Genomic DNA, 110513 nt, shown 5'->3' with positions numbered 1-110513 from the left:
GTCTCGATGATTTGTGGCCTGATCGTTCCTCAATTGCTGCTTCGGTCATTTGGATCGGAACTATATGGAGCAACTACTTCCATCGCTCATTTTCTGGCCTATATATCACTTCTGGAAGGCGGGGTGTCCGGCGTTGCCCGTGCCGGGCTGTATCAGCCGTTGGCGAATGGCGATATACAGGAGCTCAGCAATGTGTACCATGAGATCAAGAAGTTTTTCAAGACCGTCGGTATTTGTTTTGTTATTTATACGGTTGTTCTGGCGGTTTTCTATAACAGGATCGTTACAGACAGCAAATTAGAGTGGATGTTTTCATTCCAGCTCGTCATGGTGATCAGCCTCTCGACATTGGCACAATACTTTTTCGGCATAGCAAACTCTATTGTTGTTCAGGCTGATCAAAGACACTATGTCATCAATATCATTACGATCCTGGTGACAGCGGTCAATGCGATGCTGGTCATTCTATTGACGCGCATGAACTGCGATATGATAACGGTTAAATTCGTCAGCAGTTGTGTGTTTACACTGAAACCGGCGGCGCTGTTCCTGTATGTAAAGCGCAAATATAGCATATTGCCGCGTAAACAGTGCGGAAAGACAGCGGTATTAAGCCAAAAGTGGACGGCCCTGGGCCAGCATATTGCGTATTTTCTGCATTGCAATACGGACGTGGTGGTCCTCACTTTGTTTGTAAACTTGAAAGCGGTTGCCGTGTATTCTGTTTACAGCATGGTCGTTTCAAGCGTTCGGAGTATCACGTCATCGTTTGCCAATGGACTTGAGTCGGTTTTCGGCAATATGTACGCGAAGGGGGAACGCGAAAAGCTGGAAGCAACGTTTGGCTATTATGAAACACTGATCTCTGTTGTAGCCGTTATCATGTTTTCTGTAACTTTTGTGATGATTCTTCCCTTTGTTCAAATTTACACAAAAGGTATTTCCGACACAAATTACCGTGTTCCGTTGCTTGCGGTTTTCCTGGTGCTGTCGGAACTGGTGTATTGCCTTAGAATGCCATACCACTATATGACGGTAGCGGCTAATCAATTCAGGCAGACAAAACCGGCGGCGTATGGAGAAGCCGGCATGAATATCGTGTTGTCCATCGTTTTAGTCTTTTGTTATGGACTCGTCGGCGTCGCGGCCGCGACGCTTGCGGCTATGGTTTTTCGGACGATTTATTATGCGTGGTTTTTATCGAATCATATACTTCATAGACCGTTTGGGCTCTTCGTGAGGCGAGAAGCGGTAAATGGGGCTGCTTTCACGATCATTTGCGTTATAGGCGGCAAGGTGCTTGAAAACAGGAATATTTGCTGCAGCATGGATTGGATCATTTCCGCCATTGCAGTGACCGTGATAGCGGTATTGGTAACGGCTTTGGCCAATATGCTGTTTTACCGCACCGACATCATTGCGATGGCGCGCAGAATAGCGCCTCGGAGTGGGAAGGGATAGGAGTACTCTGCTTAAACGCTGAACTCCGGTAACTTCTGCCGGAGGTCCGTCCGGGGCGTTATAAAGGGGATCGGGTTTATATAGGGGACTTCTTTTATCGTCATGAAAACGGGAGATCAGACAATATGCGGAAGATAGATTTAAAGAACAAAACGGTTTTTGTGACCGGCTCCGCCGGATTCATCGGCAGCAATCTGGTGCTGGAACTGCTTCGCACCCAGTCGCCGGTCAGCATTGTCGGCCTTGACAATATGAATGACTACTACGATGTGTCGATCAAAGAATGGAGACTTTCTGAGATCGAGAAATGTGCGGCGGAGCACCATGATGCCGCTTATCAATTCTACATGGGTGATTTGGCCGACCAGGATCTGCTGAACCGGATTTTCACAGAACATAGGCCGGAAATTGTTGTGAACCTGGCTGCGCAGGCAGGCGTCCGCTATTCCATTACAAACCCGGACGCATATATTCAGAGCAATCTTGTCGGATTCTATCACATCCTGGAGGCTTGCCGCCATTCTTATGACAATGGGGAAAGAGGCGTGGAGCACCTGGTTTATGCGTCTTCCTCATCCGTGTATGGAAGCAATCAGAAAGTGCCTTATTCCACCGATGACAAGGCGGATAACCCTGTGTCCCTTTATGCCGCAACGAAGAAGAGCAATGAATTGTTGGCTCACGCCTACTCGAAACTGTACGATCTTCCATCCACTGGCCTGCGGTTTTTTACAGTCTACGGTCCTGCGGGCCGTCCGGATATGGCTTACTTTGGATTTACTGATAAACTGCTGAAAGGCGAAAAAATACAAATCTTCAACTATGGCAACTGTAAGCGCGACTTTACTTACATCGATGACATTGTCGAGGGCGTGATCCGTGTGATGCAGGGCGCTCCGGAGCGCAGGAACGGGGAAGACGGCCTTCCGGTCCCACCCTATGCGATCTATAACATCGGCAATAACCAGCCGGAAAACCTGCTGGATTTCGTGACGATCCTGCAGGAAGAATTGATTCGGGCGAAGGTTTTGCCCGCGGATTATGATTTTGAGGCGCATAAAGAACTTGTCCCCATGCAGCCGGGAGACGTTCCTGTTACATATGCGGATACGACTGCTTTGGAGCGGGACTTTGGGTTTAAACCCAATACGGGCCTCCGCGATGGCCTGAGAAAATTTGCGGAGTGGTATAAGGATTTCTACTTGCATGACTGACCATTTTAAAGACAGCGGAGAACACTATGAGTAATAAAAACATTGCGGTTGCCGGGACTGGCTATGTGGGCCTTTCTTTGGCGGTACTTTTGGCGCAGCACAACCATGTGACGGCTGTGGACGTCCTGCCGGAGCGGGTGGATCTGATCAATCAAAAAAAGGCGACTGTCCAGGATGCGTATGCTGAAAAATACCTGGCGGAAAAGAAACTGGATCTGTCTGCGACGCTGGACGCGGAAGCTGCCTATAAGAATGCCGACTTTGTGGTGATCGCTACGCCGACGAATTATGACAGCAAAAAGAACTTCTTTGACACATCCGCGGTGGAGGCTGTGATCAAACTGGTGCTCGAGTACAATCCGGATGCCATCATGGTCATCAAATCTACCATTCCGGTTGGCTTCACTGCAAGTGTCCGCGAAAAATATCATTGCGACAACATCATCTTTAGCCCGGAGTTTTTGCGTGAAAGCAAGGCTTTGTATGACAACCTCTACCCGAGCCGCATCATTGTCGGCACGGATGCTGAGAACCCACGCCTGGTCAAGGCGGCAAAAACCTTTGCCGGTCTGCTGCAGGAGGGCGCCGTCAAGGAGAATATTGATACCTTGATTATGGGATTCACGGAAGCTGAAGCGGTCAAACTGTTTGCAAATACATATTTGGCCTTGCGTGTCAGCTACTTCAACGAGCTGGATACCTATGCTGCGATGAAAGGACTGAATACGCGGCAGATTATTGAAGGTGTGTGTCTTGACCCGCGCATCGGCAACCATTATAATAATCCCAGCTTTGGTTACGGCGGTTATTGCCTGCCCAAAGACACCAAGCAGCTTCTTGCCAATTATACCGATGTCCCGGAGAATTTGATCGAAGCCATCGTGGAGAGCAACCGCACCCGTAAGGACTTCATCGCGGACCGCGTTCTGGAGATCGCCGGAGCATATGAGGCCAGCGAGGAGTTTGACCCCAGCAAAGAGCATCCCGTTGTGGTTGGCGTCTTTCGCTTGACGATGAAGTCGCATTCCGATAACTTCCGCCAGTCCTCTATTCAGGGCGTTATGAAGCGGATCAAGGCAAAGGGAGCAACCGTGATCATCTATGAACCCACTTTGGAGAACGGCACAACATTTTTCGGCAGCAGAGTGGTCAATGATCTGGAGGCGTTCAAGCAAAGGAGCGGTTCTATCATTGCCAACCGCTACGATCACTGCCTGGATGATGTGAAGGAAAAGGTCTATACGAGAGACCTGTTTGGAAGAGACTGAAACAGGAACATAAATGGAGGACCCATTTCGTGGAAATGGATAAGAAATTAGAAGAGATCGGCCGGGCCTTCCGAATCAAAGGCGACTATCTGGGATACGAGAAGATCAAGGTCGGCAATGTGAACCAGACCTACAAGGTCACCTACCGCCAGCCGGACGGCTCGCCCAAGCATTACATCGTGCAGCGGGTGAACACCTATGCTTTCCGCCGGCCGGAGGAGCTGATGCACAACGCGGACCTCATCACGGAGCACATCCGGGCCAAGAAGCAGGAGGGCGTGGCGCTGCATTTCCACCACACCAGGGAGCGGAAGACGTATGTGTACGATGAGGAGGGCGGCTTCTGGCGGCTGACGAATTACATTCCGTCCGTGACTTACAGCGAAAGCAAGAACGTGGAAGTCCTGCGGCGGACCGGAGAGGCTTTTGGGGCGTTTCAGCGGAAACTGGCTGATTTTCCCGTGACCGGCCTGTACGCGACCATCCCCAATTTCCACAATACACCTAAGCGGCTGGAGACACTGTTCGCGGACGCGGAGCGGGACCCGTTGGGCCGGGCGGCGGAAGTCCGGGAGGAGCTGGCCTATATCGCCTCCGTCCGGGGAGAGGCGGAAACGCTGACCCGGCTGCATGAGGCCGGAAAGCTGCCCCTGCGGGTCACCCATAACGATACGAAGATCAACAACGTGCTGTTCAACAAGGACACGGATGAGGCGCTGGTCATCGTGGACCTGGATACGGTGATGCCCGGTCTGGTGGGCCATGACTTCGGCGACGGCGTCCGTTTTGCCGCTAACCGGGTGGCGGAGGACTGCCCGCATGCGGAGGAGGCGGAATGTGATCCGGAGCGCTTCCGGGCGTTTACCGAGGGCTTTCTCTCCCAGACGGCGGACCTGCTGACGGAGGCGGAACGCGGGACTCTGGCGCTGAGCGTGTTCGACATCACGGTGGAACTGGCCAGCCGCTTCCTGGACGATTATATTGTGGGAGACAAATATTTCAACATCGACTATCCCACCCACAATCTGGTCCGTGCCCGCTGCCAGATCGCGCTGGCAAAGGACGTGCATCAGAAGCTGCCGGAAATGCAGGCGTTCATCGACGGGTGCTGCGCAATGTATCGGTTCTGAGCCGGGCAGACGAAACTTGGCCCGAAAAGCTCTCATCCCCAAAGGTTCCGCAAGACGGCTGTATTTCTCAATCATAAAAAGCCGTCCTCTCAGCCACGCTGAGAGGACGGCTTTTTGCATGTTCCTTGGCATGGCGGAACCCTTTTCCCCGCGAAGTCCTCCGGGACCTCCCCAGACAGAGATGCGTAAATTCCGCACCCGGTGTAAAGTCGATCAAATGGACGCAGCAGCATTCTTTCCTGCCTGTTCCGCCTCTTGCTGTTCCTCCCACACCCGGACGATCTGGCCGGCCTGCTCCTCCCAGTGGGATGTGTAATAGACGGCCGCATCATCCTCCGGCTGTTCCGGCTGCGGTGTGTCCACAACGAGGCGATAGCCTACCGCCTCGTACAGATAGCTGCTGGGGTTATAGACCAGCCCCCGGTTGATATGGAGGGGATTGGGCGCCGGAACAAGCCGGCCGTTGATCAGTTTTCCGTACATAGGCACCTCCTTAACTGTGGGTGAGATAAGCCGCCTCGATGGGGCAGCCAGGGACAGCACCGGACACCTGGGTGATCTGCCCGGGTCCGTTTGGCTGGACCAGTCTGGCAGGTTCCGCAGCAAATGGCTTGTCCGGGATACCATAGACCACCATCGCTCCCTCCGACAGCTCTCCGGTCGAGCTGATGTACGGCGTGGTGATCTGCTCTCCGGAGTAGCTGCCAATGACCGCGCACCGTCGCACGCCCCGTCCGGTCTGTGCGTCCCATTCATCCATGTACTCCGTTCCGGGGACCGCCCACAGCTCCGGCGCGGCAGCCTGTCCGCCATCCCATTCGGTGAGCCAAAAAGCTCTTGTAACGTTCAAAGTGCTGGTAAATCCAGTTGAAACTATATACAGCACCCCGGTATCATCTGTCATGATCTTCCCAAATGTATGACATTGTTCCGGCTTTGAGCTTCTGTAAATCGGTGCTCTGTTCGACCCGGCTCGATTATTACACAAAAATGTGAATCCTTCGCTCTGTCCGAAAACACCATATGGAGCAATGAAACAATATGTGGTGTTTGGTTTAGCTTGAATTTCGTAGTAGGAATATGCATCGGTCATACCAAACTCATTATCTGTATTTTTACGCCAACCAAAATCAAGTGTATTAAGTTTTGTTGTTCCCAAAATCGTATCGCCGTGTGCCTGAAAAACGCCATCATTGCACACCGGCATGACAGGCGCATCCGGCGTTGGCGTACCGTCCTGCGCCGCAGCTCCGCACAGCTTGACCGACGGCAATACGCACTTGACGCCGCCGTCCCAGCGCACCACCCCATTCCCGGATACCTTCGGCGCGGCATACTGGGCCGTCATCGTATGATGTAGGTCACGATTCATCAGGCACCTCCGTCCATGCCGCCAGATATTTGCCGCCCAGGGGCACCACGCTCAGCCAGTAGGTGCTGCCAGCCGTGAAAACAGGCTCCGCCACGGCCCAGATCAGCGTATCCGGCACGGTGACGGTGATGCCTTCCGCCGAGGCCGTGAACACCAGGCCCCATTGCTCCGCTCTGCCCTCGTCGCCGGCGGCAAATCCCTGAATGGTCAAGGATGTTACCGGGTCAGCGCAGCGCGTCTCCGTGTTGTTGGCGAGAGTCAGGGTCAGCTCCGCGCCGGTGACGCGCACCACTCTGGGCTGGTCCGCGATCGGCGCTCCGCTGTCCGCGTAAGATGCCGTATCAGCATCCCATACCCACCAGGTGCCCGTTTCGGCGCTGGGATATGGCTGCTTGATGGCGGCCGTTTCCGCTCTGTCCCGGGCATTCTCCGCACTCTGCCGGGCGTTCTCGGCCTTGGCTTGGGCGTCCGCGGCGGCTTCCGCGGATGCCTTGGCGCCGTCACCGGCGGTGAGTACCTGCTCAAACCAAGCCTGTTCCGGCGCCGGAGGCGCTTCTCCGGCGGGCGTGTCCATAGCGGGTTCCACATAAGTTTGCCAGATCCTGGATTTTACCAGCGCCTCGCCGACATAGTACCGCAGCTCACAGCAGCCGCCGCGGGGACGCTCCACATCCGCGGCCGTCAGCGTCCACACCAGCGTGCTCCCCTCCTGGACGGCTGCCGCCGGGTACGGGGCGGTGTCCCCCGGCCGCTGGGCGATCAATTCCGCCAAGCCCTGACCGTATTCTGACATCCAGTCAGACAAGTCGAAGACCACTTGCCGGGCAAGGTTTTCACCTTGCCGTCCCAGCACCAGTGTGTTTTTTGAATTTGCCTGTATCTGTTTCATATTCCGCCTCCAAATAGTCTGGATAAAAGGCTCCCTTTGGGCGTTCGATGTATCTTCCTGTACAACAAAGTGATGCCGGATAAGATAACTGGCATCACTGCCTTCCGTAAAGAAGCAAAAACCGACACAGTTCGACAGGGAGGATGTGGTTCAATAAAGGAAAACCCGATGGCTGCTTTATGGCCGGTAAACAGCAAGAAGGGAGAGCCGCTGCCGAAGTGCTTCGGATGGCGAGGCTTCCTGCAAAATGGCGGGGGAGGGAGATGGGAGCCATGACGTATGGGAAATTGGTGAATGGCCGTCTTGTTCCGGCGCCAAATCCGCTGCCGGTCCGCAACGGCGAGGTCCGTGACCCTTCGGGGTATCTCTACGCGGCGGTGGGATACAAACTGGTGGTTGAAACTCCGGCGCCGGATACGGCGGCTGACCCGTCAGCTTTGACTCCGCACTGGGAGGAGTGGGACGGACAGATCGTCAGAGTCTGGCTCTGAGCGTGTTCGGCATCACAGCGGAACCGGCTGCACCCTGGACGATGGCCTTGCGGGGGACGGGTCTTTCAACACCGCCCACCCTTGCCGTCCTGCCGCGGCATCTGTATGGATAAAAAAGTACCGGGAGCGCCCAACTCCCGGTACTTTTTACGTTTCCACGGTTTATTCCTGTGGCTTTTTGCAGTAGGGCGCCATCTCCAGACGGATGAAAAAGCCCTGGTCGTGGCTGCAGACGGGGCACATCTTGGGCGCTTCCAGGCTTTCAGTGATATAGCCGCAGTTCAGGCACATCCAGCCGCATTTGACGTCCGACACGAACAGCTTTCCGCCCGCCAGCAGGTCTCCGAGAAGGCCGAAGCGGTCGCCGTGGGCCTTTTCGATTTTGGCGATCTGTTCAAAGGACGCGGCGACCTCCGGGAAGCCCTCGGCCCGGGCGGTTTCTCCAAAGGAGGGGTACACCGGGTCAAACTCCTCGTACTCGTTGTGGCGGGCGTCCCGCAGGAGCTGGAGCGCATCGTTGGTTACATGGACCGGATACCCGCCGTCGATGTGGACGGTGGCACCGCCGACGGCCTTCATGTGGTTGTAGAAAATCTCCGCGTGCTCCTTTTCCTGTCCCGCGGTAAAGAGGAACACGGCCTCCAGCACATGCATCTTCTGCTGGCGGCAAAGCCCGGCGGCGAAGGTGTAGCGGTTCCGGGCCTGGCTCTCTCCGGCAAAGGCCCGCATCAGGTTTTTCAGCGTCTCGCTGTTCTTCAGATCGGCAGACATGGCGATCTCCTCCGTTTCCGTAGTCAATGGGGGTATTTTCTGCGGATCCCGCCCATACTATACCGGGTAAGGAGGAAAAAAGGATGTATGATGTGGTGATCGTGGGCGGCGGCCCGGCGGGGTGCGCCGCCGGGCTGTATGCCGCCCGGGCGGGGCTGCGGACGCTGGTGCTCACCGGCGGCGAGCCGGGCGGACAGCTGGGCATTGCGGAAACGGTGGAGAACTATCCCGGCGCCGGGGCCCGGGGCGGGCCGGAGCTGGCGGCGGATATGCGCCGGGACGCGGAGCAGGCCGGCGCGGAGTTCCGGAATGAGCGGGCGGCGGAGGTCTGCCTGCGGGAGCGGCAGGTGAAGACCGGGCAGGGCGCGTATCGGAGCGGGACGCTCATCTATGCCGCCGGGGCCTCGCCCCGCGCTCTGGGCATTCCGGGGGAGGAGGCCCTGCGGGGCCGGGGCGTCAGCTGGTGTGCCGCCTGTGACGGCGCGTTTTTTAAAGGCAAGGATGTGGCGGTGGTGGGCGGCGGCAGCTCCGCCGTGTCGGAGGCCCTGACGCTGTCCCGCCTGTGCCGCCGGGTGTATCTGCTGCACCGGCGGGACACCCTCCGGGCGGAGCGGCGGCTGACGGAGCAGCTGGAGAGCGCCGGAAATATCACCTTCCTCCGGAACGTCCAGACGGAGGCCATTCTGGGCGCCAAAGCGGTGACGGGCATCGCCTACCGGGAGCTGCCGGAGGGCCCGCAGCGGGAGCTGCCCTGCGCCGGGGTGTTCATCGCCGCCGGACGGAAACCGAACACGGAGCTGCTGCGGGGGCAGATCGCGCTGGACGCGGGGGGCTATCTCCCGGCGGACGAGACCACCCGGACGGCGGTTTCCGGCGTGTTCGCGGCCGGGGACGTCCGCACGAAAGCGGTGCGGCAGGTGGTGACGGCGGCGGCCGACGGCGCCGTGGCCGCCCTGATGGCGGCAAGGTTCCTGGAGGAATGACAAAACGTCCCGCATAGCGGGACGTTTTTGCCTGTCGATAGGCCCGGAAACCCTGCGCGGTATTTTTTATGCCTGGGGCAGACGGTATTTTGCCATGTCCCGGTCCAATCCGGCGGCGAAACTCTGGTCCGTCTTGAGACGGCTGATATAAGCGTGGGGGTCCAGGTCGTCCGCCTGGCTTTCGATGACACAGACGGCGATGTTGGAGCAGTGGTCGGAGACGCGCTCGAAGTTGGTCAGCAGGTCATTGAGAACAAAGCCCAGCTGAATGGTGCACTCTCCCGTCTGGAGCCGGTGGATGTGGCGCACCTTGATCTCATCAATGAGCTGGTCGATGGTCTCCTCCAGCGGCTCCACCTCCCGGGCGGCCATGGGGTCGTTGGCGGCAAAGCTGTCGAAGGCCAGGGCCATGATGTCGTTCAGGGCGGTGAGCAGCACTTCCAGTTCCTCCTTGGCGGCGTCGGAGAAGTGGAGGTCCTTTTCGTGGAGCTCCCGGGCGGATTCCTGGAGGTTCAGGGCGTGGTCGCCGATGCGCTCGAAGTCGCCGATGGCGTGGAGCAGCCGGGAGACGGTGCGGATGTCGCTCATGGACACACCGTGCTGGGAAATTTTCACCAGATAGTCGCCCAGGCGGTCCTCGTAAATGTCCAGCTTGTCCTCATTTTCGGTAATGAGGGCCTCACGGGCCTCCTGATAGTCCGACAGCTGCCGGACGGCGTCCAGCAGGTTTTCGTGAGCCACAGCGCCCATCTGGTTGGTCATGGACACACACTCGCTGATGGCCACGCCGGGGGTCCGCAGCAGCAGGGGGTCCAGGAAGGCAAACTGCTCGGACCGGGTCTCGTCAGAGATGGCCCTCCGCGCCAGCTTTTCCAGCTGGCGGGAGAAGGGCAGGAGCAGCAGCGTGGTGAACACGTTGAACACCGTGTGGCAGAAGGCGATGCCCACGGCGCCCACGGCGGCGTTCATGAAGGGGAAGTGGAACAGCAGGTTGCCGCCGTAGAACAGGATGAGCCCCACCACGGTGCCGATGACGTTGAAGGAGATGTGGATGACGGACACCCGCTTGGCATTGCGGTTGACGCCGATGGAGGAGATGAGGGCGGTGACGCAGGTGCCGATGTTCTGGCCCATGATGATAGGGACCGCCATGCCGTAGGTGATGGAGCCGGTCATGGCCAGGGCCTGCAGAATGCCCACCGACGCGGCGGAGGACTGGATGACGCCGGTGAACACGGCGCCCACCAGCACGCCCAGCAGGGGATTGTTGAAGGCGGTCAGCAGGCTGGAAAACTCCGGCATATCCGCCAGGGGGCTGACGGAGTCCTTCATCAGCTCCATGCCGTACATCAGGATGGAGAAGCCCACCAGAATGCGGCCGATGTCCCGCCGCTTCTGCTTTTTGGAGCCCATGATGAGGATGATGCCCACCAGGGCGATGACGGGGGAGAAGTTCTCCGGCTTCAGGAGGTTCACGAACACGCTCTCGCTCTCGATGCCCGCCAGGGACAAGATCCATGCCGTCAACGTGGTGCCGATGTTGGAGCCCATGATGACGCCGATGGTCTGGCCCAGCTCCATGACGCCGGAGTTCACCAGGCCCACCAGCATCACCGTCATGGCGGAGGAGGACTGGATGGCGATGGTGATGCCGGCGCCCAGCAGCAGGCTCTTGAAGGGGTTGGAGGTCATGCGTTTCAGCAGCCGCTCCAGCTTGCCGCCGGCCATTTTTTCCAGGCTTTTTGACATGGTGGTCATGCCGTAGAGGAAGAAGGCCAGACCGCCGCAGAGCGTAAACAGGGAGAAAATATCCATTCCGATACTCCTTTATTGATTTCCCCTCCGTCCGAAGGGGCGCGGTTCAATTTATGAGACATCCTTATTATATATGTAAGAGGCGAAGGTAGAAATCGGCGGAATGACCAAATGCAAAATTTACGTAAAATTTCATGTGATAAGTCAAATTTATATGAAATATTTGTTCAATTAATATAAACCGAAAGCGTTTGCCTGCAAAAAACCGGCGCCGTTTTCTGCGCCGGTTTTGAGGGACGGAAGTTTATTCTTTTGTCCAGAATGACCGAATTTCCTCGGCGCGGCGGGAGCCGGCGAAATAGCCGGACTGCCACAGGGCCCGCAGGATCTCCAGGTCCTTTTCCGTGCGGCTGCAGCCCAGGGTGTCCTCGGGGGCGATGACCTTGATCTTTCCCTGGGCCTCCAGGTCGAACAGCTCCTCCCGGCTGGCGTTGTACCGCTCCGCCCGGGTGCGCATGGTCTCCACAAAATTTGGGTACTTGCGGAAGTGCCGCCCGATCATGCGGATGGAACCGTCGGCGTCCTTATGGTAATCCCTCTCCCGGGTCAGGATGACCACCACCCGGTCACAGCCCGCGTCAAAGGCACGGCGCCAGGGGATGGCGTCGGCGCAGCCGCCGTCCAGGTAGGGCTGACCGTCGATCTCGATGATGGGGAACATCATGGGGATGGCGCAGGTGGCCTGGAGCAGCAGGTTGTGGGCGTCCCGCCGGGGGACGGGCAGGTATTCCGCCTCGCCGGTGTTCAGGTTGGTGACCACGGCCTCCACCGTGCCGGGATAGGCTTCAAAGGTGTCATAGTCGAAGGGAAGAAGCTGGTTGGGGATGGTCTCGTAGGCAAATTTCAGGCCGAAATAGGAGCGGTTTTTGCGGTCTGCCATATTCCGCCAGCCCATGTAGCGCCGGTCACCCGCGTAAGTTGTCACCAGCTTCAGATTCCGGCGGCTCTGCCGGGAGAGGTAGCTGACGCCGTAAGCGATACCGGCGGAGACGCCGACGGTATAGTCCGGCAGGGGAAGCTCTTTATCCAGGAAGGCGTCACATGCGCCGGAGGAAAAAATAGTCCGCAGGGCGCCGCCCTCCAGGACCAGACCGGTTTTCATGGGAGGTCACTTCTTTCTTATTCGTTTTCCTTATTTTAGCACAGCGGCGGTGAAAATCAACGGGCGTGAGCCAGAATCCTATCCTGCGTTTCAGACAAAAAAAGAACACCCGGCGGGTGTTCTTTTTGGCGGAGAAGGAGGGATTCGAATTTTAAACGATGCGAAAAATGCTGTAAAATACGGTTAAAGAAATGTAGTGTTTTCAACGCCTTCGTGGATTATCTGTAAAATGCCGTAAAACGTTGAAAAAGCTGTAAGGGGTAAAAGTTGGGGTAAAATTTCTTCCATATATAGTAAAACCGGGGATGTTACTCCCCGGCTTTTTCTTTGTCCCGTTCCAGTTTTTCGTCAATCGCCGTGGAGATAAACCCGTTGAGGCTTTCGCCCTTTGGCTTTATGTGTTCTTCAATCTCGTTTTTCTTTCCACGCGGTAGCCTTACCAAAACTTTGTCATATACCTTTGCTTCATATTTTGCGGTAGCTGCCTTTTGCGCCTTTGATACTGCCATTGCACCACCTCCCTGTATTGTTTATTTTACCATAAGCATATAACGATAGCAATGTACAAAATGCACAGGAATATAACGCTATCTTTATATACTCTACCTATTGAAGTATAACGATAGCGTGATATAATGTAACCATAGCAAGGGAACAAACGAAAACAGTTCAGACACCGGCAATCGTTGAAGCCTAACACCGAGATCGCGGATAAGGGCGGAACGGTATAGGGAATGGGAAGCAGATGAGGCCACAGCCCTAACGACCACCGCCGCCGGAGTTCCCAAAAATAACAAGGAGGATGTAAAAATGAGCATCAATGAAATCGAAGCGAAAGCCAGTGAGCTGCGAGAGGATGGAACGAATTACTTGTGCATCCTCGCTATGATGGCTATGATGTCAGAGGAAGAGGGTCACGATTGCCGCAACATCAAGGAAACCATTATGCGGCAGAGCAAGGGCCAGTTGAAGCGCATGATAAAGAGAACCCGTTCGATCTCCGGAGAGGCCGGCGCTCTGAGGTCTGATCTTGATTCCCTTGTTGAGTACATCCGGCGAGAGTTTCTTAGAAAGTCCAATGCAGCATGACATAGTAACAGGTGCGGGCGCTTGTGGCAACACTCACAGGCCCGTTAAACGTGAAAAGGGAGCTACCCCGTCGGGCGGCTCCCCTTTCTGATTTAGAAAAGAATATCAGGATACATTACTGCTCCAGCATCTTATACGCAATGTCAAGCCCGCTGCCGGGGTTCTGGCTCGTTCCGAAGCGGTCGATCATATCCTGGATGGTCTTGTCGGCACTTTCGCCGCCCATCCAGCCGACAGTCCCGGAAATGCACATATCCATGATATCCTTTGCGTTGAGCAGAACAACTTCCCACGCTTTCACTTTTTTATCAACGGTGGGAATGTTCATGCCGATCATCCCATGACTGCCTGCGTAGGAGGCAATAGCGGTCATCATGGTGCCGTTGCTGCGGTAGCGCTCCACCAGGTTCTCAACCTGCTGACAGTCCAGATCGAAGCCGCCTTTCAGCAAATTAATATCATCAGTGATCATAGAGCCGTCCAGATTGCCCCAACGCTGAGCCTGGGCCACACCTTCATCATGCAGCTGCTGGAGCTTGTCCATCGTGGCATTGCGAAGCGCGGTCGCTTCTCTGTCGATGCGGTCGATTTCCTGCGCCGCGACGTCAGCGCTGTACCGCTCTTTGGCTTCCGCCTTTTCTTCACGCTTCCGCTTCATCTGGGGATAAAAGCCGGAAAGGACATCCTTCATTTTGGAAACATAAGTATTCATAATAAATCTCCTTTATGTAATGATTTTTTGCGTGATTCAGAAATTATTTTCCCATTCCTTTTTCAAATTGCTTCTGAGCGATCTTATTCCATTCTTTGCCGTGGGCGTCATGGGCTGTCTCGCACCACATCAGGGAGGCGTTTGGATTCTGGTCTTTGCTTGGTGTTCCGGTATAATAAACACGGCGCGCATAAGGAGTATTCCACATGGTGACTACCTCCATTAGATACTTTTGATTAAAGATTCGAAGGAATTTTCGTTCAGAAATCCAATCCACCGCAAAAGAACGTAAATACCGCCCTTGACGGTGTTATCCAGCCCGTCGAGCTGGCCCATATCAAAGGACACCAGCGGGCAATCCTCCTTGTTCAGCGGCTCCAGGCGTCCAATCAGGCGGAAGAATACAGCGCCCTTGAATTCCTCCCATGTGCCTGTGTGCGTTCCAGTGAGGTCTGTCCATGTAATCTCTCCACCTTTGAGGCGGTCAAGAACCTCAAACTCTCTGTCAAGTTTTCTGTTCATCAAAAACCTCCAGTTTCACGATTCCGCTTTTGCGCTGCCATACTTCCCTCCCATCAGGGAGCGTTACAAGCTCCAGAGCAGGGAAGCCAACAGATACCATTAAGACGGACAGGCCCATCTGCTGCGCCATCGGCAGTTTATCCATCTGCGACATATCGAAAGAAATGAGCGGGCATTTCTCCGGCGGGAGCTTCGCACCCTTCGTCTTTTCCCATTCCTCCTCCGGGTATTGGATCGCTTTCAAAAATTTCAGCCAGTCCCCGGCTTGTTTGCCGTTCCTGTCCGTCCAGAAGAATGTTTTCCCATGCAGGGCTACCTCAAGATCGTCAAGGCGTTTGGAAAGGTCTTTGTATCTCATTGGTTGCCTCCATCCGCCAGCTCTTCCAGGCGGTCAATACGCTGACTGAGGTCATACACTTCGGTAAGCCGCAGGCCATACTCTAGCAGCGACCGTGCTGCCTGAATCCTCGCCATATCCGATTTCTTGCCGTCGTTCACGATCTCACGCAGGCAGGAAAGAGCAGGGGAGAGGCTTTGCTTTGCCTGCGTTGCGGCACCTTCAATCAGCTTTGACATGGCTTTCTGGTACTCCGCCTGAAAATCAGGATCCGCAAGGTATCGCTTCAAGGTGCTTATGCCGATGCCAGCCGCTGCGGCTGCCCGTTCCTGCGTTGGATTGTTCAGCAGCGCTGAAAGCGCCTTTGCCTGTTTTGCGGTCACATTACCCCTCCTTTCCGGCCCATTTCGGCCCGTCTTAGTTCAGATACGGCCTTAAGCCATTTGTTATCAAAGGATGCCGAAGCGCTCGCAGAGCGGCGTTGACGTCCTTGTTGTTTGCCTTTTCTCCACGGTAGTATTTCGCTCGTATTGTTTCTTGTAGATGCTCAGGCAGGCTTGCAAGAGCCGCTTCCACGGCCTTCCGGCGCTTTTCCGTGAAGTCCAGTTCCGCCACATCTTCAAATGGCCGTTCAGCGGCAGGATCCGGTACGATGTCTGAACCTTCGACCTCTTCCCCATTTTCGTCGGTCACGGGTGCATCCAGAGATTGTGCAGAGCGAAGTGGGTCATTCCGCTCTCTTGCCGTCCGTAGGCCCGCTGCTTCCGTGAAGGCACCCTTAAGAATGATTACAAACCAGGTACTGAATGATCCGGCTTGCGAGTCCCATGACTTTACGGCGTCCAGCATGGCGATGAAGGCTACTTGCATGAAATCGTCTCGCTCCATGCCAGACTGTCCATCAAGTGCCCTCTCCCACCGTATAGCAAACTTGAGGGCAAGGCGGCGAACAGCTATCCATAGTTCCAGTGTGCCGCTTTCTCCGGCCTGCACAGCCTTCGCAATCTCGCTGCTATCCACCACACGCACCTCCTTCGGCAAATAAAAAAGCACAGGAAACGGCCTTTCAGCCATTTCCCGTGCCTTTCAGCTAACCCTATGTGGGCGGTACTCTTTAAGATTATTTTACCACATTTTCCTTGAAAAAACAAGTGTTTTCTGAACAATATGAGATGTATATATGGCGGTACGGAGGATGTCGATCGCTCCTCTTGACGTTGGCATTCGGCAGCCTCTTTTTGATATCTGCCGCCAACGCATCCGCCTTCTTGGCCTCGCTGGCCGTGTAGCTTATTTTGACCTTCATTCCGTTGCCTCCCCTATTTACGGAAACCAAGATTATTGCGAAGGCATTTCCAGAAATCGTTGTACTCGTTCTGCTTCTGCCTCTCACACAATCCAAAATCCCTCACAAACTTTTCGCTACGCCATGATGGAAACATGGTTGCACGGCTTGTCCGATACATCCAAACGTGCCATTCATATAAATCTTTCGGCCGAATGTCGAATCTTCCGTTTATCAGCTGAATTGCAGGAAGTGTCCCTTTGCGGATATGCGCCCGTATCGTTCGTGGACTAATCCCGGTTGCGGCGCTGGCGTCCATGACGGTCATTTTTTCACCTCTCTCACTTGACCACTCCCGTGTCTATCACAGAAAATGGACAAATGACCGATTTTCCCTTGTATATCAAGGCTTTCGTCACTTGACCACCTGGTCAAATGAAACTCGCTCACTTGACCATTTTAAGAGGTCACTTGACCACCTGGTCAAATGAAAAAAACGTAGTAATATCAATGGTTTAAGAGGTCATTTGTCCATCTTCGTGTTCCTGACGGAGAGCGTTAATTTAACAGGTCATTTGACCACGGTGTTTCTGTATCATCTGGAAGCTCCGTAAATACGCTGGCCTTTTGAATGTGCCACGTTTTTTCCTTTCCTCCGCCTGTCTGGAAATATTTAATTTCACCCGTTTTCTTCAAATCTTCCTTTGCTCGGCGGAGCGTTCTAAAGCTGTACCCGGCAAGCGTTGCCTTGTCATCCATGTCTTTAGATGGCATAGCTCCCCCGGCTTCATCCAGCTCATGCAATACCCAATCTTTGCAATCCTCACGTTTTGGGGCAGAAACATTTGCAGCGCTTTCTTGCGTGTACTCTCTATCCCGTTTCCAGCTTCTCCCCTCTGCCTGGGCCTGTCCATCGCTGTCAATGGAAAAAAGCAAGGTTTCTTGAAGCTCGCAGTAATTATTCTTCTCGTTTGAAAGATATCGAATGCCCTGATCCTCTGTATATCCGGCCATCATCACGGAGCGGGACACATCCCACAAGTCGGCGCTGTCCGCAATGCGATCACGTCCAAAGGCTCCCTTGCGCTTGTTGGTGTGACACACTACAATAAATGTTGTACCGGTTTCTTCCCCCAGGCTGATTAAAGGGGCCATACAGTCTCGCATAGCGTTGCGACTGCCCATGTTAATGTCTGGAGGCACAAACCCTTGCACCGGGTCAAAGACGCACAGAGAAGGTCGGAAATGCTTTATAAACCGCTCCATTTCGTTGGTGCCAAATTTTAAGCCACGCAAAACGCCATCTTTGTCCGCCAGAAAGTCCGGTGTAATGACGTTGCTCATGTTAGCACCAGCAAGGCGCAGCTTCTTTTTCAGCTTCTTCCGCACGCTGTCCTCCGTGGTCAGAAAAGCCACTTTCTGCGCTACCCTGGTATGATCTGGCGGGTCTAAGATGCACCGCCGCCCGCTGCTGATTGCTGCAATCAGGTTGCACCATAGCGTGGTCTTTCCTATTCCGCCGTCAGCCGCCATCAGGGTTATTTGTCCCTCTGGAATCCAGCCGGGTACAAGCCATGTTGCTTCTTCTTCATCAAATGTGTCCAGCGTCTTGAAGCAGGATAAAAACGGATCTTCTTCAGGCGGTGCCGGTTCCCATTCCGGCGTTGATGTGGCAAGCTGTGCAATCATCTCACACGCCTTTTCATCTCCGAATTTTTCAACCAAATCCGACACATCGCCGTGCAACGGAATGTCCGGCCACACTTTGGAAAGGTCAAACAAATATACGGATTTGCAGACATTATGTAACGCGGCGGCGGTTTCCTGGGCGTAAGCCTTTCCCACATCGTCGTTATCCTGGAAGATGCATACAGAAAGGCCCTTTAGCTGCTCTGTGTACTCTTGTTTCCATTTCCCCGGCCCTGCGCCATCCGCTCCGCTCACAGCATCCCATCCCAGACGGTGAAGGTTGTCGGCGTCCTTCTCGCCTTCAACCACGGCGATACCGTCAGACAGTTCACCAGATATGTAAAGGCTAGGCTTTATGCCTTTTCTGCTATAAATCCATCCGCCTTTTCCGTCTGGCTGTCTCCATGAAAATGACTTGTCCGAATATCGGATTTTCTGAACGCCGCCAGGGTAATCATACGTTGCAACAATCCGTCTTTTCTCCTGCGGCTTTTCCTGCGAATCATAGAACAGGTCACGGGGCTTTAATCCGACACGTGCAATGATGTCCCGTGTATCACATCCGGCCTGACATTTCAGCACAACGCCCTTCTGCCCGCGCCCGATGGAGAGACTTTGCTTTTTATCGTCATGGCAAGGGCAACGGGCCATATACTGGCTTTCACCGCATTTCTTTACGCCATCAAAATAGCGCAATACTTCTTGAATGTCCGTTGCCGTCACCTCCCAGATTTTTCTATGGCTTCCGCCGCGCGCTCGATTTCCTTCGCCCTGTGCTTCATGCTGCGGATAAATTGTGCCTTTTCGTCCTCACTGGCGGGCAAAAAATACCCCGTTGAATTATCGGCTAGGATGGGCGCTCCGGCCAGACGCTCCTCCGCAATCATGGCTCGCACTGTACGCCCGTCAAGTTTTGTCATGGCGGTAAGGTGACGGAGAGGCACAGCGTTTTCCCTGCCGTGAGATAGAAGCCTTGAAATGGGGCCTGCGTCCGTTGTATAATCGTCCTGGGGAATTTTGCACCCTGCATTGTTCTCCGCCGCCTGTCCTGCTGTGCCACCAGCAGGGCGGGCATTTTTTGTCTTCTCACTCATCCACGTTCACCCCTGCCTGTTCGTTCAGCCAATGTTTGAACGCTTGCGCCGGGATTCGGGTGCATCCTCCAATGTGTGCAACAGGGAATCCTTCAAGATGCATCCACCGATAAATCGTAGGACGGCTTACGCTCGCCACTTGTGCCGCCTCCGTAGCCGTATAGGCCAGACGCTCCAGGTTTTCCAAAATTTATGTCTCCTTTCAAAATAGTATTGACTTCAAATCAAACTGTGATAGTATATGATATATACAGCATGATTCTCTGGTCACCATTATGATACACCCACAAATTCATTCCAGCAATAATTTCATTCCATTTTTATGTTAAAACAAGTTTTTCAGTCCAACGATGGAGGAATTTTATGGAACGGTTAATATTTCCTATCACCAAGAAGGAAGCAGAGAAGCAGGGGGTAAAGTATTCATCGAAAAAAAATAAAGAAGCCCTTTTTCCGTCACAGTTGCGAGAACTGCGTGAGAAAAAGGGCATATCACAGGCTACGCTTGCCCGCGATCTCGGCGTATCAAAGTCTACCATTGGACTATATGAAACAGGAGATACGTTGCCAGATGCAAAGACTTTGCATGATTTGGCGGTTTATTTTGGTGTAAGTGCGGATTATCTTTTGGGTTTGTCTGATATTAAATCTGTTGAGGGAAACGAACAATCAGCAGCATCACTTGGGCTACCAGATAATTTTATCAAATACATTATGTTTCTTGATACTAATTTAAATGCCGAGAAAAATACATTACAAATGGTTATTTCAGACAACGAATTTTATGAGGCCATATCTGCAATAACACTTATTCGCACCTTACTGTACAAAGAAGACGATATTCCAGAAGAGTACGATTTTGGCGCACTTGAAGATTTGCGGAAGAAACTCTTCAAGTTAAGTAACGGCACTCAATCTATTGTCCATTCTGGACTTGCGGTTAAATCATTACTGTACTCTGCCGAAAAATTATTTGCGTCTGTTGCAGAGCGTTGCGTTAGTGAGTTCTGCATCCAACAAGATTGTGATTACCCATTAAATGATTGATTTCAATAAAAGCCGCCCCCGGTGCTACCAACACCAGGGACGGTTATAAGGGCAGTAAACTTTGACGGCCTACTGCCCTCCTATCATATATGAAAATTGGAGGAATTGCAATGGCGAGAAAATCAAACACCAGAGCCGCGCAGGGCGCCGGGAGCATCAGACAGAGGTCAGACGGAACATGGGAGGCCAGAATCACTATCGGCACAGACCCAGGAACAGGAAAGCCAGACCGCAAAAGTGTTTATGGGAAAACTCAGGCGGAGGTCAGAAAGAAAATGACCGCCATCCAGAGGGCGGTTGACAATGGAACCTATCAGGCCCCGGACAAAACCACGGTCTCCGAATGGCTCGATGAATGGATGAAAACTTTCTGTGCCGTCAAGGTGAAGCCGCTGACATATAGCAGCTACGAGGTGGCAATCAAGAACCACATTAAACCGGCCATCGGTGCGCTGAAGGTGCAAGCCGTGAAGGGCGTCCACGTTCAGAAGCTATACAACGGCATGACCGCCGCCGGGTTGTCCCCAAAGACTGTGAAGAACGTTGCCGCAATCCTTCATAAGGCGTTTTCTGTGGCGCAGAAGCAGGGCATGATACAGGTTAACCCTTGTGACGCGGCGGAGCTTCCAAAGACCACGCAAAAGGAAATCAAGCCGCTGACGGACGCGGAAATTCCGCTGTTCCTGAAAGCCATTGCTGGACACCAGATGGAGAACGCGTATGCTCTGTGCTTGTTCGCTGGCCTCAGGGAAGGTGAGTGCCTGGGCCTGTCGTGGTCACAGGTGGACTTTGAAGCGCGGCGGATCACCATCAGCCAGCAGCTCCAGCACGAAAAAAAGAAGGGCGCTGCCTACTATATCGCCCCCAGCACAAAGAGCGGAAAGCCCCGGCAGATTGAGCCGCCGGAAATTGCGTTCCAGTATTTGCGGGCAGAGCGGAAACGGCAAGCAGAGAACCGCCTCGCCGCCGGTGAGCTGTGGAGCAACCCGGATAATCTGGTATTCACGGATGAAATGGGCGGGCATCTTGCTATATCGACCTTCTATAAAACGTTCAAGCGGATTGCTGCCAGCATCGGCAGGCCGGACGCACGCCCCCACGATCTCCGGCACACCGCAGCCACCGTTGCGATTGCCTCTGGGGCCGATATAAAGAGCGTACAGGACTTGTTGGGACACGCTACCGCCAGCTTTACGCTGAATGTATATGCGCACAGCAGCGACCAGATGAAGAAGGACACAGCCGCCCGGATGCAGAGTTACTATGACAACCTGACAGCCAAAAAGGCATAAAGCAGCCCCGCCGGATTTGACCATCTGGCGGGGTATTTTTAGCTGTTTGGGGTAAAGTTAGGGGTATAGCGAAAATACGTTGTTATCGATGCGAACTTTATTCGCTAGAAAACCGCAGAAAGCAAAAGAAAAACCACCCTATTTCCAACAAATAAGGTGGCTTTCTGTGGCGGAGAAGGAGGGATTCGAACCCTCGAGACCCTTTAGGGGCCTACATGATTTCCAATCATGCGCCCTCGACCAACTAGGCGACTTCTCCATAGCTGTCAAGCATCTTCGACGGATGATGAACTTGTGCGCTGCCGTGAAGCGACAGCGTTATTATTATAGCAGAGGAACCGCCAAAGTCAAGCCCTATTTTGGCTTTTTTTCAAAAAATGAGGAGGCCGGGGAAAGGATCCTTTTTCCCCGGCCCTGCCTCACCGCATTTCGGAAACGATGTTGTCCACGGCGTGATCTACAGCGACACCCAGTTTGTGGATACTTTTGCCCACCTGTGTTTTCATGGAATCCCTGCCGCAGGGCACCATCATCCCCACCGCGGCGCCGGCCATCAATCCGGCGCTCATACCGACCCAAAATCCGGTACACATCTTCATATTCAGTCACTCCTTTATCGGCACGGAGCTAGTATGGCCCAAATCTGACAAAAAAACCGCGGAAAATTTGCCAAACTGTTTTCCGTGCGCTATACTGTTTTTAATTTGATTGTTCTTTGGAGGCATTATGACGAGCATTTATCTCATCCGCCACGCGGAGGCGGAGGGCAACCTGTACCGGATCGCGCAGGGCCAGAAAAACAGCAATCTCACCGACCGGGGCTGGCGGCAGGTCCGGGCCCTGGAAAAGCGGTTCGCGGATGTCCATATTGACGCGGTCTATTCCAGCGACCTGTACCGTACCTGCGCCACTGCCAGCGCCATCTACAAGCCCAAGGGGCTGCCCCTGCACCGGGTCCCGGCTCTGCGGGAGATCAACGTGGGCATCTGGGAGCAGCGCACCTGGGGCGACATCTACCGCTGTGACCCGGAGCAAATGGCGTATTTCAGCCGGGAGTTCACCAAATGGCACATCGAGGGGGCCGAGACGCCCGGGCAGGTGCTGGACCGGATGCTGGTCGCCGTCCGGAAGATCGCGGCGGAAAACGAAGGCCGCACCGTGGCGGTATTCTCCCACGGCTACGCCATCCGCCTGCTGCTGGCGGCGGCCCAGGGCTACTCTCTGGAGGAGGCGGGACAGACGCCCCACGGCGATAACACCGCCGTCTCCCTGCTGGAGGCGGAAAACGGCGAACTGCGGGTGATATTCCGGGACGACAACAGCCATCTGCAAACGCCGGAATTCCTGGCGGGAGAGAAGGTCCGCAAGCGGGCCAATGCCCTGGAACCGGGCTTGTGGTTCCAACCCCTGCGGCTGGAGGAGCAGGCGGACTGGTTCGCGGATACCGTATCCGCCGCCTGGAGCGGCCCGCGGCCCTTTGACCGGGAAAAACTCATGTTGGACGCCGCGGAGCGGACAACGCTGGTGGGCTATCTGGCCGAGCGCCCGGTGGGCCTGGTACAGGTCGGGCCGGAGCCGGGCTGGATCACCCTGGCCTGCATCCGGGAGGACTGCCGGATGCGGGGCTTCGGCGGGCAGCTCGTCGGGCAGGCGGTGCTGCTGGCGAGAAGCCGCGGCGGAGAGGAATTGTCCGTGGCTTTGGGCCGGGACAGCGGCGCCCACGCGTTTTTCACCGACTACGGCTTCCGGAGCGCCGGCGCCGCGGAGGACGGCCGTGTGATCCTGGTCAAAAATATTGCCTTTGATCCGGAATTTTTGGGATAATTCGTGGAAAAACAGACATTGACAAACAGAAAAGGTGTTTATATAATACTTGCTGTAAAAGGGAGTAGCCTGCGCGTTTGAGCGTGGTGTGGTCCGTCATCACGGCGGCGGGAGACCGCTGCCCGGGGCATGTCGAGAAGGCGAGACTTTTACTGTACATCGTATTGCGGCCGCCGCATATCTGTGTACAGGAAAAGTCTCGCTGTTTTTTTGCGATAAAATTGGAGGAAGTATGAATATTTGGGTGACAGTTTTGTTATTCCTGGTGGGTCTGCTGCTGATCGTCAAGGGCGGCGACTGGTTCCTGGACGGCGCCGTCTGGATCGCGGAGGCCACGGGTGTGCCCCGGTTCATCATCGGCGCCACCATCGTGTCCCTGGCCACCACCCTGCCGGAGCTGACGGTGTCCGTCACCGGCGTGCTTCAGGGAGAGGTGGACCTGGCGGTGGGCAACGCCGTGGGCTCCGTCACCGCCAATCTGGGACTGATTTTGGGCATCTCCGTGGTGTGCATCCCCTCGGTGGTGAGCAAGAAGCAGTTCAACCTGAAGGCCGTTCTGATGGTCTGCGGCGCCGCGCTGCTGGTAGTGCTGTGCCGGGGCGGCGTGCTGCCCTTCCTGCCCAGCCTTCTGCTGTTCGCGGTGTTCGCGGTGTACCTGTGGAACAACATTGTGGACGCCCGGAGCGGCATGGCGGCCAGCCGTGCCGAGCACCCCGCCCGGCGGACCACCTCCCACCGGCAGATGGTGATGAAGCTGGGCATGTTCGTCATCGGCCTCGCGGCCATCGTAGCCGGCTCTCAGCTGCTTATCAACTATGGCAGCGAGCTGGCGCTGCTGCTAGGCGTACCCTCCAGCATCATCGGCGTCACCATGGTGGCCATCGGCACCTCTCTGCCGGAGTTGGTGACGACACTGACCGCCATCATCAAAAAGGAAGCCTCCATGTCCGTTGGCAATATCATCGGCGCCAATGTCATCGACCTGACCATGATTTTGCCCATCTGCTCCGCCGTGTCCGGCGGGCGGCTGACCATCGGCAGCCAGACGACCTCCCTGGACCTGCCGGCGTGCCTGCTGCTGTGCTGCATCGCGGTGGTGCCGCCCCTGCTGAAGGGGAAGTTCTACCGCTGGCAGGGCGTGCTGATGCTGGCCCTGTATGCCGCCTATGTGGTGGTTCTGGTCATGTGAAGTCCCATCAAAAAAACCGCCTGCTCCGGCAGGCGGTTTTCTTATTTTCTGGTCAGCTCCCGTACAATGCGGCCGGTCATGCCCCAGATGACATGGCCCTGATACCGCCACACGGGCACCTCCACCCGGCCACGGCTCCATGGATAGTCCGGGGAAATGCCCAGCTCCTCATAGGGAAAGCCCTCCGGCCCCCGGGGGAGCAGGTCGTAGGCGTAAAGCTCCGGTTCCGTGTCCCGGAAAAAGGCCAGGGGGACGGTGAATACCTCCGCCACCTCCGCCGGAGAGGGACGCAGGGCCTCCAGACCCGCCTGGGAGACCAACCCCAGCACCGGGTGCAGCAAAAAGCCCCTCTGATTACAGATAAAATCCGGTGTGCCCAGGACCGTCACTTCCGGGGCCGGAATGGACAGCTCCTCCTCCGTCTCCCGCAGGGCGCAGGCGACGGGGGATTCTCCCGCCTCCGCCCGGCCGCCGGGGAAGCAGACCTCCCCGCCCTGGCGCAATCCCGCAGCCCGCACCTCAAACAGCAGGTGGAGCCCGTCCGCCCTTTCCACCAGCGGGCAGAGCACGGCATAGCTGTGCCGGGCGCCCATCAGTCCGGGCGCGTGGCCGTCGAAACGGCGGCGCAGTTCCTCCAGCTCCCTCATCCCAGCAGCATAGTCACAGCCCGCTGGCAGTTGACGATCTCCACCGCCGGGGCGCTAGCGGCGTATTCGCCGTCCAGGGACCAGGGCAGATCCTCGTCCGTCTCCAGATGGATATGGGAGACATGGCGGAATACCAGGCCCTGGCTGTCGTACTGCTGATTCAGCAGGGCCAGCACCAGGTTCTGCAGGTCCTGGGCGGTCCGGGGATTGGGGATGAGCAGCAGCTCGAATTTCCCGTCGTCCAGCACCACCCGCTCCGGGTTCAGCTTCATCAGCCCGCCGATGGAGGTGGAGTTGCACACGGCGCCGAACAGGTACTCCCCATCCAGCACCTCACCGTCGGCGGTGAGCTTGACCTGATAGGGCCGCAGGGTGTTCAGGTCCTTCATGCCCTCCAGGATATAGGCAAAGTGGCCCAGGGCGTTTTTGGCGGCCTGAGGCGCGGAATAGGAGCTTTTCGCGAACGCGCCGAAAGAGGCCACATAGACGAAATACCGCTCGTTCCAGCGGCCAATGTCCAGCTGCCGGGGCGCGGCGGACATCATGGCCTCCGCAGCCACGGCGGGCTTGCCGGAGATGTGGAGGCTGGCGGCAAAGTCGTTGGTGCTCCCCTGGGCCAGATAGCCCAGCAGGGGACGCCGGTCCAGCCGCATCAGGCCGGAGACCACCTCGTTCAGCGTGCCGTCGCCGCCCACGGCCACCACAGCGTCGTAGCCGCCGCCTTCCCCGGCGGCGATCTCCTTGGCCTCGCCGGGGGCGTCGGTGCCGCGGATGGACAGCAGGTAGCCCGCCCGGCAGAAAATGGAGGCGGCGTCAAACAGGGGACTGCGGGACTTGTTCCGGCCGGCCCGGGGGTTGACGATCATCAATAGTTTTTTCTGCTCCAACATAAGACCTCCCTGTATGAAACAGACGAAAACGAGAAAAAACACAGTCGTAAAGAAAGCGTAAAGCCAGTATACCACGGGAAAAACAGGATTGCAATTCCCGTTCCCGGCGTGTAGAATAATGCTGTAAAGTGTTGATATAGGGGGGGTGGCGTCATGCCGCAGAAGAAGCGATATGTGCAGCTGGGGCTGACGGTATTCTGCACGGTGGCCGCCATCCTGCTGTTTTATGATACCCTGTTCGGCCACCGGGCACTTCAAAAATTCTGCGGGCAATTTCTGGAAGCCATTGCGCCGATCCTGTACGGCAGCTTCATGGCCTACCTGCTGGCGCCCATGGTCAGCTTTTTTGAACGGCTGTCCCCCCAGGCTCAGGCCGCTGCGGGCCGCAGCCGCCGGGCCGCGCTGACCCTCCGGGCGGTGAGCATCCTGCTGACCTGGACGGTCATTGGCTTCCTGCTGTACCTGCTGGCCTCGGTGCTGATCCCGGAGCTCTATAAGAGCATTTTCCAGCTCATCAGCAACGCCGAGACGTATTACCGCACGGTCAGCGGCTGGATCGAGGAGCTGCTGGAGAGCAACCCGGCGCTGGAGCAGTGGGTGGCGACCCAGCTGAACACCTACTACACGGACATCAACACCTGGCTGACCAAGGAGGTCCTGCCCCAGGCCCAGACCGTCATGGTGGCCGCCGCCGGCGGCATCGTGGGCGCGGTGAATTTCCTGATGGACCTGCTGGTGGGCTTTATCGTCTCCATCTACCTGCTGGCCACCAAGGAGCTGTGCGCTGCCCACGCCCGCAAGGTCGTTTACAGCCTGTGCCCGAAAGACAAGGTGCACTGGGTGCTGCGGGGCGTCCACAAGGTGGACGACATTTTCTCCGGTTTTGTCCGGGGCAAGCTGCTGGATTCCCTCATCATCGGCATCCTGTGCTTCATCGGCTGTTCCGCCCTGAAAATTCCCTATACGCCGCTGGTGTCGGTGTTTGTGGGCGTCACCAATATCATCCCGTTCTTCGGCCCCTTCCTGGGCGCAATCCCCAGCACGTTCCTGATCCTGCTGGTGTCCCCCATGAAGGCGCTCTACTTCGTCATCTTCGTTCTGGCCCTCCAGCAGCTGGACGGCAACGTCATCGGCCCCAAAATTCTGGGGGACAAGACCGGCCTTTCCAGCCTGTGGGTCATCATCGCCATTTTGATCGGCGGCAGCTTTTTCGGCCTGCCGGGGATGTTCTTCGGCGTGCCGGTATGCGCTTGCCTGTACAGCGCCGCCACCTTCTTCACGGAAATGCGCCTGCGGAAAAAGGACCTGCCGGTGCAGACCGACGCGTACCACAGGGACGTGCCGGACGAGGGCAAAAAACAGCAGTAAATACCAAAACACGAAAAAAGTTCTTGCAATCAAAGACGCCATCGTGTACAATACAGCCTTGTGGGTGTTTGTCAGGAAAATAACGAACACCCGCAAGGCTCATTTGCACAGACAACTGAATAGAGCCGAAATTTCTGTCATGGCCTACAGGCCACACTGACCGCGGCAGCGGCAGTGATGTAAAGGAGAATGCGACATGAAGAAGAAATTTTTGGCGCTCGTTCTTCTGATGACCCTCCTGGGCACCGTACTCAGCGGATGCGGAGACGGCAGCGCAGCGGAGACGCAGAAGGGCCGGGCAGATACCAATGAACTAGTCATTGGTATCGCACAGGATCTTGACGACAGTCTTGACCCTCACAAAACCGTGAAGGCAGGAACCCGAGAAGTCATGTTCAATGTGTTCGAGGGGCTGATGAAGCCCACTCCAGACGGAGATCTGACCCCTGCCATCGCCGAACGCTACGAGGTATCCGAGGACCGGATGACCTACACCTTCCACCTGCGGGAAGGCGTGCAGTTCCATAACGGTGAAACGGTGACGGCGGAGGATGTGGTATACTCCATCCAGCGCTGTGCCGCCGCCACTGAGACAGGGATTGTCCAGGTGGAGGCGTTTTCTGTTATTCAGGCCATTGAGACGCCGGATGACAAGACCGTTGCCATCACCATTTCCGAAGCCAGCAATGAGTTCATTTCCTACATGACCACCGCTATCCTGCCCGCGGATTACGACAAGCAGGACACCGACCCCGTGGGCACCGGCCCCTTCAAGTTTGTCTCCCGTACCGCCCAGGATTCCGTGGTGCTGGAGAAGTTCGACGGCTACTGGGGCACCCCCGCCCAGTTGGACAAGGTCACCCTGAAGATCATGGAGAACGCGGACAGCCTGATGATGAGCCTCCAGAGCGGCGCCATCGACCTGTGCGCCCATCTGACCAGCACCCAGGTGGCCCAGCTGGAGAAGGACTTCAACGTGGCCGAGGGCACTATGAACCTGGTCCAGGCCATGTACCTGAACAACGCCGTGGCCCCCTTTGACGATGTCCGCGTCCGGCAGGCCCTGTGCTATGCCGTGGACAAGCAAGAGATCATCGACCTGGCCTTTGACGGCTATGGCAGCCCCATCGGTTCCAGCATGTATCCCGCCTTCGGCAAGTATTTTGACGACAGCCTGACCAACTACTACACCCGTGATGTGGAGAAGGCCAAGGCTCTGCTGGCGGAGGCCGGCTATCCCGACGGCTTCGACATGACCATCACCGTGCCCAGCAACTACAAGCCCCACATGGACACCGCTGAGGTGCTGGTGCAGCAGCTGGCCCAGATCGGTGTCAACGCCGCCATCGAGCCCATCGAGTGGGAGAGCTGGGTGTCCGACGTGTACGCCGGACGGCAGTTCCAGTCTACCGTGGTGGGCGTGGACGCCTCCACCATGACCGCCCGTGCCCTGCTGGAGCGGTTCACCTCCGACTACGGCAAGAACTTCATCAATTACAACAACGCAGAGTACGACGCGCTGTTCCAGCAGACCCTGACCGCCTATGACGACGCGGAGCAGACCGCCATCTACAAGCAGATGCTGGCGAACCTCACCGAGAACGCCGCCAACGTCTACATCCAGGACCTGGCGGACCTGGTGGCCGTCCGGAAGGGCGTGGAAGGCGTGACCTTCTATCCCATCTATGTGCTGGACCTGGCGAACCTCCATTACACAGCTTAATTCCTGCTCCCAAAGAGAGAAAGGAGACGATGACCTATGAAGTACGCGGCAAAACGTGTGTTGATGCTGCTCGTCACCATGGTCATCGTCTCTTTTTTGACGTTTTTGGCCTTTGACCTGATCTCCGGCGACCCGGCCACCGCCATGCTGGGCACCGAAGCCACCCCGGAAAAGGTGGCGGCCCTCCAGGAGGAGCTGGGCCTGAACCGGCCCTTCCCGGTGCGCTACGGCGAGTGGCTGCTGGGCTTCTTCACCGGAGACCTGGGCACTTCCTATAATTACAAGCAGCCCGTGTGGGACCTGATCGGCCCAAAGGTACTGGTGACGCTGTGCCTCAGCGTTTTGAGCTTCCTGCTCATCACCGTGGTGTCTATCCCCCTGGGGCTGTGGTCGGCCCGGCGGGCCGGCGGGCGGCTGGACGGCGTGCGGACGTCGGTGAACCAGCTCTGCATGGCCGTGCCGCCCTTCTTTACCGGCATCCTGCTCTCCTGGGTCTTCGGCGTGATGCTGCACTGGTTCGTGCCGGGGAATTTTCCGGGACTGGGGCATTTCGGCAGCGCCCTGAAATACCTGTTCTTCGCGGCGGTGGCCATCGCCATTCCCCGCATCGCCATGACGGTTCGGATGCTCCGCAGCACCATCATGGGCGAGATGCAGAAGGACTATGTCCGCACCGCCATCTCCCGGGGCAATGACCGGGGCGGCGTGCTGCGGCGCCATGTGCTGAAAAACGCCCTGGTGCCGGTGGTGACCTTCCTGGCCCAGACTATGGCGGAGATCGTGGCGGGCAGCATCGTGGTGGAGCAGGTCTTTGCCATCCCCGGCCTGGGGCGGATGCTGGTGACCTCCATCTCCAACCGGGACTATCCCACGGTGCAGGCCATCGTGGTGATTTTGGCGTTCTGGGTGGTGCTGGCTGGCACGGTGGCGGACATCGTGAACCAGTGCATCGACCCCCGCCTGAGATTGGGGGGTGACGCATGAAAAAGGAAAAAATGAACGGCTACCTGCGGGTGGGCCTGCTCCTGACCGGTTTCCTGGCGGCGCTGATTTTGCTGGGCATGTTCTGGACGCCCTACGACCCCCAGGCCATGTCCGTCGGCCCCAAGCTGGCGGGGCCGTCTCTCCGCCACCTGATGGGCACCGATAAATTCGGCCGGGATATTTTCAGCCGGGTGCTCCAGGGCGCGGGGACCACGTCCGTTATCGCCCTGTCCACGGTGGCCATCGGCGCCGTCTGCGGCACGGCCATCGGCGCCCTGACGGGCTACTTCGGCGGCCTGGCCGACGAAATTCTGATGCGCCTGAACGACGCGCTGACGGCGTTCCCCAGCATCCTGCTGGCCCTGGTGGTCATCTCCATCCTGGGCCCCGGCAAAAAGCGCAATGTCATTCTGGCCCTGGGGCTGGTGTTCATCCCCAGCTTCGCCCGCATCACCCGTACGGCCTTTGCCGGCCTGCGGGACGCGAACTATGTGAAAAGCGCCCGGCTGATGGGGGCGTCGCCCGCCCGCATCCTGGTGGTCCATATCCTGCCCAATACCGTCTCCGTGCTGCTGCCTGCCGTCACCATCGGCTTCAACAACGCGGTGCTGGCGGAGGCGTCCATGAGCTTTCTCTGCATCGGCGTGACCCCGCCGGACGCGTCTCTCGGCTACATGCTCTCCGAGGCCCAGGGGATGCTGAACGCCCCCTGGTACGTCATCGGCACGGGCCTTATGATCGTGCTGATGGTGTTCGGCGTGGGACTCATCGGCGAGGGCCTGCAGCGCCGGGACAAGGGGGTGGCCTGATGCTGGAAATTCGTGACCTGCACGTGAAATTCCGCAACCGGGACCGGGAAGCGGTGGCGGGCGTGTCCCTTACCATCCATGACGGCGAGATTTTGGGCCTGGTGGGGGAATCCGGCTCCGGCAAGAGCGTCACCGCTATGAGCGTGGCGGGCTTGCTGCCCCGGAAAAGCTGCGACTACTCCGGCCAGGTGCTGCTGGACGGCACGGAACTGCTCCACGCCGACCGCGCCCTGCTGCGGCAGGTCCAGGGCCGGGACATGGGCGTGGTGTTCCAGGAGCCGATGACGGCCATGGACCCCCTGATGAAAATTGGCCGTCAGGTGGAGGAGGTCCTCCATATCCATACCGACAAAACCAAGCAGGAGCGCCGCGCCCTGGCGCTGGAGGCCCTGGCCGCCGTGGAGCTGCCGGAACCGGAGGCGGTGTACGAGAAGTACCCCCATGAGCTCTCCGGCGGCATGCTCCAGCGGGCCATGATCGCCGCGGCCATTGTCCAGCGGCCAAAGCTGCTGCTGCTGGACGAGCCCACGACTGCCCTGGATGTGACCATCCAGGCCCAAATTCTGGAGCTTTTGAAAAAACTGAACCGGGAATCCGGGATGTCCATGCTGTTCATCTCCCACAATCTGAACGTGGTGCGCAAGCTGTGCCGCCGGGTGGCGGTGATGCAGCGGGGCGTCCTGGTGGAGGAGGGGGACACCGACGAGGTGTTCCACCATCCCCGGCATCCCTATACCCAGCGGCTCATCGCCGCCATCCCCACCCGCAAGCGGAAGGAGGACGCCCCATGAACGAGGAACTGGTGCTCTCCGTCTCCCACGTCAGCGGCGGCTACCATGAGGGCGGCCGGTTCCGCAAGGGGACCTATCAGGAGGTCCTCCATGACGTGACCTTCGATGTCCATGATGGCGAGATACTGGGTCTGGTGGGGGAGTCCGGCACGGGCAAATCCACCCTGTCCCGGGCAATTCTGGGCATCATCCAGCCCGACCAGGGCAGCATTACCCACTACACGAAGCGGCCCCAGATGATTTTTCAGGACCCGTACAGCTCCCTGAACCCCGCCTATACGGTGGAGTGGATTATGGAAGAACCCCTGCGCATCTACGGTAAGTACGACGCCCCGGAGCGCAAGCGCCGGGTCCGGGAGATGCTGCGGCGGGTGGAGCTGCCGGAGGAAGTCTTGGAAGCGAAGCCGGCGGAGCTTTCCGGCGGTCAGCGCCAGCGGGTCAGCATTGCCACGGCCCTCATCCAGCGGCCGAAGTTCCTCATTGCCGACGAGCCGGTCAGCGCCCTGGACGTGACCATTCAGGCCCAGATCTTAAAGCTCCTGAAAACCCTGCGGGACGAGCTGGACCTGAGTTACCTGTTCATCTCCCACGACCTGAACGTGGTGTATCAGCTCTGCGACCGGGTGCTGGTGATGAAAAACGGCCGCATCGTGGAGCAGGGGACGGTGGACGAGATTTTTGACCATCCCAAAGAGGACTATACCAAGCAGCTTCTGGCTGCGGCAGAATAACACATGAAAAACTTTTTCCTGCGGTATCAAAAATTCCATATCTGGCTGCTGGCCGATTTGCTTCTGCTGGCGCTGTTTGTTCTGCTCCGGGAGAGCCGGGCGGCGATGAACGGCTTTGTACACCATGTTTCCACCCCCATCCGCCGTTTCATCGGGCGGCTGTGCTACCTGGTGGATTTCTCGGTGGCGGAGCTGCTGTGCGTTCTGCTGGTGCTCGCCGTCATCGCCTATGTGGTGTGGAGCGTCGTCGCGGTGGTCCGGGCCGGAAAAGGCGGCCATCTCCGCCGGACATACACCGCCCTGCTGGGCGCCGCCTGCGGAGCCCTGACTCTGGGCGCGGTGTTCTGCTGGTTCTGGGGCGCGGACTACTATACCGACAGCTTCCAGGAGCGCTCCGGCATCTACGCCCAGCCCGTGGCGGCGGAGGACCTGCTGGCGGTGACGGTGTACTTCGCCCGCCAGACCGCTCTGACGGCGGGCACTGTGGCGCGGGACGAAAACGGCCTGTTCGCCGTCCCCCGGGAGGACATCCTCTCGGACAGCCCCCACGCCTACGACGAGCTGGAAAAGCAGTTTCCGTTTCTGGAGTTCAACGACCTGGGCGTGAAACCGGTGCGGCTGTCCCGGGTGATGAGCGCCCTGGATTTCACCGGCGTGTACTGTCCCTACACCGGCGAGGCCAACGTCAACATCGACAGCCCCGCCTGCATGCTGCCCGCTACGGCGGCCCATGAGATGGCCCACCAGCGGGGCTATGCCTCGGAGCAGGAGTGCAATTTCCTGGCGATCCTGGCCTCCACCACCTGCGGGAATGACACATACGCCTATTCCGGCTGGTTGATGGGATACATCTACCTGGGCAACGCCCTGTACCGGATCGCGCCGGAGACCTACTGGTCCATCCGGGACGTCCTGCCGGAGACGGTAAAGGCCGACCTGGAGGACAACACCGCCTACTGGGACCAGTTCCGGGACACAGCGGCGCAGAAGGCGTCCAACAAGGTCTACGACGGGATGCTGAAAGCCTACGGCGAGGAGCGGGGCATCCAGTCCTACGGCACCGTGGTGGATATGTTGGTGGTGTATTACCGGGACGCGGCGGCCCGGGCATTGCAATAAGAAAGGACCGTGAAACGAGTGTTTCACGGTCTTTTTTCATACATATTACCAGGGATGCTCCGCCCGGGACTGTGCCTCCGTCATGGCGAAGTAGTTGTAGTTGATGACGCGGCCGCTGTCTCCCCAGGTGGTGTCGATGTGGTATTCCGTGCCGTCCAGGGTGGCCACGGTCCAGATGTGGGAGCTGTTGGATAAGGAGGTGCACTCGATGCCCTCCAGCTTCAAAAGCAGGTTGTAGGCCCCGGTGTACCCGTCGCAGACGGCGGTGCCCAGGGTAAAGAGGCTGTACGGCGTGTGGCTGAGGGACTCGTCGCCGGCCTGATAGTCGTACACGCAGTTGTCGCAGATCCAGGTGTAATAGACCCGGGCCTTTTCCAGCTCTGTCATGTGGGGGGTGATCTGTTGGCTGTTCCACAGCTCATCGTGGACCGCGATGGCGGTCTCTATGGCGGCGGCGCGGTACTCCTGCACCCGGTCCCCGGCTCCGGCGGCGGAGAAGGTCAGCGTCATTTCCCCCGTGGGGGAGTAGGAGCAGGACACGGAATTGTAGCCCTGTTCGCAGCGGAGCTTTACAGCGGCCAGCGCCTGCTGCATCACCTGGCGGGCCTTCACAGCGGAGAGGGCGGAATAGCGGAGCGTCAGGGTGTTTTCCCCCCGGGAGAGCATGTAGCGGACGGCGCTGTCAACTTCGTCGGCGGTGGCGGGAGCGGCGGTGTAGGCACCCGGCTCCACCAGGCTTGCCAGCGTCGTCCCCTGGGCGGTGTAAGCGTAGGAGAGGTCCCAGGCCAGGGTGATCCGCAGACTGGGGTCGGCCAGCCGGGTCAGCATGGCGGCGGCCGCGCCCCGGGTGATGAGGCTGTCCGGCAGGAAGGCGCCGTGCTCATCCACGCCCGCACAGACGCCGGAGCGGTACAGGGACAGAATGTCCTGATAGTAGGGCGTGTATTCGGTCACATCCGTGATGAAGCGGCGGGTGGCGTACCCCTCCGTCACCAGCTCGTCGTTGATGGACGGAAGAGATTCCTGGGGCAGGAGGTTCGCCAGCACGTGGGCCATCTGGGCCCGGGTGGCGGCCTGGGTCAGCTGCCCGTCCAGCTCCGTGCCCAGGATGCCCTCCGCCTGGAGGTAGCGGAGATAGGGCTCGGCGGTGGACATCCCCTCCGCCCGGAAGGCGGCGGGGCCCAGCTCCGCTTCGCCGGTACGGTACAGGCTGCGGATGCGCCCGGCGAAGATGACGGCTTGTCCCACTGTCAGGGAGTCCTTTAAGCCGTAAGTCCCGTCCGGCTTTCCCACAGACAGGCCGTATTCATACAGGGCGGAGACGTTGCTGTAAAAGACGGAGTCGGCGGGCAGGTCGGAAAACTGCCCGGCATAGGTCTTGCTCCGGACAAAGTTGTCCATGGAGTTCTCGGCGGCCTGGGCGGGGACGGTCAGCAGCAGGCACAGCGCCAGCAAGAGGGAAATGCGCTTTTTCACGGCAGGCTCCTTTCTTTGGGGCGGCGGCTCAGCCGGGGATCTGCAGGTCCTCCGCCGTCCGGTCCTCCACGTAGGGGTTCAGGTATTGGTTCACCAGAGTCAGCGTGGCTTCCTGGTCCAGGTAGATGTAAGGGGATTTCCACTCGCCGGGGAGGGTGGAGAAGTCGATGTTTTCAGCGCCGATGGCGATGGCCTCCCGGCCCAGCCAGGCCAGATTGCCTAAGGTCAGGTCGGTCTCCACATACTGCTGGAAAATTTTCACGAAGCTGTCGATCTTCGTGAGGTTGGACACGGTCAGCGTCTGCTTGGCGACGGTCTTCAAAAAGTTCTGCTGGGTCTGCATCCGCCCCAGGTCCTCGCTGCCGTAGCCGGTGCCGTCGTTGTTGTGGCGGAAGCGGACAACTTTCAACGCGTCAGCACCGTTCAGGTGGGCGGAGCCCTTGGAGAAGTGGATGTGCAGGTCCTGGACGGGGTCGTCGTAGTCCATATCCACGGGGATGTAGAAATCCACACCGCCGATGGCGTTCACCAGGGCCTCAAAGCCCCGCAGGTCCACCAGCACGGTGTAGTCCACGGGAATGCCCAGCTGCCGGGAGACCACGTCGGCCAGCATCTCCATGCCTCCGGTGTTGTAGGCGGCGTTGATCTTGTGATTTTTGCCGTTGAATACGGCCTTGGAATCCCGGGGGATGCTGACGCCGTATATGTAGTCGTTGGCGGCGTCTACCGCCAGGAGAATGTTGGTGTCGCTGCCGCCGTTGCCGTCGTCCACGCCGGAGACCAGAATGGTGTAGAAGTCCGCTTTCCGCTCGTAATGGGAGCGGAGGTCCGGGGTCTCCTCCGGGGTGTCCTGGACGCCGCCGGCTTCGGCGGAGACCACGGGGAGCGGCGCTTCCTGCTTTTGCTCCGGCGCCCGGAACAGACAGTACGCGCCGGCGTAAACAACGGCAAACACCAGCACTGCCAGCAGCAGAAGGAGATAGGCGGGCCTGCGCCTGCGTTTGCGGAGGTGGCGGGGCTTGGACATGGGAAACAACGCTCCTTTACTCGAAAGCAGTCGATTTACATAATACTGCACCTCATTATATAGCCCGTCCCCAAAAAACACAAGAGAAAAATAGCGGCGGAGCCGCTATTTTTCGCGGTGTGCCCTAAAACCAGTTTCGGGAGCAAACGGATTTTCCCGCAGGGGGAGTACGAGGGGGCGGGAGCCCCTTCGTGTGGAATCAAATGCCTGCAAAAAGCCTGTGTTAACAGGCGTTTGCGCCGCAAAGCGGCAACTTTTTGAACTGCGAAGCAGGCCAAAAAGCGAGGCATTGTGAAGGCTGCCGGAAAAGTCAGCGGACTTTTTCGGCAGCCTGAGAAAAATAGCGGCGGAGCCGCTATTTTTCAGCCATATTTGCCGCGATCTGTTCCAGCAGGGCCTTGATGTCCGCCAGCGTCTGGTTCTGGTAGGAGAGGGCGCAGCGGATATAGTGGAGCATCCCGTCGCCGGGCGGTTTTTGGGAAAGGTTTTCCGCCGGCGGCGTGCCCTCTACCGGATGGGGCCAGCGGCGCACCTCCGGCTCGGTGAATACGGATGTCCCGGCGGACGGACGGTAGGGCAGCGGGCCCGGCTGGTCCTGCTCCCGCGCGTATTTTTCCATAGGACCGCCTCTCAGATGCCCCGGTACTTCTTCCGGGTGGCGATGCCGCCCCGGATGTGCCGCTGGGCCTTGTTGACGTCCAGCACTTCTTTGACCTGTAAGTACAGCGGGCGGTTGAACAGGGGCAGCCGCTCGGAAATGTCCTTGTGTACCGTACTTTTGCTGATGCCGAATTTCTGCGCGGCGGCGCGGACCGTGGTCCGGTTCTCTATGATGTAAAGAGCCAGGCGTTCCGCCCGCTCCTCCATGTTTTCCTTCAAAACACCTTCACTCCCCGCCTCTTGTTGGTTCATCCTATGCGGGGGAAATGGCGCTTATGCGAAAAAGAAAACGCCCATGATGGGCGTTTTCCGTTACCGTTTCTTCCGGCGGGGACGGTTTTCCCGCGGGGGGGCGGGCTTGCCTTTTTGAGGGGCCTTCCCGCTTTTCCGGGGCGGCTCCTTTCCGGTGGGCTTTCCGGTGCCCGTTCTGCCGCCGGACTTTCCGGCGTCCTTCTTCGGCGGATAGGGCCGGATGAGGCATTCCCTGCCGAAGCCGATCAGGTCCTGCCGTCCCGCCTTTTCCAGGGCCTCCCGGACGAGAGCGTAATTCTTCGGGTCCCGGTACTGGATGAGCGCCCGCTGCATGGCCTTTTCATGGGGATTGGTGGGGACATACACCGGCTCCATGGTCCGGGGGTCCAGGCCGGTGTAGTACATGACGGTGGAGATGGTGGAGGGGGTGGGGTAGAAGTCCTGGACCTGCTCCGGCATATAGCCCAGGTCCCGCAGGTACTCCGCCAGCTTGACGGCCTCCTTCAGTGTGGAGCCGGGGTGACTGCTCATAAGGTAGGGCACCACGTACTGCTTCATGCCCAGCTTTTCGTTGAGCCGCTGGTATTTGGCGATAAATTTCTGATAGACGGCGTTGGGGGGCTTGCCCATCATTTTCAGCACCGGGTCGGACACGTGCTCCGGCGCGACCTTCAGCTGGCCGGAGATGTGGTGCTTCACCATTTCCTTTAAGAAAGTGTCATCCTTGTCGCAGAGCAGATAGTCGAACCGGATGCCGCTGCGGATGAACACCTTTTTCACCCCCGGCAGCGCCCGGAGCTTCCGCAGCAGCTCCAGATAGTCCCGGTGGTCCACCTGCAGATTCTTGCAGGGCGTGGGGAACAAACACTGGCGGTTGGGGCAGACGCCCTTCGTCAGCTGCTTCTGGCAGCTGGGATGGCGGAAGTTGGCGGTGGGGCCGCCCACGTCGTGGATGTAGCCCTTGAAATCCGGGTCGGCGATGACTTCCCTGGCCTCGTCGATAATGGCCTCGTGGCTCCGGGTCTGGACGATGCGGCCCTGGTGGAAGGTCAGGGCGCAGAAGGAGCAGCCGCCGAAGCACCCCCGGTTGCTCGTCAGGCTGAACTTGACCTCCTCGATGGCGGGGACGCCGCCCGCCTTTTCATAGGAGGGGTGGTAGGTCCGCATGTAGGGCAGGGCGTAGACGTGGTCCATCTCCTCCGTGGTCAGCGGCTCCTGGGGCGGGTTCTGGACCACCCAGCAGCCCTCCTTTTCGTAGGGCTCCGCCAGCCGCTTGGCGATGAAGGGGTCGGTGTTGCAGTATTGCCTGTAAAAGCTCTCGGCATAGGTCCGCCGGTCAGCGCACAGGGCTTCGTAGGAGGGCAAAGTCAGGGCGTCGTAGACGCTCTCCAAACTCCGGGTCTTGTAGACGGAGCCGCGGACATAAGTGATGTCGGAGATGTCCAGGCCGCTGTCCAGGGCCTCCGCCACCTCCAGGATGCTCCGCTCCCCCATGCCGTAGAGCAGCAGGTCCGCCTGGGAGTCCAGCAGCAGGGAGCGCTTCAGGGAGTCGGACCAGTAGTCGTAGTGGGCCAGGCGGCGGAGGCTGGCCTCAATGCCGCCGACAATGACGGGCTTGTGGGGGAAGGTCCGGCGGATGAGGTTGCAGTACACCACAGCGGCGTGGTCCGGCCGCTTGCCGGTGACGCCGCCGGGGGTGAAAGCGTCCGTTTTGCGGCGGCGCTTTGACACGGAGTAGTGGTTCACCATGGAGTCCATGTTGCCGCTCATCACCAGAAAGCCGAGGCGGGGCTCCCCCAGGGCCAGGATGCTCTCCGGGTCCTTCCAGTCCGGCTGGGAGATGATGCCCACCTTGTAGCCCGCGTCCTCCAGCACCCGGGAGATGATGGCGTGGCCGAAGGTGGGATGGTCCACGTAGGCGTCGCCGATGACATATACAAAATCGCACTGTTCCCAGCCCCGGCGCTTCATATCCGCCCGGGAGATGGGCAAGAAGTTTCGTTCCATAGGGACTCCCCTTTGCGTTGATAGACCCAGTATAGCAGACGACGCGAAAAATGTCGATATGGGAAACATGGAAGCGCCCCGGCCGAAGGCCGGGGCGCCTGCGTCATTTTTTCAGCTTTTTCATGGATTCCAGCCGGGTCAGGGCCTCGTTCAGCGTTTCGTCGTTCTTGGCGAAGTGCATCCGGATGAGGTGGTTCACCGGCTCCCGGAAGAAGCTGGAGCCGGGCACGGCGCCCACGCCCACCTTCTGGGCCAGGTCCTCGCAGAATTGGAGGTCGCTGTCGTAGCCGAAATCGCTGATGTCCAGCAGGACGTAGTAGGCGCCCTGGGGGTCGTTGTGGGTGATGCCCAGGGTATCCAGCCCCCGCAGGAACAGCTCTTTCTTATGGGTGTACTTGGCCAGCAGGTCGTCGTAGTAGTCCTGACCAAAGCCCAGGGCGGGCATGACGGCCTCCATCAGCGGCGCCGCGCAGCCCACGGTCAGGAAGTCGTGGACCTTCTTGGCCCGCTCGATGATCTCCGCCGGGGCGATGATGTAGCCCAGCCGCCAGCCGGTGATGGAGTAGGTCTTGGACAGGGAGGAACAGGAGAGGGTCCGCTCCCACATCCCCGGCAGGGTGGCAAAATAGGTATGGGTATGGGGCGCGTAGACGATGTGCTCATACACCTCGTCGGTGATGACGTAGGTGTCGTATTTTTCAGCCAGGTTTGCAATGACCAGCAGCTCCTCCCGGGTGAACACCCGGCCGCAGGGGTTGGAGGGGTTGCACAGCACCAGCGCCTTGGGATGCTGGCGGAAGGCGTCCTCCAGCACCTCCGGGTCGAAGGTGAAGGCCGGGGGCACCAGGGGCACGTAGATGGGCTCGGCGCCGGAGAGGATGGTATCCGCCCCGTAGTTCTCATAGAAGGGGGAGAAGACGATGACCTTGTCACCGGGGTTGGTGACGGTCATCATGGCGCACATCATGGCCTCGGTGGAGCCGCAGGTGGCCACGATCTCGCTGTTGGGGTCGATGGAGCGGCCCATATAGTGGCTCTGCTTTTTCGCCAGCGCCTCCCGGAAGTTCTGGGCGCCCCAGGTGATGGCGTACTGGTGGGGTCCCTCATGGGCCACCTCCGCCAGACGGTCCAGAATGGCCTTGGGCGGGTCGAAGTCGGGGAAGCCCTGGGACAGGTTCACGGCGCCGTATTGCAGGGAAATGCGGGTCATCCGGCGGATGACGGAGTCGGTAAAGCTGGCGGTGCGCTCGGAGAGGGGCTGGGGCATATAAGGTCAACTCCTTGCTTTTTTTGGGATATGATTGTATATCATATAGAAAACATGGGAAAAAAGCCAGCCCCAAAACCATTAAATTTTGCGGATCGCGGAAATATTCTTTGGCATCTCCTATAAAACGTGGTAGAATCATGCTATTAAGAGAGGAAGAGGGAAGACCTGTGATACCGTTTGGGAAACTTTTGGCGGAGGGGAAACCGTTTTTAGGCACGTTTGTGCAGTCCGCGTCGCCGGAATTTATCGAGGCGGCCGCCTACGCGGGATTCCGGTTTGCTGCGATTGACCTGGAACACACCTACTATGGAACGGAGAAGGCGGCGGAGCTGGTCCGGGCGGGAGAGGCCGCCGGACTGTCCATGCTGGTGCGGGTGCCGGCCCTGGACGCGGTCTGGATCAAAAAATCGCTGGATCTGGGCGCGGCGGGCGTCATTGTGCCCAATATCGACACGGCGGAGCAGGCGGCCCAGGCCGTGGCGCTCTCCAAATTCACGCCGGAGGGCATCCGGGGGGCCTGTCCCGGCGTGCGGGCCAACCGCTACGGCGCCGGCGGCAGCGACTACTATGAGACCGCCAACCGGGAGACCGCCGTGATCGCCCTGGTGGAGTCGCCGGAGGGCGTGAAGAACTTTGACGAGATCATTCGCACGCCCGGCCTGACGGCGGTGTTTCTGGGGCCGGTGGACCTGTCGGTGGCCATGGGGCTGAAAGGGGATACCAACGCGCCGGAGGTGCGGGAGGCCCTTTTGGAGATGGTCCGCCGTGCCGGAAAGGGCGGCGTTCCGGTGGGCGCGCTGGGGCTGGACCCGGTGTTCGTCCGGGAATTGTTTGCCGAGGGGCTGGATTTTCTGGCCTATGGAATTGACACCATTTTGATGTACCAAACGTGCAGAGAGATCATGCGGTCTGTTTTCGGCGCCGTGTGACAATGCTTGGAAAGGAAGTTTTGACGATGAATGAGACACTGAAGGTTCTGAAAGAGCGCCGCAGCATCCGCAAGTACAAGGCGGAGCAGATCAGGGACGAGGAATTGAACGCCATTCTGGAGGCCGGCACCTGGGCCGCCAGCGGCAAGGGGCTGCAGTCCGCCGTCATGGTGGTGGTGCAGGACGCGGAGACCATCTCCATGCTCTCCCGCGCCAACGCCGAAATTCAGGGCAAGCCCGGTGCGGACCCCTTCTACGGGGCGCCCACGGCAGTCGTGGTGCTGGCGGACGGCGAGGCCGCCAACTGGCTCCAGGACGGCTCCCTGGTGATGGGCAACCTGATGACCGCCGCCGCGTCCCTCGGCGTGGGCTCCTGCTGGATCAACCGCTGCATGGAGTATTTCGACATGCCCGCCGGTAAGGAACTGCTGAAAAAGTGGGGCCTGGACGAGAAGTACCGGGGCGTGGGCATCTGCGTCCTGGGCTATGCTGACGGCCCCGCCCCCACCCCCAAGCCCCGGAAGGCCGACTACATCCGGCGGGTGTGAGCGATGACCTTTCGGGAAGAACGGGAGGCCGTCTGCCGGGTCGGAAAGCTGCTGTATGACCGGGGGTATGTTGCCGCCAACGACGGCAACATCTCCGTAAAGGTGGCGGAAAACCGGCTGCTGATCACCCCCTCCGGCGTCAGCAAGGGCCGGATGACTCCGGAGATGCTGCTGGTGACGGACCTGGACGGCACAGTGGTAGAGGGTAACCGCCACCCCTCCTCCGAGGGCAAAATGCACCTGGAGGTCTACCGGGGCAGGCCGGATGTGAACGCCGTGGTCCACGCCCATCCGCCAGTATCCACGGCCTTTGCCGTCTGCCGCCGGGGGCTGGAGACGCCCTACCTCTCCGAGCTGGTGGCGGGGCTGGGGCAGGTGCCCTGTACCCCCTCTTTTGCCATGCTCTCCACCCGGGAGGTGCCCGAAAGCGTCCGCCCTTATCTGGCGGACCACAACGCCCTGCTGCTGGCAAACCACGGCGCCCTGGCCTGGGGCGGCGATCTGTGGGAGGCTTTCGACCGGCTGGAGACGGTGGAGCATACGGCGAAGATCGTGCTGAACGCCCAGCTGTTGGGCGGCGGCGTCCCGCTGACAGAGGAGGAAGTTGCCCGCCTCCAGGGTCTGCGGGGGATGTATCAGACATTGCGGGAGGTGCGCCATGGATGAAAAGCTGCGGAAAGTGACCCATGTGGAGAATATCCGCTACGACAAGGCGGCGGAGGAGCTGGTCATCCTGGACCAGACATTGCTGCCCAATGAGGAAAAATTCCTCCGTCTGACCACGGCGGAGGAGATGTACGACGCCATCAAGACGCTGAAGGTCCGGGGCGCCCCGGCCATCGGCATCTGCGCCGCCTACTCCATGTATGTGCTGGCACGGAGCATCCCGCAAGGGGAGGAGTTTTACAGCACACTGGAGAAATACGGCGCTTATCTGAACAGCTCCCGCCCCACGGCGGTAAATCTGAGCTGGGCCATCCGGGAGATGCTGAAAACGGCGCAGGAAAACCTGTCCCTGTCCCGCCCGGCGCTGCTGGAGGCGCTGTACGAAAAGGCGGCGGCCATCCACGCCGACGACATCGCCAAGTGTGCCGCCATCTCCGAGTACGGATTGACGGTGGTGAAGGACGGCGACGGCATCCTGACCCACTGCAACGCGGGGCCTCTTGCCACCTCCCGGTACGGCACGGCGCTGGGGCCCATCCTGCTGGGAACAGAGCGGGGCATGAAATTCCGCGTCTTTTCCGACGAGACCCGGCCCCTGCTTCAGGGCGCCCGGCTCACCAGCTACGAGCTGCAGCGGGCGGGGGTGGATGTGACGCTGATTTGCGACAACATGGCCTCCATCGTGATGAAGAACGGCTGGGTGCAGGCCTGCTTCGTGGGCTGCGACCGGGTGGCCGCCAACGGCGACACCGCCAACAAGATCGGCACCAGCGGCGTGGCGATTCTGGCGAAGCACTACGGCATCCCCTTCTACGTGCTGGGCCCCACCAGCACCATCGACATGAACTGCCCCGACGGGGACCACATCCCCATCGAGGAGCGGGACCCGGAGGAAATCAAAAATATGTGGTATGAAAAGCCCATGGCCCTGCGGGATGTGAAGTGCTACAACCCGGCCTTCGACGTGACGGACCACAGCCTCATCACGGGCATCATCACGGAGAAGGGCATCTGCCGGGCGCCATATACCGAGAGCCTGGCGGCCCTGTTTGACAACAAAAAGTAAAATCCGACATCAACTATACAAGGAGGACTCAAAAATGGCGGTCAAAGAATCCCCCTCCGCCTGCATCGCGGCGGAGGAAACCAACGTTGCCAAGGTCATGCTGATGCCCGGCGACCCTCTGCGGGCCAAGTACGTGGCGGAGCACTATCTGGAAGACCCGGTCTGCTTCAACACCGTCCGCAACATGCTGGGCTACACCGGCACCTACAAGGGCAAGAAAATTTCCGTCATGGGCCACGGCATGGGCGTGCCCTCCATCGGCCTGTATACCTATGAGCTGTATAACTTCTACGGCGTGGAATCCATCATCCGCATCGGCTCCGCCGGCGGCATCGGCGACGATGTGAAGGTGCGGGATGTGGTCATCGCCATGGGCGCATCCACCAACTCCCACTTTGCCGACCAGTACCGTTTCCCCGGCCAGCTCTGCGCCACCGCCGACTACGCCATGCTGCGGGACGCCGTGGCCGCCGCGGAAAAGCTGGGCGTCCGGGCGGATGTGGGCCAGGTGTTCACCGCCGACCAGTTCTATAACGACAACCCTGAGGCGGGGGAGACCTACCGCAAGTTCGGCATCCTGGCGGTGGAGATGGAGACGGCGGGCCTGTACTGGACGGCCCAGCGGCTGGGCAAGAAGGCCCTCAGCATCCTGACCATCTCCGACCACATCTTTACCGGCGAGGCCCTGTCCGCCGAGGAGCGGCAGGACTCTTTCCATGAAATGATGGAAATTGCGCTGGAGACCGCCTGGAAAGCGGCGGAGTGATCCATTCACACATAAAAAGAGAGAGGCGCATCGCGCCTCTCTTTTATTATATAAGGTATCAGCCCTTGCAGACGGGAACGATCCAGCCCTTGGTGTCGGGCAGCTTGCCCCACTGGATGCCGGTCATGGTGTCGTACAGTCTCTGGGTGACGGGGCCGATCTTGCCGCCGGAGATGTCCACCTTGTCGCCCTTCCAGTCCAGCTCCTTGACGGGGGAGACGACGGCGGCGGTGCCGGTGCCGAAGACCTCGTCCAGGTGGCCCTCATGGCCGGCCTTCATGATGTCGGCGATGGCCAGCTTGCCCTCGATGACCTCATAGCCCCAGTCCTTCAGCAGCTCGATGCAGCTGCGGCGGGTGACGCCGGGCAGCACGGTGCCCACGCAGGCGGCGGTGTAGATCTTGCCGTCGATCATGAAGAAGATGTTCATGGCGCCGACTTCCTCGACGTACTTCTTCTCCACGCCGTCCAGCCACAGCACCTGGGCGAAGCCCTTCTGCTCGGCCAGCTCGCCGGCCTTGATGGAGGCGGCGTAGTTGCCGCCGCACTTGGTGAATCCGGTCAGGCCGGGGGCGGCACGGATGTACTCGTCTTCGACGTAGATGCGGACGGGGTCGATGCCGCTGGCGTAGTAGGCGCCGGAGGGAGAGCAGATGATGCAGAAGGTGTAGTTCTTGCTGGCGTGGACGCCCATGCCGACATCGGTGGCGATGATGAAGGGACGGATGTACAGGGAAGCGCCCTCAGAGTGGGGGACCCAGTCCTTGTCGATCTCCACCAGGGCCTTGACAGCCTGGACGTAATCGTCCACGGGGATCTGGGGGATGCACATACGGTCGCAGGAGTCCTGCATCCGCTGGCCGTTGCACTCAGGGCGGAACAGCTGGATGTCGTTCCCGGCGGTGCGGTAGGCCTTCATGCCCTCAAACAGCTCCTGTGCGTAATGGAACACCACGCAGGCGGGGTCCAGCACGAAGGGGGCGTAGGGCACGATGCGGGCGTCGTACCAGCCCTTGTCGGGGGCGTAGTCCATCAGGAACATATGATCGGAGAAAACTTTGCCGAAGCCCAGCTTGCTCTCGTCGGGCTTGACCTTGGGGTTGGTTGTTTTGGTGATCTTGATATCCAGCATAACAAACTCTCCTTCTATGAAAAATTGAAGTTTTTTTGGCACAAAACGACAAAAGACTTCCGCACGATTCCGCACAAAGCGAAATGGCGAAAGTCAAACTTCCATATCGTCCCGTATTCGGCGGCAGACATATTCGCCGTTTCCACTTTCATTTATACGCTGATAGCGGAACAAAGTCAATCGGTAAAATGCACAGAATGACCGGAATACAGGGAGAGAGCCCCGGCGGGCCAGCGGGATCGCCGCCGGCTCGCCGGAGGAGATAGAGGGTTTACTGCACGCAGGCCATGCCGCGGCGGAAAGCCTCGATGTTCAGGGGGATGAACTTGGCCTTGGGACCGGTAAACATGGTCTCGATCATCTTCTCGATGGTCTCGGGCTTCAGGATCTTGGTGGCCGCCACGTAAGCGCCCAGCATGACCATGTTGCCCACCTTGGGGTTGCCCACTTCCTCGGCGATCTTGGCGCAGGGGATGTAGTAGGCGGTCAGGTCCGGACGGCTCACCTTGTCGGTGACCACGTCGCTGTTGACAAAGACCGTGCCGCCGGGGAGGACGCCTTCCTCGAACTTGATGAGGGAGGGCTCGTTCAGGGCGATCAGCTCCGTGCAGCGGGCGAACACGGGGGAGCCCACGGGATGGTCGGAGAGGACCACGGAGCAGTTGGCGGTGCCGCCGCGCATCTCGGGGCCGTAGGAGGGCGCCCAGGTGACGTTCAGGCCCTCGTCCATGCCGGCCTCCGCCAGGTTCTTGCCGATGGCCAGACCGCCCTGGCCGCCGAAACCGGAAATGATGATCTGCTTCTTCATCTTATTTCACCTCCGCGTTAATAGGCTTATCCTTGATGACGCCCAGAGGATAATACGCGGCCATGTTCTCCTTCAGCCACTGGTTGGCCTTCAGCGGCGTCATGCCCCAGTTGGTGGGGCAGGTGGACAGGACTTCCACGAAGGTGAAGCCCTCGCCGGCCATCTGCTTCTGGAACGCCGTCTTGATGGCTTTCTTGGCCTTGTTGAGGTTGGCGATGTCGGTGACGCAGACGCGCTCGGCGTAGACGCAGCCGTCCAGAGTGGACAGCATCTCGGCCACGCGGATGGGCATACCGGCCTGCTCCACGGTACGGCCGCTCTGACAGGTGGTGGCCCGCTGGCCGATCAGGGTGGTGGGCGCCATCTGGCCGCCGGTCATGCCGTAAATGGCGTTGTTGACGAAAATGGTGGTGAACTTCTCACCGCGCATGGCGGCGTGGACGATCTCGGCGGCGCCGATGGAGGCCAGGTCGCCGTCGCCCTGATAGGTGAACACCGCCTGGTCGGGATGGGTGCGCTTGATGCCGGTGGCAACGGCGGGGGCGCGGCCATGGGAGGCCTCCAGCATGTCACAGGCGAAATACTTGTAGGCAAACACGGAGCAGCCCACGGGGCAGACGCCGATGGCGCCGTCCAGCAGTCCCAGCTCCACCAGGGATTCGGCTACCAGCTTGTGAATGATGCCGTGATGACAGCCGGGGCAGTAATGCAGTTCGGCATCCGTCAAGCCTTTGGACTTTTCATATACGACTGCCATATCACTTGACCTCCTTCAAGGCTTTTCTGGCCGATTCGATCATTTCTTCCACGGTGGGCATGACGCCGCCGGCGTGACCCAGATAGCTGATGGGCTTCTGACCCTCCACAGCCAGCCGGACGTCGTCCAGCATCTGGCCGGTGGTGCTCATTTCCACGTCCAGGACCGCCTTGATGTGCTCCTGGCCCGCCAGCGCGTGCAGCGCCTTTTCGGGGAAGGGCCACAGGGTGATGGGGCGGAACAGGCCTGCCTTGATGCCCTCGGAGCGCAGAGTCTCCAGCGCGGTCAGGGCAATACGGGCGGGGGTGCCGTAAGCGGTGATGAGGACCTCCGCGTCCTCGCACTGGACTTCCTCCCAGCGGACTTCCTTTTCCTCCATCTCGGCGTACTTGGCCGTCAGGCGGTCGTTGTGGGACTCGCACTCCTCGGCATCCAGGAAGATAGAGGTGATGAAGTTGTGGTCGGCCCGACCCTTGCGGCCGCCGGCCGCCCAGTCCTTGGGGGGCAGGTCCCGCTTGGGGATGGGCTTCCACTCAATGGGCTCCATCATCTGGCCGATCAGACCGTCGCAGAGCACCATGACGGGGTTGCGGTACATGTCGGCAATGTCGAAGGCCTCCTGGACGAAGTCCACGGTCTCCTGCACGTTGGAGGGGGCCAGGACCACGGTGCGGTAGTCACCGTTGCCGCCGCCGCGGGTGGCCTGGAAATAGTCGCCCTGGCCGGGCTGGATGGTGCCCAGGCCGGGACCGCCGCGCATGCAGTTGATGATGACGGCGGGCAGCTCGGCGCCTGCCAGATATGTAATGCCCTCCTGCTTCAGGCTGATGCCGGGAGAGGAAGAGGAAGTCATGGCCCGCATGCCGGCGCCGGCGGCGCCGTATACCATGTTGATAGCGGCCAGCTCGGACTCGGACTGCACGAACACGCCGCCGGCCTTGGGCAGGTGCACGGACATATACTCAGGGACTTCGCTCTGGGGAGTGATGGGATAACCGAAGAAGCAGTCGCAGCCGGCGCGGATGGCAGCCTCGGCGATGGCTTCGTTACCCTTCCATAATTCCTTTGCCATGGTTGATGACCTCCTTCTTTACAATTTTTCCACGGTGATGATGGAATCCGGGCAGATCTTGGCGCAGCTGGCGCAGCCGATGCACTGGTCCATGTCGGTCACGGTGGCGGGATGATAGCCCTTGCGGTTGATGACATTCATGTCGATGGCGACGATGTGCTTGGGACACACGGTGGTGCACAGCTCGCACCCTTTGCAGCGGTCGGAATTAAATGTGACTTTCGCAGACATAACGATGTGGTCCTCCTTCCCCTTCTGCCGCGGTCATTCCCACGGCTTTTTCATTTTAATGGTGATCGGAAACACGGTTTCCGGCAGATCGGACAGAGCTGGGACGAATTTTTCCTCGGCCACGTGGCAGAGGATGGGAATATTGGTCTCCCTGGAGACGCTCTCCGCCAGGGCCGCGCCCTTACGGATCTCCTCCTCGGTGGTCTCGCCGCACAGGTGGGTGTTGTTGACGATGCCGGAGCAGACAAGCCCGGTGGTGGCCTCGATCCCCCGCAGGTAGGCGATGGCGGCCTCCGCGGTCCGGACCTCCGGGCGGTTGGCGTTGAGCACGTAGATGAGCTGGTAGTCCTCCTGGACGATCTTGGGCTGGAACCTGGCCAGGACCCGGGCGCCCACAGGGTCGCCGCCAATGTCCAGCACGCCCCGGATATCCCGGTTCTCCAAAATGGCCAGCAGCTCCGCCGGCAGGGCGGGGACGTCGGCGTCGGAGCAGGCCTGGGAGGAGGAGATGAGCCGGATGCCGACGTTCTCCAGCAGATCCCGCCGCTCCCGGGAGCGGAAGTAAGGATTGACGATGTCCAGGTCGGCCAGCATCACGGAGGCACCCTCCGCCGCCAGAGCCAGCGCCAGGTTCACGGCAAACTCGGTCTTGCCGGTGCCGTAATGTCCGGTGACGATGGAAATGCGGTGGGAACAGACAGCTGAAGCGGACACTGAAACACCTCCTGTACATGTTGTATGATTTTGATTTGCGTTGTATGATGTCATTGTATACCTCGAATAATATGATGTCAAGTGCCGCTTGCTTTTTTTGAAAAAAGAATTATGATATAAATTATGTAGAAAACCGACGGAGGAAGGTATTATGGCGGAGATCAGAAAGGTAAAATTGTCGGAGCAGACCGCGGACCGGCTTTATGAGATGATCGTGGATGAGCGCCGCTATACGCCGGGCAGCAAGCTGCCTAACGAAAATGAGCTCAGCGAGGAGCTGCAGGTCAGCCGCACCACGCTGCGGGAGGCGATCTCATTTCTGGTGGCCCAGGGGGTGCTGGAGATCCGCCGGGGCAAGGGAACGTTCGTCAGTGACCAGCTGCCTGCCGCTGGACTGGACCTGACGAGCCTGGCGGGGCTCCGGTCCCGGGTGCGGGCGAAGGACCTGTTCGAGATGCGCCTGATCTTTGAGCCGGCTACGGTGGCCCTGGCCTGCCTGCGGGCCACGGATGACGAGCTGGCCCAGATCGAAAAGAAAGCCCAGTGGATGGAGCACATCGCCGCCGAGGGGGGAGACTGGCCCCTGGCGGACCAGGAGTTCCACTGGGCCATCATCAAGGCGTCCCACAATGAGTATATGCGGCGGCTGTACCCGATCATCAACAGTGCCGTCAATGAAATTCTGCAGATCTCCCAGAACCGGCAGCACATGCAGGACATCGCGGTCAATGACAACCGGCTCATTCTGGATTTCCTGTTAAAGCGGGACGAGGTCGGCGCCCGCCATGCCATGAGCATCCACATGAAGCACCTCATCAATACGCTGCAGGATTAACTGCGGCATCAGAAGCTCCAAAGGCGGCGCATCGCGCCGCCTTTTGCCGTTCAGCGCCCGTAAAGAAAAGGCGGTCCGCGTTAAAAAACTGCCCTCCCGCGTCAAGAGCCGATTTGGTGCGGAATCAGGAAAATGCCTGAACATGAAGGCAAAATAAACAAAAACAAGAGAAAAAATTGCGCAGAACGGATGCAAAAAATGGGAAAAAATAGAAAAAGCATCTCTATAATCCACAATTTTTATAAGGTTATTCACAAATTGTACACAAATTTGAACAAACCCTCTTAACAAATTCAGAAAGAGCGTGTATAATAACTGTCATAAGTGGAAATCTGCGACTTTTATTCTGATGACAGGGGGAAGCCCATGGAAATGACTCTGCAGGAGCGGCTGGAAAAGCTGCTGGATGCCTACTCCTATTACTTCGATATCGAGCGGGATGTTCCTGTGGAGGGAGGGCAGTTCCCTGCCACCGCGTTCTACCACTTCCGCGAGGAGAACTACATCGCTACAAAGGCCCACGTGGTCTATGCCACAGAGCAGCACGAATACGTCTACTTCTATGTGACGGAGCATCTGGACGCGGAAACGCTGAAAAACCAGATCGAGCTGTCCCGGCAGGCGGGCATGGGCAAGATCGAGCCCAGCGGCGAGCACATGTTCTCTTACGTGACCCTGGTGATCCTGGCGGACACCATGGACCCGGAGGCGAAGAAGCTGATCCAGAAGACCCGCTTCCGGAAAAACTTTCGGCTGGCACTCCACGGCTGGATGGAGTATCACATAGCAGCAATGGAATGTTCCACGCAGAGCTTCTTTTCCAATCCAGCCGGGAAGGAAGCCCGGAAGACCTTGGAACGCAATTTCGCGCCCAAGGCGAATTAAGAAGGGAGAGTATGTATGAACTCACTCGTTATCCTGCTGATCAGCATCGTCGTGCTGGTCTGCGGCTATCTGTTCTATGGCAGATGGCTGGCTAAGCAGTGGGGTGTCGATCCTTCCAAGGAGACCCCCGCTCACACCATGGCTGACGGCAATGACTACGTCGCCGCTAAGGCGCCTGTCCTGCTGGGCCACCACTTCGCCTCCATCGCAGGCGCCGGCCCCATCAACGGCCCCATTCAGGCCGCTATCTTCGGTTGGGTGCCCGTTCTGCTGTGGATCCTGATCGGCGGCGTTTTCTTCGGCGCCACCCATGACTTTGCCGCTCTGTTCTCCTCCATCCGTCATGAGGGCAAGTCCATCGGCCACGTCATCGAGGTCAACATCGGCCGTCGTGGCAAGAAGCTGTTCCTGGTGTTCGCTTACCTGACCCTGTTGCTGGTGGTTGCCGCTTTCGGTTCCATCGTGGTCGGCACCTTTGCTTCCGGCCCGGCAGGCAGCGACGCTTACAACCTGGCTAACGGCCGTACCGCCATGATCTCCATGCTGTTCATCGTGCTGGCTATCGTGTTCGGCTTCCTGGTCTATCGCCGCAATGCTCCTCTGGGTGTGTCCACCGTCATCGGCGTGGCTGCTCTGGTGCTCTGCATTGTCGTTGGTTACCTGTGCCCCATCCACCTGAGCAAGACCTTCTGGGAGATCTTCGTTCTGGCTTACATCCTGATCGCCTCCGTCACTCCTGTTTGGATCCTGCTGCAGCCCCGTGACTACCTGAACAGCTTCCTGCTGTACGGTATGATCATCCTGGCTGTCCTGGGCATCGTGGTGGCTCACCCCACCATGAACCTGCCCGCTTTCACCGGCTTCGGCGGCATCAACGGCAACAGCCAGCTGTTCCCCGTTCTGTTCATCACCGTGGCCTGCGGCGCTATCTCCGGCTTCCATTCTCTGGTCGGCTCCGGTACCACCGCTAAGCAGCTGGACAACGAAAAGGACGCCATGGCTATCGGCTACGGCGGCATGCTGATCGAGTGCGGCCTGGCCGTGATCTCCCTGATCTGCGTGTCCTTCCTGTTCGCTGACGGCGCTATGCCTTCCGGCACTCCCACCCAGGTGTTCGCCACCGGTATTGCCACCATGCTGCAGACCATGGGCCTGCCCTATGATGTCATGTACTCCGTGCTGATCCTGGCTGTCTCCGCTTTCTGCCTGACCTCTCTGGATACTGCCACCCGTCTGGCCCGTTACATGCTCCAGGAGTTCTTCGTGGACGAGGGCGAGAGCGTGGAGAACCTGACCGGCTTCAAGAAGGCCATCTCCAATCCCTTTGTGGCTACCCTCATCACCGTCGTGATCGGCGGCATCCTGATGACCGGTGGTTACAGCCTGATTTGGCCCCTGTTCGGTGCTGCTAACCAGCTGCTGGCTGCTCTGGCTCTGCTGGCCTCCGCTGCCTGGCTGGGCAACATCGGCAAGAACAACAAGATGTTCTACATCCCCATGGTGTTCATGCTGGCCGCTACCGTGACCTCCCTGATCATCACCTTCAAGACCAAGCTGGGCCGTCTGATCACTCCTCCCGAGAATCCCACCGTGGCCGCCGACGTTCTGCAGTGCCTGTTCTCTGCCGTCCTGGTGATCCTGGCTGTGGTTCTGGTCATCGAGGGTGTCAAGGCTCTGTCCAACAAGAAGCCCGCTGAGGCCAAGAAGTAATTTCAAGTGAATGACGGAGTTTTGCCAGTCTCCGTTATGAAAAAAGGACTGCCGCTTCCGCGGCAGTCCTTTTTTGCGAAAAAAACACCGCAGTTCATTTAAACTGCGGTGTTTTGGCTGCTTAGTTTCTCCCGCACAGAAGATGAAGGGCTTCCAGATACCCCGGCAGGCCGTGGCCCCGGATGGTCCCCACGCAGGCGGCACGAATGTAGGATACATGCCGGAACTCCTCCCGGCTGTCCGGGTCGGAGACGTGGACCTCCACCGTGGGGATGCCCACCGCCTTTACTGCGTCCAGCAGCGCCACGCTGGTGTGGGTGTAGGCCGCCGGATTGATGATGATGCCGTCCACCTTGTCGAAATAGGCCTGCTGGATGGCGTCCACCAGCGCGCCCTCATGGTTGGACTGGAAGAAGCTGATCTCCACGCCCAGCTTGTCCGCCTCAGCCTGAAGCATGCCGCACAGGTCCTGATAGGTGGCCTTGCCGTAGATCTCCGGCTGGCGGATGCCCAGCATGTTCATGTTGGGCCCGTTAAGTACCAGAATTTTCACAAAAATCCCTCCAAATTTCCTGCGCGGCTTCCCGGACCGTGCCGTCGTTCCGGATGACCGCGTCCCGGAACCGGGTGTACAGCGGCTCCCGCTCTCTCCACATGGCACCAAGGTCGGCCCCCTGGGACAGGGGACGGCCGTCGGTGGGCAGGACGTTCAAGTCCCGGATGAGGTGGTAAATGCGGCAGTTTTGATGCAGGGAAGCGTAGTTCCGCTCATCCTTGATGACGCCGCCGCCGGTCAGAATGATTTTGCCGGACAGCTTGCCGGCCTCCGCCGTCTCCTCTCGCTCCAGCGCCCGGAAAGAGGCCTCGCCGTCCTGGGCGAAGATCTCCGGGATGGGGCGGCCGGTCCGTTCCACGATGCGCTGGTCGATGTCGATGGCCTCCCGGCCCGTCAGCTCCGCCAGCGCCTGGCCGACAGTGGATTTTCCGCAGCCGGGCATTCCGATGAGGACGATGTTGGTGCACTCCTGCCGCAGCATGGCCAGGATACGCTCATTTTCGCTGTCCGGAATGGACTTTTCAAAGAAATGCTCTTCCGCGGCCTTGGCCTGGGCAACCAGCATGGGCAGTCCGTCGGAGCAGGGGATGCCCAGCGCCTCGGCCTGCAGCAGCAGAGCAGTGCGCCGGGGGTTGTAGACTACGTCCAGCACGCCCCGGCAGCGGGGAAAAGCCGTCAGGTCCACCGCCGCGGCGCCGGTGTTGGGGTACATCCCAACCGGCGTAGTGTTCACCACGATGTCCGCGTCATCGTGGCGGTCCAGGTTGGTGTAGTTGTCAGGCCCGGAGCGGGATATGACCGCCACCTCCCGGGCGCCCAGCTTTTTCGCGCAGGCCACGGCGGTGAGGGAAGCGCCGCCGCTGCCCAGCACCACCGCCTTTTTCCCGGCGAAGGAGATGCCTGCCCGCTCCACCATCCAGCAGAAGCCGGCGGCGTCAGTGTTGAAGGCGTACAGCTTCCCGTCGGCCCGGCGGGTCAGGGTGTTGACGCTGCCGATGGCCTGGGCCAGCGGGTCGATGACGTCGCAGAAAGGCATCACATCCCGCTTGTAGGGGATGGTGACATTCAGCCCGCCGATGTTCGGCTGGCTGAGAAAGCCCTCCAGCTCCTCCGGCTCCAGCTCTATGAGCCGGTAGCCTCCGCAGCCCAGGGCGGTGTGGATGGGCACGGACCAGCTGTGCCCCAGCTTGCGTCCCAGCAGGCCGTAAATTTTCCCGGCCATGGCTCAGACTTCCGTGTAGCTGCCCAGGAAATTGAAGCTGGCGCAGCTGCGTTCCAGTTCCCGGAGCATGGGCAGAACGCTGGGGTCCTGAACGGAGGCCTCCAGCTCCAGGAAGAAGATGAACTCAAAATTCCGGCCGCTGACCGGGCAGGATTCCAGCTTGGTCATGTTGATGTTCAATGCGGCCAGCTTGGACAGGATCTCATACAGGGCGCCGGGCTTGTTGTCGCAGGCGATGATGAGGCTGATGCGGTTGGCGCCGGCGTAGATGACGGGGTCTTTCGCGATGCAGAAGAACCGGGTGTAGTTGTTGTCGCTGTCCTGAATGGCGTCGCTGATGCACTCCAGGCCGTACAGCGCGGCGCAGGGATGGGAGGAGATGGCGGCGGCGTGGCGGTTTCCGCTCTCGGCAACCATCTTGGCGGCCATGGCGGTGTTGTCGCAGGGGATGACCCGGACGCCGTTGAGACCGTTCAGGAACTTGCTGCACTGCCCCAGCGCCTGCTCATGGGAGTAAATTTCCGTAATATCGCTCATCTTCACGCCCGGTTTGGCCAGCAGTTCGTGGCGGATGCACAGCCGGGTGGAGCGGACAACGGAGAGGTTGTGCTCCTGCAGCAGGGTGTAAACGGCGCGGACGGAGCCATTGGAGCTGTTCTCGATGGGCAGCACGCCGAATTTGCACAGGCCGGATTCCACGGCGGAGACCACCGCCTCAAAGGTCTTGACGTACACGATGTTGCCCCGGGGCAGGATGCGGTCGCAGGCCACTTGGGAGTTGGCGCCCTCCACGCCCTGGCAGGCCACCAGGCCCGTCTGAGGGAACACGGGGCCGCCGGCGGCCAGGGATGCTTCCACCTGGGACTGGACCCGGGTGGGAGCGTTGATCAGCTCCGCCTGCCGGGAGCGGGCCAGCTCAAAGAGGGTGGAGAACAGGTGGTAGGCATACCGCTCCTTCTCGCCGGATTTTTCCGTGACCTTGGCCAGGATCTCCCGCTCTCTGGCCTTGTTCAAAATGGGCAGGTTGTGCTCGTTTTTATAGGCGGCCACCTCTTCGGACAATTCCATGCGCTGCAGGAACAGGTCCAGCAGCTGGTCGTCCACGGCGTCGATTTTTGTGCGAATTTCAGAAAGTTCCATGATGTCCCTCCAAAAGTAGATCAAGTAATACCGTCGCGGTGACGGCCTCCACCACCGGGACGGCCCGGTGGGCGATGCATGGGTCGTGGCGGCCCCGGATCACCAGCTCCGCCGGCTCTTTTGCCGACAGGCTGACGGTCCGCTGGGCCTGGGAAATGGACGGGGTGGGCTTGATGGCCACCCGCAGCGTGATGGGCATTCCGGTGGTGATGCCGCCCAGGATGCCTCCGGCGCGGTTCGTCTCCGTGACGATCTGCCCGTTTTCCACGGTGAAGGGGTCGTTGTTCTCCGAGCCGTGGAGCCGGGCGGAGCCGAAGCCCAGGCCAAACTCCACGCCCTTCACGGCGGGGATGCCGAACAGGGCCGCCGCCAGGCGGTTCTCGATACCGTCGAACATGGGGTCGCCCAGCCCGGCGGGGATGCCGACGGCGGCGCATTCAATGACGCCGCCCACGGAGTCCAGGTTCTGCCGGGCCTCCAGAATGAGGGCCTGCATCCGCTCCCCGGCCCGGTCGTCCAGCACGGGGAAAGGCTTGGCGGCCACCTCGTCAAAGAGGACGGCGGTGGGCCGCAGGGGGAAAGCGGAATCGTTTTCCGTGCCGACGGAGGACAGGTGGGCCCCCACATACACGCCCCGGCGGGCCAGAATTTGCTTGGCGATGCCGCCGGCGATGCACAGCGGAGCCGTCAGGCGGCCGGAGAAGTGGCCGCCGCCCCGCATGTCGGCCTGCCCGCCCCACTTCACCCAGGCGGTGTAGTCCGCGTGGGAGGGCCGGGGATTATCGGCAAGCTCACTGTAATCCGAGGAATGCTGGTCGCTGTTCTCAATCATGGCGCACAGCGGTGAACCGCAGGTGACACCCTTTTCTATCCCTGATAAAAAAATGGGGGCGTCCGCTTCCCGTCTCTGTGTGGACAGACGGCTCTTTCCCGGCTTCCGCCGGTCCAGGAAAGCGTTCAGAGCGTCCATGTCGATGGCTTCTCCCGCAGGGAGACCGTCAATGTTCACACCGATAGCCTTGCCGTGGGACTGGCCGAACACCGACACCCGCAGCAGCTTTCCGAATTCAGAAGACATCAAAAACACCTCCCAGCTGTTTGTAGTCCTCCCAGAAGGAGGGGTAGGATTTTCGGACCGCTTCCGCCCCCAGAATGGTCACCGGGGCGGAGGAGCGGGTGGCGGCGATGGCCGCCGCCATGACGATGCGGTGGTCGTTGGCACCGTCCACGGTGCCGCCGGAAAAGGCGGGAACGCCGCGGACGGTCAGGCTGTCCGGCCCTTCCTCCGCGTGTCCGCCCAGGGCGTTCAGCAGAGCGGCGGTGGTGGCGAGGCGGTCGCTCTCCTTGATGCGGAGCCGCGCGGCGTTCACAAAGCGGGTGGTCCCGCTCCGCACCGCCGCCATCACCGCCAGGGGCGGCAGCAGGTCGGGGCAGCCGGACACATCGATGTCCGTATCCCCGGGCTTTGCCAGCTTCCAGTAGAGGGAGGCCACCACCCGGTCCCCCTGGGTGGAATCGGCGTTCAGGCCCTGAATGGCGACCTGGTTATCCAAAAAGTTTGCGGCGTACCAGAAACCCGCCTGGGACCAGTCGCCCTCCACGGTGATGTCCCGGCCTTGGTATACCTGATTTCCGGGAATATGAAACACCGCATAGTTCTTGTTTTGCACCGAAATGCCGAACTTTTCCAGCATGTCCAGCGTCATGTCCACATATCCGCCGGACTCCAGCGGCGTAGTGATTTCTATGGTGGAGTCTCCCGGCAGCAGAGGCAGGGCGTACAGCAGGCCCGTAACGAACTGGCTGGACACATTGCCGGGAAGACGGTACACGCCGGGGGTCAGCGTGCCCCGGACGGTGAGCACGCCGTCCGTTTGCCCGTAAAAAATCCCCTTTTCGTCAAAAATATCGAAGTAAGGCTGCTGGGGCCGCTCCATCAGGCGGCCGTGCCCGGTGAACACGCCGCCACCCGCCACCGCCAGGGCGATGGGAATGAGAAAGCGGAGGGTGGAACCGGATTCGCCGCAGTCCAGGAAGGGCAGTTCGCCCTCGGGCCGGGGGTCTTTCAATGCCGCCACGCAGCGTTTCGTGGCCTGAATGTCCTGGGAGTCGCTGAGATTGGAGAGGGTGCCTGTTCCGCCTGCCAGCGCCATTGCCAGCACCGCCCGGTGGGCCATGGACTTGCTGGCGGGAGGCGTTACAGCGCCGCGCAGCTTTTGGGGGATGATGCGAATGTCCATTTCAGCCCTCCAGTCCCGCCCGGATGATAGGCAGCAGCTCCGCCACCGGGACTTTCTTCAATTCACAGACGCCGATTTTTTTCGGAATGACCAGCGTGATGTCCCCGCCTGTGCGCTTCTTGTCCGCCAGAGCAGCCTCGGCCAGAGCTTCGGCGGAGAAATCCGTGCCGGTGGGCAGGCCGTTTTTGGCAAGGCAGGCGGCGATGCGGGCGGCGACGGGCTCCTCGGTCCAGCCCAGGGCCTCGGCGCTTCGGGCGATGACGGCCAGACCCGCCGCCACGGCGTGGCCGTGGGGGATGGCGTAGCCGCTGCATTTTTCAATGGCGTGGCCCACCGTGTGGCCCAGGTTCAGCAGGCGGCGCTCGCCCTGCTCCTTTTCGTCCCGCTCCACGACCCCGGCCTTGTACCCCACGCACCGGGCGATGACCTCCTCCGGCGCGGCGGTGAGGGTGCCGTCCTCAAAGAGGGCGAACAGGCTCTCGTCATCCAGCACGCCGGTCTTGATGGCTTCAGCGGCGCCGTCGGCAAAGACCTCCGGAGGCAGGGAGCGGAGGCAGTCGGTGTCGCACAGCACGGCGGCGGGCTGCAGGAACGCTCCCGCCAGGTTTTTGCCCGCCTTCAGGTCGATGGCGGTCTTGCCGCCCACGGAGGAATCCACGGCGGAGAGAAGGGTGGTGGGCAGCTGGACGCAGCGGATGCCCCGGAGGTAGCAGGCGGCGGCAAAGCCGGCCATGTCTCCGGTAACGCCGCCGCCCAGGGCCGCGACGCAGTCCGTGCGGGTCAGCCGCTGCTTCGCCAGAAATTCCAGAATAGCGGACAGCGTGGTAAAATTCTTGCTGCCTTCCCCGGCGGGGAAGATATAAGAACAGACGGTGAACCCGGCACCCTCCAGGCTGCCGGTCACCGTCTTGAGATATAAGGGGGCCACGGTGCTGTCGGTGATGACGGCAACGCGGCAGGGGGCCAGCACCTCCCGGAGGCGCTGGCCGCAGGTATGCAGCAGCCCGCCGCCGATGGACACTTCATAGGCGGGGGCGGTATGGACTTGGATGGTCTGAATGGAGGACATAGGGTCCCTCCTTATTATAATATGGAAACAAAATTTCTGGGGGAGCCCCCACAGGAAAGGGGTCTAGGGGAAACCTTCGGTTAGCACCGTTGCGGCGTTACGATTCCCGGCTCCTGCCGGAGCCGCCAATCGTGCCGCTGCCTCGAAAGCGGCTCGCTTCTTCCGCCACAGGCGGCGCTTCGCCGCTTTCCCCCAGTTTATTCGCCAGCGGCGAATGAAGAAATTTCAATCATTTTTGTCAGGACATGTGCCTGACAGAAATACCTTGACCCGTGCGACCCTGGGGCGCACACACCAGTGACCGATGTCACTGGGGGTGGGGGAGGTCAAGGGGGAGCCTGCTCCCCCTCGAAGGCGTCAGTTCCCGCCCGCGGTGGCCTTCTTTTCCCGGCCATCCTTCAGCAGGGCGCGGAGCTTTTCCGCGTCCCGGGCCTCCAGAGCCTCCTGATATTCCGTCAGGTGGCGGATCAGCTCGCCCAGCTCCTTCGTCAGGTAGTCGGCGTCGTCCAGGAACAGCTCCGTCCACATGTCCTCGTCCAGCCGGGCCACGCGGGTCATGTCCTGGAAGCTTCCGGCGGAGAAGCCCCGGCGGCGCTGGGCCTCGGGAGACTTCACGTAGGCGCTGGAGGTGATATGGGCCAGCTGGGAGGTAAAGGCGATGATGCGGTCATGCTCCTCCGGGTCGGAGAAGGTCAGGCCGGCAAAGCCGATGTCCAGGAAAAAGCTCTTCAGCGTTTCCAGAAGCTGCATATCCGTCCGCCGGTCCGGCGTCAGGATCATGGAGGCGCCCACATACAGGTCATCGGTGGCGGCGGTAAAGCCCCCCCGTTCCTTACCGGCCATGGGATGGCCGCCGATGTAGGCGAAGCCGTGCTGCTCGGCGATGGGGCCGATGCCCTCCACCACAACGCGCTTCACACCGCACAGGTCTACCAGTATGGCGGACCGGCTGATGATGTCCGCGTTCCGCCGCACCCATTCAACGGCGGCGCCGGGACGGATGGCCACCAGGATCAGGTCACACTGGGGCAGGTTTTCATCCGTCAGCGGTGCGTCGATGGCGCCGCACATCCGGGCCATGGTCATAGTCTCGGCGTCCAGGTCAACGCCCCAGACCGTGTGGGCGGTGCGGGCCTTGGTGCTTTTTGCCATGGAGCCGCCGATGAGCCCCAGGCCGACGATACCAACCTTCATGCGCTCAGCCCTCCAGGGTCTTCATCATTTCGTGGAGCTTCAGCAGCTTTCTGGCCAGGGGATCGAACACCTCGGGCTTCAGGGACTGGGGGCCGTCGCACAGGGCATGGGCGGGGTCGTTGTGGACCTCGATCTGGAGGCCGTCGGCTCCGGTGGCCACGGCGCCCATGGCCAGGGGCTCCACCAGCCAGCTCTTGCCGGTGGCGTGGCTGGGGTCGATGATGATGGGCAGATGGGTCAGCTTTTTCAGAACGGGAATGGCCGCCAGATCCAGAGTGTTGCGGGTGTAGCTCTCAAAGGTGCGGATGCCGCGCTCGCAGAGGATGACGTTTTCGTTGCCGCCGGCCATGACGTACTCGGCGCTCATCAGCCACTCCTCATAGGTGGCGGACATACCGCGCTTGATCATCACGGGCTTGTCCTGATGGCCCACAGCCTTCAGCAGATCGAAGTTCTGCATGTTCCGGGCGCCGATCTGGATGACGTCCACATCCTTGAACAGGGGCAGCTGGCTTAGGTCCATCAGCTCGGTGACGATGGGCAGGCCGGTCTCCTGCCGGGCGATCTTCAGGTACTCGAGGCCCGTGGCGCCCAGGCCCTGGAAGGAGTAGGGGGAGGTGCGGGGCTTGAAGGCGCCGCCGCGGAGCATGGTTGCGCCGCTGGCCTTGACAGCCTTGGCGATGGCCACCACCTGTTCCTCGCTCTCCACGGAGCAGGGGCCCGCCATGATGGTCAGGTTGCCGCCGCCGATCTGGGTGTTGCCCACCTGGATGACGGTGTCCTCGGGGTGGAACTTGCGGTTGGCGTTCTTGTAAGGCTCCTGGACGCGCTTCACATCCTCTACGATGTCCAGGGCGGAGATCAGGTCGATGTCCAGCTTGGAGGTGTCTCCCACCAGACCCAGGATGGTGTGGGCTTCGCCGATGCTGGTGTGGATGGTGACGCCTTTTTCCTGGAGCCAGGCGATGAGGCTTTCCAGCTGGTCACGGTTTGGATTTTGTTTCAGAATGACGATCATAATAAGTTCCTCCTTATTTTGACGGGTATTGGTGTGAAAAAGGCCCGCAGCCGGTTGGCTGCGGGCCTTCATGTACGAACAGTTTTTGGAAAACCGACTTACACACGCACGCTTTCAGCCAAACCGAAATAAGCCTTACCATAAAAGTAGGTAAAGCTAAAGTAGCGGTATTCAGCAGTGCGGGCGGTGTTGGTCATAACAGGCGGTGCTCCTTCTGGGTTCTTTAGATGTTTAAAGCATAACACTTCGGCCGGGAAAAGGAAATTGTAAATCTATCCAAAAATAAACGGAAAAAGAACGGGGGAAATGCGCTTTCTGACGAAATCAGGCGGTGGGAACACAGCCTGCCATCAGCAATTCCGTGGCTTGCAGGATATAGCGAATATCCCGGTTCATGGTGGCGTGAGCGGCCATGTACTGTTCGTGAAGCTCCTCCAGGGCGGCGGTCAGCTCCTGGCAGCTCTTCAGCCGCCGGGGGTTTTTGTGGGCCAGGTAGCCTGCCAGATACTGGCGGAGGTCCGTCTCGTAGCGGTGGTGGTCCAGCATGGTGTCGGGGAAATTTTCGTTGTGGGGATAGGTGAAAGCATCCGCCAGATAATGGGTCAGCTTGCCCAGCGTGTAATACTGCCACATGGTCCATGCGGTGCGGCGCCGCTGCAGGCGTTCGATGTGGGCGATGATATAATCGTGGGAATTGGTGTAGTTGTGCCCGCCGAACTTCCTGGCCCGGAGGGAGCCCTTCAGGTAACTGAAAGGATTGCAGTCCGGCTGGAAAGAGCCGAACAGAAAAGCCAGCTCAAACCGTCTGGCGTCAAAGCCTTCCTGACTCCGCAGAAGGGCGGAGGCCAGAAGGGTATGGCTGCGTTTTTGCATGGCAGTTACCTCCAAAGCTCCTGAACGGCCACAGTATAACATGGGGCGTCAGGAGTTGCAAGGAAAAATTCATGGATTTTCGATATTTATAACATTTTTTCGAGATGGGTCTGGCACCGTTGCGTTTTTTTACAGAAAGGAGTATGATTTTAACATTGTACGGCAAAAGATCAAATCGTATCTGGGAGGATGTTATGCGTTCATGTATGCCGGTTCGAAAGGGACGTATGGCGGGGCACGGGAGCTGGCAGGAGCAGTACCGGGCCCTGCTGATGACGCCGGAGGAGGCAGCCGCCTGCATCCGGGACGGGGACGTGTTGGTGATGTCGGCCTCTGCCAACTGGCCTTACGCATTTGACGCGGCGCTGACCAAGCACCTGCGGGTCATAGGGGGCCGTGTGCAGGTCAACGGTCTGTTTCTGCCTCTGGACACCTCGCTGCTGGCACCGGAGAACAAGGATCTGCTGACCTTCCACAGTAACTTTTTCTCCGGAGAGCGGGTGCTGGCGTCCCAGGGAAACATTCAATTTGTGCCTACACATCTCAGCGCAACCGGAGACTGGCAGATCTCCCGGAGCCCCAGGGTGGTGGCCATCACCTGCTCCGCACCGAATGAACAGGGCTGGATGAGCCGCTCCCTGTGGGGCAGCGATGTTTCCCGCCGGGCCCTGGAGCAGGCGGAGGTAGTCATCGTGGAGATCAATGACCAGCTGCCCTTCTTTGCCAGTGACGGCGAGGCCCACATGCTGTTCCACGTATCCGAGGCGGACATACTTCTGGAGAACAGCCGTCCTGTGGCCGAGACGCCGCCGGTGCCCACGGCGGAGATCGACCGGGTCATCGCCGGCCACATCGCGGAGCTGGTGCCCGACGGCGCCTGTGTTCAGTTCGGTCTTGGAGGTCTTGCCAACGCCGTGGGCGAGTGCCTGGCCTACGCCGGGAAAAAGGACCTGGGCATCCAGACAGAGGTTATCAGCAATTGCGTGGTGGACCTGATGGAACGGGGCATCATCAACAACAGCCGCAAGCAGACCTGCCCCGGCCGCTCGGCGGGAGCTTACTTCATCGGGGACAGGCGGCTGTGGGACTTCGCCCGGGACAACCCGGCCTTCTGCCAGAAGGAGATCCAGTGGACCAACGACCCCCGGAACATCGCCCGGAATGACAGGGTGGTGTCCATCAACAACGCCATGGAGATCGACCTCACCGGCCAGGTGAACGCGGAGAGCATCGGCCCCCGCCAGTATTCCGGCACCGGCGGCCAGCTGGAGTGGGTGCTGGGCGCCCAGTGGTCCAAGGGGGGCAAGAGCATCATTGCCCTGCGCTCCAGCTACCGGGACCGGCAGGGCGTGCTTCACTCCAAGATCGTTCCCCAGCTGGCGCCCGGCAGCATCGTCACCACGCCCCGCACCTGCGTCCAGTATGTCGCCACCGAGTACGGCGTGGTGGACTTGCGCTACAAAAGCACCCTGGAGCGGGCCAGGGCCCTGATCTCCATCGCCCACCCGGATTTTCGGGAAGAATTGAAGAAATATCTTTGACAGATCTGACAAGACCCCGCCGCATTTGCGGCGGGGCCTTGCCCGATCTGCCGAAAAGTGGAAATTCGTTTGACTTCCAACGGCCAAACCCATACAATAGAAAACGGATTTTGCAAAAAGGTCGTGGTAGAGTTGAAGATTTTACTGCAGATCGGTATTGTGTTTGGCCTGTACTGGGTCAGCCAGTGCATCGAGGCGGTGCTGCCCTTTTCGTTTCCCGCCAGTGTCATCAGCCTTTTGCTGCTGCTGGCGCTGCTGGTGCTGAAAGCGGTCAAGGTGGACCATATCCGGGAAAAGGCGGACTTTCTGCTGGGGAATCTGAGCTTTTTCTTCGTCCCGGTGTCTGTCAGCATTGTGAATTACATCGATGTGATCCGGGACAACGCCGCGCCGTTTCTGGTGATCTGCGTGGTCTCCACGGTGCTGACCTTTGCTGCCGCGGCGTGGGCCGTGCGGCTGACCTGCCGCCTGCTGGAGAAGCGGAAGGGGGCGGCGGAATGAGTGAACTGGCAAGCTCTCCCTTTTTTGGCATCACGCTGACCATCGTGGCCTACTGGGTGGGTGTCAGGGCCCAGAAAAAGACGGGCCTTGTGGTCTGCAACAGCATGCTCATCACGGTGGCCCTGATCATCGCCGTCCTGACGGTGTTCCATATCCCCTATGAGGACTATTACCAGGGCGGCAGCCTCATCAATCTGTTTCTGGGGCCAGCCACGGCCTGCATGGCGGTGACGGTCTATGCCAAGATGGACCTGCTGAAAAAGTACTGGCTGCCGGTGCTGGCGGGATGTCTGGCCGGCACGGTGACGTCCATCGGCAGCATTCTGGTATTGAGCCGCCTGTTCGGTCTGGATAAGGACATGACGGCGTCCCTGCTGCCCAAATCCGTGACGACGCCCATCGCCACGGCCGTGTCGGAGGGACACGGCGGCATCGTCCCTATCACGGTGGCGGCGGTCATCGTCACCGGCATCCTGGGCAATCTGGCGGCGCCCTTCCTGGTGAAGCTGTTCCGGGTAAAGGACCCCGTGGCGGCGGGCCTGGGCATCGGCACCTGCAGCCATGCCCTGGGCACGGCCAAGGCCCTGGAGATGGGCGAGACGGAGGGCGCCATGAGCGGCCTTGCTGTCGGCATCTGCGGGATCTTTACCGCACTTCTGGCGCTGGGGTTTGATCTTATTTTGTAATACTGTTTTCCAATAAAAAGCAGATACTTTTTATTGGAAAGGCGCCGCTTAAAGCGTCACCCATCTGCGCAAAGAGCGCAGACGCCGTCTCATGCAGACTTTGTCCACTTTTCATGGAAGTCTGGTATAAGTCCGGCGGAAAACGCTGAAAAAAGAAGGGCGGCCCCGCCGCTGGGAAGCACGGCGGGGCCAAAAGAAAGAGGGGAACAGGGGAGTGTTGACCTCCCCGATTCCGGCTCGAGGCCGGACAAAATCAAAAACAAGCGCAACGGAGCTTCGGCGCTCCGTTGCGCTTGTTTTTTAAAAAGGAAGAAAATGAAAAAGAAAAAAGAAGAGGGGGTGGGGGAGCGGACTCCCCCTTGGAAAGTATCAGACGCTGAACAGCAGGTCGGAGTACACGGGGAACGGCCAGTAGTCACTGGCGGTCAGGGTCTCCAGCTTGTCGGCGGCTTCGCGGGCCTTGGTCATGTCGGCAATGATGGTGTCGTGGCAGTAGACCATAGCCTTCTTTGCGTCGGCGGGCATCTTGGCCATGTCCTTCTCCAGCTTGTCGCAGTCGGCCATCAGAGAGTCGGTCAGCTTGGCGATCTCCTTGGCGGTGGAGGTCTCGTACTTGCAGGCAACGCCCAGGGCGTCCTTGCTGGCGGCGCGCTCGCACAGGTCGGTGGCGTAGCCGGAGACGGCGGGCAGGATGTCGTGACGGATCATATCCACCATGGTGTTTGCCTCGATGGAGATGACGGTGGAGTAGTTCTCAATGTGGATCTCGGCACGGGCATTGATCTCTTCCTTGGTGTAGATGCCGTGCTTGACGAACAGGTCCACATTCTTCTTGGCGGTGTACATGGGCAGGGCGTCGGCGGTGGAGGTCAGGTTGCACAGGCCGCGCTTCTCGGCCTCCTTGATCCAGGCGTCCTCATAGCCGTTGCCGTTGAAGATGATGCGCTGATGCTCGGTGAAGGTCTTCTTGATGAGCTTGGACAGGTCGGCCTGGAAGTCCTTGGACTTCTCCAGCTCGTCGGCGAACTGCTTCAGCTCCTCGGCCATGATGGTGTTCAGGGCGATGTTGGGGCCGGAGATGGACTGGGAGGAGCCCAGCATACGGAACTCGAACTTGTTGCCGGTGAAGGCCATGGGAGAGGTACGGTTGCGGTCGGTGTTGTCCTGGGGGATGGCGGGCAGAACGTCCACGCCGATCTCCAGGTTGCGCTTGCCGGCCTCCTTGAACTCGGTGCCCTTGATGATGGACTCCACAACGCCGTTCAGCTCATCACCAAGGAAGATGGAGATGACGGCGGGAGGAGCCTCCTGGGCGCCCAGACGGTGGTCGTTGCCGGGGAAGGCGACGGTGGCCCGCAGGAAGTCCTGATACTCGTCAACGCCCTTGATGAAGGCGGCCAGGAACAGCAGGAACTGGGCGTTCTGGCTGGGGGTGGAGCCGGGCTTGAACAGGTTCTTGCCGGTGTCGGTGCCCAGGGACCAGTTGTCGTGCTTGCCGGAGCCGTTGACGCCGGCGAAGGGCTTCTCATGGAGCAGGCAGACCAGGCCGTGCTTGTCGGCCACCTTCTTCATGATCTCCATGGCCAGCTGGTTGTGGTCGCAGGCGGTGTTGGCGTCGGAGAAGATGGGGGCCATCTCATGCTGGGAGGGAGCGACCTCGTTGTGCTTGGTCTTGCTCAGCACACCCAGCTTCCACAGCTCCTCGTCCAGGTCCTTCATGTAGGCAGCGACGCGGGGCTTGATGGCGCCGAAGTAGTGATCCTCCAGCTCCTGGCCCCGGGGAGGCTTGGCGCCGAACAGGGTCCGGCCGGTCATCCGCAGGTCCTCGCGCTGGTTGTACAGCTCCTTGTCGATCAGGAAATACTCCTGCTCGGGGCCGACCTGGGCGGTGACGCGCTTGGTCTCGGTGTCGCCGAACAGCCGCAGGATGCGGATGGCCTGGCGGGAGACCTCGTCCATGGAGCGCAGCAGGGGGGTCTTCTTATCCAGCGCATGGCCGGAGTAAGAGCAGAACACGGTGGGGATGCACAGGGAGCCCTCCTTGATGAAGGCGAAGGAGGTGGGGTCCCAGGCGGTGTAGCCGCGGGCCTCGAAGGTGGCGCGGAGGCCGCCGGAGGGGAAGGAGGAGGCGTCGGGCTCGCCGCGGACCAGCTCCTTGCCGGAGAATTCCATGATGATCTTGCCGCCGCCCACGGGGGAGATGAAGCTGTCGTGCTTCTCGGCGGTGACGCCGGTCATGGGCTGGAACCAGTGGGTGAAATGGGTGGCGCCCTTTTCCACGGCCCACTGCTTCATGGCCTCGGCGATCTCATTGGCGGTGCCGATGTCCAGGGAAGTGCCCTCGGTGACGCACTTCTTCCAGGCACTGTAAGACGCGGAAGAGAGGCGTTCCTTCATGGTCTCCTCGTTAAAGACCAGGCTGCCGAACAGTTCGGGGAGCTTTTCAGGTGTACTCATACGTTTCATCCTCCTATATTTCTATATAGAATCGTATCATAAAATTGCGGGAAAACAATAGGTAATACTTCTAACTTTTTGCCGCTTTACTTGCCGCTGGCACCGTAGTTTGCCAAAACACGGGCGGAGGGGTCGTTGACGTTGCAGCCCTCCCAGGATTTGTTGGGCATCCAGAAATCCTTGATCATCGGTGCCTGGCCGGGATAATACTTCTCGAAAATTTCGCGGTACAGCAGGCTCTCCTTGGTGAAGGGCGTGCAGTAGTCGTACTTGCGGCGCAGGGTCTCGAACTCCTCGTCGGTGTATTTCTCCTCGGCGTAGGCCTTCAGGTCGTCCACCATAGAGTGGCCCACGGCGTCGGAGAAGGCGGCCTTCTGGCGCCACAGGATGTCGTCGGGCAGCAGGTGGTCCTTCTCGAAGGCGTGGCGCAGCAGGTACTTGCCCATGTCGTAGGTGTTCAGCTTCAGCTTGGGATCGATGCTCATAACGTATTTTACGAAGTCCAGGTCGCCGAAGGGAACCCGGGCCTCCAGGGAGTTGACGGAAATGCAACGGTCGGCCCGGAGCACATCGTACATGTAAAGCTCATCCACCCGCTTCTTGGCCTCGTCCTGGAAGGCCTGGGCGCTGGGGGCGAAGTCGGTGTACTTGTAGCCGAACAGCTCGTCGGAGATCTCGCCGGTCAGCAGGACGCGGACGTCGGTCTGCTCATGGATGGCCTTGCAGCACAGGTACATGCCCATGCTGGCCCGGATGGTGGTGATGTCCCACGTGCCCAGCATGGCGATGACCTCCTCCAGGGAGTCCAGCACCTGCTGGCGGGTCATGTAGACCTCGGTGTGGTCGGCGCCGATGTAGTCGGCGACTTCCCGGGCGTACTTCAGGTCGATGGCGTCCTTATCCATGCCGATAGCGAAGGTTCGGATTTTCTTTCCCAGCACGATGGCGCTGATGGCGCACACCAGGGAGGAGTCCAGGCCGCCGGAGAGCAGGAAGCCCAGGGGGGCGTCGGCGTCCAGCCGCTTGTCAACGCCGGCGATCAGCTTGTCGCGGATATGCTTGCAGGCGGTCTCCAAATCGTCGCCGGAGTAGCTGCGGACGGTGGTCAGGTCAGCGTAGCGGACGAACTTGCCGTAGGCGTAATAGTGGCCGGGAGGGAAGGGGCAGACTTCCTTGCACAGGCCGATGAGGTTCTTGGCTTCGCTGGCGAACATGATGGCGCCGTCCTTGTCGTAGCCGTAGAACAGGGGGCGGATGCCGATGGGGTCACGGGCGGCGATGAGGGAGTCGGTCATGGAATCGTAAATAATGAGGGCGAACTCGGCGTCCAGCCGGGAGAACATGGACAGGCCGTATTCCCGGAACAGGGGCAGCAGAATTTCACAGTCGCTGCCGCTTTTGAACTCGTAGCCTTTTTCAGCCAGCTGCCGCTTCAGGGGGCGGAAGCCGTAGATCTCGCCGTTGCAGACCACGTAGTCGCCGTCCAGCTCAAAGGGCTGCATACCGGCCTCCGTCAGGCCCATGATGGCCAGGCGGTGGAAGCAGAGGTAACCGGACGGGGTTTCAATGATGCGGCTCATGTCGGGGCCGCGGGAGACGGTGCGGTCAAAATAGGGACGAATTTCTTCCTTGGTGTAGGTCTTCTTGGAAAAACCCATGATGGAACACATAAAAGCACCTCCAGATAGACTTGCGCATCAACCGCCGGTTGCCCCGAAGGGGCGAGGCGTTGGCGCATAAAGTGTTTTGTTATGCTCCGCATAACAAAAAAACGCAGCTACATCCTAAAATTTTAGGACGAATAGCTGCTATCCGCGGTGCCACCTAATTTACCTCCCCTCTGACGGGGACGGTCACCTTCAAGGCTCCAACAAGCCCGTGTGATGTAACGGTCACAACTCGTCGCACTTACTAACGGAAACCCGCGTTCGGATTGCAGCTACGGAGTGTTCTTCGCGCAGATTCTTTGGTACGGGGTTTCCACTGTCCCCCGCTCACTGAACCGAACGTCTGCGGTACTTTTCTCCATCAGCGCCTTTGCCGATGATTGATTTGTTGTTTGGAGTTTACCATTGCGGACAGGGTGCTGTCAACGTCAAATCCCACAAAATCCGCCGACTTTTTGCCCCAATATTTCTGCTGCTTTCCGGCAGAACCGCCCAAAAACGGGGGTTGTTCCGGGAAAAGGGACTATTTGAGGGGAAAACATCCGTCCGCAGGGCGCGGGCAGAGGGGCGAAAAACAGGAGGCGGGAGCCGCCGGTGCGCCCGCCTCCTGCCGTTGGTCAGCCCTCCATATGCCGCCCCAGGAACGCGGCGATGGTCTGGGCCAGCTTGAACTCCGCGTCGCCGGTGGCGGTGCCGGGGGCGGTTCCGATAAACAGCACCAGTCCCAGCAGGTCGCCCTCCGCCAGAATGGGGGCGGCCACGCTGGTCATCAGCTTGTCGGTGCTGTCGGAGACGGGGATGGGCTGGTCCTCGCCGCTGTACTGGTAGATGCGGCGGCTCTCCATGATCTGCTCCAGCTCCGGGGTGATGCGCTTGCCCAACAGCTCCCGCTTGCCGCCGCCGGCCACGGCGATGACGGTGTCCCGGTCGGTGACGGCGCAGATGCAGCCGGTGGAGCGGCTCATGGTTTCGCAGAGCTGCCCGGCAAAATCCTCCACACCGCCCAGCAGGGAGTATTTCTTGAAAATGACCTCCCCGTCCCGGCTGGTGTAGATCTCCAGGGGGTCCCCCTCCCGGATGCGCATAGTGCGGCGGATCTCCTTCGGAATGACGACCCGGCCCAAATCATCGATCCGCCGCACGATTCCAGTTGCCTTCATATCGAAAACTCCTTTTCGTGAATTGCTGTATCAGTTGACAACTGGTAGTATCCTCAATATTTTCCGCCTTATGCCGGAGGGACGGCTGGAGATATTTGGAAACCGTGAAAAAGTGCCGGGATCTACGCCTTTTTGCCCGCCCACCTGGAAACGCACAGGGAACAGGCAATATCGCCGGTGACATTCAGGCAGGTGCGGCCCATGTCGAACAGCCGGTCCACGGCGACGATGAGACCGATATAGGACACGGGGATGCCGATGGCCTCCAGCACCATAGCCAGCATGAGCATGCCGGCGCCGGAGACGCCCGCGGTGCCGACAGAGGCCAGGGTCGCGGTGACGACCACCAGGGCCATCTGGCCGATGGACAGGCGCATCCCGGCGCAGGAGGCCAGGAACACGGCGGCCACGCACTGGTAAATGGCGGTGCCGTCCATGTTGATAGTAGCGCCCAGAGGCAGCACGAAGGCGGAGATGCCGCTGTCGGCGCCCATGCTGTCGGCGCACTCCTTGGACACCGGCAGGGTGGCGGCGGAGGAGGCGGAGGTGAAGGCGAGGATCATGGCGGCAGAAGCGCCCTTGAAGAAGGCGGCGGGACTGACGCCGGCAAAGACCTTGGCGGAAACGGAGTACACCACTACGGCGTGGACGATATAGCCGATATAGGCGCACAGCAGCACCAGGGCCAGGGAACCCAGAATGGCGGTGCCCTGGGTGGCGACCACCCAGGCTATATAGGTGAACACGCCGATGGGGGCCAGGCCGATGACGAAGGCCATCAGCTTTTCGATCACGGCGTAGACGGAGGCCACGATGTCCCGGCACAGTCTGGCCTTTTCACCGGCGGCCATGATGGAGCCGCCGAAAAGCAGGGCGATGACAATGACCTGCAGCATGTTGGCGCTGGAGAAGGACTGCCACATGTTGGTGGGAAAAATGGAGACCAGAGTGGACAGGAAGCCGCCGTACTCCGCGGCCTCATATTCGGCGGACTGGGCATCGCCGGCCAGGTTGGGAAACAGGCCGGCGCTGTCGAAGAGGCTTGCCAGCGCCAGGCCGATGACGCAGGCGACGGCGGTGCTGCACAGGAAATAGGCCACGGTCCTGACGCCGGCGGCGCCGACCTTCTTCATGTCGTCCATGGACAGGATGCCGCCGATCATGGAGAACAGCACCACGGGGACCACGATGAACTTCAGCAGGTTGACAAATATATCGCCGAAGGGCTTCAGGTAATTCACGGTAAAATCGCCGAGGCCCGCGAGCCCGCAGACCAGGCCGGCCGCGATGCCCAGAACCAGGGCGAGCAGGATCTGCATGGGGAGGGTCCATGTTTTTTTCATACGCTTACCTCGCATTGTTTGATGCCCCATTATTATGTTCCGTTTTTCCCTTTTCCCTGCTGCCCGGCGGTCAAAAACAGGGGAGAGGCGCGCAAAAAAGCCCGGCGGACGTCGGGCTTTGGTAGGGATATTGAGTTTTCCGGGGAAAGGGGCTTCAGTTCCAGAATTCGGGGAACAGCAGCTCACTGCCCACCTTCAGCGTCAGCAGAAGCAAAACGGCGATGACAGTGGGACGGACGATTTTGCTGCCGTTTTTGATGGCGAGACCGGAGCCGATATAGTGCCCCGCGATGGAGGCAACAGAGGCGATCAACCCCACGCCGACGAACACCTTGCCGGCCGCCAGAGCAGCGCACAGGCTGCCGATATTGGAGGACAGGTTGATGACCTTGGCGCTGCCGGCGGCATGGCGGGTGTCCATTTTAGCAAGGCGGATGAAAATGAGCATCAGAAAGGTGCCGGTGCCGGGGCCGTAATACCCGTCGTAAATGCCGATGGCCAGGGCGCCTGCCCAAACGATGGCGGCCTGCTTTTTGAAGTCCATCTTGCCCGGCTCGTCGGGCCACTCCCGGTTCCGCAGCGTGACGAAGGCCACCACCGGCAGGACCACCAGCAGCAGGTATTTCAAAATCACATCCGGGGTGCGGAGCTGGAGCCAGGTGCCGCCCATGGAGCCCAGCAGCGCCAGGAAGATGGCGGGAGTGACCAGCCGCCAGTTCACATATCCGTTTTTGATGAACCGGGCGGTGGAGAACACCGTCCCGATGCCCGCCGAGAGCTTGTTGGTGCCCAGGGCGTAATAGGCGGGCAGACCGGAGAAAGCGATGAGGTAGGTGGGCACGGAGATGATGCCGCCGCCTCCGGCGATAGCGTCCATAAAGGAAGCCAGGAAAACGCCTGCGCAGATGAGAAGGATCACCCACAGGGGAAAGCCCTCCACCTTGAAGTTGGTAAACAGGGAGACCACGTTGTCCAGCATAAAAATGAGACCTCCGAAGGGATATGACAAAATTCAACTTATTGTAACAGACAGACACGGTAAAATCAATAAGAGGTCCGGGAAAGTAAAAAGGCTGTAAAATCGTGGAAAGATTTGAAAAATTTGCTAAAGGTAAACAAAAAATATCGTGAAAATGGCAAAGAAATTGGCTGAATAAACCAAAAGAACAGCTCTTTTTTGACGGGACTGTCCTTGACGCTTTTTCGGGCAGGACGTATAATATATATAATACAACGCACTGTGCCCATAGGAAAATTCTGCAAATAAACAACGAAAGACCCCCGGGCATCCGGCGGGGAGAGGAGCACTCATGGCGAAAAACGCAAAAGACGATCAGGCCGCGCTGTTCCATGGCGGCACGCTGACCGACGGGTGGCGCTGGTTCGGCGCCCATCCGGCCGAACGGAGAGGGAAGGCCGGATGGATGTTCCGGGTCTGGGCGCCCCACGCCCAGAGCGTGTCCGTGGTCGGAGACTTCAACGGCTGGAACCAGGACGCGAACCGCCTCACCCGGAAGGGAGAGATCTGGGAGGGTTTCATCCCCGGCCTGGAACCTTACACCGCTTATAAATATGCCGTCCTGGGCTGCGACGGCAAGGTACATATGAAGGCGGACCCCTACGGTTTCCACACGGAGACCCGGCCCGCCACCGCCAGCAAGCTGTATGACATCGGCGGCTTCAAATGGACGGACAAGTCCTTCCGGGAGAAAAAGCAGAAGCACCAGGTCTACGATTCCCCCCTGAATATCTACGAGGTCCACCTGGGCTCCTGGCGCAGGCGGGACAACGGCGACTTCATCGACTACCGGGATCTGGCCAAACAGCTGGCGGACTACGTGAAGGAGATGGGCTACACCGCCATCGAGCTGCTGCCGGTGACGGAGCATCCGCTGGACGACTCCTGGGGCTACCAGAGCACCGGGTATTTCGCCCCCACCTCCCGGTTCGGCACGCCCCATGACTTCATGTGGTTCGTGGACCACATGCACAAAAACGGCATCTCCGTCATTCTGGACTGGGTGCCCGCCCACTTCTGCAAGGACGAGCAGGGCCTCTACCAGTTCGACGGCAGCTGCTGCTACGAGTACAGCGACCCCAACAAGTGGGAGCACGCCTCCTGGGGCACCCGGGTCTTTGACTACGGCCGTCCCGAGGTCAAGAGCTTCCTGTTCTCCTCCGCCCGGTTCTGGCTGGAGGAATATCACATCGACGGCCTGCGGGTGGACGCCGTGGCGTCCATGCTGTATCTGGACTACGACCGACAGGGCGGCGCCTGGACGCCCAACAAATACGGCGGACATGAGAATCTGGAGGCCATCGACTTCCTGCGGGAGCTGAACGCCATGGCCTTTTCCGTGGACCCCGGCGTGCTGATGATCGCCGAGGAATCCACCGCCTGGCCCATGGTGACCCGGCCCGCCGACATCGGGGGCTTAGGCTTCAACCTGAAGTGGAACATGGGCTGGATGAACGACATGTGCCACTACCTGAAGATGGACCCCTGGTTCCGCCAGTATCACCACAAGGACATCACCTTCTCCATGATGTACGCCTTCTCGGAGAACTTCGTCCTGCCCATCTCCCACGACGAGGTGGTGCATATGAAGGGCTCCGTGGTGGGGAAGATGCCCGGCGACTACGAAAACCAGCTCCGCTGCACCCGGGGCTTCTACGCCTATCTGCTGGCCCACCCCGGCAAGAAGCTGCTGTTCATGGGCGCGGAGCTGGGCCAGTGGCGGGAGTGGAACTCCAACCAGTCTCTGGACTGGTATCTGCTGGAAAAGCCCGTCAACCAGAAGATCCACCAATTCTTCAAGGACGCCAACGCCTTCTACAAAAAGGAAAAGGCCCTGTGGGAGATCGACTTCAGCTGGGAGGGCTTTGAGTGGCTGGTGCCCGACGACAACCAGAACAACGTGGTGGTCTTCCTGCGCAAGGACAAGAAGGGCCGGGACCTGATGTGCGCCGTCAACTTCTCGCCCAACACCTATGAAAACTACCGGCTGGGCGTGCCTGCCCGCCGGAAGTATATCCCCGTGTTCAATACCGACGCCGTGGAGTACGGCGGAGACGGCTTCGGTGATACCGAGCCCGTGCTGGTGGAGCGCATCCCCTCCCACGGCAAGGAGCAGTCCGCGGCCATCCGCATCCCGGCCTTCGGCGCGGTGTTCCTGCGGGGTGAAGGCAAATTACCCAAGCCCAGGAAGAAAAAAGAGGCAAAGGAGCTGGAGAAACCATGAAGAAAGAATGCATTGCCATGCTGCTGGCCGGCGGCCAGGGCAGCCGGCTGTACGTCCTGACAGGGGACATGGCGAAGCCCGCCGTGCCCTTCGGCGGCAAGTACCGCATCATCGACTTCCCCCTTTCCAACTGCACCAATTCCGGTATCGACACCGTGGGCGTGCTGACCCAGTACCGCCCGCTGGAGCTGAACAGCTACATCGGCAGCGGCCAGCCCTGGGACCTGGACGGTTCCAACGGCGGCGTCCACATCCTGCCCCCCTACCAGGGCAGCAAGGGCGGCACCTGGTACAAGGGCACGGCCAACGCCATTTATCAGAATATCGGCTTTATCGACCTGTATGACCCCGAGTACGTGGTGATCCTCTCCGGCGACCACATCTACAAGATGGATTACTCCGACATGGTGGCGCGGCATAAAGCGGCGGGCGCCGCCTGCACCATCTCCGTCATGGAGGTGCCCTGGAACGAGGCCTCCCGCTTCGGCATCATGGCGGTGGACGGTGATGACATGATCACCGAATTCGCCGAAAAACCCAAGGAGCCCAAGAGCAACCTGGCCTCCATGGGCATCTACGTGTTCTCCTGGAAGGCGCTGCGCAAGTACCTGACGGAGGACGAGGCCGACCCCAATTCCGAAAACGACTTCGGCAAGAACGTCATTCCCGCCATGCTGAATAACGGCGAGCGGATGGCCGCCTACCGTTTCGAGGGCTACTGGAAGGACGTGGGCACGCTGGTCTCCCTGTGGGACGCCAATATGGACATGCTGTCCCCGGAGTCCGGTCTGGACCTGAGCGATGAGTCCTGGCCCATCTACGCCCGCTCCGTCAACGCGCCGCCCACCTTCCTGGGCCGGAACGCCAAGGTGACCCACAGTGCTTTCAACCGCGGCAGCGACATCCAGGGCACCGTGGAAAACTCCGTCCTGTCTCCCAACGTGACGGTGGGCGAGGGCGCGCGGGTCAGCTACTCCGTGCTGCTGCCCGGCACCGTGGTGGAGCCCGGCGCGGTAGTGGAGTACGCCATCCTGGGCGAGGGCTGTCATATCGGCCGTGACTGCCATGTGGGCGGCACGCCGGAGGCCACGGCGCCGGACCCCTGGGGGCTGACGGTGCTGGCGCCCGGCTGCGCCGTGGAGAGCGGCAAACGGGTGGCCCCCGGCATCATGCTGAACCGCAACGGTGAGGAGGTGTCCAAATGAACGGACTGCACGGTATCATCTTTTCCTATGAAAAGCGCAACGACCTGCGGGAGCTGGGCGAGATCCGCTCCGCGGCGTCCATCCCCTTCGGCGGCCGCTACCGGGCGGTGGACTTCGCCCTGTCCAACCTGGTGAACGCCGGCGTCACCGATGTGGGCATCGTGCTCAACGGCCGGTATCAGAGCATGCTGGACCACCTGGGCACCGGCAAGGTGTGGGACCTGAGCCGCAAGCGCGGCGGCCTGCGCATCCTGCCTCCCTTCAACTATCAGAAGGACTGGGGCGTCATGCCCTTCCGGGGCAAGATCGAGGCCCTGGCGGGCGTCCGCACCTACCTAGACGAGATCCGGCAGGATTATGTGGCCCTGATGGACGGCGACCTGGTGGTGAACCTGCCCATGACGGACATTTTTGAAAGCCACATCAAGTCCGGCGCGGACGTGACCGTGGTCTGTGGGAACGACAGCTTCGCCACCGAGGACGGCACCTATTTCGAGATGAACCGGGACGGCCGCATCACCGAGGTCCTCTACCACCTGCATACCCCCCGGGGCTACCGGGGCCTGGAGGTGTACATCCTCTCCAAGAAGCTGCTGTGCGAGATCGTGGACGAGTGCTCCGCCCGGGACCAGTTCAGCTGGCGGAAGGAGCTGCAGACCCGGAAGGATTCCCTGTACCTGCACAGCTACGTCTGGGGCGGCTTCGCGGCCCAGATCCGCTCCGTGCAGGAGTATTACGACCGCAGCATGCAGCTGCTGGACCCCGCCATCCGGGCGGAGCTGTTTACCCCGGAGCGGCCCATCCGGGCCAAGGGCGCCGACAAGCCCTCCACTTACGTAGGGGCAAATGGCCGCTGTGTGAATTCCCTGGTGGCCGACGGCTGCCGCATCGAGGGCACGGTGGAGAATTCCGTCCTGTTCCCCGGCGTGGTGGTGGAGGAAGGCGCCGTGGTGCGCAACTGCGTCCTGTTCAAGGAGGACGTGGTGCGGAAGAACGCGCAGCTTTCCTATATCATCGCGGATAAGGATGTGGAGGTCCTGGCGGACCGCACCCTGATGGGCCACGCCACCTACCCCATCGTTCTGGCCAAGGGCAGTATTGTTTAAACGTCTGCAAGGGGGAGCGTGCTACTCCCCCTTGCGGATTTTCCGCCGGTTTTCCGGCGGAGCGGAAGAGGTATTGGAAGTTTCCCAGCAATCAGAAAAGGAGTTTACTTATGAAAATTTTGTATGCGACCAGTGAGGCTGTCCCTTTTTGTAAGACCGGAGGCCTGGCGGATGTGGCCGGCTCTCTGCCCCCGGCTCTGGCGGAGCAGGGCGCGGAGGTGGCCGTGGTGCTGCCCCTGTACCAGCGGGTGAAGGAGCGCTTCGGCAGCCAGCTGAAATTCGAGTGCTACGACTATGTGGACCTGGCCTGGCGGCACAGCTACTGCGGCCTGTTCTCCCTGGAGAAGGACGGCGTGACCTGGTATTTCCTGGACAACGAGCAGTATTTCCTCCGCCCCGACCTGTATGGATACATCGACGACGGCGAGCGGTTCGGCTTCTTCTCCCGGGCCATCGTGCGGATGCTGCCCCATTTCAAGTTCTGGCCCGAGGTCATCCACTGCAACGACTGGCAGACCGCCCTGGTGCCCATCTACCTGAAGGATGACGGCGTGCGGGAGGACCGCTACCGCTCCATCAAGACGGCCCTGACCATCCACAACATCGAGTATCAGGGACGCTTCGGGATGCAGACCCTGGGCGACCTGTTCGGCCTGGACCACGGCTGGGCGGACGACGGCACGATCATTATGGACGGCGACGTGAACCTGATGAAGGGCGCCATCCTGTGCGCCGACGCCATCAACGCCGTGTCTCCCACCTACGCCAACGAGCTGAAAATGTCCTACTTTGCCCACCGGCTGGAGAACATCATGCGCCGCTGTGAGTACAAGCTCTCCGGCGTGCTCAACGGCATCGACATGAAGCTGTACGACCCCGCCGCCGACCAGCGCATCACCGCCAATTACTCCGTGGACGACCTGGCGGGCAAGGATACTGATAAGGCGGCCCTGCAGCGGATGATGGGATTGCGGGAGGAGCCCCATGTGCCCATCGTGGCCATCGTCAGCCGTCTGGTGTCCCACAAGGGTTTGGACTTGATTTGTGAAGTTCTTCATGATATGATGGAACTTCCAATGCAGCTTGTCATTCTCGGCAAGGGCGACCGGAAGTACGAGGAGTTCTTCCACTGGGCGGCCCAGCAGTATCACGGCCGCATGGCGGTGCGTCTGGACTATAACGAGGAGCTGTCCATGGCCATTTACGCCGGCGCCGACCTGTTCCTGATGCCCTCCAAGAGCGAGCCCTGCGGCCTGAGCCAGATGATCGCCATGCGCTACGGCACGGTGCCCATCGTCCGGGAGACAGGCGGATTGAAGGACACCGTCCAGCCCTATGAGGCCTGGCGGGACGCCGGCAACGGGTTCACCTTCGCCAACTACGCCAGCGGCGACATGCTGTATGTCATCCGGGAGGCCGTGTACCTGTACAAGGACTATCCCGACGCCTTCAGCCGCCTGCGCAAGCGGGCCATGAAGTGCGACTTCAGCTGGGCCCGCAGCGCCAGAGAATACCTGCGCATCTATGCCAACATCACCGGCCAGCCCTGGCCTCCTGTGGCGGAGGAACCTGCTTCCGTCGTAGAGGAATCCGCGCCTGCTGTTGAGGAGCCCGCTCCCGTTGTCGAGGAGCCCGCGCCTGCCGTGGAGGAGGCTGCCCCTGCTGTTGAGGAGCCCGCTCCCGTTGTCGAGGAGGCTGCTCCCATTGTTGAGGAGACCGCTCCCGCCGCGAAGGAGAAGCCGAAGGCTCCCGCGAAGAAAACGGCAAAAAGATCTGCAAAAAGGGCAAAAAAAGATGAAAAACCGGCGGAAAAGCCGGAGAAGAAGGCACCTGTCAAAAAGACCGCCGCTAAGAAAGAGACCAAAAAGAAAGGGCCTGCCGCAAAAGACAAAAAGGAGAAGCCGGCAGAGTAAGGAAAAGCGATGACACCATTTACCACGAAAACGCTGGAAGAGGCGCTGACCGCGAAACTGATGCTGAACTTCGGCAAGACGCCGGAGGAGGCCACCGACCAGGAGATGATGAAGGCCAGCGCCCTGGTGCTCCGGGACGTCATGGCCATCCGGGGTGTGGAGACCAACAAACAGACCCGCCGGGAGCAGAAGAAGCAGGTCCACTACCTGTCTCTGGAGTTCCTGATGGGCCGCAGCCTGATGAAGAACGCCTACAACCTGAATGTGCTGCCCCAGCTGCGGGAGGCCCTGGAAAACCTAGGCTTCAAGGCGGCGGACATCTTTGAGCTGGAGCCGGACGCGGGCCTGGGCAACGGCGGACTGGGCCGCCTGGCCGCCTGCTATCTGGACTCTATGACCACGCTGGAGATCCCCGCCACCGGCTACTCCATCTGCTATGAGCTGGGCATCTTCAAGCAGAAGATCGTGGAGGGCCAGCAGGTGGAGCTGCCCGACAACTGGAAGGACCTTGGCGCCGCCTGGCTGCTGCCCAAGCCCGAGGAGGCCCAGACCGTCCACTTTGGCGGCACCCTGCGGGAGTTCTGGGCCGACGGCCACCTGCACACCGTCAACGAAAACGCCACGGCGGTGCTGGCCGTGCCCTGCGACATGGTGGTGGCGGGCTACGACACCAACCACGTCAACACCCTGCGCCTGTGGGACGCCCGGGCCACTAAGCCCGTGGACATGTCCCTGTTCTCCCGGGGCGAGTACCTGAAGGCCGCCGAGGAGGAGGCCATGGCGGAGACCATCGCCAAGGTGCTGTACCCCGAGGACAACCACTATGAGGGCAAGTCCCTGCGCCTGAAGCAGCAGTATTTCTTCGTGTCCGCCACGGTCCAGTCCATTGCCACTAAGCACCTGGACACCTACGGCACCCTGAAAAACTTCCACGAGAAGAACGTCATCCAGATCAACGACACCCATCCCGCGCTGGTGGTGCCGGAGCTGATGCGCATTTTCATCGACGAGGCCGGTATGAACTGGGACGAGGCCTGGGAGATCACCACCAAGTCCGTAGCCTACACGAACCACACCGTCCTGGCGGAGGCCCTGGAGCGCTGGCCCCAGAGCCTGATGGAGACGCTGCTGCCCCGTATCTGGCAGATCATTCAGGAGATCTCCGCCCGCTGGCAGCGGAAGGTGGAGAATTTCTACCACGACCCCGCCAAGACCCAGAACATGGCCATCATCTGGGGCGGCGAGGTCCGCATGGCGAACCTGTGCATCGCCGGCGGCATGGCCGTCAACGGCGTCAGCGGCCTTCACTCCGAGATTTTGAAGAAGGATGTGTTCAAGGACGCCTGTGGCATGGAGCCCTGGAAGTTCCAGAACGTTACCAACGGCATCGACCACCGCCGCTGGCTCAGCGAGATCAACCCCGGTCTGGACGGCCTCATCCGGGACCTGACGGGCGGGGACGATTACCTGATGCACCCCCTGACGCTGCGGAAGCTGGACGACTACGCCGACGACAAGGCCGTGCTGGAGCGTCTGGCGGAGATCAAGCACCAGAACAAGGTGGCCTTCGCCAACCACGCCAAGCGCAGCCGGGGCGTGATCCTGAACCCCGACGCCATTTTCGACGTGCAGGTCAAGCGGCTCCACGAGTATAAGCGCCAGCTGCTGAACGTGCTGCATATCATCGCCCTGTATCAGCAGCTGCAGGACGACCCCAACGCCATTACCCAGCCCCATACGTTCCTGTTCGGCGCCAAGGCCGCTCCCGGCTACGCCGTGGCCAAGCGCATCATCCAGCTGATCAATTCCCTGGCGGACCAGATCGCCCACGATCCCATCTGTAAGGATAAGCTGCAGGTGGTGTTCCTGGAGAACTACCGGGTCTCCCTGGCCGAGCACCTGATGCCCGCCAGCGAGGTCAGCCAGCAGATCTCCACCGCCGGCAAGGAGGCCAGCGGCACCGGCAACATGAAGTTTATGATGAACGGCGCCCTGACCATCGGCACCCTGGACGGCGCCAATGTGGAGATGCATGATGTGCTGGGCGACGAGAATATGTTCCTCTTCGGCCTCCACGCCGACGAGGTGGAGCGCCTGAAACGGGAGGGCTATGTGCCCCAGCGCCTGTACAACCGGGACGAGAAGCTGCGCCGCTGCCTGGACGCGCTCCGGGCCGGCTTCCGGGACGGCGTGCGGTATGAGGATCTGTATCAGCGCCTGCTGTTTGGCAGCGGCGGCAGCCCTGCCGACGAGTACCTGCTCCTGGCGGATTTCCAGGCGTACTGCCAGGCGGAAAAGCGCATGGTGGAGACCTACGCCGACCGGGAGAAGTGGAACCGCATGAGCCTCCACAACATCGCCCGCAGCGGCATTTTTGCCGCCGACCGGGCCGTGGCGGAGTACGCGGACAACATCTGGCACGTGTCCCATAAATAACGCAAAAATTCCCGGCTGAAAAGCCGGGAATTTTTTTGCCTGGAGATGAAAACACGGACAGGGAAAAAACCTGTCCGCGCCTCAGCGTTCCTTTGTCAAACCCAGCAAATAGTCGGTGCTGACACCGTAGTATTTGCTCAGCGTGATCAGATGGTGGATGGGCAATTCATTGGCGCCCCGCTCATACCGGGCGTACATGGTCTGGGAAGTGCCTAAGACCTCGGCGATCTGTGTCTGGGTCTTGTCGGCGTCTTCCCGCAAATCACGCAAGATGCGCACATAGTCCATCTCATCCACGGTTGACACCTCCGTTGCAAAGTATCTCGTAACATGAATTTATCATAAAAAACAGAACGGGATGCAGACACAATACACAATTTTACTACAAAAAATGCAATAAATACAACAAAAACAAGTAATTCGGCAACGATTTGAGCGGATTGCCGCAAAGACGGAAACTTTCGGCGGTTCTGTCCGCCATGGCTTTACAAGCCGCGCTTTTGTGGGTATAATTACTCTATCAAATTATGCCTATCTTATGCGAAAAAAGAGGAAAGAATTATGGAATACACGGAAGGCGTCCGGTTTGACAGCCTGGGGCTGTCCCCGGAGATCATGCGTGCCATCGCCCAGCGCAATATTGAGGTGTCCACGCCGGTACAGGCCGGCTGCATCCCGCCTATGATGGACTGGCAGGATGTCATCGCCAAGGCCCCCACCGGTACCGGCAAGACCTTTGCCTACGGCATCCCCATCGTGGAGCATATCGACCCTGAGGACGAGAGCGTCCAGGCCGTCATTCTGGCTCCCACCCGGGAGCTGGCCATCCAGATCACCGACGAGATCCGGCTGCTGTCCACCTATAAGCCCGGCGTCCGCTGCGTGTGCCTGTACGGTGGCGCACCCATCGGCCGGCAGATCGACACGCTGAAAAAGCACCCCCAGATCGTGGTGGCCACCCCCGGCCGCCTCAGCGACCACATGAAGCGCCGAACCGTCCGGGTGGACACCGCCCAGACCGTGGTGCTGGACGAGGCGGACCGGATGCTGGACATGGGCTTCATCCACGATGTGACCCGCCTGCTGGACAAGATGGACAAGCGGAAAAACCTGGGGCTGTTCTCCGCCACCATCTCCCGGGAGGTCATGGACATCGCCTGGGTCTACCAGCGGGACGCGGCGGAGGTCACCGTCCGGGAGGACGAGCAGAACAAGCCGGACATCAAGCAGTTCCGCATGGACGTCAGCTTTGACGGCAAGGCCGACGCCATCGAAAAAATTCTGAACGAGACGGGCTTTGACCGCTGCATGTGCTTCTGCAACACCAAGGGCGCCACGGAGCGCATCACCAAGTTCCTCCAGATGCGGGGCATCGACGCGGAGTGTATCCACGGCGACATCCCCCAGCGGAAGCGGGAGCAGGTGATGGACAAGTTCCGCCAGGGTAAGCTGCGGGTGTTCGTGTCTACCGATGTGGCCGCCCGTGGCATCGACGTGGACGATGTGGACATCGTGTTCAACTGCGATGTGCCCGACGAGAACCAGGATTATATCCACCGCATCGGTCGTACCGGCCGGGCCAAGCGCCAGGGCGTGGCGGTGAGCCTCATCGCCGACTACCCCTCCAAGCTGCGCATCGACGACATCGCCAAGAACACCCGGAACGAGATCGTGCCGGTGAAATTCGGCGACGACGGCAAGCTGACCGTGGTGTAATACGGAAGAAAAAACCGAGGAGCATTCGCTCCTCGGTTTTTCATTATGATACCAAATTGCCCTTGAACACGATGGCGCGGGTGGCGAGGGTCTCCTTGTCCAGCAGGACAAAGCTGGCCTCTTTGCCGATGTCCAGCGTGCCGGCCCGGTCGTCGATGCCCACGGACTGGGCGGGGTTGTAGGTGCAGGAGCGCACCGCGTCCGCCAGGGGAATGCCGAACCGCACCGCCTGCCGCAGGCAGCCTATCAAACTTGTGACGGAGCCGGCCAGGGTCTCGGGGTGGCCTACGATGGTGGCCCGGCTGCCGTGGACCTCGATTTCCTGCCCGCCGAAGGGGTACTGGCCGTCGGGCATGCCGGTGGCCCGCAGGGAGTCGGAGATGAGGATCATCCGCTCCGCCCCGAACAGGCGGAAGGTCGCCCGGACGATGCTGCCGTGGATGTGGATGCCGTCACAGATCAGCTCCACCTGGACCTTGGGGTCGTCAAAGGCGGCACCGATGACGCCGGGGGCACGGTGGTGGATGGGAGGCATCCCGTTGTAGAGGTGGGTGGCGTGGCTGGCACCCGCCGCGAAGGCGGCGCTGGCGGTGTCGTAGTCCGCCACGGTGTGGCCCACGGAGACCGTGATGCCCATTTCGGCGGCGGCGCGGATGAATTCCATGGCGCCGGGCTGTTCGGGGGCGACCGTCACCAGCCGCACGCAGCCCTCCGCGGCCTCCTGAAGGCGGCGGAGCATGGGCACGTCCGGGTCATGGAGGAAGTCGGCGTTCTGGGCGCCTTTTTTCGCCGTGGAGAGGAAGGGCCCCTCCAGGTGGGCGCCCACCACCTCGGCGCCGCCGGCGTTTTTGGACCGGTGGGCCGCGACGTTTTTGCAGATGGCCGTCAGCTGGTCCTCGGGCAGGGTCATGCCGGCGGGACAGATGTAGGTGACGCCCTGACGCAGCTCATAGTCCGCGATGCGCTGCAGCCCCTCCGGCGTGGCATCGCTGAAGTCCTCGCCCACGCAGCCGTGGAAGTGGACGTCCACCAGACCGGGAATGACATAGCAGCCGGCGGCGTCCAGGACCTGCCCGTCGCCGCTGGTCTCGGAGAGGAGGGCACCGCTGGTGCGGAGCTCCCGCTCCGCAAAGCCCTTTTCCAGGTCAAAGACCTGACCGCCGATCACTCGCATACAGGCACCCCGGCGGCGACCAGCTTGCTGAGAGCCGCCTTGTCGCCCACCAGCACCACATCGTTGTGGAGCTGGAGGATGGAGGCGGGGCAGCGGGGGTCAATGGGCCCGCAGAACGCGTTGTACACCGCGTCGGCCTTGTCCGCGCCGCTGGCGATGAGCAGCACCCGGCGGGCCGCCATAATGCAGCCGATGCCCATGGTCAGGGCCTGGCGGGGCACATCGTCGGCAGAGGCGAAAAACCGGGCGTTGGCGTCAATGGTGCTCTGGGTCAGGTCTACCACATGGGTCTCCTTCACAAAGGAGTCGCAGGGCTCGTTGAAGCCGATATGACCGTTGTGCCCCACGCCCAGCAGCTGCAGGTCGGCGTAGCCCAGGGAGCGGATCAGATTGTCGTACCGGGCGCACTCGCCGGCGGCGTCGGCGGCCAGGCCGTCGGGCACATGGGTGTTCTCAAAGTGGATGTCGATGTGGTCGAAGAAATTGGTCTGCATGAAATAGCGGTAGCTCTGGTCGTGGGTGGGGGCCAGGCCCTTGTATTCGTCCAGGTTGACGGTCTTGACTTCCTTAAAGCTGAAGTCGCCCCGCTGGTTCCAAATGGCCAGCTGCTTGTAGGTGCCCACAGGGGTAGAGCCGGTGGCGAGACCCAGCACGCAGTTGGGCTTGCGGATGACCTCGGCAGAGATGAGATTGGCGGCCCGACGGCTCATCGCCTCATAGTCAGCTTCCTGATAAATTCTCATAGCCATATGTCTCCTTTGCTTTATATATTTTATGATGACTGCAATCAGAACTTTATATGGTTATTATGAGGCATTTGGCGGTATTTTGCAAGAGCCGTGTTGCCCGGTCCGAAAGATTTCACGGTGGGTATCCGCCGCGGAGGGAAGGCAGAGATTTCTTTTGGGGGAGGATCGCAAAGCCGTGGGTTTGCTCCAATTTGACGACTTATGAACAGAACTTAAATTTTTGTTATTTTTTGTTACTTTTTTTGGCCTTCGCCTTTACAAAGCCGGCGGGATTCTCTATAATATTTGTGAAATTTTCAGAAGTACAGCGCCGCCTTCCCTACGGCGCTCGTTTTTTTCCCTCGGAAAGGAGTTTGCGCGATGCGGCTTTGGAAACGGCTGGCGGCCCTGACGCTGCCGGCGGTGCTCTGTCTCTCTCTGCTGGCGGGCTGCGCCAAGGACGGGGAGGGACTGTCTCTTTCTGTCTGTGTGGGCCCGGCCCCTGTGACGCTGGATCCCATCTATGCGCAGGAGATCACGGACCAGACGATTTTGGCCCACCTCTATGAGAACCTGATGCGGGCGGCGTCGGACGGCTCCGGCGGCTCCACGGTGGTAAACGGCATGGCAAAGAGCGTGGACGTGGAGGAGAACCACGACGGTACCGTCACGTATACCTTCCGGCTCCGCAGCGCCAAGTGGTCTGACGGCAAGAACGTCCGGGCGTCGGATTTTGTGTACGCCTGGCGTCGGCTGGCGGACCCCGCCAGCCAGTCGCCCCATGCGTCCCTGCTGTCCATTGTCAGCGGATATGAGGAGGCCCGGCAGAGCGGGGATATGGAGCTGCTCCAGGTCAGCGCGAAGAATGACACGACTTTTGTGGTGGTGCTGGACGGCGAGTACGACTGGTTCCTGACCCAGGTCTGCACCGCTCCGGCCACGGTGCCCCTGCGCCAGGACGTGGTCCTGCGGCTGAAGGAGGCGGGCATTCAGGCCGTGGGAGAGGGAGAGAAAGCCCTGCCCTGGTGGAATGACCCCACGCAGCTTGTGACCAACGGTCCCTTCCAGGTGACGGCCTGGGAAGAGGATTCGCTCCACGCCGCCGCCAGCGAGCGGTATTACGGCGACCAGCCCGGCCCTTCGGAACTGACGTTCCGGTTTGCGGACAGCGCGGAGGAGGGCTGGGTCCTGTACGACAGCAAGACCGTGGATGCCGTCTGGCCCCTGCCCCAGGCCCGCCTGGAGGAGCTGGCGGCTGACGAAGCATGGACAGCCACTCCCACGCTGAGCACGTACAGCGCGGTGTTCAACTGCCGGGAAGGCGTGTTTGCCGACCCCACGGTGCGGGAGGCCATGCAGCTTGCCATTGACCGGAACGCCCTGGTGGAGACAGCCGGCGTCACAACCAGGGCCGCGGAGGGACTGGTGCCCCCCGGCGTGCCGGAGAGTGAGGAAGGGGACTTCCGCACCATGGGCGGCGCTTTGCTGGACAATGACCCGGAGCTGTACGGGGAGCGCCGAGACCGGGCACGGGAGCTGCTGAGCAGCGCGGGTTACGACAGCGGCAGCGACCTGGGCGAGCTGGAATACCTGTATGTGGATGAGGGGAGCAACGGCCAGACGGCCCAGGTCCTGTGCCAGCAGTGGCGGGATGCGCTGGGGATCCATATGACCCCACGGGGCGTCACGGAGCAGGAGCTGCGCACCGCGCTGCAAAGCGGCGCGTATACGGCGGCGGGCGTGGCGCTGACCGCCGGCGGCAATGACGCCGAGTGCTTCCTGACCGCCTGGACCACCCACAGCCCGGACAACGTGGCGGGCTATGAGAACAGCGCCTACGACACCCTGATGGTCATTATTGCCAATGCCGCCGACGGCACGGCCCGCATGGGCTGCCTCCACGACGCGGAGGACCTGCTGCTCAGCGACCATGTCCTTGCCCCCCTGTACACGGAAGGGACCGCCTGGGAGATGCGGGATACCCTCACCGGCGCGTTCCGGGATGCCCGGGGCTGGTTCGGCTTTGCCAATACCATCCTCAGAACGTCGTAGCTGCAAAGGCAGCCCACGGTAAAATTGCCCCCGATATTTGAATGACGGAAGCCGGCAATCTTTCCGGATTGCCGGCTTTTTCCGCCTGTCGGGATAGTATCTGTATATGGGACCAAGGAGGTCAACCGCCATGACAACTGTGTTTCAAAATGGCCGCGTGTACACCATGAACCGTGAGATGCCCTGCGTTTCCGCCGTCGCGGTCCGGGACAATCGGATCATCTATGTGGGCAATGATGAAGGCGCCGGGCCCTATAAAAGCGGCGCGAAGGTCATTGACCTGGCCGGCAAAATGCTGATCCCCGGCCTGATCGACGCCCACTGTCACCCTCTGATGGGGGCGTTCCTGACCTCCGGCATTCTCTGCGGCGCCGGGATGACCCACGGTGAGGTCCTGGAGACCATCCGGGCCTATGTGGAGGCCCATCCCGGCAACGAGGCATACTTCGGACAGGGCTACCCTGAGTGGGTATTCGACGAGCGCGGCCCCCGCAAAGAGGAGCTGGACGCCATCTGCCCGGACAAGCCCCTGTATCTGATGAGCAACGGCATCCATGAGGGCTGGTGCAACAGCAGGACCCTGGAGCTGGGGCATATCACCGGGGACACACCGGACCCCATGCCGGGCTTCTCCTGGTTCCATCGTGACGAAAACGGCGAGCCCACCGGCCACATGGTGGAGATGGCGGCGCAGATGCTTGCCATGGGGGACATCCGGTGGTTTGAGACGGAGCATATCAGCGATGCCTGCAAACGCATTTTCCGGGAGTACAGCGCTCTGGGCGTCACCGGCTTTGTGGACTGCGGCATCTTCGGCGCCTTTGAACAGCGGGTCGTCCAACAGATCGCGGACCTTGAGGCACAGGGCGAGCTGCGGCAGCGCATCTGCGGCTGCGTCATGGCGGAGGACCCGGAGAGTGCCAAGACCGCCGTGGAGCGTCTGCGGGCGCTGCACGCCCGGCATCACAGCGACATGTACAATATCCATACACTGAAGATCGTGAACGACGGCACGGTGGAAAGCCGCAGCTGCGCCCTGCGCGGGCCCTATCCCGACGGCAGGGTGGTGGAACCCATGCTCCAGGGCGAGGCTCTGGCCCGCGTATGCCTGGAAGCCGCGGCGGAGGGCTTCCACCTCCACATCCACGCCATCGGGGATCGGGCCGTCCATGAGACATTGATGGCAGCCAGGGCCGTCCGGGAGGCGGGGTATTTCGACACCCGCATCATCAACGCCCATACCCACCTCACCGCCCGGGAGGACATCCCCCTGTTCGCCCGGTACAATGTGCTGGCCAATACCAGCGGCATCTGGCACTATGACGCACCCGAAAACCGGGACATCCTGGGCGATGAGCGCTATGACCGCCAGTTTCAGCTCCGGTCCATCCTGTCCCACGGCGCCCGCATGACCCTGGGCAGTGATTTCCCCGCCGACGAGATGGGCAGGGAGCCTCTGAAAGGCATCCAGATGGGCGTGACCCGCCAAATTTACAGCGATCCCGGCGCCCCCATCCTGGCGCCTGCCGCCGAGCGCCTGACCGTTGAACAGTGCCTGGAGGCCTACACCATCAACGCGGCCTACGGGATGCACATGGAGGACAGGACCGGCAGCATCGAGGTGGGCAAGTACGCCGACCTGGTGGTGCTGGAAAAGGACCTGAACGAGGTCCCCGTCCACCATATGATGAACACCCGGGTACTGCTGACCATGCTGGGCGGCAAGCCCACCTATGTGAACGAGGCGTTCAGATTCTGACCGCGTCAGGAAGATTTCGAGGTGAAAATTGATTGACAAGACCACGGCCGCCTGCTATGCTGATTACGGTATCAGCCGAAGGCCCAACTGCTGAAAGCAGCGCCGGACTTGCGGCGCACAATCAAATATCGAACCGGATGAAAACAGCCTGAGACATTCTTTCAGAAGGCCGAAGCGGAAAGATGGAGCGCCCGGCGCGTGCTCCGTGGAAACTGACAGGCAAAAAAAAGACTGTTGGACGGTGCTTTGGAAAGACCATTTTCAAATGGCGCCAATGAGGCTATAACCAACTGGCAAAAAGACAGAGGAAGATACGCAAGTAAGCTTCCCCTGCCTTTTTTCTTTCCCGGAATCGGCGTGTGTAAAAATCATCAAAAGAGAAGGGGACAACATGAAAAAGGTAATGGTATGCGGCTGCGGAGCCCAGGGCTCCACCATCTGCAGGCGGCTGGACGAGGAGCCCAACATCGAAGAGGTCGTCTGCGCGGACTATGACCTTGCGGCTGCCGAGGCGGTGTGCGCTCTGATGAAAAAGGGCACCCCCAGGCAGGTCAACGCGGCCCATGTGGACGAGATCGCCGGAGCCGCCGAAGGCTGTGAGCTGATCGTCAACGTCATGCCGCTGGAGTTCGGCGTCAACGTCATGGAGGCCGCGCTGCGGATCAAGGCCTGCTACCAGGACCTGTCCGCCTGTGAGAACGTCGTGGAGGGCTTTCCAGCCTACGACACCTGGCTGGAGGGCATCCGGTATATGTACACCGGGTATGGCCGCCGGTTCGCTGAAAACGGCACCACCGCCATCATCGGCACCGGCTCCGCCCCCGGCGTCATGTGCGTCATGGCCCGCAGGGCCGTGGGCGAGCTGGACGAATGCGACACCATCGCCTGCATGGTGTATGAGGGCACCCGCACCAAGCGCTTCATTCCCTTTTTCTGGTCCCCCGAGGTGGCGCTGTGCGATATGGAGGAGGACGCCTACGCCTTCGAGAACGGCCGCCATATCCGCACCAAGCCCTTCAGCCGCCCCATCAAGCGGAACTGGCCGGAGTGCGGCCGCGAGGTGACCCTGGTGGAGCACGCCCACGACGAGCCGGTGTACATCGGCTTCAACCGGGAGAAGTATTTCAAAGGCTGCCGGAACGCCTATTTCAAGTACGGCGGGACAGGCATCGAGTTTGCCGAGGGCCTGTACAGGGCCGGATTGCTGCACCATGAGCCCGAGGTGTTTGGGGGACGCGAGATCGTGCCCTTCGACTGGGTGCTCAGACACATCCCCGCGCCTCCCAAGGACCCCCAGGTCATCCGGGAGATCATCGACGAGGGCATCGTGGAGGACAACGGCGCTTTCGTCTGCGAGGCCTACGGCAGGAAGGACGGCAGGGACGTCATGGTGGACCTGCACGTATTTTCCCCCGGTCTGGCGGAGGCCTACGAGCGGGCCAAAATGACCGGCGAGATGTACCTGACCGGCCAGGGCGCGTTTCTGTACACGAAGCTGCTGGTCAACGACATGGTCCCCCAGAAGGGCCTGATCTCATCCGATATGCTGGATGACCGGCAGGTGGAGCAGTACATCGCCTGGGCGAATGAGCTGGGCATCACCTATACCATCGACATCAGGGAAGGCGTTACATTCGACGGCTGATCCGGGAGCGGCGGCCTTGCGGCAGAATAAAAAGCCCCGGAACCCTTGCGGTTCCTTCGTTCGATCATTTTTCTGTTGACTACCGAACGATAGGTAGTTATAATACAGATATATGATCTTTGAAGTTCAGCGGAGTGAGATCTTGGTTTTCGTGAAGGAGAATTCGTTATGGACCGTGGAAGCACAAAACAAAAGATTTTGGACGCATCGTTGGAGTTGTTCTCAGTGCAGGGGTTTGAAGCGACCTCTATTTCTCAAATTGCGAACGCCGTAGGTATTCGGAAGGCATCTCTTTACAGTCATTTTGAGAATAAGCAGGCAATTCTGGATGCGCTTGTGAAGGATGTTTTGGAACAATATGGGGCACATTCCATTTTTGCGAAAACGGATTGGGAGAAAGGTACCGGTGATCTTCCTCTGGCTCCCGATGCCGCTGTTCAAATGATTCAGGGACAGATCCGCTATATTCTCCATGACCCCAGTATCAGCAGGGCGCGGAAAATGCTGGCCATCGAACAGTTCCAGAATCCGGAGCTGGCGAAGCTGCAGACCAAGCAGAATTATACCGATGTGCTGCAATACTTCACTGGACTTGTGAAACATCTGATCCGGCAGGGTGTACTGCCAGAAGATGATCCGGAGATCATGGCAGCCCAGTTCTGCCTGCCTATTTCCGTGTGGATCAACCTCTGCGACCGGGAGCCGGACCGGGAGCCGGAGGTCATGGAGCTGGTGGAGAAGCATATCCGGCAGTTTTTCAGGCTCTATCAGCGGTCGGCGCGGTGATTGCAGCCGCCGGAAGGCGTGCGGCCCTTCGACTACCGAAGGGGTGTATGACGAATTACCAAAGCCAAAACAGAAGAATTCAACGAATCAAAATCTGGAGGATGATGGATTGAGGATCAGAAAATGGTTTGCGGCATACTGCTGACAATGATTGGCCCTATGTTTTTGGAGAGCATTTAGAAACGAGAAATAAACTCCCTTTTGTATGGAAATGCGGCTGTGTCCGCTACGACATGGCCGCTTCATTTTGAAACCGCATCCTACCGAACGATAGGCAGTATTTGATAAAAAGAAAGGATTTTATATGATCGCACTGTTTGTAATCGGCATCCTTGTATTTACAGGGAAGCTCATTCATTTCGCGCTCAAGGCCGCATGGGGAATCACGAAGAGTGCCCTTTTTGTGATTGGAATTCCCGCGCTGCTGACCGTGCTGTTTGTCGGCGGTTTGGTGTCTCTTGCGATCCCTCTTTTGCTCCTTGCGCTGTTGACGGCATTTCTCTGGCCCGTTTTGAAAGGAATGTAAGAAGATGAATGAAGAAGACAAAATTGCATGGATTGACGAGGAAAACAAAATCGTTTCGTTCCATGCAATTGATGACGGCAAAATGATAATAAAAGCGGAAAGCCTGTTTTGGGACTTTCTATTTGGACTGACCGAATCAGGATACCGGGTCATGTGAAGGGGGATTGATTTGACATGAAAAGAACGACCTTGCCGCATTCGCGGATCCCCTGGACCTGTTTCCCGGCTATGGAGAATGGGGCGCCGGTATGGAGATCCGGAGCGACGGCCAAATGAGCTGGTACATCGGAGCGGAGGGCTGGCACGGGACCTATACCGTGGAGGATGGGGTGATCCATGCGCAGCTGACCTCTGATTTGGAGCAGACCTCACGGGTCTGGGACTTCCGCATTACGGAGGAAAACGGCGTGGCAGAGCTGGAAATGGACGATCAGGACATGACGATTTGCTGGGCCTACGGGGACCGGGAGGATACCCCGGCGATGGGCGTGACCCCGAAGGTGTATGTGGACCGTCAGGAAACGGATGAGATATACAGCAGCTTATCCATTGCGCGGAGCGGCAGCGGCTATGTGATTGAAATGGAGATCTACCGCCTGGGGTATTTCCGGGGAACCGCGGTGGAGACCCGGGGTATGCTTGTTTACACAGATGATTTTGCAGATATGAAGGGTACCATTCAGTGTGACCTTGACCACGCGGTTTTTGAGGTGACGGAATCATCATCGGACCTGGTGGAGGTTGGCACAACATGGGTGTTCCCGGAGATGCAGGAGGGGTTTGATGAATAGAAAGATTGAAAACAGGAATTACGGAAAACGGGCGTTGATCAGTTTCTTCGCAATCGTGATACTTATATCTGCGGCGGTGGAGACTCTGATCTGCCGGGGCGGAGCTGAGTGGCTCTATATCGTTTTAATGTGGATACCTGCCGTGGCAGCTACCGTGGCAAACTGCGTTTTCTTCCGGGAAAACGGTGAACCCTTCTCGGTGAAAAAGCTGTTTGCGCTGGGCGGCTTCCGGACATGCATGCTGCGCTATGTGCTGCTGGGCTGCCTGCTGCCGCTGGTGTATCTGCTGATTCCCTACATGGTGTACTGGCTGCTGTACCCGGAGAATTTCGCCTATCATGGTGTCGCCTTGGCGGTCATTCTCAAGGATCTCCTGCCACCTCTGGTGATCGGCACCTTTTTTTCTCTGCTGTCCGCCCTGGGAGAGGAGATCGGCTGGCGGGGCTTCATGGTTCCTGCGCTGTATGAGAGGTTGGGACTGAACAGGACGCTTCTGATTTCCAGCCTGTTCTGGTGCTGCTGGCATCTGCCCCTGCTGATCGGTGGCGGCTACATGACCGGCACGCCCCTGTGGTATCAGCTGCCCGCCTTTGCGCTGCACATCTTCCCGGTGGGGGTGATGGCGGGGCTGCTGACACTGGAGAGCGGCAGCGTGTGGCCTGCGGCCTTCCTCCACGCAGCGCACAACAACTACGACCAGGCGGTGTTCCAGGTCATCACCGCGGGCGCCAACAAAATGTACTTTGTCAGCGAGACCGGCGTACTGACGATCCTCTGTGCCTGGGCATTGGCTGTGATCCTGTACATGCGCGTAAAGAAACAAGCGCAGCATCTATAAAACAGACACATACGCATACAAAAAGCGCCTATATGCAGCCGGCGCACTCTTGTAAAATATAGGGTGTAAGCTGGAAATAAACGCAAATACTCGGTGATTCAAGGAGAAAAAAGATATGGAAAAGAAGTCGATTCGCGAAATGATTTCTGCCATTTTCAAGGCCGTGACCCTGGCCATGGGCGTCGCCGTTGTGGTGCTGTCCTGCCTGGGAAGTCTGGACCCGCAAACCGCCGTTCCCCTGCTGGGCATCGGCCTGGCCTGCGCGGGTGCCGCCCTGCTGGAGAAACGGTGATGGAAAATGTACAGCGGGAACCCTGTCCATGCAAGCGTATCCAATGTCCCAGACAGGGTGACTGTGCGGCCTGCCGGGAATACCATCACGCTTCCGGCCATAAACCGCTGACCCGGTGCGAAAAGCTGAGCGGCAGGAACGAAAAAGCGAGGTAAGACGCTGCGCAGCGAAAAAGGAGACGCCCGTGTATACAGACAGCAGAGATACAGAGATTGCCCTGATGAAAAAACTATGGCGTGGTGAAAAAGCGGTATGTCCGAAGTGCGGGAAAGGAACTTTAGTTCACCTTCACAGAAAAGCGAAGAAAAGTGCTTGTGACTGGAAATGCCCTTCCTGCGGCGAGATCTACCGGACGATCACTATGCTGAAGCGACTGCCAATTGATTGAACAGCTGTCATGGGGGAGGGCAGGATTCTTCGAAAGGAGAACATCCGCAATGAATTACAGGATCATAGAAGGCTCAGAAAAGATGGATTTGGCTGAGATCATGAGGCTTCTGAAGATGACATATTGGACAGATAAGCGTTCCGCGGAACAGGTCAGCAGATCTATTGCCAACTCATCCTGTTATGGCGTATATCTGGACGATGAGAAAAAGCTGATCGGTTTTGCCCGCGTGATCAGCGACTATGCCACGACCTACTATTTGTGTGATATGATCATTGACACGGATTATCAGCACAGGGGCTTCGGAAGCGCGCTCGTTGCCTATATTGAGGTGCGTCCGGAGTATGAAGGGCTTCGCGGCATGTTAATAACCCGTGACGCACATTCCTTATACGAAAAATATGGGTATCAAGTCCTGAACGGCAGGGCTATGGTAAAAGGGTTGGACTGTTAGCGGGCCGTATCCTGCGCACTGTTCCGGACGCCGATTACATATGAGGGGGGCAAGGGATGAAAACACTGAAAAAAGCACTGGCTGTGCTGCTGGTTACCGCTGTTGCCCTGCTGGCGGTTTTCCTTGCAGGACGCTACGGATGGAAGCTGGGCGGATTTCGCGCCTGTCAGGGCGCGGGGATCACCTCCTTGGAAGTCCATGAGAAGAGCGTTCATATCACTGGTTTCTATCCCGGTTCCTTTCCGGAGGGCTTCTGCGGGTACTATGCAAAGGAGCAGGACGGCAAGCTCTATGTGGGCTTCCGGTTCAGCGCTGTGTTCGGCTTCTTCGAGACGGGTGATTTTGATATCGCGATTCCAGTCCAAGGTGAGATCAACCAAGTGATTCTGAAAACCAACATGGTCGAAACATCCGTCTGGAACGCACAGGCCGATTTCCTTCCCCGGTCGGAACAATACGGTGTGTTATCGCGGTATCAGCCATTGCCCGCAAAAAACAGCAACTCTGGTCGGGAACGAAGTAAGAGAACAATGCCAACATGAAAAACCCTGTTCATCAAATCAGAATTTTTGGGGAGGAGCATTATGAAAAACAAAGCTTTGGCCGTGATCGACCTTCAAAATGACATTACAAAAAACTACAAGGAGATCATTGAGACCACCAATCAGGCGATCGATTGGGCTGCTGCAAACAATATGGATGTTGTTTACATCCGGCATAACAATCTGTCTGCCGGAACGAGAACATTTAAGCCTGACACGCACGGTGCTGAGTTTGTTCCGGAACTGAAAATCGTATCAGATCACATTTTTACCAAAACAAAGAGCAATGCTTTAACCAGTGAAGAATTTGCCGCCTTTATCCAGGCACGCAGCATCACCGAGTTTTTTATTACCGGGGCAGATGCCACGGCTTGCGTAAAATCCACCTGCTACAACATGACCAAAGCCGGTTTTGCCGTTCATGTTTTGTCTGACTGTATCACCAGTTATGATAAAAAGAAACTCCCTGAGATGCTTGCATACTATGCAGGCAGGGGCTGCGCAGTCCATAAACTCAGTGAAGTCATGTAAGGGTTTCAAGACAGATTTCAGTTTGCCTGCATCAACACAAAGAGCATACAGAGCCAAACAAGGAGGCACACAAATGAACATTACATACGAACACAAACCGGCCATGACTTTCATCGGCTTTTCCACCTCCATCCGCCCGGAGGAGGGCTATCGGAAGTGCCCCGAGTTCTGGGACAGGGAGTATGCGCAGAAATACGCGCGGCTCTGGCAGACCATGCGGCCGGAAACGGCGGTTGAAGCGGCTATCCTCGAAAACGGCGTGGGCCTGTTCGCCATCTGCGATGAGAAGGAAGGCACCTTTGAATACTGGATCGCCGGACCTTACAAGGGCGGCGACGTGCCGGAGGGGTTGAAGCTCTATACCTTCCCGGAAAGCGACTGGGTGATGTTCTCCGCCAAAGGCCCCCTGCCCGGTTCCCTGCAAGCCCTGAACACCCAGGTCTGGCAGGAGTGGTATCCGAACGAGGGGCAGAAATACCGGGGCAACGGAAATGCCATGCTGGAGGTCTACTCCCCCGGTGATATGCAAAGCCCCGGCTACGAGTGCGGCATCTGGGTGCCGGTTTGTAGGCTCGAAAAGGAAAACGAAACGGCTGACATCGTCTCGGCCATGACGATCACAGGGATTCTGTAAATGGAGCGACCGTTATGAAGCTGGTCAAAGCAACGGAGCAGGATTTTCAAAGGATCACGCGATTCTATCGGGATGTGATCGCCCACACAGAGCATATGGATACCTGTGCCCGGTGGGTATACGGTAAGCATCCCACGGATGAAATGATGCAAGGCTACATCCGCAAAGGCGCCATGTACGTTTGCGAAAAAGATGGAAGGATACGCTCTGCCGCAGCTGTTACGCCCCAGGCAGAGGATTATCACGATTCGGCATGGTCGGTTCCCTTGGAGGATGACGAGGTATCCGTGGTGCATCTGCTCTGTGTTGCACCCGAATGGCAGGGGAAGGGGATCGCCCGCATGACCATGCAGCAGATCGTAGTGCTGAGCCGGGAAATGGGGAAAAAGGCGGTGCGGCTGGATGCCCTGGCCTGCAACACGCTCGCACATCGGCTTTATGAATCCCTTGGTTTTCAGAAACGGGATCAGCGGCGGTGGTATGCGGATAATGTGGGCTGGACTGATTTTTTCCTATACGAGCTGATTTTATAGGCACGTATACATACGCACAGAGAAATCATTTTCGGGGAGGTAATATGCCATGAAAAACGGGAAAAAGGACCGCCTTGCGTCCTATCTGCTCTGGGCGTTCGGCATCGCGTGGATCCTGCAGATCGCGGCAGGCATGATGTTTCGGGCCGGGGAAGGCCTGGCCTACTCGACACTGCTGGCAGTTTCCATGTTTGCGCCGCTGCTTGCGGCAGTTTTGTCCGGAGCCGGTATCAGGGGAATGGGCTGGAAGCCCCGTATCAAAGGAAACATCCGCTGGATCATGGGCGCATGGTTTGGCCCGGCTGTTTGGGGGGCCATGGGCGCCGCGCTGTATTTCCTGATGGTGCCGGATGCGCTGGACACCTCGTTTTCGTATCTTTACAACGTGTTGGGAGCGGAGGGCGTCCGGCAGATGGAAAGCAGCGGCCTGTCGGTTCAGCAATACGTCATCAGCAGCTGTGTGGCATCTCTGACCTATGCCCCCTGGTTGAACATGCTCTTTGCCATCGGAGAGGAAGCCGGTTGGCGCGGCGTATTGTATCCCGCGCTGAAAAGCCGCTGGGGAACGCTGAAGGGCCGAATTGCCGGAGGGATCATTTGGGGCGTTTGGCACTGGCCGATCATGCTGCTGGCAGGCTATGAATACGGCACCTCCTATTGGGGCGCTCCGGTGACAGGGCCGCTGCTGTTCTGCCTGATCGCGGCTTCCATGGGTATCCTGCTGGATTTCTTCTATGAAAAAACGAACTGCATCTGGATCCCCGCGTTGTGCCATGGAGCGATCAATGCTTTTGCGGGCGTCCCGACGATCTTCCTGAATCCGGCATACGGAGACCGGCTTTTGCTGGGACCTCTGATGGTCGGACTGGTGGGTGGACTGCCGATGATCCTGCTGGCGGCTTGGATCTGTATCAGAGACAGGGAAAAGCCGATAGCACCGGGAAAAAACTGACATATGGCCCGTGAGGATACGGATAAGGAGAACACAAAAATGACATACAGAGCTTTTGCGGCCGCCATGCTTGCGGCCATGGCGCTGTTTGCTCTGACAGCCTGCGGGAAAACCCCGGCCGCATCCGACAAAACGGATCCTGCCGCCCAGCAAACAGAGCGGCAGAATGATGGGAAAACCTCTGCGAACAAAGAGCCCTCAACCAGTGGAGATGAAGTTTCTGAGGGCGAATCTGTCCCAACCGGCGCGGAGGAAGAACCCTGGAAAACAGCGCTTACGGAGGACTTATTTGAAAAATACGGCGTACTTCCGGAATACTATGAGGACTTGGGCGGCGGGATCGTCCCCTTTGTCACGGTAGAGTCTGCCACAGGCGACTACCATGGGTGAAAGCAAAAGGAGCTGGAAACGATGAAGATGCCACTGGAAGAATCCATACCCTACTCCGTACTGGCGTTGTTGGTCCTGGCAGTGTTTTACGGCATTTATCTCGCCAAAATGCGGATGCAGAAACGCCGTGGCATCCAGACCATGCAGTTCGGACATAGAAAGAACGCCCACACAGTCGAGACTCTGATGGGGATCGCCACCGTAGGCGTCATCCCCGCGCAGCTGTTGTCCATCGGATTTGGATGGAGCCATCTGCCCGCGGGAGCCCGCTTTACCGGGTCCTGCGTCGGCTTGATCGGGGATTTGATCTTTCTGATTTCCGTCCTGTGCATGAAGGACAGTTGGCGGGCCGGTATCCCGGATAAAGACAGGACAGAACTCGTAACAGACGGTATTTACGCTTACAGCCGCAATCCGGCGTTTCTGGGCTTTGACTTGCAGTATCTCGGTGTGCTGCTCATGTTCTGCAATCTGCTGACAGCGGCATTCACAGCCTCCGCCGTCACCATGCTGCATTTGCAGATCCTGCAGGAAGAGCGCTATCTGACCGGCGCGTTCGGCACGGAATATCTGAACTACCGGCGCCGGGTGTTTCGCTATCTGGGCCGGCGCAAAGAAGAATGAAAAAGCTCCGTCTCTGCGCCGCCCGCAACACAAGCCCGGATGCCGGACCCTATGATTTTCCGAACAGTTAAAATACTGCTTGACTCTCCCCTTTAGGGGAGATGATAGAATCCTCCTTGCAAAGAAAAGCAAGGAGGATTTTTGCTATGAATGAACCATCTGTCAGCGTAAAAAACCTGACAAAATCGTTTTCGGGCCGCAGGGTCGTGGATGAGCTGTCCTTTGATGTGCAAAAGGGCGAGGTCTTCGCCCTGCTGGGGCATAACGGAGCAGGCAAAAGCACCACCATCGATTTGATCCTGGGGTTGAAGGCGCCGGAGGCCGGCTCCGCGAAGATCCTGGGAATGGACGCCGCCAAAAACAGAAAGCAGGTGTTTGAGCGGGTCGGCGTGCAGCTTCAGAACACCCAGTATCAGCTGGGCATCACCGTGGAGGAGGCGTGCATCGAGTATGCCTCTTTGTATGCAGCTCCGGCGGACTATCCGCGGCTGCTGGAGCAATTTGGACTTGGCACACTCAGAAAGAGCTTCGTGTCCAAGCTCTCCGGCGGGGAGCGGCAGAAGCTTTCTGTTGTTCTGGCGCTGATCGGCAACCCGGAGATCGTCTTTCTGGACGAGCTGACTACCGGATTGGATGTGGTGGCGAGGCGTGAGGTTTGGCGGACATTGAAGCAGCTGAAGGAGCAGGGGCTGACGATTTTCCTGACCACCCATTACATGGAGGAGGCGGAGGCCCTTTGCGACCGGGTGTGTATCATCAGGTCTGGGAAAAAGGCCACGGAAGGTACCATCGGCGAAGTGGTCGCCGCGTCGGGGCGGAAGGACCTGGAGGAAGCGTATTTGTTCTTTATGGGAGAGGAGGAACTGTTATGAAGAGATTTTTGAGCATGTACCGGGTGGAGCAAAAGATTTTTTTCCGCTCCCCGGATGTGATCCTGTTTAACCTGGCGATGCCGCTGGTGGTATTCGTTGTGATCACGATGATCACCGGAGATAAAAACGCCGCGGATTCGGGTCTTACCTATCTGCAGAGCGCCTATGTGTCGCTGTCCACCGTGGGGATCTGCTGCAGCGCGTTTATGAGCATCCCTATCACCATCGTCGAGTGCCGGTCTCAGGGAATCTTGCGGCGGATGTACTGCAGCCCCTGCTCTCCCGCGAGACTTCTGGCCTGCGATACCATTTGCAGCGGCGTCATGGCCGTCATTTCCACCCTGATTCTGACCGCCGCTGCGGTGGTGGTTTTTGGCTACCGGATGCGGGGAAACGTATTTGCATATCTTGCTGTGTGGCTGCTGACCATGACCTCCATGTTCTCCATTGGCCTCATGGTGGCCAGCCTGTGCCGGACCACAAAATCAATGAATGTGGCGACAAGCCTGCTCTACTTTCCCATGCTGCTGTTCTCCGGCGCCACGATTCCGGCGGAGGTGTTTCCGGCCGGGCTGAGGGCTGTTTCCGGGTGGATGCCCCTCGGCGTGGGGATCGGTCTGTTGAAATCCGTGTCCATGGGGTGCTATGATAAAATGGCAATGCCGGTCATGACCCTGATTGCGATTGCTGTGATTTGCGGCGCCGTCGCCGTCAAAACATTCAGATGGGAGTAACGCTATGGAGATGAAACAAGAACACAAGTCCTGCGAAGGAAAGATAAGCGATACCCTCTATAAGATCGGCATGTTTGCGGCCATGAACCATGTGACGGTCAAGACCCTGCGCTTCTATGAGGAACAGGGCCTGCTGATGCCGGCGCTGATCCATCCGGAGACCGGATACCGGTACTACACCCTCTCCCAGATGGCGGTGCTCCACCAGATCAACGCCCTGAAGCTGGCGGGATTCACGCTGGAGGAAATTGCCCACATCAATTCCGGCGCGGATGAAGAAGCGGTGCTGCTAAAGAAAAAATCAGAGCTGCTTGCCAGGATCGCTGACCTCACAAGGCAGATCGCCGTGGTGGACGGGTACCTGTCCAAAAAGAAAAACGGCCTGTTCGCCCCGGTACTGGTCAAGACCATCCCGGAAACCACCGTGGCCTTTATGCGGATCCGGCTGGAATCCTACGAAACCGTGCTGCGGTATATTGAGGAAAATGGGTATGAGATCGACGGGGAGATACGGGAGAGCTATATTGACGGGGTCTGGAACAAGGATGATGAAAGGGAATGGCTGTCAGAAATACAGGTGCCGGTCAGGAGGATGGCAGAATAGCGCCTCTTGACGCTCCCGATATGGAAGGCGCAGCGCTCCCATGGAAAACAATGAACCTTTCGGACACGCCGCAGTCTGTGCGGCGTGTCCGCTTGACGTTCAGCGGGTTATTCAATTTACCGCAAGTCGCCGTTAGCTTTGACGCTTACCTTTTGACAAAAGAAAACCCCGGAAAACCGAAGTTTTCCGGGGTAACTGATAACAAAATCAGCGCTTGGAGAACTGGGGAGCACGACGGGCGGCCTTCAGGCCGTACTCTTGAAAGCGGCAAACTTGAAACCGCTGCGGCACAATGAGTTGCGGGATCGGGAATAAATTTAACCTCAAATTTAACCGCAAAAGCAGCCTTATAGCATATATAATCTGCGATTTATAAGCGAAGCCGGTCAGTCGCTTTGTAGAAACAACTTGCGGCCTTTCAAACTTAAGATAAAACTAAATAAAACTAAGTTATTGCGCTTTAAGTTTTATCGTTTTTTACAAGGTGCCATTTCGCGCGATTCCTTGGCCCTTCGGGAACTATACTCCCATCTGCTTTCATTTTTTGCAAAAGGTTTGAAACTTTCCTGTTTTTTTGAACAGGTGTAAGGACAGCGGATAGAGCACCTCGATCCAAAACCTCAAGCAATTCCGGCATAGTTGCTGGTTGAATTTCTAGTGCTTGCTTAAGATCCCTGACGGAACGAGAGCAATTGCAGACCGTGCGGTCAATGCCCCGAGCCTGGAACATATTGTGATTCCAGACAGCGTTGCCTATATTGGATCAGATGCATTTAGTGGCTGTAATCATCTCAAAACAATTGAAATATCTGCGCAAACAGTTGAACATATTGGGAAAAACGCTATTAAAGCAGCATTTTTCAAACTGCTGCCCCAGAATTCCGGAGCAGCATGCGATTATGAAATGAACCAATGTTTTCTGACCAACGTGTTGATCAATGACACACAGTTGAATGGTTTGGAAGCCAGTTTTATGAGTGAAATCAGACGGGAAGCTGTGCGTAAAGACCTTGCCGGGTATTTTATTGGAAGGGCGAAGTCAACAGTAGCACTGGCTCGATTGCTGAGCCTGCAGACAAAGATTCCGCAAGACGAAATCACTTCCTATCTTGATCTGGCCGAAAGATGTGGAGCAAGTGAAGCAAAAGCGGTTATTCTAAGCGTTTGCAATGGTCAGGATTCCGTGAAAAAAACCGCTGAAAAGCAAAGGGATGACCTTGAAATGTCTGCCGCAGACTGGAAGAAACTGTTGAAGTTCTCCTATACAGACAAAGGCGTTGTGATCAGCGGCTACAAGGGAACGGATGGCACAATGGTAGTTCCTCCGTCTATCGGAAAACATCCAGTGGTCGCCATCAAGGAAAGCGCATTTGCGTTTACGGACTATGTGGAAAAGGTCGTCCTCTCAGATGGCGTGACTACAATTGGCGCACATGCTTTTAACACCAGCGAACTGAAAGAAATCACGATTCCGGCCAGTGTCACCGAGATTGGTGATGGCGCCTTTTACGCAACATTGGTCACGATCCACGCCCCCTCGGGCAGTTATGCCGAAACCTACGCAAAGGAGAACAATATCCCCTTCATGGCGGTTTAATATCACCGACGACTTCAAACCCGTGGCGGAGTTTACCCTGGAAGAACTGTGAATCATCGAGGAGCATACTTATGGAAGAATTGCAGCTACTTTCCCGGCAAAAGCCGGGAGAGGTTATCATCGACAATTTTCAGGAACTGCGGGAGGAGCTGTCCGGCGTACTGAACAGGTATGAGCACCTCGTCTATACCGACGGCATGCTGGCGGACGCCAAGGCGGACAAGAAGGAACTGACCCGCCTGCGCAGGGAACTGGATGACCGCCGCAAGGAGGTCAAACGGGCCTATCTCGCCCCCTACAACGCCTTTGAGGGGCAGGTGAAGGAACTGCTTGCCATGATCGACGCCCCGCTGGAGGAGATCAAGGGCTTCATCGCATCCATGGAGGAGCAGGAGAAGGTCACCAGGCGGCAGGAGATCGAGGCGTATTTCCACAGGGAGAGCGGCCCGCTGGGGGATTTGGCGGAGCAGGTGCTGGCCAGCCCGGCGTTTCTGGAGGATAAGTGGCTGAACAAGTCCACGTCGGCCAAAACGTGGCGGACTGCGGTGGATGAAAAGATTGCCGCTGCCGCCCGGGCTCTGGGCAGCATCCAGGCCACGGCGGGCCAGCACTCCGGGGCGCTGACGGCCAGGTATTTGGAGACGCTGGACACCCGGGAACTGGCGGCTTATCGGGAGCGTCTGAACGCCGTCAGCGAGGCAGAGACATCCGTGCCGCTTCCCACGGCCGCTGAGGACCGGCGGGTGGGCTATAAGGTGCTGAAACTCACCGGAACGCCGGAGCAGATCACCCAGGCACTGGAACTGCTGGAGCTGGCGGGGGTGAGCTGCGAGGAATTGGAGGACGGGATGCCCCAGCCCATGCCGGAGCTGACAACGCCGGATTTTGATTCCTTTGTAGCTTTTGACATTGAGACTTCCGGCACCTATGGCGCCGCAAACGGCGACGGCCCCGCCGAGATCACGGAGATCGGTGCGGTCAAGGTGGTGGACGGCAAGGTGACGGAGCGGCTTTCTGAGTTGGTGAACCCCGGCAGGAAAATCCTGCCCCGCATCGCCCGCATTACCGGCATCACGGACGATATGGTGGCGGACAAGCCGGACATCACCACAGTCATCCGGGCTTTCTCAGAATTCGTGGGGGACAGCGTCTTGGTGGGACATAACATCAAGGCATCAGATCTCTACTACATCGACCGGGCAGCCCGCCGGGCAGGTGTGCGCCTGGAAAATCCGTTTTTCGATACCTATCTCTATGCCAAACGGTGGCAGGAAATCAAAGGCTGGGATAATGTGAAGCTGGAATATCTCTCAGAATGGTTCGGGATCCAGCAGAAGAATGCCCACCGTGCCTGGTGCGATGCCGAGGCCAATGCGGAGCTATATGAAAAGCTGAAAGAACTCCGCTGACCGGTGGCATGATGTTTCTGCAAAGAGAGGGGGCGTTCCTGTTGAACAGCCCCCTTTCTTTGCAACAATTTTTAACCTCAAAATTAACCGCAAACGCTGCTTTAACCCCAATTTTAACCTCAAACTTGTGAGTTTTTACGGGACAAAACACAAGATATAGTTGCGGATTGAGAGCAAAATAATAAGCCAATAAATTCGATATATCAACTTTCACGAAAGAAAACCCCGGAAAACCGAGGTTTTCCGGGGCAACTGATAACAAAATCAGCGCTTGCTGAACTGCGGTGCGCGACGGGCGGCTTTCAGGCCGTACTTCTTGCGCTCCTTCATACGAGGATCGCGGGTCAGGAAACCGGCCTTCTTCAGGATGGGACGGTAGTCCTCGCTGGCCAGCAGCAGGGCGCGGGCGATGCCGTGACGCAGAGCGCCGGCCTGACCGGAGATGCCGCCGCCGGTGACGGTGGCAACGATGTCCATCTTGCCGGTGTTGCCGGTGGCCTCCAGGGGCTGACGGACGACCATCTTCAGGGTATCCAGACCGAAGTAATCGTCGATGTCACGGCCGTTGATGGTGATGGAGCCGGTGCCGTTGGGGAACAGATGGACGCGGGCCACGGAGGACTTCCGGCGGCCGGTGCCATACAGATAAGGCTTCTTAGACTGATACATTCTCTTACTCCTCCTTATTCGACGTCCAGAGCGACGGGCTTCTGGGCCTGCTGCTCATAGTTGGCGTCAGCGTAGATGTGCAGGCGCTTCAGAGAATCCTTGGAAACGGTGTTCCGGGGCATCATGCCGCGGATGGCGACGCGCATGGCGACGTCGGGCTTCTCCTGCATCAGGATGCGGTAGGGGGTCTCCTTCAGGCCGCCGACCCAACCGGAGTGGGTGCGGTACATCTTCTGGGTGCCCTTCTTGCCGGTCAGGACAGCTTTGCCGGCGTTGATGATGATGACGTTGTCGCCGCAGTCAGCGTGGGGGGTGTAAGTGACTTTGCCTTTGCCGCGCAGCAGGTCAGCAGCCCGGACAGCGGTCTTGCCCAGGGGCTTGCCGGCGGCGTCCAGGATGTACCACTTACGCTCAATGTTGGCCTTGTTTGCCATAAAAGTGGACATGGTGTTTCCTCCGTATCATATATTTGCATGTGCTTTACAAATCAAGTGCTCCGGGGTAAAATCGGAGCAAGAATACTTATACCACAGGAGACAAGCCCTGTCAACAGAAATTTGATTTACGCCGGGAAAAGCTCCTGTTTCCTTTCAATATCTCTGATTATCTCTCGAATACTCGAAATTGATTTTTGAAATTCCTGCAAAAAGAATGGGAGGGAGAAGCCTCCCTCCGCGCTATGTAGCTACAACACCCACTGCACCAACAGCAGCAGTACGAATCCCGGCAGTCCCAGCACGCCGATGACCAGGGCGTTCCATAGGTTCAGCCCCAGGGTGATGCCGGTGATCCCCGCCGTCAGGCGCACGACCCACAACGCCAGGAAGCCCAGCAGGGTGTTGCACAGCAGCTTCAGCGCCAACCGCAGGGGTGTGCGGAACACCCGGATCAGGGCGATGAGGAAGAAGCCGCCCAGCAGGACGGCGATGACAGTTTGACTCAGGTCCATAGAGTATCCCCCTCCAGTTGGGCGGCTGCCGTGGGCTCCGGTTCCCGGGCTTTGATGGCCCGGATGAGATAGTTGCACCGGGCCTTGACAGCGCTGATTTGATAGACGCAGGACTCCACCAGCTCCGGGTCCAGAGCTTGGTCGAACCGGCGGTAGGCCAGAGACAGCTCCTCCTGGGCCTCCTGCAATTCGGCTTTCAGGGCCAGCAGCTCGGGATCGGACTTTGTCTTTTTGGAAAAAATGGATTTCATGGATGTCCCTCCCAGTGATACAGCTTATGGGGAGTTTGGACAAATATGCCAGTTTTTATACAACGGGAGGAAGCACCATGCTGACGGAACAGGAACGGTATATGCGGGAAGCCCTGGCCCTGGCCCGGGAGGCCGCGGCGGCGGGGGAGGTGCCTGTTGGCTGCGTCATCGTCCGGGAGGGCGAGATCGTGGGCCGGGGCCGGAACCGCCGGGAGGAGAAGCAGGCCACCGCCTCACACGCGGAGATGGAGGCCATCGCCCAGGCCAACCGGCGCCTCGGCACCTGGCGGCTGGATGACTGCGAGCTGTATGTCACCCTGGAGCCCTGCCCCATGTGCGCCGGGGCCATCCTGAACGCCCGGGTCCGGCGGGTGTGGTACGGCGCCCGGGATGAGGCTATGGGGGCCTGCGGCGGCGTGACAAATCTGTTCATGGAGCAATTCCCCAACCGGCCCGCCCTGGTGGGCGGCGTTCTGGCGGAGGAGTGCCGGACAGTGCTGGCGGATTTTTTCGCGAGCCTCCGGCGGGACAGGTAAGTTGACATAAAAAATATCCGTGATTTAAGACTTTTGTAACAATTGGTGCTGGTTTGGTTAACAACTCTCCTGTATCTTAATACTTGCAAGAGACAAAACTTCTTTTCATCCAATCTTCCAAAAAATAGCCAACAAGCCAACCGAAAGGTTGGCTTGTTGGCTATTTTTTGGAAGCCTTCCCATTTCAGCCCTGTGGGCTGAAATGGGCCCGGCGCTTTGCGCCGGGTTTGATTGAAAAGAAAGGGGAACCCGCTAAGGTTCCCCTTTCAAACTATCCCTTCCTTGCGATAACTTGAGGCGTTCCGCGTCGATATATTTTTGCTGCTGTATGTCCGAAAATTCCTCAAATCATGCTGCTTTTGTTAAAATTTTCAGCACCGTTACAGCCGAATCCTGCCGAAAAACAGGTGGCGTTCATGCCTCGCCTGTGCTATGATGGGCTTCACAGTCCCCGGCGGGGCGGCACAGCCGCAGCAGCAAAAAGCCCAGCAGGGTCAGGGCGCCGCCCAGATACAGCAGGGTGGAGGAGATGCCGGCGGCGCCGTCGGTCAGGGCCGCCAGGCTCAATACCACGGCGGCCCCTGTGTACAGGGCGAACCGCCGGGTGCGTCCGGCGCCGAAGGCGAAGGAGGACAGCCGGTAGAAGCCCAGGGTCAGAAAGACCAGGGCCAGCAGCTCCACATAATAGGCTTCGAGAGCGGGGTCAACGGAATCCACCCGGTAGACCAGCACCAGCCGCACCACCAGCGCCGCCGGGGCGATGAGCAGCAGGGTCCCGTTCGCGGCGCGGCCCTCCCGGGGGCGGCAGGACAGCACGGACAGGAACAGCCCCCCGGCGGAGGCCAGGGACAGCAGGCCCATCAAAAGCAGCGCTTTCTGGGAAAAAGCGGGGCCGGGGATGTAAGTTTCCATGGCGGCGGAGAGCACGTAGGCGTCCTCCAGACTGGGGCCGCCGAGCGTGATGCCGAAGCCGCCCACCAGGTCCAGCAGCCCGGACAGGGCGATCAGCAGCACGCCCATCACCGGCAGCGTCAGCAGCCGGGTGTCGGTGGTGGCAAAATCCTGGGGGAAGGCGGGGCCGGGGTCGGCCTCTTTCGGCAGCTTCCACACCAGCACGCAGAGCGCGGCTGCCAGTACCGCCAGCAATACCACCAGCGCCAGGCCGGGGACATTGCCTGGGATGGGAAGGCCGGTGTCCGGCTCAAAGCCGGTGCGGTTCTGCAAGAGCCGCAGAAGGAAAGCCACGGCGCCGCCCAGGACGGACAGCGCGGGCAGAATGAGATGCTTTTTCAAGTCAAAGGCTCCTTTCGGAAGCGGATTCGTTGGAAATACGAGTATCAGTATAGCACGGCCCCGGGCGTTTGTCCATGCCGGGCCGCATTTTCCGCCGGGACGGCGCATAGAGTGGAGGGACAACCTGTGCAAAGGAGGAGACCCATGAAACGAGGTGTCAGGGAGAGCGTCGCCGTGTCGGCGGTGCTGTTGGCGGCGCTGTTCATCCTGCCGCTGCTGGTCATCGTGCCCTTCCGCTCGGAGTTGCTCACCCGGGAGCCGGCCATGGATGAGACGGAGGGGGAGCCCTTTGTCAGCGGGGACCTGGACAGCCGGACGGTTCTGAAGGTGAAAAACGGCGATACCGTGGAGGAGATAGACCTGGGCACCTACCTGGTGGGCGTGGTGCGGGCGGAGATGCCCGCCTCCTTTGAGGAGGAGGCCCTGAAAGCCCAGGCGGTGGCCGCCCGGACCTATACCATCTATAAAATACAGACCGGCGGCAACCACGCAGACGAGGCGGACATCTGCACGGATTCCACCTGCTGCCAGGCCTACATCAGCGAGGAACGGGCCAAGGCCAACTGGGGCGAAAATGCCAATACCTACGAGAAAAAGGTGGAAAACGCCGTGACTTCCACCGACGGCGAGACCATTCTCTACGGCGGTGTGCCCATTCTGGCGGTGTTCCACTCCTCCTCCGCCGGGCTGACCCGGGCGGCGGGACAGGTGTGGCTGAACGACCTGCCCTACCTCCAGGCGGTGGATTCCCCGGAGGAGGGGGACGCCATCCCCAACTATTACAGCCGGGCGGAATTCACGGCGGCGGAGGCCAGGGAGAAGCTGCTGGCGGCCTTCCCAGAGGCGGACCTCTCCGGCCCGGTGTCGGGCTGGCTGAAAAATGCCGTCACCGACAGCGCCGGCAGCGTGGAGACGGTGGAGGTGGGCGGCGTCACGGTGAAGGGCACCCAGGTGCGGGCGGCCCTGGGGCTCCGCTCCGCCTGCTTTGAGTGGGAGGCGCAGGGAGAGAAGCTGGTATTCTACGTCACCGGCTACGGCCACGGCGTGGGCCTGAGCCAGTACGGGGCCAACCGGATGGCCGCCGGCGGCGCGGACTACAAGGAGATCCTGACCCACTATTATACCGGCGTCACGGTGGAGCCTTACCTGCCCGGATGACAGGCGCATCAGGCTTTACAAAGACTGCGAAAATGTGATAAAATAAACTGTTCAGAGTGGGAGGAAAGGGGGCTGCGGAAAATGAAGAAACGGAGATGGGCGGCGCTGGTGCTGTGCCTGCTGCTGGTGTTTCAGACCGCGGCCCTGCCGGCGGACGCCGCGGAGAGCGTCTATTTTGTGGCGGCGGGCAACGAGGTGCTGCCCCTGTCCGACGACACCATGCCCTTCTGGTCCGGCGGCTACCTGTACATCGCGGCGTCGACTTTCAGCGGAACCAGCCGGAAGGCCCTGGGCGTTTCCTACATGGGCTCCGGCCAGACGGCAGTGCTGTATAACAACAGCGGCGACCGTTCCCTGATCTTTGACCTGGACAAAGACTATACCCAGGACAGAGAGGGCAATATCAGCTATCCCGGCGCCCTCCGGCGGGGCGGCGTGGTGTTCGTGCCGGCCTATCTGGTGGCCAGGTATTTCAATCTGCTGTATTCCGTGCTGGACGTGGAAAACGGCTATCTGGTGTGGATCCGCCAGCCCAGCTTCAATATGACGGACAAGCAGTTCGCTAATGCCGCGGAGTATCCCTGCGCCATCAGCTACGCGGAGTACATCAAGAAGAAAAAGACATCGTCGGGCACGTCCGCCGTGGAGGACCCCACAGGCACGGAGATCGACGGCAAAAGCGTGTACCTGTGCCTTGAGGCGGGTGACGGTACGGAGGCCCTGCTGGACGCGCTGGATGACTATGAGGCCCAGGCAGCCTTCTTCTGCACGCCGGAGTTTTTGGAGAGCCGGGGCGGTCTGCTGCGCCGGATGACCGCCACGGGAAACAGCATCGGTATTCTGGTGGATGCCGCGGACGAAACGCGCACAGTGGAGGAACAGCTGGCCGCCGGAAGCCGTGCGCTGGAGCGGGCCACCTGCGGCGGCACGCGGCTGGCCATGGTCCGCAATGGGAAAGACGAGGACCTTCAGGCGGCCCAGGCGGCGGGGTACCGCTGCGTGCAGCCGTCGCTGGACCGGTCGGCCTATGAGCTGAAGACGGCCTCCAACGCCAGGAGCCTGCTCCAGAGGGTGTCCGCGTTCCGGGGCAATATCAGCGTCTGGCTGGGAGACACCGCCGCCGGCGCGGGGCTGCGGGCTTTTTTGAATGCCATCGAGAATGCCGACGGCCGGTGCCTTGCGCTGACGGAGACTTCGTGACGACTATTTACAGAATATTCAACATCCCGCCCGGTCAGCGGGTATAATGGAAAGTGCAAAAACAGTGAAACTTTGGAGGGATTGCCATGGGCCGCAACATTTTGGTGGTAGAGGATGACCGCAATATTTCCGATCTGATCCACATGTATCTGGTGAAGGAGGGCTTCGACGTCCGCATCGCCGGAGACGGCGGGAAGGCCATCGAGGAATTTCAAAAAGAGGTGCCGGATCTGATTTTGCTGGACATCATGCTGCCCGTCATGGACGGCTGGGCGGTGTGCGCCAAGATCCGGGAGACCAGCAAGGTGCCCATCATCATGCTCACCGCCAAGAGCGAGGTGTTCGACCGCATCCAGGGCCTGGAGATGGGCGCGGATGACTACATCGTCAAGCCCTTTGAGATGAAGGAGCTCATCGCCCGCATCAACGCTGTCCTGCGGCGGACGGAGATCCCCAACGACACCAGCAAGCGGCTGACCTTCGACAAGCTGGTCATCGACCTGGACTCCTACGAGCTGATCGTGGACGGGAAAAAGGTGGATACGCCGCCTAAGGAGCTGGAGCTTTTGTACCATCTGGCTTCCACCCCCAACCGGGTCTACACCCGCAACCAGCTGCTGGACGAGGTGTGGGGCTTCGACTACTTCGGCGACAGCCGGACCGTGGACGTCCACATCAAGCGCCTGCGGGAAAAGGTGGAGAATGTCTCCGACCAGTGGGCGCTGAAAACGGTGTGGGGCGTCGGCTATAAATTCGAGCTGGTGGGCGCCAAGCAGACGGAGAAGGCGGAAGTTTGAAACAACGTAATAATCGGGGAAGCCCGAAAAAGGGCGCAAAAACAGAACCGCAGGCACTGCGGCAAAAGTAA

118 protein-coding genes and 1 tRNA gene (1 of these 119 running past the window's edge) are annotated in these 110513 nt (G+C 59.3%); 63 read left to right on the top strand and 56 right to left on the bottom strand.

The window, feature by feature from the left end:
* The 4 genes from JQM68_RS02785 to JQM68_RS02770 form a co-directional block, all read left to right on the top strand.
* Positions 1 to 1461: the 3' portion of a lipopolysaccharide biosynthesis protein gene (locus JQM68_RS02785; RefSeq protein WP_235221390.1), read on the top strand. 60 nt of this gene lie to the left of the window's left edge; the window shows 1461 of its 1521 coding nt (coding positions 61-1521); its start codon lies off the left edge, out of view; it ends in the stop codon at positions 1459 to 1461.
* A 125-nt stretch (positions 1462 to 1586) separates the two neighbouring features.
* A complete protein-coding gene (locus tag JQM68_RS02780) occupies positions 1587 to 2675 on the top strand; it encodes an NAD-dependent epimerase/dehydratase family protein (RefSeq protein ID WP_235221389.1) in 1089 nt (362 codons plus the stop codon).
* A 26-nt stretch (positions 2676 to 2701) separates the two neighbouring features.
* A complete protein-coding gene (locus tag JQM68_RS02775; protein ID WP_235221388.1) occupies positions 2702 to 3943 on the top strand; it encodes a nucleotide sugar dehydrogenase in 1242 nt (413 codons plus the stop codon).
* A gap of 35 nt (positions 3944 to 3978) precedes the next feature.
* Positions 3979 to 5073 (top strand): phosphotransferase enzyme family protein, encoded by a 1095-nt coding sequence (locus JQM68_RS02770; protein WP_235221475.1) that lies wholly within the window; start codon positions 3979 to 3981, stop codon positions 5071 to 5073.
* A gap of 213 nt (positions 5074 to 5286) precedes the next feature.
* Here JQM68_RS02770 and JQM68_RS02765 read toward each other — a convergent pair whose 3' ends face one another.
* Genes JQM68_RS02765 through JQM68_RS02755 form a run of 3 tightly spaced genes read right to left on the bottom strand, consistent with a single transcriptional unit; the run spans position 5287 to position 7334 of the window.
* Positions 5287 to 5556 (bottom strand): hypothetical protein, encoded by a 270-nt coding sequence (locus tag JQM68_RS02765; RefSeq protein ID WP_235221387.1) that lies wholly within the window; start codon positions 5554 to 5556, stop codon positions 5287 to 5289.
* A gap of 10 nt (positions 5557 to 5566) precedes the next feature.
* Entirely contained in the window at positions 5567 to 6445 is an 879-nt protein-coding gene (locus JQM68_RS02760; protein ID WP_235221386.1) for a hypothetical protein, read from the bottom strand.
* Entirely contained in the window at positions 6435 to 7334 is a 900-nt protein-coding gene (locus JQM68_RS02755) for a hypothetical protein (RefSeq protein WP_235221385.1), read from the bottom strand. The genes JQM68_RS02760 and JQM68_RS02755 overlap by 11 nt, the downstream gene beginning before the upstream one ends.
* 272 nt (positions 7335 to 7606) lie before the next feature.
* Between JQM68_RS02755 and JQM68_RS02750 the strand changes: the two genes are divergently transcribed.
* A complete protein-coding gene (locus tag JQM68_RS02750) occupies positions 7607 to 7825 on the top strand; it encodes a hypothetical protein (protein ID WP_235221384.1) in 219 nt (72 codons plus the stop codon).
* Between the two features lie 162 nt (positions 7826 to 7987).
* Here JQM68_RS02750 and rbr read toward each other — a convergent pair whose 3' ends face one another.
* Positions 7988 to 8596 (bottom strand): rubrerythrin, encoded by a 609-nt coding sequence (rbr, locus tag JQM68_RS02745; RefSeq protein WP_235221383.1) that lies wholly within the window; start codon positions 8594 to 8596, stop codon positions 7988 to 7990.
* 83 nt (positions 8597 to 8679) lie between these two features.
* Between rbr and JQM68_RS02740 the strand changes: the two genes are divergently transcribed.
* Entirely contained in the window at positions 8680 to 9579 is a 900-nt protein-coding gene (locus JQM68_RS02740) for an NAD(P)/FAD-dependent oxidoreductase (protein ID WP_235221382.1), read from the top strand.
* A gap of 66 nt (positions 9580 to 9645) precedes the next feature.
* Here the strand turns inward: JQM68_RS02740 and JQM68_RS02735 are convergent, their stop codons facing one another.
* Together JQM68_RS02735 and JQM68_RS02730 are read right to left on the bottom strand one after the other, a co-directional pair.
* A complete protein-coding gene (locus JQM68_RS02735; protein ID WP_235221381.1) occupies positions 9646 to 11394 on the bottom strand; it encodes a Na/Pi cotransporter family protein in 1749 nt (582 codons plus the stop codon).
* A gap of 244 nt (positions 11395 to 11638) precedes the next feature.
* On the bottom strand, positions 11639 to 12496 hold the full coding sequence (locus JQM68_RS02730; RefSeq protein ID WP_235221380.1) for a patatin-like phospholipase family protein: 858 nt from the start codon (positions 12494 to 12496) through the stop codon (positions 11639 to 11641).
* Here JQM68_RS02730 and JQM68_RS02725 point away from each other — a divergent pair.
* Entirely contained in the window at positions 12495 to 12683 is a 189-nt protein-coding gene (locus JQM68_RS02725) for a hypothetical protein (RefSeq protein ID WP_235221379.1), read from the top strand. The two genes, JQM68_RS02730 and JQM68_RS02725, sit on opposite strands and share 2 nt — an antisense overlap.
* Before the next feature lie 121 nt (positions 12684 to 12804).
* Here JQM68_RS02725 and JQM68_RS02720 read toward each other — a convergent pair whose 3' ends face one another.
* Positions 12805 to 13005, bottom strand: a complete 201-nt coding sequence (locus tag JQM68_RS02720; protein WP_235221378.1) for a hypothetical protein — start codon at positions 13003 to 13005, stop codon at positions 12805 to 12807.
* A gap of 301 nt (positions 13006 to 13306) precedes the next feature.
* Here JQM68_RS02720 and JQM68_RS02715 point away from each other — a divergent pair, with 301 nt between their 5' ends.
* Positions 13307 to 13585 (top strand): hypothetical protein, encoded by a 279-nt coding sequence (locus JQM68_RS02715; protein WP_235221377.1) that lies wholly within the window; start codon positions 13307 to 13309, stop codon positions 13583 to 13585.
* Between the two features lie 115 nt (positions 13586 to 13700).
* Here JQM68_RS02715 and JQM68_RS02710 read toward each other — a convergent pair whose 3' ends face one another.
* The 11 genes from JQM68_RS02710 to JQM68_RS02665 form a co-directional block, all read right to left on the bottom strand.
* Complete coding sequence (locus tag JQM68_RS02710) at positions 13701 to 14297, bottom strand: hypothetical protein (RefSeq protein ID WP_235221376.1); 597 nt, start codon at positions 14295 to 14297, stop codon at positions 13701 to 13703.
* Between the two features lie 43 nt (positions 14298 to 14340).
* Positions 14341 to 14505 carry a minor capsid protein gene (locus JQM68_RS02705; RefSeq protein ID WP_235221375.1) on the bottom strand — a complete coding sequence of 55 codons (165 nt, stop codon included), beginning with the start codon at positions 14503 to 14505 and terminating at the stop codon, positions 14341 to 14343.
* Between the two features lie 14 nt (positions 14506 to 14519).
* Complete coding sequence (locus JQM68_RS02700; RefSeq protein WP_235221374.1) at positions 14520 to 14819, bottom strand: hypothetical protein; 300 nt, start codon at positions 14817 to 14819, stop codon at positions 14520 to 14522.
* Positions 14803 to 15177 (bottom strand): hypothetical protein, encoded by a 375-nt coding sequence (locus JQM68_RS02695; protein WP_235221373.1) that lies wholly within the window; start codon positions 15175 to 15177, stop codon positions 14803 to 14805. Before JQM68_RS02695 ends, JQM68_RS02700 begins: the two co-directional genes overlap by 17 nt.
* Positions 15174 to 15539, bottom strand: coding sequence for a hypothetical protein (locus tag JQM68_RS02690; protein ID WP_235221372.1), 366 nt, complete (start codon positions 15537 to 15539; stop codon positions 15174 to 15176). Before JQM68_RS02690 ends, JQM68_RS02695 begins: the two co-directional genes overlap by 4 nt.
* A gap of 34 nt (positions 15540 to 15573) precedes the next feature.
* Positions 15574 to 16176 (bottom strand): sigma-70 family RNA polymerase sigma factor, encoded by a 603-nt coding sequence (locus tag JQM68_RS02685; RefSeq protein WP_235221371.1) that lies wholly within the window; start codon positions 16174 to 16176, stop codon positions 15574 to 15576.
* 100 nt (positions 16177 to 16276) lie between these two features.
* Entirely contained in the window at positions 16277 to 16462 is a 186-nt protein-coding gene (locus JQM68_RS13915; protein ID WP_412758446.1) for a hypothetical protein, read from the bottom strand.
* Positions 16463 to 16475: 13 nt separating this feature from the next.
* The gene (locus JQM68_RS13910) at positions 16476 to 16760 is read right to left on the bottom strand and encodes a hypothetical protein (protein WP_412758448.1); all 285 of its coding nucleotides are present in this window, start codon (positions 16758 to 16760) and stop codon (positions 16476 to 16478) included.
* Positions 16761 to 16999: 239 nt separating this feature from the next.
* Positions 17000 to 18853, bottom strand: coding sequence for an AAA family ATPase (locus tag JQM68_RS13845; protein WP_235221369.1), 1854 nt, complete (start codon positions 18851 to 18853; stop codon positions 17000 to 17002).
* Positions 18850 to 19224 carry a hypothetical protein gene (locus JQM68_RS02670; protein ID WP_235221368.1) on the bottom strand — a complete coding sequence of 125 codons (375 nt, stop codon included), beginning with the start codon at positions 19222 to 19224 and terminating at the stop codon, positions 18850 to 18852. The genes JQM68_RS13845 and JQM68_RS02670 overlap by 4 nt, the downstream gene beginning before the upstream one ends.
* Positions 19217 to 19411: a helix-turn-helix domain-containing protein gene (locus JQM68_RS02665; protein WP_235221367.1), complete on the bottom strand. Its 195-nt coding sequence runs from the start codon at positions 19409 to 19411 to the stop codon at positions 19217 to 19219. Before JQM68_RS02665 ends, JQM68_RS02670 begins: the two co-directional genes overlap by 8 nt.
* Before the next feature lie 176 nt (positions 19412 to 19587).
* Between JQM68_RS02665 and JQM68_RS02660 the strand changes: the two genes are divergently transcribed.
* A complete protein-coding gene (locus tag JQM68_RS02660; RefSeq protein ID WP_235221366.1) occupies positions 19588 to 20271 on the top strand; it encodes a helix-turn-helix domain-containing protein in 684 nt (227 codons plus the stop codon).
* 275 nt (positions 20272 to 20546) lie between these two features.
* The gene (locus JQM68_RS02655) at positions 20547 to 21563 is read left to right on the top strand and encodes a tyrosine-type recombinase/integrase (protein WP_235221365.1); all 1017 of its coding nucleotides are present in this window, start codon (positions 20547 to 20549) and stop codon (positions 21561 to 21563) included.
* A 167-nt stretch (positions 21564 to 21730) separates the two neighbouring features.
* On the opposite strand, the gene JQM68_RS02650 is transcribed toward JQM68_RS02655, so the two are convergent.
* A tRNA-Ser gene (locus JQM68_RS02650) sits at positions 21731 to 21822 on the bottom strand.
* Positions 21823 to 21982: 160 nt separating this feature from the next.
* On the bottom strand, positions 21983 to 22162 hold the full coding sequence (locus JQM68_RS02645) for a hypothetical protein (RefSeq protein WP_235221364.1): 180 nt from the start codon (positions 22160 to 22162) through the stop codon (positions 21983 to 21985).
* 127 nt (positions 22163 to 22289) lie between these two features.
* Between JQM68_RS02645 and JQM68_RS02640 the strand changes: the two genes are divergently transcribed.
* Positions 22290 to 23387, top strand: coding sequence for a GNAT family N-acetyltransferase (locus JQM68_RS02640; RefSeq protein WP_235221363.1), 1098 nt, complete (start codon positions 22290 to 22292; stop codon positions 23385 to 23387).
* A 232-nt stretch (positions 23388 to 23619) separates the two neighbouring features.
* Positions 23620 to 24576, top strand: a complete 957-nt coding sequence (locus tag JQM68_RS02635; protein ID WP_235221362.1) for a calcium/sodium antiporter — start codon at positions 23620 to 23622, stop codon at positions 24574 to 24576.
* Between the two features lie 41 nt (positions 24577 to 24617).
* On the opposite strand, the gene JQM68_RS02630 is transcribed toward JQM68_RS02635, so the two are convergent.
* Positions 24618 to 25223, bottom strand: coding sequence for an NUDIX hydrolase (locus JQM68_RS02630; protein WP_235221361.1), 606 nt, complete (start codon positions 25221 to 25223; stop codon positions 24618 to 24620).
* Complete coding sequence (locus JQM68_RS02625) at positions 25220 to 26113, bottom strand: diacylglycerol/lipid kinase family protein (RefSeq protein ID WP_235221360.1); 894 nt, start codon at positions 26111 to 26113, stop codon at positions 25220 to 25222. The genes JQM68_RS02630 and JQM68_RS02625 overlap by 4 nt, the downstream gene beginning before the upstream one ends.
* 153 nt (positions 26114 to 26266) lie before the next feature.
* Here JQM68_RS02625 and JQM68_RS02620 point away from each other — a divergent pair, with 153 nt between their 5' ends.
* The 7 genes from JQM68_RS02620 (at position 26267) to JQM68_RS02590 (ending at position 33638) form a co-directional block, all read left to right on the top strand.
* Positions 26267 to 27481: an AI-2E family transporter gene (locus JQM68_RS02620; RefSeq protein ID WP_235221359.1), complete on the top strand. Its 1215-nt coding sequence runs from the start codon at positions 26267 to 26269 to the stop codon at positions 27479 to 27481.
* A 196-nt stretch (positions 27482 to 27677) separates the two neighbouring features.
* Positions 27678 to 29204: an ABC transporter substrate-binding protein gene (locus tag JQM68_RS02615; protein ID WP_235221358.1), complete on the top strand. Its 1527-nt coding sequence runs from the start codon at positions 27678 to 27680 to the stop codon at positions 29202 to 29204.
* Between the two features lie 36 nt (positions 29205 to 29240).
* Entirely contained in the window at positions 29241 to 30188 is a 948-nt protein-coding gene (locus JQM68_RS02610) for an ABC transporter permease (RefSeq protein ID WP_235221357.1), read from the top strand.
* Positions 30185 to 30997, top strand: coding sequence for an ABC transporter permease (locus JQM68_RS02605; RefSeq protein WP_235221356.1), 813 nt, complete (start codon positions 30185 to 30187; stop codon positions 30995 to 30997). The genes JQM68_RS02610 and JQM68_RS02605 overlap by 4 nt, the downstream gene beginning before the upstream one ends.
* Positions 30997 to 31788 carry an ABC transporter ATP-binding protein gene (locus JQM68_RS02600; protein WP_235221355.1) on the top strand — a complete coding sequence of 264 codons (792 nt, stop codon included), beginning with the start codon at positions 30997 to 30999 and terminating at the stop codon, positions 31786 to 31788. The genes JQM68_RS02605 and JQM68_RS02600 overlap by 1 nt, the downstream gene beginning before the upstream one ends.
* Positions 31785 to 32519, top strand: coding sequence for an ABC transporter ATP-binding protein (locus JQM68_RS02595; RefSeq protein ID WP_235221354.1), 735 nt, complete (start codon positions 31785 to 31787; stop codon positions 32517 to 32519). Before JQM68_RS02600 ends, JQM68_RS02595 begins: the two co-directional genes overlap by 4 nt.
* Before the next feature lie 3 nt (positions 32520 to 32522).
* Entirely contained in the window at positions 32523 to 33638 is a 1116-nt protein-coding gene (locus tag JQM68_RS02590; protein WP_235221353.1) for a DUF3810 domain-containing protein, read from the top strand.
* Between the two features lie 45 nt (positions 33639 to 33683).
* Here JQM68_RS02590 and JQM68_RS02585 read toward each other — a convergent pair whose 3' ends face one another.
* The 6 genes from JQM68_RS02585 to JQM68_RS02555 form a co-directional block, all read right to left on the bottom strand.
* Complete coding sequence (locus tag JQM68_RS02585; protein WP_328283710.1) at positions 33684 to 35114, bottom strand: S-layer homology domain-containing protein; 1431 nt, start codon at positions 35112 to 35114, stop codon at positions 33684 to 33686.
* 28 nt (positions 35115 to 35142) lie between these two features.
* On the bottom strand, positions 35143 to 36141 hold the full coding sequence (locus JQM68_RS02575) for an LCP family protein (protein WP_235221352.1): 999 nt from the start codon (positions 36139 to 36141) through the stop codon (positions 35143 to 35145).
* A gap of 355 nt (positions 36142 to 36496) precedes the next feature.
* Positions 36497 to 36760, bottom strand: coding sequence for a hypothetical protein (locus JQM68_RS02570; RefSeq protein ID WP_235221351.1), 264 nt, complete (start codon positions 36758 to 36760; stop codon positions 36497 to 36499).
* Positions 36761 to 36771: 11 nt separating this feature from the next.
* Positions 36772 to 37020, bottom strand: a complete 249-nt coding sequence (locus JQM68_RS02565; RefSeq protein ID WP_235221350.1) for a sporulation transcriptional regulator SpoIIID — start codon at positions 37018 to 37020, stop codon at positions 36772 to 36774.
* Positions 37021 to 37113: 93 nt separating this feature from the next.
* On the bottom strand, positions 37114 to 39060 hold the full coding sequence (locus tag JQM68_RS02560) for a YgiQ family radical SAM protein (protein ID WP_235221349.1): 1947 nt from the start codon (positions 39058 to 39060) through the stop codon (positions 37114 to 37116).
* A gap of 103 nt (positions 39061 to 39163) precedes the next feature.
* Positions 39164 to 40327 (bottom strand): pyridoxal phosphate-dependent aminotransferase, encoded by a 1164-nt coding sequence (locus JQM68_RS02555; RefSeq protein ID WP_235221348.1) that lies wholly within the window; start codon positions 40325 to 40327, stop codon positions 39164 to 39166.
* A gap of 170 nt (positions 40328 to 40497) precedes the next feature.
* Between JQM68_RS02555 and JQM68_RS02550 the strand changes: the two genes are divergently transcribed.
* The 5 genes from JQM68_RS02550 to deoD are packed head-to-tail and all read left to right on the top strand — an operon-like array spanning position 40498 to position 44305.
* A complete protein-coding gene (locus JQM68_RS02550) occupies positions 40498 to 41259 on the top strand; it encodes an HpcH/HpaI aldolase family protein (RefSeq protein ID WP_235221347.1) in 762 nt (253 codons plus the stop codon).
* A gap of 26 nt (positions 41260 to 41285) precedes the next feature.
* On the top strand, positions 41286 to 41807 hold the full coding sequence (locus JQM68_RS02545) for a nitroreductase family protein (protein WP_235221346.1): 522 nt from the start codon (positions 41286 to 41288) through the stop codon (positions 41805 to 41807).
* Positions 41808 to 41810: 3 nt separating this feature from the next.
* Complete coding sequence (locus tag JQM68_RS02540; RefSeq protein WP_235221345.1) at positions 41811 to 42473, top strand: class II aldolase/adducin family protein; 663 nt, start codon at positions 41811 to 41813, stop codon at positions 42471 to 42473.
* Positions 42466 to 43539 carry an S-methyl-5-thioribose-1-phosphate isomerase gene (mtnA, locus tag JQM68_RS02535; RefSeq protein ID WP_235221344.1) on the top strand — a complete coding sequence of 358 codons (1074 nt, stop codon included), beginning with the start codon at positions 42466 to 42468 and terminating at the stop codon, positions 43537 to 43539. Before JQM68_RS02540 ends, mtnA begins: the two co-directional genes overlap by 8 nt.
* Before the next feature lie 34 nt (positions 43540 to 43573).
* Entirely contained in the window at positions 43574 to 44305 is a 732-nt protein-coding gene (gene deoD, locus JQM68_RS02530) for a purine-nucleoside phosphorylase (RefSeq protein WP_235221343.1), read from the top strand.
* 58 nt (positions 44306 to 44363) lie between these two features.
* Here the strand turns inward: deoD and JQM68_RS02525 are convergent, their stop codons facing one another.
* From JQM68_RS02525 to JQM68_RS02500, 6 genes are all read right to left on the bottom strand, one after another.
* Complete coding sequence (locus tag JQM68_RS02525) at positions 44364 to 45437, bottom strand: branched-chain amino acid aminotransferase (protein ID WP_235221342.1); 1074 nt, start codon at positions 45435 to 45437, stop codon at positions 44364 to 44366.
* Positions 45438 to 45708: 271 nt separating this feature from the next.
* On the bottom strand, positions 45709 to 46245 hold the full coding sequence (locus JQM68_RS02520; protein ID WP_235221341.1) for a 2-oxoacid:acceptor oxidoreductase family protein: 537 nt from the start codon (positions 46243 to 46245) through the stop codon (positions 45709 to 45711).
* A gap of 1 nt (position 46246) precedes the next feature.
* On the bottom strand, positions 46247 to 47002 hold the full coding sequence (locus JQM68_RS02515; RefSeq protein WP_235221340.1) for a thiamine pyrophosphate-dependent enzyme: 756 nt from the start codon (positions 47000 to 47002) through the stop codon (positions 46247 to 46249).
* A 1-nt stretch (position 47003) separates the two neighbouring features.
* Positions 47004 to 48074 (bottom strand): 3-methyl-2-oxobutanoate dehydrogenase subunit VorB, encoded by a 1071-nt coding sequence (locus tag JQM68_RS02510; RefSeq protein ID WP_235221339.1) that lies wholly within the window; start codon positions 48072 to 48074, stop codon positions 47004 to 47006.
* Between the two features lie 18 nt (positions 48075 to 48092).
* The gene (locus JQM68_RS02505; RefSeq protein ID WP_235221338.1) at positions 48093 to 48305 is read right to left on the bottom strand and encodes a 4Fe-4S dicluster domain-containing protein; all 213 of its coding nucleotides are present in this window, start codon (positions 48303 to 48305) and stop codon (positions 48093 to 48095) included.
* A gap of 33 nt (positions 48306 to 48338) precedes the next feature.
* Positions 48339 to 49019, bottom strand: a complete 681-nt coding sequence (locus JQM68_RS02500; protein WP_235221337.1) for a nucleotide-binding protein — start codon at positions 49017 to 49019, stop codon at positions 48339 to 48341.
* 151 nt (positions 49020 to 49170) lie between these two features.
* On the opposite strand from JQM68_RS02500, the gene JQM68_RS02495 reads away from it, so the two are divergent.
* From JQM68_RS02495 to JQM68_RS02485, 3 genes are all read left to right on the top strand, one after another.
* Positions 49171 to 49854 carry a FadR/GntR family transcriptional regulator gene (locus JQM68_RS02495; protein ID WP_235221336.1) on the top strand — a complete coding sequence of 228 codons (684 nt, stop codon included), beginning with the start codon at positions 49171 to 49173 and terminating at the stop codon, positions 49852 to 49854.
* Positions 49855 to 50220: 366 nt separating this feature from the next.
* Positions 50221 to 50739 (top strand): hypothetical protein, encoded by a 519-nt coding sequence (locus JQM68_RS02490; RefSeq protein WP_235221335.1) that lies wholly within the window; start codon positions 50221 to 50223, stop codon positions 50737 to 50739.
* 15 nt (positions 50740 to 50754) lie between these two features.
* Positions 50755 to 52449: a carbon starvation CstA family protein gene (locus tag JQM68_RS02485; RefSeq protein ID WP_235221334.1), complete on the top strand. Its 1695-nt coding sequence runs from the start codon at positions 50755 to 50757 to the stop codon at positions 52447 to 52449.
* A gap of 121 nt (positions 52450 to 52570) precedes the next feature.
* On the opposite strand, the gene aroQ is transcribed toward JQM68_RS02485, so the two are convergent.
* The 9 genes from aroQ to JQM68_RS02440 form a co-directional block, all read right to left on the bottom strand.
* A complete protein-coding gene (gene aroQ, locus JQM68_RS02480; protein WP_235221333.1) occupies positions 52571 to 53002 on the bottom strand; it encodes a type II 3-dehydroquinate dehydratase in 432 nt (143 codons plus the stop codon).
* The gene (locus tag JQM68_RS02475; RefSeq protein ID WP_235221332.1) at positions 52983 to 54227 is read right to left on the bottom strand and encodes a shikimate kinase; all 1245 of its coding nucleotides are present in this window, start codon (positions 54225 to 54227) and stop codon (positions 52983 to 52985) included. The genes aroQ and JQM68_RS02475 overlap by 20 nt, the downstream gene beginning before the upstream one ends.
* Before the next feature lie 3 nt (positions 54228 to 54230).
* Complete coding sequence (locus JQM68_RS02470) at positions 54231 to 55367, bottom strand: bifunctional chorismate mutase/prephenate dehydratase (RefSeq protein ID WP_235221331.1); 1137 nt, start codon at positions 55365 to 55367, stop codon at positions 54231 to 54233.
* Entirely contained in the window at positions 55354 to 56445 is a 1092-nt protein-coding gene (gene aroC, locus JQM68_RS02465; RefSeq protein WP_235221330.1) for a chorismate synthase, read from the bottom strand. Before aroC ends, JQM68_RS02470 begins: the two co-directional genes overlap by 14 nt.
* Positions 56435 to 57607: a 3-phosphoshikimate 1-carboxyvinyltransferase gene (locus JQM68_RS02460; protein WP_235221329.1), complete on the bottom strand. Its 1173-nt coding sequence runs from the start codon at positions 57605 to 57607 to the stop codon at positions 56435 to 56437. The genes aroC and JQM68_RS02460 overlap by 11 nt, the downstream gene beginning before the upstream one ends.
* A 1-nt stretch (position 57608) precedes the next feature.
* Positions 57609 to 58676: a 3-dehydroquinate synthase gene (gene aroB / locus JQM68_RS02455; protein ID WP_235221328.1), complete on the bottom strand. Its 1068-nt coding sequence runs from the start codon at positions 58674 to 58676 to the stop codon at positions 57609 to 57611.
* A gap of 357 nt (positions 58677 to 59033) precedes the next feature.
* The gene (locus JQM68_RS02450) at positions 59034 to 59870 is read right to left on the bottom strand and encodes a prephenate dehydrogenase (protein ID WP_235221327.1); all 837 of its coding nucleotides are present in this window, start codon (positions 59868 to 59870) and stop codon (positions 59034 to 59036) included.
* Positions 59871 to 59874: 4 nt separating this feature from the next.
* Entirely contained in the window at positions 59875 to 60888 is a 1014-nt protein-coding gene (gene aroF, locus JQM68_RS02445; protein ID WP_235221326.1) for a 3-deoxy-7-phosphoheptulonate synthase, read from the bottom strand.
* Positions 60889 to 61212: 324 nt separating this feature from the next.
* A complete protein-coding gene (locus tag JQM68_RS02440; RefSeq protein WP_235221325.1) occupies positions 61213 to 61761 on the bottom strand; it encodes a zinc dependent phospholipase C family protein in 549 nt (182 codons plus the stop codon).
* A 206-nt stretch (positions 61762 to 61967) separates the two neighbouring features.
* Here JQM68_RS02440 and JQM68_RS02435 point away from each other — a divergent pair, with 206 nt between their 5' ends.
* From JQM68_RS02435 to JQM68_RS02425, 3 genes are all read left to right on the top strand, one after another.
* Positions 61968 to 63302, top strand: coding sequence for an acetyl-CoA hydrolase/transferase family protein (locus JQM68_RS02435; RefSeq protein ID WP_235221324.1), 1335 nt, complete (start codon positions 61968 to 61970; stop codon positions 63300 to 63302).
* 132 nt (positions 63303 to 63434) lie between these two features.
* A complete protein-coding gene (locus tag JQM68_RS02430; RefSeq protein WP_235221323.1) occupies positions 63435 to 63803 on the top strand; it encodes a CidA/LrgA family protein in 369 nt (122 codons plus the stop codon).
* Positions 63800 to 64489 (top strand): LrgB family protein, encoded by a 690-nt coding sequence (locus JQM68_RS02425; protein ID WP_235221322.1) that lies wholly within the window; start codon positions 63800 to 63802, stop codon positions 64487 to 64489. The genes JQM68_RS02430 and JQM68_RS02425 overlap by 4 nt, the downstream gene beginning before the upstream one ends.
* 369 nt (positions 64490 to 64858) lie before the next feature.
* On the opposite strand, the gene JQM68_RS02420 is transcribed toward JQM68_RS02425, so the two are convergent.
* The 5 genes from JQM68_RS02420 to JQM68_RS02400 all read right to left on the bottom strand — a co-directional run bounded on the left by JQM68_RS02420 (position 64859) and on the right by JQM68_RS02400 (position 72095).
* A complete protein-coding gene (locus JQM68_RS02420; RefSeq protein ID WP_412758445.1) occupies positions 64859 to 66946 on the bottom strand; it encodes a glutamine synthetase III family protein in 2088 nt (695 codons plus the stop codon).
* 86 nt (positions 66947 to 67032) lie between these two features.
* Positions 67033 to 68616 carry an asparagine synthase B gene (gene asnB / locus JQM68_RS02415; protein WP_235221320.1) on the bottom strand — a complete coding sequence of 528 codons (1584 nt, stop codon included), beginning with the start codon at positions 68614 to 68616 and terminating at the stop codon, positions 67033 to 67035.
* A 614-nt stretch (positions 68617 to 69230) separates the two neighbouring features.
* Positions 69231 to 69773: a stage V sporulation T C-terminal domain-containing protein gene (locus JQM68_RS02410; RefSeq protein WP_235221319.1), complete on the bottom strand. Its 543-nt coding sequence runs from the start codon at positions 69771 to 69773 to the stop codon at positions 69231 to 69233.
* A 122-nt stretch (positions 69774 to 69895) separates the two neighbouring features.
* Positions 69896 to 71116 carry a dicarboxylate/amino acid:cation symporter gene (locus JQM68_RS02405; RefSeq protein WP_235221318.1) on the bottom strand — a complete coding sequence of 407 codons (1221 nt, stop codon included), beginning with the start codon at positions 71114 to 71116 and terminating at the stop codon, positions 69896 to 69898.
* 154 nt (positions 71117 to 71270) lie between these two features.
* Complete coding sequence (locus JQM68_RS02400) at positions 71271 to 72095, bottom strand: sulfite exporter TauE/SafE family protein (protein ID WP_235221317.1); 825 nt, start codon at positions 72093 to 72095, stop codon at positions 71271 to 71273.
* Positions 72096 to 72426: 331 nt separating this feature from the next.
* Here JQM68_RS02400 and glgB point away from each other — a divergent pair, with 331 nt between their 5' ends.
* The 5 genes from glgB to JQM68_RS02375 all read left to right on the top strand — a co-directional run bounded on the left by glgB (position 72427) and on the right by JQM68_RS02375 (position 81018).
* Entirely contained in the window at positions 72427 to 74358 is a 1932-nt protein-coding gene (gene glgB, locus JQM68_RS02395) for a 1,4-alpha-glucan branching protein GlgB (RefSeq protein WP_235221316.1), read from the top strand.
* Positions 74355 to 75563 (top strand): glucose-1-phosphate adenylyltransferase, encoded by a 1209-nt coding sequence (locus JQM68_RS02390; protein ID WP_235221315.1) that lies wholly within the window; start codon positions 74355 to 74357, stop codon positions 75561 to 75563. The genes glgB and JQM68_RS02390 overlap by 4 nt, the downstream gene beginning before the upstream one ends.
* Positions 75560 to 76669, top strand: a complete 1110-nt coding sequence (glgD, locus tag JQM68_RS02385; protein ID WP_235221314.1) for a glucose-1-phosphate adenylyltransferase subunit GlgD — start codon at positions 75560 to 75562, stop codon at positions 76667 to 76669. Before JQM68_RS02390 ends, glgD begins: the two co-directional genes overlap by 4 nt.
* A gap of 110 nt (positions 76670 to 76779) precedes the next feature.
* Positions 76780 to 78582: a glycogen synthase GlgA gene (gene glgA, locus JQM68_RS02380; RefSeq protein ID WP_235221313.1), complete on the top strand. Its 1803-nt coding sequence runs from the start codon at positions 76780 to 76782 to the stop codon at positions 78580 to 78582.
* 9 nt (positions 78583 to 78591) lie between these two features.
* Positions 78592 to 81018 (top strand): glycogen/starch/alpha-glucan phosphorylase, encoded by a 2427-nt coding sequence (locus tag JQM68_RS02375; protein WP_235221312.1) that lies wholly within the window; start codon positions 78592 to 78594, stop codon positions 81016 to 81018.
* A gap of 81 nt (positions 81019 to 81099) precedes the next feature.
* Here the strand turns inward: JQM68_RS02375 and JQM68_RS02370 are convergent, their stop codons facing one another.
* Complete coding sequence (locus JQM68_RS02370; protein WP_091127685.1) at positions 81100 to 81306, bottom strand: helix-turn-helix domain-containing protein; 207 nt, start codon at positions 81304 to 81306, stop codon at positions 81100 to 81102.
* A gap of 273 nt (positions 81307 to 81579) precedes the next feature.
* Between JQM68_RS02370 and JQM68_RS02365 the strand changes: the two genes are divergently transcribed.
* Entirely contained in the window at positions 81580 to 82734 is a 1155-nt protein-coding gene (locus JQM68_RS02365) for a DEAD/DEAH box helicase (RefSeq protein ID WP_235221311.1), read from the top strand.
* A gap of 43 nt (positions 82735 to 82777) precedes the next feature.
* Here the strand turns inward: JQM68_RS02365 and nagA are convergent, their stop codons facing one another.
* Positions 82778 to 83908, bottom strand: a complete 1131-nt coding sequence (gene nagA, locus JQM68_RS02360; protein ID WP_235221310.1) for an N-acetylglucosamine-6-phosphate deacetylase — start codon at positions 83906 to 83908, stop codon at positions 82778 to 82780.
* Complete coding sequence (nagB, locus tag JQM68_RS02355) at positions 83899 to 84651, bottom strand: glucosamine-6-phosphate deaminase (protein ID WP_235221309.1); 753 nt, start codon at positions 84649 to 84651, stop codon at positions 83899 to 83901. The genes nagA and nagB overlap by 10 nt, the downstream gene beginning before the upstream one ends.
* Positions 84652 to 85017: 366 nt before the next feature.
* On the opposite strand from nagB, the gene JQM68_RS02350 reads away from it, so the two are divergent.
* From JQM68_RS02350 to JQM68_RS02235, 23 genes are all read left to right on the top strand, one after another.
* A complete protein-coding gene (locus JQM68_RS02350; RefSeq protein WP_235221308.1) occupies positions 85018 to 86688 on the top strand; it encodes a peptide ABC transporter substrate-binding protein in 1671 nt (556 codons plus the stop codon).
* A 130-nt stretch (positions 86689 to 86818) separates the two neighbouring features.
* Complete coding sequence (locus tag JQM68_RS02345; RefSeq protein ID WP_235221307.1) at positions 86819 to 88447, top strand: amidohydrolase; 1629 nt, start codon at positions 86819 to 86821, stop codon at positions 88445 to 88447.
* A gap of 391 nt (positions 88448 to 88838) precedes the next feature.
* Positions 88839 to 90092, top strand: a complete 1254-nt coding sequence (locus JQM68_RS02340; protein ID WP_235221306.1) for a saccharopine dehydrogenase family protein — start codon at positions 88839 to 88841, stop codon at positions 90090 to 90092.
* 168 nt (positions 90093 to 90260) lie between these two features.
* Entirely contained in the window at positions 90261 to 90878 is a 618-nt protein-coding gene (locus tag JQM68_RS13840) for a TetR/AcrR family transcriptional regulator (protein WP_328283709.1), read from the top strand.
* Positions 90879 to 91182: 304 nt separating this feature from the next.
* Positions 91183 to 91404 carry a hypothetical protein gene (locus tag JQM68_RS02325; RefSeq protein WP_235221305.1) on the top strand — a complete coding sequence of 74 codons (222 nt, stop codon included), beginning with the start codon at positions 91183 to 91185 and terminating at the stop codon, positions 91402 to 91404.
* A gap of 4 nt (positions 91405 to 91408) precedes the next feature.
* On the top strand, positions 91409 to 91561 hold the full coding sequence (locus tag JQM68_RS02320; protein ID WP_235221304.1) for a hypothetical protein: 153 nt from the start codon (positions 91409 to 91411) through the stop codon (positions 91559 to 91561).
* A gap of 91 nt (positions 91562 to 91652) precedes the next feature.
* A complete protein-coding gene (locus JQM68_RS02315) occupies positions 91653 to 92195 on the top strand; it encodes a hypothetical protein (protein ID WP_235221303.1) in 543 nt (180 codons plus the stop codon).
* Positions 92188 to 93033 (top strand): CPBP family intramembrane glutamic endopeptidase, encoded by an 846-nt coding sequence (locus tag JQM68_RS02310; RefSeq protein WP_235221302.1) that lies wholly within the window; start codon positions 92188 to 92190, stop codon positions 93031 to 93033. The genes JQM68_RS02315 and JQM68_RS02310 overlap by 8 nt, the downstream gene beginning before the upstream one ends.
* A gap of 115 nt (positions 93034 to 93148) precedes the next feature.
* The gene (locus tag JQM68_RS02305) at positions 93149 to 93325 is read left to right on the top strand and encodes a hypothetical protein (RefSeq protein WP_235221301.1); all 177 of its coding nucleotides are present in this window, start codon (positions 93149 to 93151) and stop codon (positions 93323 to 93325) included.
* 184 nt (positions 93326 to 93509) lie between these two features.
* The gene (locus JQM68_RS02300; RefSeq protein WP_235221300.1) at positions 93510 to 93713 is read left to right on the top strand and encodes a PDDEXK family nuclease; all 204 of its coding nucleotides are present in this window, start codon (positions 93510 to 93512) and stop codon (positions 93711 to 93713) included.
* Positions 93714 to 93762: 49 nt separating this feature from the next.
* Positions 93763 to 94167 carry a GNAT family N-acetyltransferase gene (locus JQM68_RS02295; RefSeq protein WP_235221299.1) on the top strand — a complete coding sequence of 135 codons (405 nt, stop codon included), beginning with the start codon at positions 93763 to 93765 and terminating at the stop codon, positions 94165 to 94167.
* A gap of 56 nt (positions 94168 to 94223) precedes the next feature.
* Entirely contained in the window at positions 94224 to 94709 is a 486-nt protein-coding gene (locus JQM68_RS02290) for a hypothetical protein (protein WP_235221298.1), read from the top strand.
* A gap of 42 nt (positions 94710 to 94751) precedes the next feature.
* Entirely contained in the window at positions 94752 to 95240 is a 489-nt protein-coding gene (locus JQM68_RS02285; protein ID WP_235221297.1) for a cysteine hydrolase family protein, read from the top strand.
* Positions 95241 to 95313: 73 nt separating this feature from the next.
* Positions 95314 to 95874, top strand: a complete 561-nt coding sequence (locus tag JQM68_RS02280; RefSeq protein WP_235221296.1) for a GyrI-like domain-containing protein — start codon at positions 95314 to 95316, stop codon at positions 95872 to 95874.
* 14 nt (positions 95875 to 95888) lie between these two features.
* Positions 95889 to 96407: a GNAT family N-acetyltransferase gene (locus tag JQM68_RS02275; protein WP_235221295.1), complete on the top strand. Its 519-nt coding sequence runs from the start codon at positions 95889 to 95891 to the stop codon at positions 96405 to 96407.
* A 49-nt stretch (positions 96408 to 96456) separates the two neighbouring features.
* The gene (locus JQM68_RS02270) at positions 96457 to 97359 is read left to right on the top strand and encodes a CPBP family intramembrane glutamic endopeptidase (protein ID WP_235221294.1); all 903 of its coding nucleotides are present in this window, start codon (positions 96457 to 96459) and stop codon (positions 97357 to 97359) included.
* A gap of 39 nt (positions 97360 to 97398) precedes the next feature.
* A complete protein-coding gene (locus tag JQM68_RS02265) occupies positions 97399 to 97749 on the top strand; it encodes a hypothetical protein (RefSeq protein WP_235221293.1) in 351 nt (116 codons plus the stop codon).
* Between the two features lie 21 nt (positions 97750 to 97770).
* Positions 97771 to 98373 carry a methyltransferase family protein gene (locus JQM68_RS02260; protein WP_235221292.1) on the top strand — a complete coding sequence of 201 codons (603 nt, stop codon included), beginning with the start codon at positions 97771 to 97773 and terminating at the stop codon, positions 98371 to 98373.
* Positions 98374 to 98519: 146 nt separating this feature from the next.
* Entirely contained in the window at positions 98520 to 99245 is a 726-nt protein-coding gene (locus JQM68_RS02255) for an ABC transporter ATP-binding protein (RefSeq protein WP_235221291.1), read from the top strand.
* Entirely contained in the window at positions 99242 to 99979 is a 738-nt protein-coding gene (locus JQM68_RS02250) for an ABC transporter permease (protein ID WP_235221290.1), read from the top strand. The genes JQM68_RS02255 and JQM68_RS02250 overlap by 4 nt, the downstream gene beginning before the upstream one ends.
* Positions 99980 to 99983: 4 nt before the next feature.
* On the top strand, positions 99984 to 100583 hold the full coding sequence (locus tag JQM68_RS02245; protein WP_235221289.1) for a MerR family transcriptional regulator: 600 nt from the start codon (positions 99984 to 99986) through the stop codon (positions 100581 to 100583).
* Between the two features lie 661 nt (positions 100584 to 101244).
* Positions 101245 to 102180: a leucine-rich repeat protein gene (locus JQM68_RS02240; protein ID WP_235221288.1), complete on the top strand. Its 936-nt coding sequence runs from the start codon at positions 101245 to 101247 to the stop codon at positions 102178 to 102180.
* A gap of 71 nt (positions 102181 to 102251) precedes the next feature.
* Positions 102252 to 103589, top strand: coding sequence for a DUF1351 domain-containing protein (locus JQM68_RS02235; RefSeq protein WP_235221287.1), 1338 nt, complete (start codon positions 102252 to 102254; stop codon positions 103587 to 103589).
* A 264-nt stretch (positions 103590 to 103853) separates the two neighbouring features.
* Here the strand turns inward: JQM68_RS02235 and rpsI are convergent, their stop codons facing one another.
* The 4 genes from rpsI to JQM68_RS02215 form a co-directional block, all read right to left on the bottom strand.
* Positions 103854 to 104258 (bottom strand): 30S ribosomal protein S9, encoded by a 405-nt coding sequence (gene rpsI, locus JQM68_RS02230; RefSeq protein ID WP_235221286.1) that lies wholly within the window; start codon positions 104256 to 104258, stop codon positions 103854 to 103856.
* A gap of 14 nt (positions 104259 to 104272) precedes the next feature.
* Entirely contained in the window at positions 104273 to 104704 is a 432-nt protein-coding gene (gene rplM / locus JQM68_RS02225; RefSeq protein WP_235221285.1) for a 50S ribosomal protein L13, read from the bottom strand.
* Between the two features lie 239 nt (positions 104705 to 104943).
* Positions 104944 to 105207 carry a pro-sigmaK processing inhibitor BofA family protein gene (locus JQM68_RS02220; RefSeq protein ID WP_235221284.1) on the bottom strand — a complete coding sequence of 88 codons (264 nt, stop codon included), beginning with the start codon at positions 105205 to 105207 and terminating at the stop codon, positions 104944 to 104946.
* On the bottom strand, positions 105198 to 105458 hold the full coding sequence (locus JQM68_RS02215; protein ID WP_235221283.1) for a DUF2508 family protein: 261 nt from the start codon (positions 105456 to 105458) through the stop codon (positions 105198 to 105200). Before JQM68_RS02215 ends, JQM68_RS02220 begins: the two co-directional genes overlap by 10 nt.
* 77 nt (positions 105459 to 105535) lie before the next feature.
* Here JQM68_RS02215 and JQM68_RS02210 point away from each other — a divergent pair, with 77 nt between their 5' ends.
* A complete protein-coding gene (locus JQM68_RS02210) occupies positions 105536 to 105994 on the top strand; it encodes a nucleoside deaminase (protein ID WP_235221282.1) in 459 nt (152 codons plus the stop codon).
* A gap of 414 nt (positions 105995 to 106408) precedes the next feature.
* Here JQM68_RS02210 and JQM68_RS02205 read toward each other — a convergent pair whose 3' ends face one another.
* Positions 106409 to 107287 carry a hypothetical protein gene (locus JQM68_RS02205; RefSeq protein WP_235221281.1) on the bottom strand — a complete coding sequence of 293 codons (879 nt, stop codon included), beginning with the start codon at positions 107285 to 107287 and terminating at the stop codon, positions 106409 to 106411.
* 144 nt (positions 107288 to 107431) lie between these two features.
* Here JQM68_RS02205 and spoIID point away from each other — a divergent pair, with 144 nt between their 5' ends.
* From spoIID to JQM68_RS02190, 3 genes are all read left to right on the top strand, one after another.
* Complete coding sequence (spoIID, locus tag JQM68_RS02200; RefSeq protein WP_235221280.1) at positions 107432 to 108445, top strand: stage II sporulation protein D; 1014 nt, start codon at positions 107432 to 107434, stop codon at positions 108443 to 108445.
* A gap of 81 nt (positions 108446 to 108526) precedes the next feature.
* The gene (locus JQM68_RS02195; protein ID WP_235221279.1) at positions 108527 to 109645 is read left to right on the top strand and encodes a polysaccharide deacetylase family protein; all 1119 of its coding nucleotides are present in this window, start codon (positions 108527 to 108529) and stop codon (positions 109643 to 109645) included.
* 86 nt (positions 109646 to 109731) lie between these two features.
* Complete coding sequence (locus JQM68_RS02190) at positions 109732 to 110442, top strand: response regulator transcription factor (RefSeq protein ID WP_235221278.1); 711 nt, start codon at positions 109732 to 109734, stop codon at positions 110440 to 110442.
* Positions 110443 to 110513 lie beyond the last annotated feature (71 nt).

The sequence above is a fragment of the Oscillibacter valericigenes genome (assembly GCF_021531435.1).
GTDB lineage: Bacteria > Bacillota > Clostridia > Oscillospirales > Oscillospiraceae > Oscillibacter > Oscillibacter valericigenes_B.
Note: the sequence above shows the minus strand (reverse complement) of the source record. Positions and strands in the feature narration are given on the sequence as shown.

Excerpts from the sequence above, each read along its gene's own strand:
- JQM68_RS02670 (WP_235221368.1), bottom strand. The coding sequence starts at position 19,224 with ATGAGTGAGAAGACAAAAAATGCCCGCCCTGCTGGTGGCACAGCAGGA.
- JQM68_RS02710 (WP_235221376.1), bottom strand. The coding sequence starts at position 14,297 with ATGAATACTTATGTTTCCAAAATGAAGGATGTCCTTTCCGGCTTTTAT.
- JQM68_RS02780 (WP_235221389.1), top strand. The coding sequence starts at position 1,587 with ATGCGGAAGATAGATTTAAAGAACAAAACGGTTTTTGTGACCGGCTCC.
- JQM68_RS02525 (WP_235221342.1), bottom strand. The coding sequence starts at position 45,437 with ATGCTGGATATCAAGATCACCAAAACAACCAACCCCAAGGTCAAGCCC.
- JQM68_RS02220 (WP_235221284.1), bottom strand. The coding sequence starts at position 105,207 with ATGGACCTGAGTCAAACTGTCATCGCCGTCCTGCTGGGCGGCTTCTTC.
- mtnA (WP_235221344.1), top strand. The coding sequence starts at position 42,466 with ATGGATGAAAAGCTGCGGAAAGTGACCCATGTGGAGAATATCCGCTAC.
- JQM68_RS02735 (WP_235221381.1), bottom strand. The coding sequence starts at position 11,394 with ATGGATATTTTCTCCCTGTTTACGCTCTGCGGCGGTCTGGCCTTCTTC.
- JQM68_RS02740 (WP_235221382.1), top strand. The coding sequence starts at position 8,680 with ATGTATGATGTGGTGATCGTGGGCGGCGGCCCGGCGGGGTGCGCCGCC.
- glgD (WP_235221314.1), top strand. The coding sequence starts at position 75,560 with ATGAACGGACTGCACGGTATCATCTTTTCCTATGAAAAGCGCAACGAC.
- JQM68_RS02640 (WP_235221363.1), top strand. The coding sequence starts at position 22,290 with ATGACGAGCATTTATCTCATCCGCCACGCGGAGGCGGAGGGCAACCTG.
- JQM68_RS02470 (WP_235221331.1), bottom strand. The coding sequence starts at position 55,367 with ATGGAACTTTCTGAAATTCGCACAAAAATCGACGCCGTGGACGACCAG.
- rbr (WP_235221383.1), bottom strand. The coding sequence starts at position 8,596 with ATGTCTGCCGATCTGAAGAACAGCGAGACGCTGAAAAACCTGATGCGG.
- JQM68_RS02520 (WP_235221341.1), bottom strand. The coding sequence starts at position 46,245 with ATGAAGAAGCAGATCATCATTTCCGGTTTCGGCGGCCAGGGCGGTCTG.
- JQM68_RS02265 (WP_235221293.1), top strand. The coding sequence starts at position 97,399 with ATGACATACAGAGCTTTTGCGGCCGCCATGCTTGCGGCCATGGCGCTG.
- JQM68_RS02400 (WP_235221317.1), bottom strand. The coding sequence starts at position 72,095 with ATGCTGGACAACGTGGTCTCCCTGTTTACCAACTTCAAGGTGGAGGGC.
- nagA (WP_235221310.1), bottom strand. The coding sequence starts at position 83,908 with ATGCGAGTGATCGGCGGTCAGGTCTTTGACCTGGAAAAGGGCTTTGCG.
- JQM68_RS02375 (WP_235221312.1), top strand. The coding sequence starts at position 78,592 with ATGACACCATTTACCACGAAAACGCTGGAAGAGGCGCTGACCGCGAAA.
- JQM68_RS02725 (WP_235221379.1), top strand. The coding sequence starts at position 12,495 with ATGGGAGGTCACTTCTTTCTTATTCGTTTTCCTTATTTTAGCACAGCG.
- JQM68_RS02405 (WP_235221318.1), bottom strand. The coding sequence starts at position 71,116 with ATGAAAAAAACATGGACCCTCCCCATGCAGATCCTGCTCGCCCTGGTT.
- JQM68_RS02510 (WP_235221339.1), bottom strand. The coding sequence starts at position 48,074 with ATGGCAAAGGAATTATGGAAGGGTAACGAAGCCATCGCCGAGGCTGCC.
- JQM68_RS02485 (WP_235221334.1), top strand. The coding sequence starts at position 50,755 with ATGAACTCACTCGTTATCCTGCTGATCAGCATCGTCGTGCTGGTCTGC.
- JQM68_RS02605 (WP_235221356.1), top strand. The coding sequence starts at position 30,185 with ATGAAAAAGGAAAAAATGAACGGCTACCTGCGGGTGGGCCTGCTCCTG.
- nagB (WP_235221309.1), bottom strand. The coding sequence starts at position 84,651 with ATGAGAATTTATCAGGAAGCTGACTATGAGGCGATGAGCCGTCGGGCC.
- rpsI (WP_235221286.1), bottom strand. The coding sequence starts at position 104,258 with ATGTATCAGTCTAAGAAGCCTTATCTGTATGGCACCGGCCGCCGGAAG.
- JQM68_RS13910 (WP_412758448.1), bottom strand. The coding sequence starts at position 16,760 with ATGGACGCCAGCGCCGCAACCGGGATTAGTCCACGAACGATACGGGCG.
- JQM68_RS02275 (WP_235221295.1), top strand. The coding sequence starts at position 95,889 with ATGAAGCTGGTCAAAGCAACGGAGCAGGATTTTCAAAGGATCACGCGA.
- JQM68_RS02655 (WP_235221365.1), top strand. The coding sequence starts at position 20,547 with ATGACCGCCATCCAGAGGGCGGTTGACAATGGAACCTATCAGGCCCCG.
- JQM68_RS02270 (WP_235221294.1), top strand. The coding sequence starts at position 96,457 with ATGAAAAACGGGAAAAAGGACCGCCTTGCGTCCTATCTGCTCTGGGCG.
- JQM68_RS02715 (WP_235221377.1), top strand. The coding sequence starts at position 13,307 with ATGAGCATCAATGAAATCGAAGCGAAAGCCAGTGAGCTGCGAGAGGAT.
- JQM68_RS02630 (WP_235221361.1), bottom strand. The coding sequence starts at position 25,223 with ATGAGGGAGCTGGAGGAACTGCGCCGCCGTTTCGACGGCCACGCGCCC.
- JQM68_RS02660 (WP_235221366.1), top strand. The coding sequence starts at position 19,588 with ATGGAACGGTTAATATTTCCTATCACCAAGAAGGAAGCAGAGAAGCAG.
- JQM68_RS02495 (WP_235221336.1), top strand. The coding sequence starts at position 49,171 with ATGGCGGAGATCAGAAAGGTAAAATTGTCGGAGCAGACCGCGGACCGG.
- JQM68_RS02695 (WP_235221373.1), bottom strand. The coding sequence starts at position 15,177 with ATGAGATACAAAGACCTTTCCAAACGCCTTGACGATCTTGAGGTAGCC.
- JQM68_RS02310 (WP_235221302.1), top strand. The coding sequence starts at position 92,188 with ATGAATAGAAAGATTGAAAACAGGAATTACGGAAAACGGGCGTTGATC.
- JQM68_RS02420 (WP_412758445.1), bottom strand. The coding sequence starts at position 66,946 with ATGAGTACACCTGAAAAGCTCCCCGAACTGTTCGGCAGCCTGGTCTTT.
- JQM68_RS02235 (WP_235221287.1), top strand. The coding sequence starts at position 102,252 with ATGGAAGAATTGCAGCTACTTTCCCGGCAAAAGCCGGGAGAGGTTATC.
- JQM68_RS02370 (WP_091127685.1), bottom strand. The coding sequence starts at position 81,306 with ATGGACTATGTGCGCATCTTGCGTGATTTGCGGGAAGACGCCGACAAG.
- JQM68_RS02305 (WP_235221301.1), top strand. The coding sequence starts at position 93,149 with ATGGAAAAGAAGTCGATTCGCGAAATGATTTCTGCCATTTTCAAGGCC.
- JQM68_RS02765 (WP_235221387.1), bottom strand. The coding sequence starts at position 5,556 with ATGTACGGAAAACTGATCAACGGCCGGCTTGTTCCGGCGCCCAATCCC.
- JQM68_RS02505 (WP_235221338.1), bottom strand. The coding sequence starts at position 48,305 with ATGTCTGCGAAAGTCACATTTAATTCCGACCGCTGCAAAGGGTGCGAG.
- JQM68_RS02595 (WP_235221354.1), top strand. The coding sequence starts at position 31,785 with ATGAACGAGGAACTGGTGCTCTCCGTCTCCCACGTCAGCGGCGGCTAC.
- JQM68_RS02560 (WP_235221349.1), bottom strand. The coding sequence starts at position 39,060 with ATGGAACGAAACTTCTTGCCCATCTCCCGGGCGGATATGAAGCGCCGG.
- JQM68_RS02280 (WP_235221296.1), top strand. The coding sequence starts at position 95,314 with ATGAACATTACATACGAACACAAACCGGCCATGACTTTCATCGGCTTT.
- JQM68_RS02390 (WP_235221315.1), top strand. The coding sequence starts at position 74,355 with ATGAAGAAAGAATGCATTGCCATGCTGCTGGCCGGCGGCCAGGGCAGC.
- JQM68_RS02730 (WP_235221380.1), bottom strand. The coding sequence starts at position 12,496 with ATGAAAACCGGTCTGGTCCTGGAGGGCGGCGCCCTGCGGACTATTTTT.
- JQM68_RS02540 (WP_235221345.1), top strand. The coding sequence starts at position 41,811 with ATGACCTTTCGGGAAGAACGGGAGGCCGTCTGCCGGGTCGGAAAGCTG.
- JQM68_RS02570 (WP_235221351.1), bottom strand. The coding sequence starts at position 36,760 with ATGGAAAAATACGCGCGGGAGCAGGACCAGCCGGGCCCGCTGCCCTAC.
- JQM68_RS02365 (WP_235221311.1), top strand. The coding sequence starts at position 81,580 with ATGGAATACACGGAAGGCGTCCGGTTTGACAGCCTGGGGCTGTCCCCG.
- JQM68_RS02705 (WP_235221375.1), bottom strand. The coding sequence starts at position 14,505 with ATGTGGAATACTCCTTATGCGCGCCGTGTTTATTATACCGGAACACCA.
- aroC (WP_235221330.1), bottom strand. The coding sequence starts at position 56,445 with ATGTCTTCTGAATTCGGAAAGCTGCTGCGGGTGTCGGTGTTCGGCCAG.
- JQM68_RS02340 (WP_235221306.1), top strand. The coding sequence starts at position 88,839 with ATGAAAAAGGTAATGGTATGCGGCTGCGGAGCCCAGGGCTCCACCATC.
- aroB (WP_235221328.1), bottom strand. The coding sequence starts at position 58,676 with ATGTCCTCCATTCAGACCATCCAAGTCCATACCGCCCCCGCCTATGAA.
- JQM68_RS02590 (WP_235221353.1), top strand. The coding sequence starts at position 32,523 with ATGAAAAACTTTTTCCTGCGGTATCAAAAATTCCATATCTGGCTGCTG.
- glgA (WP_235221313.1), top strand. The coding sequence starts at position 76,780 with ATGAAAATTTTGTATGCGACCAGTGAGGCTGTCCCTTTTTGTAAGACC.
- JQM68_RS02345 (WP_235221307.1), top strand. The coding sequence starts at position 86,819 with ATGACAACTGTGTTTCAAAATGGCCGCGTGTACACCATGAACCGTGAG.
- JQM68_RS02450 (WP_235221327.1), bottom strand. The coding sequence starts at position 59,870 with ATGAAGGTTGGTATCGTCGGCCTGGGGCTCATCGGCGGCTCCATGGCA.
- JQM68_RS02625 (WP_235221360.1), bottom strand. The coding sequence starts at position 26,113 with ATGTTGGAGCAGAAAAAACTATTGATGATCGTCAACCCCCGGGCCGGC.
- JQM68_RS02210 (WP_235221282.1), top strand. The coding sequence starts at position 105,536 with ATGCTGACGGAACAGGAACGGTATATGCGGGAAGCCCTGGCCCTGGCC.
- spoIID (WP_235221280.1), top strand. The coding sequence starts at position 107,432 with ATGAAACGAGGTGTCAGGGAGAGCGTCGCCGTGTCGGCGGTGCTGTTG.
- JQM68_RS02645 (WP_235221364.1), bottom strand. The coding sequence starts at position 22,162 with ATGAAGATGTGTACCGGATTTTGGGTCGGTATGAGCGCCGGATTGATG.
- JQM68_RS02325 (WP_235221305.1), top strand. The coding sequence starts at position 91,183 with ATGATCGCACTGTTTGTAATCGGCATCCTTGTATTTACAGGGAAGCTC.
- JQM68_RS02245 (WP_235221289.1), top strand. The coding sequence starts at position 99,984 with ATGGAGATGAAACAAGAACACAAGTCCTGCGAAGGAAAGATAAGCGAT.
- JQM68_RS02410 (WP_235221319.1), bottom strand. The coding sequence starts at position 69,773 with ATGAAGGCAACTGGAATCGTGCGGCGGATCGATGATTTGGGCCGGGTC.
- JQM68_RS02555 (WP_235221348.1), bottom strand. The coding sequence starts at position 40,327 with ATGCCCCAGCCCCTCTCCGAGCGCACCGCCAGCTTTACCGACTCCGTC.
- asnB (WP_235221320.1), bottom strand. The coding sequence starts at position 68,616 with ATGTGTTCCATCATGGGTTTTTCCAAGAAGACCTACACCAAGGAAGAA.
- JQM68_RS02440 (WP_235221325.1), bottom strand. The coding sequence starts at position 61,761 with ATGCAAAAACGCAGCCATACCCTTCTGGCCTCCGCCCTTCTGCGGAGT.
- JQM68_RS02490 (WP_235221335.1), top strand. The coding sequence starts at position 50,221 with ATGGAAATGACTCTGCAGGAGCGGCTGGAAAAGCTGCTGGATGCCTAC.
- JQM68_RS02290 (WP_235221298.1), top strand. The coding sequence starts at position 94,224 with ATGAAAACACTGAAAAAAGCACTGGCTGTGCTGCTGGTTACCGCTGTT.
- JQM68_RS02575 (WP_235221352.1), bottom strand. The coding sequence starts at position 36,141 with ATGTCCAAGCCCCGCCACCTCCGCAAACGCAGGCGCAGGCCCGCCTAT.
- JQM68_RS02775 (WP_235221388.1), top strand. The coding sequence starts at position 2,702 with ATGAGTAATAAAAACATTGCGGTTGCCGGGACTGGCTATGTGGGCCTT.
- JQM68_RS02260 (WP_235221292.1), top strand. The coding sequence starts at position 97,771 with ATGAAGATGCCACTGGAAGAATCCATACCCTACTCCGTACTGGCGTTG.
- JQM68_RS02425 (WP_235221322.1), top strand. The coding sequence starts at position 63,800 with ATGAGTGAACTGGCAAGCTCTCCCTTTTTTGGCATCACGCTGACCATC.
- JQM68_RS02770 (WP_235221475.1), top strand. The coding sequence starts at position 3,979 with ATGGATAAGAAATTAGAAGAGATCGGCCGGGCCTTCCGAATCAAAGGC.
- JQM68_RS02190 (WP_235221278.1), top strand. The coding sequence starts at position 109,732 with ATGGGCCGCAACATTTTGGTGGTAGAGGATGACCGCAATATTTCCGAT.
- JQM68_RS02475 (WP_235221332.1), bottom strand. The coding sequence starts at position 54,227 with ATGGCCGGGAAAATTTACGGCCTGCTGGGACGCAAGCTGGGGCACAGC.
- JQM68_RS02620 (WP_235221359.1), top strand. The coding sequence starts at position 26,267 with ATGCCGCAGAAGAAGCGATATGTGCAGCTGGGGCTGACGGTATTCTGC.
- JQM68_RS02320 (WP_235221304.1), top strand. The coding sequence starts at position 91,409 with ATGAATGAAGAAGACAAAATTGCATGGATTGACGAGGAAAACAAAATC.
- JQM68_RS02255 (WP_235221291.1), top strand. The coding sequence starts at position 98,520 with ATGAATGAACCATCTGTCAGCGTAAAAAACCTGACAAAATCGTTTTCG.
- rplM (WP_235221285.1), bottom strand. The coding sequence starts at position 104,704 with ATGTCCACTTTTATGGCAAACAAGGCCAACATTGAGCGTAAGTGGTAC.
- glgB (WP_235221316.1), top strand. The coding sequence starts at position 72,427 with ATGGCGAAAAACGCAAAAGACGATCAGGCCGCGCTGTTCCATGGCGGC.
- JQM68_RS02435 (WP_235221324.1), top strand. The coding sequence starts at position 61,968 with ATGCCGGTTCGAAAGGGACGTATGGCGGGGCACGGGAGCTGGCAGGAG.
- JQM68_RS02700 (WP_235221374.1), bottom strand. The coding sequence starts at position 14,819 with ATGAACAGAAAACTTGACAGAGAGTTTGAGGTTCTTGACCGCCTCAAA.
- JQM68_RS02610 (WP_235221357.1), top strand. The coding sequence starts at position 29,241 with ATGAAGTACGCGGCAAAACGTGTGTTGATGCTGCTCGTCACCATGGTC.
- JQM68_RS02600 (WP_235221355.1), top strand. The coding sequence starts at position 30,997 with ATGCTGGAAATTCGTGACCTGCACGTGAAATTCCGCAACCGGGACCGG.
- JQM68_RS02250 (WP_235221290.1), top strand. The coding sequence starts at position 99,242 with ATGAAGAGATTTTTGAGCATGTACCGGGTGGAGCAAAAGATTTTTTTC.
- JQM68_RS02635 (WP_235221362.1), top strand. The coding sequence starts at position 23,620 with ATGAATATTTGGGTGACAGTTTTGTTATTCCTGGTGGGTCTGCTGCTG.
- JQM68_RS02315 (WP_235221303.1), top strand. The coding sequence starts at position 91,653 with ATGGAGATCCGGAGCGACGGCCAAATGAGCTGGTACATCGGAGCGGAG.
- JQM68_RS02720 (WP_235221378.1), bottom strand. The coding sequence starts at position 13,005 with ATGGCAGTATCAAAGGCGCAAAAGGCAGCTACCGCAAAATATGAAGCA.
- JQM68_RS02615 (WP_235221358.1), top strand. The coding sequence starts at position 27,678 with ATGAAGAAGAAATTTTTGGCGCTCGTTCTTCTGATGACCCTCCTGGGC.
- JQM68_RS02755 (WP_235221385.1), bottom strand. The coding sequence starts at position 7,334 with ATGAAACAGATACAGGCAAATTCAAAAAACACACTGGTGCTGGGACGG.
- JQM68_RS02350 (WP_235221308.1), top strand. The coding sequence starts at position 85,018 with ATGCGGCTTTGGAAACGGCTGGCGGCCCTGACGCTGCCGGCGGTGCTC.
- aroF (WP_235221326.1), bottom strand. The coding sequence starts at position 60,888 with ATGATCGTCATTCTGAAACAAAATCCAAACCGTGACCAGCTGGAAAGC.
- JQM68_RS02295 (WP_235221299.1), top strand. The coding sequence starts at position 93,763 with ATGAATTACAGGATCATAGAAGGCTCAGAAAAGATGGATTTGGCTGAG.
- JQM68_RS02460 (WP_235221329.1), bottom strand. The coding sequence starts at position 57,607 with ATGGACATTCGCATCATCCCCCAAAAGCTGCGCGGCGCTGTAACGCCT.
- JQM68_RS02545 (WP_235221346.1), top strand. The coding sequence starts at position 41,286 with ATGAATGAGACACTGAAGGTTCTGAAAGAGCGCCGCAGCATCCGCAAG.
- JQM68_RS13840 (WP_328283709.1), top strand. The coding sequence starts at position 90,261 with ATGGACCGTGGAAGCACAAAACAAAAGATTTTGGACGCATCGTTGGAG.
- JQM68_RS02195 (WP_235221279.1), top strand. The coding sequence starts at position 108,527 with ATGAAGAAACGGAGATGGGCGGCGCTGGTGCTGTGCCTGCTGCTGGTG.
- JQM68_RS02750 (WP_235221384.1), top strand. The coding sequence starts at position 7,607 with ATGACGTATGGGAAATTGGTGAATGGCCGTCTTGTTCCGGCGCCAAAT.
- JQM68_RS13915 (WP_412758446.1), bottom strand. The coding sequence starts at position 16,462 with ATGAAGGTCAAAATAAGCTACACGGCCAGCGAGGCCAAGAAGGCGGAT.
- JQM68_RS02515 (WP_235221340.1), bottom strand. The coding sequence starts at position 47,002 with ATGGCAGTCGTATATGAAAAGTCCAAAGGCTTGACGGATGCCGAACTG.
- JQM68_RS02285 (WP_235221297.1), top strand. The coding sequence starts at position 94,752 with ATGAAAAACAAAGCTTTGGCCGTGATCGACCTTCAAAATGACATTACA.
- JQM68_RS02760 (WP_235221386.1), bottom strand. The coding sequence starts at position 6,445 with ATGAATCGTGACCTACATCATACGATGACGGCCCAGTATGCCGCGCCG.
- JQM68_RS02215 (WP_235221283.1), bottom strand. The coding sequence starts at position 105,458 with ATGAAATCCATTTTTTCCAAAAAGACAAAGTCCGATCCCGAGCTGCTG.
- deoD (WP_235221343.1), top strand. The coding sequence starts at position 43,574 with ATGGCGGTCAAAGAATCCCCCTCCGCCTGCATCGCGGCGGAGGAAACC.